The following is a 113,726-nucleotide window of genomic DNA, read 5'->3' on the forward strand; positions in this document are numbered from 1 at the left end:
GCTGATGCCAGCGGCACGGTCGCACGGCAGGCTCGCCTGCTGGGCGGACGCGACTGGGTGCGCGTCGGCGCCACGGAGCTGGGCCTCGATTGCCTGCGCCGCCACCTGCTGGGACTGCCGGTCGACGAGCGCATCGACTTCGAACGGCGCTAGGCGAGCGCCTTCGCCGTCACTCGCCTTTGTTGTCGCGGCGTGCCTGAGCAACTCGCGTGGCCTGCGAGATGCTGCCGACAGCCGAGCCCGGAACAATATCGGCACCCTTGGGATTCTCGATGGGTTGAGCGCCAGTACGCGCCCGCCGGCCGGTCGCTGGATGATGGACGCGTGCAGCACGCTTGCGCGCAAGGGCTTCGGCCATGCGCGCTCCCATGGTGGCGCGCTTCTCATCCGCGAGCACACGATCGAGGCGGGCATTGGCTCGCTTCAAGGCGCGAGCGAACACCTGCTTCTTGGCAGCGACGCCGCGCTCGCTCGACTCGGCGGCAGCGGCCGCGCGCGGCTCGGCTTTGCCACGTTGCGCCCGACGGCGGCGCTCGACTTGACCACGGAACTTCGCCCGCCGTTCGCGTAGCCAACGCACCAAGCCGGTGAGCTCCTCGCGATTCAGCTCGTTCAATGCCGGATAGTGGCTGCGCACCACCGGTTCGTACTCATCGGCAGAAAGAAGACGACGCTCGTCGGCAATCGAGGTGCTCATGATATCTCCCTATACTTTCGTGCAGGTTGCTCATCACGATTGTTGAGGCATTCTCCCGGCCCAGAGTTCCACTCACCGAGGAGTAGGCCATGCCAACCATTAAGACCCGTGACGGCACTGAAATCTACTACAAGGATTGGGGTAGCGGTCAGCCGATCACCTTCAGCCATGGTTGGCCGCTGACCGCCGACGCCTGGGAAGACCAGATGGTCTTCTTCGCCAGCCACGGCTATCGCGTCATCGCCCATGACCGCCGCGGACACGGTCGTTCGAGCCAGCCGTGGGATGGCAACGAGATGAACACCTACGCCGACGATCTCGCCGAACTGTTCGACAAGCTCGACCTCAAGAACGCCGTCATGGTGGGCCATTCGACCGGTGGCGGTGAAGTTACGCGCTACATCGGTCGCCATGGCACCAAGCGCGTCGCCAAGGCCGTTCTGGTCGGCGCCGTCCCACCGTTGATGCTCAAGACTGCCGCCAACCCGGGCGGCTTGCCGATCGAGGTGTTCGACGGCATCCGCAAGGGCGTCACCGACGATCGCTCGCAGTTCTTCAAGGATCTGACGGCACCCTTCTACGGTGCCAACCGCGACGGCGCGAAGGTGAGCCAAGGCCTGTGCGATTTCTTCTGGCTGCAGGGCATGATGGGCGGGCTGAAGTCGATGCTCGACTGCATCAAGGCTTTCTCGGAGACCGATTTCACCGAGGACCTGAAGAAGTTCGACGTCCCGACCCTGATCGTTCATGGCGACGACGACCAGATCGTGCCGATCGGCGCGGCGGCGCACATGTCCGTCAAGCTCGTGAAGGGCGCCACCCTCAAGGTCTACCCCAAGGCACCTCATGGCCTGGCGTCGACCCATAAGGATCAACTCAACGCCGACCTGCTCGCCTTCATCAAGGGCTAGGGGCGGTTCGCTCTGAGATGGCAGCGCCGTCCGCCTCTCTCGCGCCGGGCGGCGCCGGACTGTAGGCTCCCCGCAGCGAATTTCCCGCGAGGAGCAGAAGCATGGCCGTCGTCGAAACCGAAACCCACGGACAAATTCTCGTCGTCCGGATGAATCGGCCGGACCGGCTGAACGCGCTCAATCACGAGATGAGGACGGAACTGTCCAAGGTCTGGAACGAGTTCCGCCACAGCAAGGAACTCGAAGTCGCCATCTTCACTGGCGCAGGCCGCGGCTTCTGCGCCGGCGAGGACATGAAGGAGTCCCTGAAGGATGGCGCTCCCGGCGGCCGCCGACCGGAGATCGAGGACCCGTTCATGTCGGGCAAGCTCGAGAAGCCGGTCATCGCCGCTATCAACGGCTTTGCCATGGGCGGCGGCTTCATGCTGGTCGAGCGGACCGACCTGCGCGTGGCCGTACGCGAGGCAGTGTTCGAAGTCTCCGAAGCCAAGCGCTGGCTGCTCGGCGGCTACAATCACGGTCACATTGCCAACCTTCCCTATCCCGTCGCCATGGAAATGGCGCTGGGCTTCCGTTTCACCGCCCAGCGCTTCTACGAAATCGGCTTCGTGAATCGGCTCGTCGACGCGGCGGACTTGATGCCGACCGCCCTCAGCATGGCAGAACATCTGCTGACCCTGCCGCCGGCGTCGCGGGTCAACACGGTCCACATGATGCGGCAGATGCGGCCTGCCCCCGGACCGGACATGCAGCGTCTTGCCGACGCCTTGCACGAACATGGCGCCAAGAGCGACCTGATGGAATCGCGTGCGGCCTTTGCGGAGAAGCGCAAGCCGAACTTCAAAGGCTGGAACGATCCCGAGGATCGATATCGCCTGCCGACGCTGAACTCGGTGAAGTGATTTCGTCCCGTCAGTAGGCGAGGCCCACGCACCGTGCCGGCACGGTGCGTGCCAGCTTGCCGCCGCTGTCGGCGTGGAACACCAGGGCGCCGGCATCTTCGCCTCGCAAGACGCTGATGATGATCGAATCGTCCGGAACAATGCCGGTCAGCAGCATGAAGTGCTTGCCTGCATGCTGGATGGAAGCATGCACGGCGGGATCGCCGTTGTAGGAGACGCTGACCTCGTCGTTGCGCGTGACGATGCTGAACTTGACGCCGTCGGCGGCGACACACTGCGCCTGACCTGTCGGCATCTCCAGACGGGGACCTTGCGGCGTGTTGGTCCTTGGGGTGGTCATCGGACCGAGGATCGCCTGACGCGGGCGTGGAAGCTGACTCGCCTGCTTGCCTTGAGCGATCGCCATTCGTTCCAGTTCCTGACGCTTTGCTTCCTCGTCGTCGACTTGCAATGCGATCGATGTCGTTTGGTTCGCGAAATACTTCGAGAGGACATAACGTGTCGCGAGGAACCCGCCGACAACGACAAGGGCTCCGACGACAACGGCGATTCCCGCCTGCCGACCGCCGTGGAACAACGCCACGAAATGCTCGAGTCCCGCCCGCAGCTTGGTTGGAGAAGTGCCGACCGGAACAACGGCGCGCGCCAGCATTGTCTCGGCCTGCTGCGCTTTTGCGTCATAGAGCGCACGACGGTCCGGATCAGCGAGCGTTTCGTAGGCCTCCTTGATCAGCCGGAAGTTCGAGGCCGCGAGCTCGGGATCGCCGACGGCGACGTCGGGATGGTAGCGCTTGGCGAGAGCGACATAGGCCGCACGAATGACCGCCGGGTCGGCAATTCGTGGCACACCCAAAATCAAATAGTGGTCGACGTCGACTCTCATGTCGCCGGAGCTTCCGTCCACGGCTAAGCTCCTGTCAACGCAATGGTTAACGCTCCTTTTTCTCTTGTCGCTCCCTGGCGCATCGGCGTCGATGTGGGCGGCACCTTCACCGACATGGTCCTGCGCGACGCCGCTGGCGCCGTGCGCATCTACAAAGCTCCGTCGGTCCCGGCCGACCCGAGCGAAGGCGTGTTGGGCGTGTTGCGGCTCGCCGCACAGCAGCTCGACCTGCCCCTCTCCGCCCTGCTGCGCGACTGCGCGCTGTTCGTGCACGGCTCGACGGTCGCCACCAACACCATCCTCGAGAAAAAGGGTGCCAAGGTCGGCTTGCTGACGACGGAAGGGTTCCGCGACTCGCTCGAAATCCGCCGCGGCATCCGCGAGAACCAATGGGATCACCGCGCACCTTTCCCGCAGGTCCTGGCGCCACGTTATCTCCGCCTGCCGGTCCGCGGCCGCATCGGCGCCGATGGCCGTGAGCTGGAGCCTGTCACCACCGAAGACGTCGATAAGGCCGCAGAGGTGTTCGCGGCCGAGGGCGTCGAGTCCGTGGCGGTCTGTCTATTCAATAGCTTTCTCGACAGCAGCCACGAACGACGGGTCGGTGGCCATCTCGCGAAAAGCTGGAAAGGTCAGTGGGTGTCGCTGTCGAGCGACGTCATGCCCACCATGGGCGAGTACGAGCGCAGCTCGACCGCTGTCGTGAACGCCTACGTGGCTCCCAAGGTCACGAGCTATCTGAAGTCGCTCGACCAGCAACTGCGCCAACTCGGCCTGCCGCGCTCCCTGCTGATGTTGCAGAGCAATGGTGGCGCCGTATCCGTCGACCAGGTGGCGACGCGCCCCGTAATGCTGGTCCTATCCGGTCCGGCGGCCGGCGTCGGTGCGCTCAAGGGCTGCGCGGGCCCCGGTGAGAAGGCCAACCTGATCTCCATGGAGATCGGCGGCACGAGTTGCGATGTCATGGTGATGGCGCGCGGCGACGTGCCCGTGGCGGATGAACTGGTGATCGACGGCTATCACCTCACCACGCCGTCGGTCGAAATCCATACGGTCGGCGCCGGCGGCGGCACCATCGCCTGGGTCGACGATGCGGGCCTCTTGCATGTCGGCCCGCAAGGCGCCGGCGCGCGCCCCGGCCCCGCCGCCTACGGACTGGGCGGCGAAAACCCCACCGTCACCGACGCCCAGCTCGTGCTGGGACGCTTGCGGCCCGGTCCTCTGGCCGGCGGTGCGGTCAATCTCGACAGCACGCTTGCCCGACAGGCAATTGAAACCAAGCTCGCGAAACCACTCGGCCTCACGGTCGAGGACGCGGCCGCCGGCATGATCCGCCTGCTCGAACAGAACCTCCTGCATGCGGTCGAACGGCTCAGCATCGAACGCGGCCACAATCCGGCGACCTTCACCCTGGTCGCTGCCGGTGGTGCCGGGCCGATGCACGGCTCGTCCGTGGCGCGCGCACTGGGGTGCCGGCGCGCACTCCTCCCGCGGGCTGCTGGCGCGTTCTGCGCCATGGGCATGCTGCAGTCTGACGTCCGCCAGGACTATCTGCAGGTGTTCCTGGCCGATCTCGACAGGGTCGAGCCCGCCGCTCTCGAAGCAGGCTTCGCCGAGATCGAGGCGCGTGCGCGAGAAGCGCTCTTGCGTGACGGCTTCGAGGGCGAGGCGGCCACGACCGAGCGACAGGTCGATCTTCGCTACGACGGCCAGCAGTGGCCCGTGCGCGTGTCGCTTGGCTCCTCGGGCTTCGATGCTACTGCCGCGCGTCGTACGTTCGAAGCGGAGCATCAACGCCTGTTCGGCCACATCCAGCCAGGTGGCCGCATCGACATCACTGCCCTGCGCATCGTCGGCCGTGGCCGTCTCGACTGGACGCCGGCCGCAGCGCGTTCGCCGCAGTCGGCCCCGCCCAAACCTCGCGAGATGCGCAAGGTCTGGATCGACCCAACGCATGGCTGGCGCGAGGTGCCGGTCTATGACGGCGACGACCTGCGGCCCGGCTGCAACCTTGCCGGCCCTCTGTTGATCGAGGAGCGCACGACGACCGCCTTCGTCGGTCCGCGGGACCTGCTTGAGGTCGACGAGCGCGACGACTTCCTCGTTCACATCGACGCGCAGGCTGCAGCAAGAGAGGCCGCCCAATGAGCCCCGCTCTCGATCCCGTCACACTTGCTTTGGTACAGAACCGGCTGGACCATATCTCGCACCAGATGGGCTGGGTGATGACGCGCACGGCGCGGTCTCCCATCTTCAGCCAGAGCCACGATTTCTCCTGCTTCCTCGCCGATGCCCGCGGCACCTTGATCAGCCAGGCCGACGGCATTCCGATCCACACCGGCGGCGGCGGCTTCGCCGTGCGCGCCGTCCTGCGCGACTTCAAGGATGCCATCGCGCCCGAAGACGTGTTCCTGCTGAACGATCCCTACACGGCCGGCGGCAATCATCTGCCGGATTGGGTGATCGCCCGGCCGGTGTTCGCGGGCACCAAGCTGGTCGCCTTCGCCTGCAACCGCGCCCATCAGGCCGATATCGGCGGCGGTGCGGCCGGTACCTACAATTCGGCCGCGACGGAGATCTTCCATGAAGGCATCCGGCTGCCGGTGCTGAAGCTGATCGAAGGCGGTCGTACGCGCGACGACCTGTGGCGACTCCTGATGCTCAACACCCGCCTGCCTGAGGCGCTCGATGGCGACCTGCGCGCCATGATCGGCTCGACGCGCATCGGCGCCGAGCGGCTGATCCAGCTCGTCGAGGAACTGGGTGTCGATCGCGCCGACGATTTCTTCGAAGGCGTGCTGGCCCATGCCGACCGCCGCTTCCGCACCTGCATCGACCGCCTGGCCGAAGGCGTATGGCGCGGCGAAGAGCCGGTCGACAACGACTGTTTCGAGCCGATCGACGCCAAGATCGTCGTGACGATCACAGTGAAGGACCGACGGCTGGTCGTCGACTTCGCCGGCACATCGCCGCAGATCCGTGGTTTCAAGAACAGCTCGATCGCCAATTCGACGTCGGCCGTCTTCATGTCGCTGGCGTCGTTCTTCGAGCCCGACTTGCCGAAGAACGAAGGCGCCTTCCGCAGTGTCGAAATCCGCCTACCCGAGGGCACCTTGGTGAACGCCCGGGCGCCGGCGCCGATGACCATGAACACCGTGTTCGTGGCGCACGAGATCATCCATGCCATGTGGAAGGCATTGGGCCAGGCGCTGCCCGAGCGCGCGTCCGCCGGTTGGTCGAAGGCCGTGCATGCAGTGACGGCAGGCCTGAAGGAAGATGGCGGACGTTACGTGATGTACCAGTGGGCTGGCGCGCCGGCCGGCGGCGGCGTCGAGGGCCGCGACGGCTTTCACCTCATCGGCCATCTCATCACCCTGGGCGGCCTCACCCTACCCAACCTGGAAACCTACGAGCAGCTCTATCCCGTGCGCTTCCATCGCCAGGAGCTGCGCTGCGACACCGCCGGCCCCGGCCGCTTCCGCGGCGGTGCCGGCTGCGACTACGAAGTCGAGATGTTCACGCCGGCCGACTATGCATTCCGCGGCGAAGGCGTCGGCGCCCCGTCGAGCTTCGGCGCGGCGGGCGGACGTGCCGGCGCGGGCGGCGAGGTCATCCTCACCCTGGCCGACGGAAGCCATGTCCAGGCACCGAAGTACGGTGTTCAACGCCACGGCGCCGGCACCTATCGCGCCCTGTCACCAGGCGGTGGCGGCTATGGCGATCCGAAGACGCGCGCACCGGAGCGGGTCTTGCGCGATGTCCGCGACGGTGTGGTGAGCTGTGCCAGCGCCGAGCGCGACTACGGCGTCGCCATCACCGGCGACGGCCGCAGCATCGACGCGACGCGAACCGCCGAACTCAGGCGTTAGGCCTTCCCCATGAACCGGTTCAGCACGTTGCGCGTGACCTGCTCGGTGGTGAAGTCGCCACGGGCGAGGCCGGTCAGCCACTCGCAGCTTCCGGCGCAGAAAACCTCACCCTTGCCTTTGGCCATCGACACGATCACGCCCGATCCATAGCGCTGCGGATCCGGTCCCTCGGGTGGTGTCGGGCCCGGCGTCGTGCGGGTGCTGGAGTTCGTCTTGCCATTGCCGAGGTAGTAGCGGAAGCCCTCGTAGTCGTGCTCCTCCTCAACCCGCACGGCGGGCGACAGTGCCAGGATCTCGATCGACGTCGGGGCGCCATCCTCGCCTGTCGGATAGGGCAGGCCCTTGCGGAAGGTGTAGTCGAGGCCATCGACCTCGTAGGCGAAGATGCCGGCCTCGTCGCCGATCACGTCACCATAGTAAGTATCGGCGCCCGCGAAGGCCCAATGGTTCGGCCGGTAGACCGTGAAGCCGCGGCTGCCGCGCGGCGACAGCCCGCCCCAGGAGGCGTAGACGCCCTGCAGGCCGTTCACGCCCATCGTGGTAGCGCCGGGCCAGTTGATGTCGGGGTTCTCCCAGGCCGTGGTCAGCAGATGCGCCTTGTCGGTGCCGCGCACCGGATCTTCGGCCTGCGCCCTCGCCTTGTAGCAAACCTGCCGCCGTCCCCCGTCCTCAAGCCGGACCTGCCAGAGGAAATTGCCGGCGAAGCGAGCCAGGTTGCCGCCGGCCTCGACGAAAGAATCGACATGGTTGCGCATCTCGCGCGTCCAGTACTCATCGTGGCCCACGATCACGGCAGCCTTGTAGCGGCCGAGGATCTCCGGCCGGTAGTGCAGATCCGTCTGGGTGATCATGTCGAAGGCGTAGCCCTCGCGCTCGGCCCACACCACGAAGTGCCGATCGAACTGCGCCCAGCCTGCCGAAGCGAAGAACTGCGCGAAGCCGTTGGTGAAGGCCCACTCCTTAGTGGTGTAGCGCGGCGCATCGAGCGGCCGGCGCTTCGGGATATCGCACAGCCGCGGTGCGCCGGGCGGCAGCCACACCAGGCCGCGCGTCCAGGGCCGTTCAATGCTGAGTTCAGGCGAAAACTGCGCGCCGTTCTCACCGTCGATTCCGTCGTAGGAGTTAGCACCGGCCCAATCGTTGTAGGCGAGCCAGGTCGAGGTCGGCAGGATCAGCAGGAAGCGTCCCTCGGGCTTCGGATTGTTGGGCGTCACCACGAAAAAGTGATGCTGCACGAACTTCGAATCGTTGCCGCGGTCGCAGGTCGACACGACGCGATAGAAGCCCGACGCGAGGTCGGCCGGCAGGCGCCAGCGATGACCGACCGGCCAGCCGCAGCCTTTGCGGTAAGCTTGCTTGGGCGTCGCGTGAAAGTGGCCCTCCAGGTCGCGCGCTTCATGGACGAGCACCGGCTCCTTGCCGTCGCGATAGACCTGCAAGGTCCAGCGCGCCGCCGTGGCGCTGGTATGGAAGCTGACCTCGCTGCCCGGCGCGTAGGACATCGCGTCGGTGTAGGTGTAGACCTCGGGCGACTCGGGGTCCTCGCGCGGCATCTCGTACCAGTGCGAGAGATGCCAGTTGTTGTCGACGTGCATGGCGACCGACGGACGCGGCCGAATGTTCATGCGACCGAATTCAGGCCGCCACGACCTCTGATCGTTTGTCACGCGCTTGATCTCCCTAGAGTGCCGCTGCGAGCGACGGACGCTTGTGTGCCCAGGGCCGGGCGCTCTCCAACGCGGCCCCTACCCGCAGCACTTCCGTGTCATGCCACCACGGTCCTACGATCTGCAGTGCCGTCGGCAGACCGTCGTCGCCAAAGCCCGATGGGACCGTCAAAGCCGGATTGCCGGACTGATTGAACGGATAGACGCAGGCGTTCCAGCCGTCCGCCCAGCTACCCGTCATGTCCTTTGTCCGATCGAACGTGATCGCGGTCTCCTGCAGGGTCGGCGACACGAGGAAATCGTAGGTCTCGAACAGTTTCTGGATGCTGCGATAGAGGCGCGAGCGCGCGAGCTGCGCCTTGCGGAAATCGACCGTACCGAAGGCGCGGCCCAGCTCGATCCAGTGCACCAGCAGCGGATCCATCTCGTCCCGCCACTGATCCATGTGATGGCCGAAATAGACGTTGAGATTGCCGAAGTACATGGTGCGCGCCTGCTCGGCGATCCAGTCGATATCCGCGCCGACGTCCTCGACGATAGCGCCCATGTCTTCGAGTGCTTTCAGGCAGGCCTTGGTGTTGGCTGCAACATCGTCGGTGGACTTTCCGAGGCCCGACAGGAACCCGATGCGCACGCCCGATAGGTTTGCGGGTTTCGCCGCAAACGGCTCCAGCTGCGGCGCGCGCAGCGACCAGGGATCGAGCGGCGACGGTCCGGCGATGGTCTCCGTCATCAGCGCCGCATCGGCCACCGTACGCGTCAGCGGACCGGCCACCGCATAGTTGAAGAAGGAATCGGAGGTCTGCTCGTAGGGCAGCAATCCGGTCGTGGGCTTCAGTCCGACGACGCCGCAGGCGGCCGCGGGAAGGCGGATCGAGCCGGCGCCGTCGGTACCGAGACCGAGTGGGCCAAGCCCCGCCGCGGCGGCTGCACCGCATCCGCCGCTGGAGCCGCCAGCCGTCCGTTCGAGGTTCCAGGGGTTGCGTGTCATGCCGAAGGCCGGCCCGGTCGTGTGACCGTTATGGCCGAACTCCGGCGTCGTCGACTTGCCGACCATGATGGCGCCAGCCGCGTTGAGGCGCGTCACCAGCACATCGTCATCGGTCGGAATGGTCTTGGCATGGATCGCCGAACCGTAAGTCGTGAGCACGCCCGCCGTCGGAAAGAGATCCTTGATGTTGACCGGAATGCCGTGCAGCGGGCCCAGCTTCTTGCGATCCATCACCGCCTGCTCAGCGGCGCGCGCTTCCTTCCTCGCGGCATCCGCCGTCACGGTGACGAAGGCGTTGACGGTCGGCTGCGTGGCCTCGATGGCCTCCAGGACGGCATCGACATAGTCGACTGGCGAGAGCTTGCGCTTGCGGATCAGATCCGCCGCCGTGGTCGCTGGCATGAACAGCAGTTCTTGATGGCTCACGACGCTTTACTCCCGAAAGTCTAAAGAGCGGGCGGCCTGTTCCCGCCAGGCTCGTGGAGATGGCAAGCCACGGCATGCCCTCCTTCGACCGGCTTCAGCCGCGGCTTCTCGACCCGGCATCGATCGAAGGCAAAGGGACAGCGTGGATGAAAGGCACAGCCTTTCGGCGGATCGATCAGGCTCGGCAGTTCGCCCGCGACGCTGGGCGGACGCGCGCGGCCGGGCACGGGCCGTGGCACCGCCGCCAGCAGCGCCTGCGTATAGGGATGCTTCGGCGCCGCGTAGAGATCGCGCTTGGGTGCCATCTCGACGATGCCGCCGGCATACATGACGGCAACACGCGTCGAGATGTTGCGCACGACCGCGAGATCATGGGCGATGAAGAGGTAGCTGAGGCCCAGTTGTTCCTGCAGGTCGAGCAGCAGATTCACGATCTGCGCCTGCATGGAGACGTCGAGCGAGGAGACCGGTTCATCGCACACGATGAAGTCGGGGCGCAGCGCCAACGCGCGGGCAATGCCGATGCGCTGACGCTGGCCGCCGGAGAATTCGTGTGGGAAACGGTCGCCGCAGGTTCGGGGCAAGCCCACCAGTTCCAGCAGTTCGCGCACGCGGTCGTTGCGCGTCTGACGGCTCAAGCCGCCAGCGACATCGAGCGGTTCAGCGATCGCGTCGCCGACACGCATGCGGGGATTGAGCGAGTTCTGCGGGTCCTGGAACACGAACTGCAGCCGCGAGCGCACCTTGTTCAGTGCGCCCTTCTCTGCCCCGGCTGCGATATGATGACCGAAGAGCTCGACCGTGCCGGAGGTCGCCGAGATCAGGCCTACCAGCATACGGCCGGTCGTCGACTTGCCCGAACCGGACTCGCCCACCAGCCCCAGCGTCTCGCCGCGAAGGACCTCGAACCCGACATTGTCGACCGCGCGCAAGGTGCGCTTCGGCTCGCCGGCGCGGCCACGAACCGGGAATGTCTTCACCAGATCGCGGACGGTGACGATGGGGGCCTCGGTCATACGGCGCCTCCAGCGGCCGCGCGCGGCGGACAACGTGAGAGATGGTCCGGCCCGACTGGCAGCAGCGCCGGCGGGTCGCGCCGGCAGGCATCCTTCGCCTCACGGCAACGCGGATTGAAACGGCAACCCGGGATCACGGTGGCGAGGTCGGGGATGTTGCCGGGGATGGTCGTAAGGCGATGCAAATCGCCTTCGAGCTTCGGCACGGCGTCGATCAGACCGTCGGTGTAGGGGTGCATCGGGCGGTCGAACAGCGCCGCCACAGGCGCCTGCTCGATGACGCGCCCGGCGTACATGACGAGGACACGCTGCGCGAACTCCGCGATCACGCCGAGATCGTGCGTGATCAGCACCACCGACATGCCAATCTCGCGCTGCAGGTCGCGCAGCAGTTCCAGGATCTGGCCCTGGATGGTGACGTCGAGCGCCGTCGTCGGCTCGTCGGCGATCAGCAGCTTCGGCTGGCAGGCGATCGCGATGGCAATCATCACGCGCTGGCGCATGCCGCCCGACAGCCTGTGAGGATACTCGTCGATGCGGCGGCCGGCGTCGGCGATGCGCACCATCTCCAGAAGCTCGATCGCGCGACGGCGCGCGGCAGCAGCGGAGAGCCCCTGGTGGAGCTGCAATGGTTCGATGATCTGCTCGGCAACGGTAAGCACCGGATTGAGCGACGACATCGGGTCCTGGAAGATCATGGCGATGTCGCCACCCCGCACCTTCCGCAGCTCGCGCTCCGACATCGAGAGCAGATCGCGACCGCCGAACCGGATGGCGCCCGACGCATAACGAGTGTTGGCGCGGCCATGCAGGCGCAGGATCGACAGCGCACTCACGCTCTTGCCGCTGCCCGACTCGCCCACGATGCCGAGATTTTCGCCGGCTCCGATCTCGAAACTGACGTCCTCGATGGCCGTCACCCAGCCGCGATCGCCGCGGAACTGGACGGTCAGGTTCTCGACGGAGAGAAGAGGCACGCGGGTCATCTAGCTCTCGATCTTCAGGCGGGGATCGAGCACGTCGCGCAGCCCGTCGCCCAGCAGGTTCATGCCGAGCGCGGCGAGGCTGATGGCGATGCCGGGGAACAGCATGATCCACCAGGCTTCGACGGCATGGTCTCGGCCTTCGGCGATGATGTTGCCCCAACTCGGCGCCGGCGGCGGCGGACCGATACCGAGGAAGCTCAGCGCCGCTTCAGCCAGGATGGCGTAGGCGAAGACGAAGGTGAGCTGTACGGTGAGCGGGCCGAGGCAGTTCGGCAGGATATGCTTGACGATGATGCGCAGGTTGCTGGCGCCACTGACGCGCGCTGCCTCGATGTATTCCATCTCACGGATGACCAGCGTCGAGGCGCGCACGACACGCGCGGTGCGTGGCACGTAGGCGACTGCGAGCGCGATCACGATGCTGGTGGCCTGCGGCCCCAGCGCCGCGCCGATGCCGATCGCGACCAGAATGGCCGGGAACGCCAGCAGCGCATCCATGACGCGCATGAGATAGGCATCGAGCGCGCGGAAATGGCCCGCCACGACGCCCACGATCGTGCCGGCCATACCCGACAGTATCGCCACGAAGAAGCCGATGCCGAGCGAGAGCTGGCCGCCATAGAGCACGCGCGTCAGCACATCGCGGCCGTAATTGTCGGTGCCCATGAGGAACTGGTCCGACGGCGGCTTGAACTTGTTGCGGATGCGCATGCTCGTCGGATCGATGCCGGTCAGCCACGGCCCGATGAAGGCCGCCAGCACCAAGACCGAAACGATCAGGAGTCCGATCTTGAAGGAGCGATGCGCGGCGAGCTTGCGCAACGCCAGGAAACGGCGGCGTTCGGCCAGTTCGAGCGGGCGGTTGGGGCTGAGCGCGAGATCAGTCATAGCGCACCCGTGGATCGACCCAGAGGTAGATCAGGTCGACACAGATGTTGATCACGACGAAGGCGAAGCCGAACAGCAGCATCGTTCCCTGAATCAACGGATAGTCGCGCGCCAGGATCGCCTGGACGACGAGCCGGCCGATGCCGGGCAGCGCAAAGACCTGCTCGATCACGACCGAGCCACCGATCAGCAGGCTGAGGATGATGCCAGCCACCGTCACGACGCCAACCAGCGCATTGCGGAAGGCATGGCGCCCGACAGTGCGCCATTCACTGACACCCTTGGCGCGCGCGGTGCGGATGAAATCCTGATCGAGGACGTCGAGCATGCCCGACCGCGTCATGCGCGCGAGAAACCCGATCTGGAACAGGCTCAGGATGAAGGCCGGCTGGATCAGCGAGGAAAGCCAGGCGCCCGGGCCATCAGCCAACAGCGGCGCGTACCCCGCCGAAGGGAACCAGCCCAAGGTCACGCTGAAGAGGATGACCGACAGGATGCCGATCCAGAAGGCCGGCACCGACACGCCGACCAGGGCCAGCGTCATGACCGCGGCATCGATCCACGAACCGCGGAAGTAGGCCGCAAGGATGCCCAGGAACACGCCGATCGGCAGGGTGATTGCGAGCGACAGCATGGCCAGCGACATCGTCACGGGCAGCCGCTCGCCTACGGCCGACAGCACCGTCTGGTTGAGGACCAGCGAGCGGCCAAAGTCGCCGGTGCCGAGATTGACCAGCCAGTTCAGGAGCTGCTCCAGGATCGGACGATCGAGGCCCAGCTCGTGGCGGATACGCTCCACCGCCGCCGGACCGGCATCCGCCCCGGCGATCACCACCGCCGGGTCACCGGGAATCAGGTGCATCAGGATGAAGGCCATCACCGCGATAAGCAGCAGCACGGGGATGGCCTGTATCAACCGGATGACAACGATACGGAGCATGCGTCCTTTCCTGGCAGGTCTGCTGGGAGCCGTTCGGCGCTACTTGGCCGAAACGTTCCAGAACCGCACGAGGTAGTAAGGTGTGAAGTTCTCGATCTTCTTGTTGTTGAAGGCCCGCAGCGCACCGGTATCGGCGATCTTGATCATGTAGGCCTGCTCGATGACGCGCTTCTCGATCTCGGCCCAGGCGGCGACGCGCTTGGAGAGGTCGAGCGAGCCGTAGAACTGCGCATAGGCGGCGTCGAGCACGGCGTCGTCCTTGACCTGCGGGAAGGTGTAGAACATCACGCGCCACTGCTGCGGCCCGAGCAACGGGTTGGAGCAGAAGCTGGTGGTCGACACGTTCCAGGTGCCGGTGCCGCGCTGCATGTTGCTGGCGTTCGTGGTCCAGTCGACGACATCGACGGAGACGTTCATGCCTGCTTCCTTCATCAACTCCGACAGGACGAGGATGGCGTCCTTCATGTTCGGGTAGTTGGAGTTGGTCTGCAGGGTGATCTTCTCGCCGTTGTAGCCCGCCTGCTTCAGGAGCTCCTTGGCCTTCTTAGGATTCTTCTGGTCGTAGTAGGGCTTCATCGCGTCGCCCTGGTAGTAGGGGCTCGACGCATAGACCAGCGAATGGCTGGGCTTGGCGACCGCGTTCATCGCCCCGATGATTTCCTCGGCATTGACGGTCGCCAGGATCGCCTGCCGCACCAGCGGATTGCGCGTGGCGCCCTGCTGCGTGTTCACGACGTAAACCTGCATGCAGTACGGGAAGATGCTCAAGGTCGTGAGGTCGGACCGGCCCTCGAAGCGCTTGGCGAGCGCCACCGGAATGTCGTTGATGACATCCGCGCCGCCCGACTGCAGGGCCGCGACACGGGCGTTGGCCTCGGGCACGAAGTTGTAGCGGACCTGGTCGAGATAGGCGGTCTTGCGGCCGGCGAGGCCGTCCGGACCGGGCATGCTTTCGTCGGCAACGTAGTTGTCGAAGCGCTTGATCACGAGATGGCTGTCCTTGACCCACTCACCGAGCGTGAACGGACCCGTGCCGACGATGTCGACTTCGCGCGCCGCCTTGTCTTTCTGGTCGGCCGGCAAGATGGCGAACGGATAGACTGGCGACTTCAGCACGTCGATGAAGACAGCGTTCGGGCTCTTCAACTTCACGACGAAAGTGTAGGGATCCGGCGCCTCGAACGACTCCACGTCAGCCAGCACGCTGGCGTTCGGGCTCACTTTCTTGTAGCGCTCGAAGGACGCCAGCACGTCGGCTGACGTCATTTCCTTGCCGTTATGGAACTTCACGCCCTTGCGCAGCGTAAAGGTAAAGGTCTTGGCGTCGGGGCTGGCCGTGGCGTTCGAGGCCAGGGACGGCCGCGTGTTGTACTTCTCATCCATCGCGACAAGCGTCTCGAAGAGATGATGGATGACTTCGAGTTCGACCATGCTCGAGGCGACATGCGGATCGAGCGTGCCGGGACCGGAGATATAGGCGTAGGTCGCCGTGCCGCCGCGGCGCGGTTGAGCGTCGGCGTCGAACGGCGCGACAGCCGCTACGGAGAGCGCGACGAGGGCGGTGCCGACCAGGGCGGCGCGGCGAAGCAGATGTGAAAGACTCTTGGTCATTATGCTCTCCCCTTCTCGATGGCGTTACGCTGCGCGGCGGCACGGCCGTAGGCAGCAACGATGTCCTTGGCGCGGAGGCCGTACTTGGCCTGCAGGTAGGGCGTGGTACCGCCCTCGGCAAAAGTGTCCCGGATGCCGACCCGGGCAAAGCCTGCGGGCACGCCCGCTTCCATCAGCGTCTCGGCAACGGCCGATCCCAGCCCGCCGATGATGGAATGGTTCTCGGCCGTTACGACGGTGCCGGTCGCCTTGGCCAAGTCGACGATCAGCGCGGTATCCAGCGGCTTCAACGTGGCGATGTTGACGACCGTCACCTCACGCCCGTCCTTGCCCAGCGTCTCGGCGGCTTCGAGCGCAGCGGCGACCGAGAGACCAGTGGCGAAGATCGTGCCGTGCGGACCACGTCGCAGTACCTCGCCGGTGCGCTTGAGCGGCTTGTGCGCGATCCCCGCCGACGCGGCGTCGCCGCGCAGCAGGCGGAGATAGACCGGACCCGGCGTTTCGAGCGCCGCGGTGACAGCGCCGGCAAGCTGCTCGGGGCCGCTCGGCTCGATCACCGTCATGTTGGGCAGCGCGCGCATCAGGGCGACGTCGTCGATCGCTTGGTGCGAGACGCCGAGCATCGTGGTGAGGCCAGGCAGGAAGCCCACGATCTTCACCGGCAGCTTCGGATAGGCGACCTGGTTGGCGACCTGATCGTAGGCGCGGCGCGTGACGAACACGCAGAAGGAATGGACGAAGGGGATCTGGCCCATGCGCGCGAAGCCCGCGGCCATGCCGATCATGTTGGCTTCGGCGATGCCCGCCTCGAAGTAGCGGTCGGGCAGCTCGGCCTGAAACAGATCGGTCTCGGTCGGCCCTGGCAGATCGGCGCAGAGGCAGACAATGCGCGGATCCTTGCGGGCCGCGGCAACCAGTGCGTCGCCATAGTGACGCGGCAGCGGCCCGGTGGCGCCGCGCGCGATGAAGTCGCTGACCGTCTGGTCGGCGGCTGACGAAGTGCGGCTCATGCGAGTTCTTCCAGCGCCTTGGCGGCAAGCTCCGCCGGCAGCTTCATGTTGTGGCCGAGAATGCCTTCGAGGCTGGGCGCGCCCTTGCCGACCAGCGTGTCGGCCACGATGCAAGTGGGCGCCTCGGTGTGGGCGCGGGCCCGGGCGAAGGCGCCAACCACGGCCTCCATGTCGTTGCCGTCGATCGTCTCGACGCGAAAGCCGAAACTCTGGAACTTGTCGGCGACCGGCTCGAGGCCGACCACATTGTCGACATGGCCGCCGACCTGCATGCGGTTGTAGTCCAGGATCAGGCAAAGATTGGAGAGCTTGCGGGCGCCGGCCATCAGGGCGGCCTCCCACACCTGCCCTTCCTGCATTTCGCCATCACCCAGGATGACATGGACGCGGGCGTCGCGCTTCTGGTGACGCAGTGCCATGGCCATGCCGACAGCGACCGACAGGCCCTGCCCCAGCGAGCCACACGTCGCCTCGATCAGCGGGCCGATACGCTCAGAGGCGTTGATTTCCAGCGGCGAGCCGTCCTTGCAGTAATCAGCCAGCATCGCCTCGGGCAGGCAGCCGCGCGCCGCCAGCGTTGCGTAGAAGATCGCGGTGTTGTGCGCGGTCGAGAGCAGGAGCCGGTCGCGATCTGGCCAGGCGGGATCGGCGGGATCGAGGCGCAGCTCAGAGAAATACATCGCCGTGAACAGATCGGCCGCACCCAGGCCCTGCTGCACGTAGCCCTGGCCCGTCGGCGCAACGAGGCGCACGACCTGGCGCCGCAGCTCCTGCGCGATGCGCTTCAGCTCCGTGATGTCGGTGATGCGCGGCGCCGGCTGGCGCTCGCGCGCGTCCGCGCAAGACTTTGTTGTCGTCACGAAGTCTGCTCCGCCACGGCCTTCAGGGCACCATCGGTCGCCTCCAGGATGCGATCGATGTCTGCCTCGGTGTGAGCGGCCGACAGGAACATATTGTGCCAGGGGTGCATGTAGACGCCGCGCTGCAGGGCGGCGAGCACGAAGCGGTTGCCCATCGCGAAGTCGGGGTCGTTCGCGAACAGGATCTGCGGCATCTGAACGGGGCCGGTCTGAGCGAGCGCCAGGCCGTACTGCTTTGCCTGAGCATCGAGGCCCTCGCGCAGGCGCGTGCCGACGGTGCGCATCTTGGCGATGGCACTGATCTCGCGCATCTTGCGGATCGTCGCGACAGCGGCAGCCATCGGCGTAGCGCCACACCAGAACGAACCCGTGACATAGACCTGCTGCGCGGCGTCGCGGAAGCGGTCGGTGCCGGTGACGGCGGCCAGCGGATGGCCGTTGGCGATTGCCTTGCTCCAGCCTGCGAGGTCCGGCTTGACGCCGAGCGGCTCCCAGCTGCCGCCCATGTCGATGCGGAAGCCGGCGCGCACGTCGTCGAGGATCAGCGCGGCACCGGTCTGGTCGCAGAGGCGGCGGACGGCCGCGGCGAAAGCCGGCGTCGGCAGCTCCTGGGCACGGCGGACGTCGTGGCGGAAGGCGGAGACCACGATCGCGGCGAGGTCGTCGCGGACGGCATAGACCGCCTCCTCGAGGCTCGCGACGTCATTGTATTCAAAGTGGACGATATGGGCGCGGTCCTCGGTGGTGACACCAGCCACCGACGGCGTGCACCAGGGGGCGGCGCCGTGATAGGCGCCCTTGGCGACCAACACCTTGCGTTTGCGGGTCTCGGCGCGGGCGATGGTGACGCAGGCGGTCATGGCGTCGGTGCCGTTCTTGGCGAGCAGCGCCCAGTCGGCATGGGCCACGACATCGACCAGGAGTTCGGCCAGGTCGACCTGGATCTCGGCCGGGCCAGTCATCAGCTCGCCCTTCTGGCGCTGGCGCTCGACAGCGGCCTCGACGTCAGGATCACCGTAGCCCAGCACGATCGGCCCGTAGCCGCACATCAGGTCGATGTATTCGTTGCCGTCGACATCCCAGAGCCGGCAGCCCTGCGCCCGGTCGAAGTATTGGGGATAACCGTCGGGCAGGCGCGCGACGTTCATATGGCCCCACATCCCGCCCGGAATCACCTTGGCGGCACGATCCCGCAGCGATCTATCCTGCGAATTCGGGAGGAGCTTGTTCACTGGGCGCGACATCCGACCTGCCAAATCAATTTCTGCATTTAATATAATATATGATATATCAATGTCGTCAATTTGAGGAATACGACCAAGTTCGCTCTCCGATGGGAAAGCCGCTAAGTCGTGTTCCCGGACCCTGCGATGGCTTGATGGATACGCCGCTGAAGACCCGATCATTCGAACCGCCCGAAGCCGATATGGCCCTGGTCGGTCGCGACAACCTGACGGCGCGTGTCTATCAAGAACTGCGCCAGGCCCTCATGGAGGGGCGCTTCCGGCCAGGCCACCGTTTTAAGATCCGCCAGCTCGCCCAGTCGCTCGGCGTCTCCGAGACGCCCATCCGCGAAGCCTTGATGCAGTTGGTGCGCGAACGGGTCCTCGACATGCAGGCGGCGCGATCAATCGCGGTGGCGCGGCTGACTTCGGCGCAATACCAGGAACTGCGCGGCATCCGCTTGCTGCTCGAGGGTTTTGCTGCCGAGCAGGCGGCCACGCGCATCACCGATTCAGCGATCGCCGAACTCAGGCTCCATCATCAAGCGCTCGCCGACGCCGAGCGCGATGGTGAATGGCGCAAGGCCGTCGAGGCGAACTGGCATTTCCACAACACGATCTACCGCGCGGCCGGAATGCCGGAGCTGCTGGGCATGATCGAGACCATCTGGCTGCGCAACGGGCCGCTGCTGAACATCCTCTATCCGCGCGCGGTGCCGACCTATCGAGATCGCCATCAGCACCTCAACGTGATCGACGGGCTCGTGGCGCGCGATCCGAAAGCCGTGAAGCAGGCAATCCAGGAAGATCTCATGGAAGGCGGCTCGAAGCTCATCGAACTCCTCGATGAGATCGACGAGGGCAAGGTCCCGCTCTATCCGGAGTGACAGCGGTAGCCTCGCCGCCTTGAACTTCACCCGCCCCAACCCTATTTTCCGAGCCGTTAGCCATTTCAACAGGACGCGTGTAACGATGGATTTCCACCCGACAGCCGCAGCACCCATTCGCTTCGTCTTCGGGGAAATCCGTCTTCATGTCCGCTTCGATCACCTTATCCGGTCTCGCCTGGTCCACGCCTGACGGCCGACCGCTCTTCTCCTCTCTCGACCTGAGCTTCGACACCGACCGCACAGGACTGGTCGGGCGGAATGGCGTGGGCAAGACCACGCTTCTCAAGCTGATATCCGGCGATCTGGCGCCTCAATCGGGCAAGGTCTCGGTGAATGGCACCTTGGGCGTCCTGCGCCAGGCTGTTCAGGTAGCACCGGACGAAACCGTCGCCGACCTGTTCGGCGTACGGAGCGGATTGGCTCTTCTGCGCCGCGCTGAAGACGGGAAAGCCGGTGTCGACGAACTCGCCCTTGCGGATTGGACCTTAGAAACCCGCATGGCGGCGGCACTGTCCCGCCTCGGGTTGGACGCACAACCGGAAACGCCACTGGCGACATTGTCCGGCGGGCAACGCACGCGTGCCGGGCTAGCCGCCCTCATCTTCGCGGCTCCCGACTTCATCCTGCTCGACGAACCGACCAACAATCTCGACAGGGACGGAAGACGGGCAGTCATCGACCTTCTGGCGAGCTGGCGGTCGGGCGCGATCGTGGTCAGCCACGACCGGGAACTGCTCGACACGCTCGACTCCATCGTCGAGCTGACATCGCTCGGCGCCACGCGCTACGGCGGCAACTGGAGTCACTACCGTGCACGCAAGGCGATCGAACTCGCGGCGGCACGGCACGATCTCGCCGACGCGGAGAAACGCGTGGACGAAATCGCCCGGCGAACCCAGGAAAAAGTCGAGCGCCAGGCCCGCAGGGATCGCGCCGGCCGGGCGAAGAAGGAGAAAGGCGACATACCCCGTCTCGTTCTGAACGCGCGAAAGGAACTCAGCGAGAATACGAGCGGCGGGGCCGCGCGCCTGGCCGAACGTCAGCGATCACAGGCCTTCGATGACTCGGTCTCCGCGCGCCAGCGGATCGAGATCCTACAGCCTCTCTCTGTCGTTCTGCCTTCGACGAACCTGCCGCCGAGCAAGACGGTGCTCAGGATTGACAAGGTAGGCGTCGGCTTCGAACCAGACCGGCCGATCCTCCACGATCTTTCATTTGCGATCACAGGACCGGAACGTATCGCCATCACCGGACCGAATGGCTCCGGCAAGACGACATTGCTGGCGCTGATCACCGGACAGGTGGCGCCCTGGCAGGGAACGGTGCGACGCATGACCGACTTCGCCCTGCTCGACCAGCGCGTCAGCCTGCTCGATGCCTCGGCGTCGATCCGGGACAACTTCAAGCGCCTCAATCCGCAGGCCGGCGAGAATGCCTGCCGTGCCGCCCTCGCTCGCTTCATGTTCCGCGCCGATGCCGCCCTGCAGACCGTCTCAAGCTTGAGCGGCGGGCAGTTGCTGCGCGCGGGGCTCGCCTGCGTTCTGGGGGGCGCCACACCACCGCCCCTGTTGATCCTCGACGAACCAACCAACCATCTCGATATCGATGCGATCGAAGCAGTCGAGGCAGGCTTGCGTGCCTATGACGGGGCGCTGCTCGTCGTCAGCCACGACGAGACGTTTCTGCAAGCCATCGGGATCACGCGCTGGTTCGAGCTCGGCGGTTCAGGCAGCCCGTAGCCAGATCGCGGTGTCGTGAAAGGCTGCGCCGCCGCTCGGTGGCACCGGGTCTGCACCGATCAGAACATTGACGCCGACACGGCCTGGATAGGCATCGCTCGGCCAATTGCCCTCGACCACCACGACGCCTGGCTTGGCGGTCTCCAGCGGGCGCGCGCGCAGGTTTACTTCGCCGCGCTCGTTGCCGATCCTGACGAGCGCTCCTTCGACGACGCCGAGGCGCGCTGCGTCGTCGGGATGGATCACGGCGCGCGGCTCGACCTCGCGACCGACCGAACTCGGCGTCTCGGTGAAGGTCGTGTTGAGGAAGGTGCGGGCCGGCGGCACGATCAGCCGGAACGGCAGTTCATCCGTTGCCTGCTCGACATTCTCGCGATGCACAGGCAGCGCCGTCATGCCGGTGTGATAAGGACCGACCGCCGCCCAATCGGGCTTGAAGTGAAAACGCCCGTCGCTCGACGGATAGCCGTCGAGGAAATGCTCCTTCTCGAAGCTCTGGGCGCAATCGAGCCAGCCGCGCTCCTTCGCTTCCTCCCAGGTACCTCGCCCGGAGGCACGCAGGGTCGCATCGAGCATGTCGACGGCGCTCATCTCGAAGCTCGGATGGTTGGCGCCGAGCCGCTTCGCCAGCTGGCAGATCAGCTCGTGATTGGTCCGGCAGTCCTCGTAGCGGTCCAGCACTCGCGGGCCGACGACGATGTGCGTCTGTCCATAGGCGAGGTAGAGATCGTCGTATTCGAGGAACATCGCCGCCGGCAGCAGGATGTCGGCATACTTCGCCGTCGCGGTCATGAACTGCTCGTGCACGCACAGGAACAGGTCCTCGCGGCCGAGCCCCTTCGCCACGGCCGCGCTGTCGGGCGCGACATTGGCCGAGTTGGCATTCTGCATCAGCATTGCCATCACTGGCGGGCCGCCGGCCAGCGCCGTCTCGTCACCGCACAGGATCGGGCCGATGCGTGACTGGTCGAGCACGCGCGTCGTGGGATTGAGGAGATCGAGTCCCCAGGCGAGCTTGAGGTCGAGGTTCCAGATATCCCAGTTGATGAAGAAAGCGCCGCCACCCGGATGCTTCCACGCACCCGTGATCGCAGGCAGGCAGCTTACAGCGTGCATTGCCGAGGAACCGTTGCGCGAGCGCGTGAAGCCGAACCCAAGACGCAGGAAGGAACGTTCGGTGCGACCGTAGAGTCGCGCGAAGTCGACGATCTCTTCGACCGAGAGGCCGGTGAGAGCCGCCGCCCATTCCGGCGTCTTGTCGGCAAGGTGCGCTTCGACGTCGGCGCCGAAATCGGTATAGCGGGCTAGATAGTCGCGATCGGCGAAACCTTCCTTCAGAAGGACATGCATCATCGCCAAAGCTAGCGCGCCGTCGCTGCCGGGACGCAGCACCAGCGCGATATCCGCCGCCTCGACGGTGGGCGTGCGATAGACGTCGATCACCACGAGCTTGGCGCCACGTTGTTTGCGCGCCTTGGCGATGTGCGTCATCGCATTGACCTGCGTGGAGACCGGATTGCCGCCCCACACGATGATCAGGTGGGACTGCGCCATCTCGCGCGGATCGGGGCCCATGAGCTTGCCGACACCGGCGCGCCAGCCCGCTTCGGCGGGCGTCATGCAGATGGTGCTGTGCTGGCGTGAGTAGCCGAACGCATGCCGCAACCGGTCGATACCCCAGCGCTGGACCACGCCCATCGTGCCGCCGGAGTGATAGGGCCAGACCGACTGGCTACCGTGAGTCTGTGTTGCTCGCACGAAAGCTTCGGCAACTTCGTCGAGGGCTGCTTCCCAGGAGATTGGCCGGAACTCGCCCGCGCCCTTCTCGCCAATCCTTTGCAGAGGTTGTTTCAGGCGATCGGGATGATGGGCGCGCTCGGCATAGCGCGCGACCTTGGCGCAGACGACGCCATCGGTGTAGCTGTTGGCGGCAGCACCGCGAATGCGGCCGATCCGGGTCGACGACAGGCGCTCGACCTCGAGCGAACACCCGCTCGGGCAGTCATGCGGACACGCCGACTTCCAGAACTCCTTGCCCATGGATGCTCCTCTCCGACCGGGCGGAGCATAGCATGGTCGTTTCAGCCGGCTATCGGCACGGCGAGCCCGACCTTCACACGGTCCATAGCGACGAAGGTGCGGAACCGCTTGACGTTGTTGTTGCCGAAGAACAGCCGCCGCGTGACAGCTTCATAAGCTGCCATGGTCGGTACTAACATGATCAGGATGAAGTCTGCTTCGCCTGTCACGTAGTAGCACTGCTGCACTTCGGACGCGGCGGTGAACTCGCGCTTCGCCGCATCGATCAGATCAGCGCGTTCGCTCTCCATCTCCACCTCGACGAAGATGGTGATGGGATGGCCCATCGCCGCCGGATCGATCACCGCAACATGGGCCTGGATCACGCCCGTCTCTTCCAGACGCTTGATGCGGCGCTGCACGGCCGGCGCCGACAAGTTGACGGTCTCGCCAATTACCCGCTGCGGCGTCGTGTTGTCCTTCTGCAGGATGGCGATGATGGCAAGGTCGAAGCGGTCGAGCGAAACGGCTGTGGAGGAAGACAAGGTCAAGATCCGCTCCTGACGAACCAAACTTGCAAGGGAGCGGGCAAATTACAGCGCTTTTTTCGCGGCCCGAGCAATAGATTTGCGTTGCCCTCGAAACGAGCGGAGCGCCATGTTTCTTCTCAACCGACATCCCGACCACGGGACACCACTCGATCCTGTCGATGTGGAGACCCTCGGCATCGCCGCCGCCTGCGAGGTCGAGCGCTTTCTCGGCCATCGCGACAACCATGCCGAAACACCGCTGCACGCCCTGCCTAGCCTCGCCGCCGAGCTCGGCCTTGGTGCGATCCACATAAAGGACGAGGGCTACCGCCTCGGCCTCGGCAGCTTCAAGGCACTGGGCGGCTCCTATGCCGTCATCCGGCTGGTTCTCGAGGAAGCCTCGCGCCGGCTGGGCCGCACCATCGATGTCGGCGAACTGCATGAGCCTGCTGTCAAAGCCGTGGCGGCTGGCATGACCTTCGCCTGCGCCACCGACGGCAATCATGGCCGCTCGGTCGCACAGGGCGCCGCACTCGTAGGTGCGCGTTCCGTGATCTTCGTCCATGCCGGCGTCAGCGAGCGGCGCGTGGCTGCGATTGCTCGATTTGGTGCCGAGATGATCCGCGTCGAGGGTACCTACGACGACTCGGTGATCGAGGCGGCGCGTGTTGCCGACGAGAAGGGCTGGACCATCGTCTCCGACACCTCCTGGCCCGGCTATGAGCGCATCCCTCTGCTGGTCATGCAGGGCTACACCGCGATCGTGTGCGAGGCCCTACGCCAGCTCGCCCAACCACCGACCCATGTCTTCGTCCAGGCCGGCGTCGGTGGTGTCGCCGCCGCCGTCGCAGGCCACCTCGCCTTGGTCCTGGGCGACAAGCGTCCCTGCTTCATCGTGGTCGAGCCCGCACGTGCGGCCTGCCTCTTCGAGACCGCCAGAGCTGGCCGTCCGGTGAAGATCGCACATGGCGAGCCTACGGTGATGGCGATGCTTGAATGCTATGAGCCATCGCGCGTCGCCTGGCGGGTGCTGGCGCGTGCAGCCGATGCTTTCATGACGGTCGACGAGGCAGAGGCGGTCGCGGTGATGAACCGCCTGGCGCGACCAGCGGCCAAGGATCCGGTCATCGTTGGCGGCGAAAGCGGCGTTGCGGGCCTGGCGGGCCTGATGCGGGCCGCCACGACACCTGAAATCGGCGCGAAGCTTGCAATCGATTGCACGTCGCACGTCCTCGTCATCAACACGGAAGGGGCCACCGACCCGGTGCGCTATGCCGAGCTCGTCGGGCTCGATCCCGCCACGCTTCAACCTTCAGGGAGCCAGACAGCATGACCATGAAGATCAATCTGAACGCGGACATCGGCGAAGGCTTTGGCGCCTACGATATCGGCAACGACACCGACCTCGTGACAATCATCCAGTCGGCCAGCGTCGCTTGCGGTTTCCATGCTGGCGATGCCAACACCATGCACCATCTGGCTATGCTCGCGAAAAAGGGCGGTGTCAGCCTCGGTGTCCATCCCGGCTTCAACGATCTCTGGGGCTTCGGCCGTCGCAAGATCGAGATGGACCCAAAGGATTTGGAGTTGATGGTCGCCTATCAGATCGGCGCCCTGCAGGCGATGGCGCGCTATGCGGGGCTGCCCGTGACACATCTGAAGCCGCATGGGGCACTGAACAACATGGCGGCCGTGCGTGAAGATTATGCGCTGGCCATCGGCCGGGCGATCCAGACCGTCGATCCCGACATCATCTATGTCGCCCTCACCGGCTCGCAGATGGAGAAGGCCGCCCGCACGCTCGGTCTCAAGCTGGCCCGCGAAGGCTTCGCTGACCGTGCCTACGACGACGACGGCAACCTCACCTCCCGGTCGATCTCCGGCTCTGTCTACAAGGACCCGGAGAAGGCTCTCGCACAATGCCTGAGCATGGTGAAGGACGGCTGCCTCACCTCGCGCCATGGCAATCGCGTCCCGGTCGCCGTCGAGACGATCTGCGTCCATGGTGATGAGCCGACGGCAGTGGCGCTGGCCCGCCATGTCCGTCAGGGTCTCGAAGCGGCCGGTTGCCGGATCGTCACCATCCCCGAAATGCTGAACTGACGATGGTTGCCATGAACAGACTGCTCTTCGCCTGTACCGGCGTGCTCGTGCTCCTCGCCGCGGCGACGACCTCCTTCGCCCAGGCTCCAGACAAATATCCCGACCGGCCCATCACCATCACGGTCGGCTTCGCACCGGGTGGCACCAGCGACGTGGCCGCGCGCATCCTGTCGGAGCGCCTGACGCACTCGCTGAAGACGACTGTCCTCGTCGATAACCGCCCCGGTGCCGCCGGCTCGATCGCCGCGACCGCGACGGCGCGTGCAGCGCCCGACGGCTACAAGATCATGCTCTCGGATCCCGGCGCCTTCGCCATCAACCCCATCATGATGCCGCAGAATGCCCGCTACGATCCGCTGACCGACTTCACACCGATCGCGCTGGTAGGCCAGTCGCCGCTGGTCGTGGTCGTGCCGACGAGCCGGCCCTTCACGACGGCCAAGATGCTGAACGACCATCTGCGCACCCACGCCAACACGGCCAACTACGCGTCATCGGGCAATGCCGGCATCAGCCAGTTCGGCGCCGAGGTCTATCTCAAGCGCGCGGGCGATCTCTCCGCACTGCACGTTCCCTACCGCGGCGGTGCGCCGATGATGGAAGCGCTGATGAAGGGCGAGGTCGATTTCGGCGTGGCCGTTCTCGCCTCCGCCATGCCGACCATCGAAGCGGGCAGTGTCCGGCCCCTGGCGCTCGCCGCCCCGAGCGCCACGCCTGCCGTCGCCAAGGTCCCGCTGCTCGAGCAGCTCGGCATGCCGGGCGCCGCCATGACGTCGTGGGTGATCATGATCGGTCCGCGTGGCCTGCCGCCGGAGATCGTCACGCGCCTCAACAGCGCCATCAACGAGGCGATCGCCGATCCCACCGTGCGCGAACGGTTGCTGAAGGCTGGTATCGAGACCTACAAACCAGCGACGCCCGCCGAGACCGGCGAATATCTCAGGAAGGAAGTCGAGAACTACAAGGCTTACCAGAGTGAACTAGGCGATCGGCTGACGAAGTGATGGCATCGCTGCAGTGCGCTCGAACGCATCGGAACCAACGCTCGATTTGAATAGACAGAAAGGCCACCCCTTTCGGGGTGGCCGATCTGATCGATCTGCCATCTCAAGCGAGATGCATTCGAGGACGTGTCCTACATCTTGGGCAGCAAGACCGTGTCGACGACGTGAATGACACCGTTGGACTGTTTGACGTCGGCGATTGTGACCATTGCGACGTTGCCATTCTCGTCGGTCAGAGTGATCTTCTCACCACTCATCTTGGCCTGGAGCGTGCAGCCGCCGACCGTCTTCACCGGGTGCGTGCCCTTGTCGTCCTTGATCATCTTGGCGATGGCGCCGGACATGGCGTTCGCAGAGACGACATGGCAGGTAAGGATCTTGGTGAGCTTCGCCTTGTTCTCCGGTTTGACCAGCATCTCGACGGTTCCCGGCGGCAGTTTGGCGAACGCGGCATTGGTCGGCGCGAACACCGTGAAGGGTCCGGCTCCGGCCAGCGTATCGACGAGGCCGGCGGCCTTCACAGCCGCCACCAGCGTGGTGTGATCCTTGGAGTTCGCGGCATTCTCGACAATGTTCTTGGTTTCGAGCATCGGCGCGCCACCGACCATCGGATTTGCTGCCAGCACGGGATACGCCGCCATGAGCGCCGCTGCCGCGACTGTTGCAAGGAAAGCATTACGCTTCGGCATCTCTACCTCCTGGTATAAAGACAAGGCGCGTTACACAGCTGTTACGCGGCGCGACAACAGGACGGCCATAAGAAGTTCCGCTCGCTGCTATCATTCGCGATCTGAATACGGCCCGATCGCCGTCACGGATCACAAAGCGACCCCGAAGATCACCAATGCCGGTACACAGTTCCGTGAGCGCCATGGATTGCCTTGGTGGCCAGTGATCCAATGCGCGCACCCAGGCGTAAAAAGGCAAATGAATGTCGCAAGGCTACCTTTTGGAGAGATGCGCGCCTACGCGAGACCGCCGCAGGCAAGGGTCATCGCGTTGAAGCCGGCTCATCAGCAGAAGGCGTTGCCATCCGCCGACGATCTATGCGGGATGATGCAGGCCGTTGCGAAGGAGCATGATCGAAGCGCGTTCGCCGTCCTCTTCGGCTATTTCGCGCCGCGTGTGAAAGCCTTCCTCATGCGCTCCGGCCTGCCCGACAATGTCGCCGAGGAGGTGGCCCAAGAAACCATGCTGACGATGTGGCGCAAGGCATCCTATTTCGATCCGAGCCGCGCCGGCGTATCGACATGGATCTTCACCATTGCCCGCAATCAGCGCATCGATCGCCTGCGGCGCGAGCGCGTGCAACCGATGGACGATCGCTTCGACCCGAGCAACGAGCGCGTTTCCCCTTATTCGGCTGAAGACCTCGCGCTGGTGGCGGAGCGCGACGAGCAGGTGCACTCGGCGCTCGATGCTCTATCGAAAGAGCAGGCAACGATTGTTCAGCTCTCATTCTTTGCCGAAAAGCCACATACGGAGATTGCGCGCGAACTCGGCATTCCGTTGGGAACGGTCAAATCACGGATCCGGCTTGCCCTGAACCGATTGCGCTCCCTGCTGGACGGTGAAGCATGACCATCAAACATCACCCCAGCGACGATCTGCTTCTGCGTCTTACCGCGGGATCGCTGGGCGCCGGACCTGCGCTTGTGATCACCACACATCTCGAGGGATGCGAAGTCTGCCGCAGACAGGTGGCCGCATTCGAGTCCGTGGGTGGCGCGATCCTTGAAGGCATGTCACCCGAGCCTCTGAAGACGGATGCGCTCGCACGCACCCTCGAGCGGCTCGACCTTGAGCCCCCTGCGCCGACAGCAGGATCGCCCGTCTTCCGGCAACGCCGCATCGATGGGTTGGAGCTGCCTTCCTCACTGCATCACTGCGCGATTGGCTCATGGCGCTGGCTCGCACCGGGCTTCAGATGGAGCAAGGTTGCGATCCCCGGACACCCTGACGCCAGGGTCGTTCTCCTCAAGGGAGCCGCCGGCTCGATGCTGCCGGCCCATGGGCACAGTGGCCCGGAGTTCCTGCAGGTTCTGTCCGGCGCGTTTTCAGATGAGCGTGGCCGGTATGGTCCAGGTGATCTGGACGAAGCGGACACCGACATCGACCATCGGCCCGTCGTCGATCCCGAGTCCGAGTGCATCTGCCTTGCCGCCTTGGAAGGAGAGACTCGACCTCATGGCGGTTTGGCACGGCTGCTCTGGCCGCTCATCGGCTTCTGAACCACAGCAAGGGCTGACTCGGCTGTGACGAGCGCCAACTTGCAGCTGTCTGCCTGGAGCTTTTTGCACTTTCCGAGCCGCGTTACGCAGACAGTTAATGAGAAAGCCGCACTTCAAATCCAATAAGGATAGGCTCGGTCCCCCAATTTCGTCCGGCGACGAACAGAACGCCCTCTCGACACCGACGAGCAACACAGCGCCATGCCGTCAGATATGCATTTGGCGTGTCTGCTCGTCGGAAGAATCGCACGCTTCGTCGATCGCTACTCACGCCTTGTGATTTTGTCGTGATATCGTCGCGCGCTTGGCTCCGACGACGTCGGATGTCCTGCAGGGGCAGACGACCAGGAGTTCGGTATGGCTACTTTTACTGTTGTGAACCTGAATGACAGCGGCGCAGGTTCTCTTCGAGCAGCCATCGAAGCCTCCAATGCCGAGCCAGCCGGCGTCACCAACACCATCGAGTTCACGGTAACCGGGACGATCGTCCTGGCCAGCGGCCTGCCATCGCTCACCAAGCCGGTGGATATCGTCGCCGGCAACCCGGCCACGGGTAATCCGCCAACGGTCGGGATCGACTTCAACGGCAATGCCGGCCTGGTCTTCGCGGCCGGGTCGGAAGGCTCGGAGCTGGTCGGCCTGTCGCTCGGCAACGCGGCCGGCAACGGCGTCACCCTGCATGCCGGCGGCATCACCCTCAACAACAACTATATCGGCCTCGCCCTCAACGGCTCGGCGGCCGGCAACACCGGCGACGGCGTGTTCGTGGCCGCCACCTCGTCCGGCAACAATCTCGGCTTCAACCCCGAGGCGACGACCCTGGCCGAGAACGGCCAGCCCGCGACCGGAGTGGTGTCCAACGTCATCTCGGCCAACGGCGGCAACGGCATCACGCTGAACGGCGCCGACAACAACGAAATCGTCTCCAACCGGATCGGCACCAGCACCGACGGCAATACCGCGATGGCCAACGGCGGCCACGGCATCTGGCTGACCAACGGTGCGACCGGCAACACGATCGGCGGCGCCGTCGCCGGCAACGACGCCAGCGGCGACCAGAACAACCCGACCGGCAACAAGGGCAACATCGCCGATGTCGTCGTGGTGACGCCGCCGCTCGGCAATCTGGTGTCCGGCAACGGCGGCAACGGCATCCAGATCGATACCGCCTCCAACAGCAATACGCTGAGCGGCAACTTCGTCGGCACGACTGCAAATGGCCTCGCCGCGCTCGGCAACACCGGCGATGGCGTCGCCATCCTCGAGTCCGATGCGGTGACGCTGAGCGGCTGCGTCTTCGTCGACAATCCGTTCATCTATTACAACGTCATCGGCGGCAACGCCGGCAACGGCGTCCACGTCACCAACTCCGACAACGTCGTCATCCAGGCCAACTTCCTGGGACTCGGCGCCGACAACAACACCATCGTCGGCAACCAGCTCGACGGCCTGCTGATCGACGGCAACTCGCGCAACACCCAGGTCGGCGGCGTCATCCCGCTCGGCAACGTCATCTCGGGTAATGTGCAGAACGGCATCGAGGTTGCCGGCACAGCGAGCGGGTTCAGCACGCTCAACACCTTCGGCGGCACGACGGCGTTCTTCGGCGCCGCCCCGAACGGTGACAACGGCATCCTGATCACCTCGACCGGTGGCAACCAGACGATCCAGACCAACGTCATCTCCGGCAATACCGGCAACGGCATCGAGATTTCCGGGAACGCCTGGGGCGTCTCGATCGTGCCCAACATCGTCGGCCTCGACACGCGCGGCGACGGTGCCTTCCCCAACGGCGGTTCGGGCATCGTCTTCTCCGGCAATGCCCACGACAATTTCGTGGGCGGCACCGATCTCATCGGTAACCTGTCGGTGATCCGCCAGAACACCGCCTCCGGCAACGCCGGCTACGGCATCGAGATCACCGGGACCGCCTACAACAACGTCATCGCCGACAGCGCCATCGGCACCAACATCCAGGAACTGGCGGCGATCGCCAACGGCCTGGGCGGCGTGCTGCTGTCGAGCACCGGCGTCGGCAACATCATCGGCTCGCCGCAGGTCGGCTGGACGCCGCTGCCCTCGCCGGCCGTCTCCCACAACGTCATCAGCGGCAATACCGGCCCCGGTGTCACCCTTGCGGCCGGCACCAACTACAATGCCGTCATCAACAACTATATCGGGCTCAACATCGTGGCCCAGCCAGTGCTGCCGAACGGTGATCCGGCGATCCTGAACAATGGCGGCACCAACCTGATCTACGGCAACGGCGCGCATGGGCCGCTGCCCTGGCAATCGCCGACCGGCCAGCTCGAAGCGCTGTACGTCGGCTGGTTCGGCCGCGCCGCCGATCCGCTCGCCTTCCGGCAGGACATGGAGGGGGTCCTGAGCCTGATGCTGGGCGGCGATTCGATTGCTGCGGCAATGCTGAAGGCGTCCGACAGCTTCGCCGCCTCGCCCGAGATCGGCATCTATACGCCGCTGGCCGCTCTGACGCCGCCGATCTCTTCTCCGACGCATGCCGAGACCGAGCTCACCAACAGCTTCATCAACCAGACCTTCAACAATCTCTTCGGCCGCGATGCGAGCACCTCGGAGAAGACGATCTGGCGCGAAGCCTTCTTCGACGGCGCGATTCCCTTCTCCGATCTCGTCTACGACATCGCCTCGTCGGCGCAGAACAACGACGTCCTGGCTATGAACGCCAAGATCCTCGCGGCGTCCTATTTCACGACCGCCTTCGCTTCCACGCCGCTCGATCCGCCGAGCCTCGCCGAAATGCAGGCGGCGGTCTCGGGCGTCACCAACGGCACGACGCTGTTCAATTCCCAGGCTGCCACTGACACGCTGATGGGCGGCACGCACACCCAGGTCGAGTATCAGTCGATCCTCGAACCCGGCAACATCACCACCGGCGTGCGCGCCAGCCTCGACGGCACCGTCATCCTGACCGGCAGCCAGACCGTCGAGGGCTCCACCGGCACCGAGGCCTTTCTCTATCACGGGCCGCTGAACAACACGGCCGCCGGCCAGTTCCACGTCCTCAATCCGACCTTCGCCGACCAGACGGTGACGACGGCGACGTTCTACGGCCCCGATACGGCGATCTTCACGCCGGGAATCGGCCTCGGCAACGTGCGGGCGGTCGGCAGCTATCAGTATGACGAGAATCCGGCCGGCGTGTTCAATCACGGCATGATCTACGAGGGCCCGATCACCGGCATAGGCGGGACCTGGACGGAGGTCACCGTTCCCTCGAACGGCGTCAATGTCGTGGGTGGCGTGACACTGTCGGGCACGGTCGCCAACACGATCCTGCACAGCACGCAGGGCAACCTCGTGGTCGGCAACTACGATATCTCCGGCCCCGGCGGCATCCTGCTCGGCGCCAACGGCTTCATCTACAACATCGCCACCGGCCAATACACGTTGATGAACGTCAACGGCAGCTACGACAACCTGACGTCGCTGTACGGCATCTGGCAGAACGGCGTCGGCAGCGACACCTACACCATCGCCGGCGGCTCGAAGGACGGCACCGGCCTCAACGCCGCGTTCCTGCAGACCTACAACGCCGCGACCGGCGAGTTCTCCAACCTCACCTTCTATAACGGCTTCAACAAAGCGGGCGGCCTCCTCACCCACTTCGAGAACATCACGGCGGTTCCGGGTGGCTTCAACCTCGTCGCCACCACCGACAGCGGACCTGCCTTTGCCGCGATCACGCTCAACGAAGACGGCACGTTCGGTGAAGCGGTGTGGACCGCCATCCAGCTGCCGGGCAGCGAGCTGCTGACCGGCAACATCGCCTTCCAGAACGTGGTCGGCGGCATCTACAACACCGACGATTCGGATACGGTCGCGACCTATCTCGGCGTCGTGCAGCAGTCCCACGTCAGCTCGGACGGCGGGCTGATCATGCCTGTCGGCTCGCACGACTTCTCCTACTCGCTGTCGGTCCATGGCAGCGTCGGCGCCACGATCACCGGCTCGACGACCGCCGGCAACGTGCTGGGCGGCTCGATCGGCAACGACAAGATCACCGGCACCCTGAGCCTGGTGCTGGCCGACACGATCTATACCAGCGGCGGCGCCGACACGATCATTCTGGCGGCCGGCCACACCGCGAGCACACGCATACAGCTCTTCGCCGGCAACAGCCTCACCAATGCCGACGCCCTTCAGCCGGGCTCGTCGGTGTCGCCGATCACCGGCAGCATAGTCGATGCAAACGACATCCCGCAGCTCGGCTGGTGGGGCCAGGCGACCGGCCAGCTCGGCGGGCCGGTAACGAATGCCAGCACCAACGGCGGCATGGGCACCGGCACCAGCGCGGACATGACGACGATCAAGAACTTCGTCGTCGGCTCGGGTGGCTCAGGCGATATGATTGACATCTCGCTGGCCGCCTTCAGTAACCTCATCCGTGCCGCTGACGGCGACGCGCCGCGGCCCGGCGAAGCCATCTTCAGCAACCTGGTCGGCCCCGGCGGCACGATCACCGTCGACGACGCCACGATCATCCGCATCGACAGCCCCGGGGGCTTCGTGGGCGCCGCCGACCTCGCGGCGGCCCTGCAGGCCAATCCCATCACCTTCGCAGGCCCGCAGGACGGGGCGCTGAACCATTATCTCGTCGCCTACCAGGACACCGGCGGTAATGTCCGCGTCGCCGACATGAGCATCCAGAGCGGCGGCGGTTCCTTCACCGACACCGCAGGCGGCTCGACGCTCGCGATCTCCGATCTGGCGCAGCTCCAAGGTGTGACGCTCTCCTCGCTGCAGCACTCGAACGTCAACCTGCTGGCCGGTACTGCGGTCGAAAATTCGAGCTATCTCGACTTCACGGGCTGGCGCATCAACGACGCGACCAGCGTGATGGATGCCTACGGGCTCGAGGCGAGTGACGTCTCCGAAGCGACGTTCGCTGGCCTCAACGTCGCGCTGATCCTCGAACGTGCTCAGGATCCGACGACGCTGCTGGCCCAGGACTGGGGCACGCGCCAGCAGACGCTGGCCGAAATGAACGACAACGGCACGCTGTGGACCACCTACGGCGCCGACCAGACGCTCTACAACTCCGTCGTCGAGCAGCTGACGACCACCTACGGCCTGACGATCCTCGACGGCACCGATTCGGCGAACAAGGGCGACTACGTCTCCTCCGCCGAGTCGCGGACCATCTGGGTCGAACTCAACACGGCGGAACAGTTCTCCAGCCTGTTCGGTACGACGCTCTACCAGAGCACCCAGGAGGACAACGAATTCGTCTTCTGGAACGGCGACCTGCTGCTGCCGGAAGAATGGGACATCCAGGGCCTGTGGTTCGACACGGAGAACGTGCCGCCGCCGTCCAACATGACGCCCGGCGTGTCGACGACCCTGCCGCAGGGCTCGCAGAGCCCGGGCAACAATTCGAGCCTGGGCCTCACCCTCTCGCCGCAGCAGATTTCCGAGCTCTACAACTTCCCGCTGGCGGGCCTGAACGTGGAGACCGGCGCGATCGGCCTCATCGAACCGGGCATCGGTTCGGCCCTGCATCCCAGCCAGACCAAGACCTTCCAGGAGCTGCTCACCGAATATCTCGCTTCGGTCGGCCAGACCGGCACGGGCGCCGTCTCGGTCCAGGGCGAGAACGGCCAGACCTACAACAGCGGCTCGGGCGAGCGTTCGCTCGACGTTGGTGTGGTGGCCAGCATCAATCCCAACAGCGACATCTATCTGTTCAACGGCTCGGGCTATAACGGCAACGCCGACGCCTCGACCTTCACGGCGATCCAGAGCGCGCTGTGGGATCCCACGCTGACGGCGGCGGTGCTCTCCAGCTCGTTCGGCGACGACCAGAGCATGAGCCCGAATTCGCCCTTCTACGCGGCGTACCGGCAGCTCCAGCTCGACGCTGCGCTGAAGAACGTCTCGCTGTTCAATGCGCTTGGCGACGGCGGCTCGGGCAACGAGACCGGCAACGGGCTGACCAACCTCTCCTACAACGAGACCAGCCCGTACAACGTGATGGTCGGCGGCACGTCGTTCTCGACCTTCAACGCGGCGCAGAACGACGTCACGCTCAACCCGTCCCTCGTCGCGCCGGCGCTCGCTAACGACCAGGCGACGCTGTGGCGGTTGATGGCAGGTGGCCTGACCGCCTTGCCGCAGAATCTCGCCACCCTGCAGACCTTCGCTGAAACGGTGTGGAACCAATATTTCGTCGTCGGCAACCACATCACGATCAACAACTCGCCGTTCGAGGGCGGCTATCTCGTCAACACCACGACCTCCGGCGGCGTCGACCCCACGCAGCCGATTCCGGACTATCAGCTCGCCTACGGCCTCCGTCCTGTCACCTCCGACCCGTCGGCGGAGACGGGTCGCGGCGCGCCGGACGTTTCCGCCAATGCCGGCGGCAACCTTTCCTACCTGACGCCCAACGCCGACATGGTGGGCACCGGGCCGGATGGCGGCACCAGCGCCGCCACGCCGCTCTGGGCCTCGCTCGGCGTGCAGCTCAACACGATCTTCGCGGATCAAGGGCTGCCCAACCTCGGCTACATGAACGACCTGCTCTACATGGCGTCCGCGATCGCCCCGGCGGCGTTCAACGACATCACCATGGGCAACAACACCTCGTCGTTCACCCTGGGCGGCAGCTACCACTCCAACGGAACGGATCTGACACCGACCGGCTTCGGCTATTCCGCCATCCCGGGTTATGACCTCGTGACCGGTCTCGGCTCGCCCAATGGCCTCCTGCTGGCGCGCGCGCTGACGACGATCGCCCATGCCCAGACCACCTACGCCGACAGCGCCAATATACTTGACGTCTCGGGCGACGGCTGGGCCAGCGGCGCCCATCAGAGCCTGTTGTTCCAGACCATGTCCGCCACCGGCGCTCTGGTCAGTCTCGACCTTGGCGGCGACTCGGTCGATTTCCTGAGCGGCGCCTCCTCCACCTACGCCTGGACGAGCCGGCTGGCGCAGCAGTCGCTGCAGGCCGATTTCGATCCCGCCCTGGTGCGGCTGTTCGATAAGGCGGGTCAGGGCACGGTGACCCAGGCGTCGGTCTCCAACGGCGAGAGTGTCGGCGTGTCGATCAACGCCTCGGAAGCCGACGCGATCCAGGGATCTCTGAGCAACGAGTTCGGCTTCGCCGATTTCGTGACCAACACCGGCGTCGTCCGCGTAGCGCGCCCTGTTGCGGTGGCCGAGACCGTGGATGGCCTCGACGACCAGACCGCCGTCGTGCGGGTTCGCCAGAACGGCGAGGACAAACTGTCGCTCAGCCTCTACCGGGTCGACGATCTTTCCGGGACGATCGATGGCCTGACGCCGGGCGAGGCCGGCTACGCCGCAGCAGCCCAGGCGCGCGCCTATCAGTTCACGAGCGGCGGCACCGCGCTGACCGGGCCGGGTTACGGCAACTACACCCAGGCCGGGTTGGCCAATGTCGACTCAGGCGACCTGATCGCCATGCAGCTCACCAACCAGACGTCCGGCTCGACCTTCTGGGCCTTCTCCCAGGCCAACGAGAGCGTCGGCGGCCAGAACATCAACCATGTCTGGAACTACGGCCTCAACACCTGGGGCTGGGAAGACGTGCGCGGCGGCGGCGACCACGACTACAACGATCTGCTGGTGCAGCTCGACTTCACCAGCAGCTACGGGAACGGCTGGCTGGTGTAGCGAGTGACGATTCCGAGGAAGCCGATTCTCGAATAGGAGCCCGATCACCCAACGTCGATCTTTCTGGGCTTTTCACGCAGCCTGTATCTGACAAACGGCCGCTTGTCTGCCAGGCGAGTTTACTTGGCCGTACGCCGCAGGCGGTCTAATACACTACGCTCGTCACATGGAGCCTGCGTCGGCGAGCAATGCCAGATAACGTACCCTTTCTCCATAATGACATTCTGGGCTACGTGCCGAACCCTGGGTTTTGCGGCCCAGGGTTTGGCGACTCATTTCACACGATTGACGCCGATGGCCTTCGATTTAGCGGAGAGAGACCCGCTTCGAGCGATGGCTCGATACTCACCGTAGGCGATTCCTTCACCTACGGTGACGAGGTGCGCGACGAAGAGGCCTGGCCCGCCCGATTGCAGAGCCTGACGGGCCGCCCTGTGCTTAACGGCGGGGTGAGTGGCTACGGCTTGGACCAGACCATACTTCGCGCCGAGCAACTCGCTCCCGTCCACGGACCGTCCGTCATCATCGTAAGCTTCATTGCTGACAACATCCTGCGCACGGAGATGAGCCGGATGTGGTGGCGCAACAAGCCGTGGTTCACGATTGAAGACGACCAACTGGTCCTCAAGGGCGTGCCAGTTCCTAATCGGACGAGGTTGCCACTCCACATCCGGCGGCGGATGGATCGAGTTCTCGTCGATCTTTCTCCGAGTTTGCAGCACTTGCTTGGCTATCATAAGCGGGTACACCGCCCCGGCTTCGGGCTGGAAATCGCTCGACGTCTCATCGAGCGACTGGCGAGGATGCAGGCAGATCGCCAAGTCAAGATTGTCGTGATGGCCCAGTATCCGCCCCACACCTGGATCTATCCGGCATTTGCGGACGAACAGCGGCGCCTCGCTCAGGCGGTTCTCGACTGCGCGGCGAACCACGGGCTTGCCACTTTGGACACCTTCCGTCGGCTGACCACTGAACCGAAGCCACAAGACTTCTATGCAGTCACGCACATGAATGCGCGCGGCAATTTGATGATCGCCAGCCTCCTGGCCGCCACGTTACCTGCCTTGACGGCAAAAGCGGGCTAGCTCGTAGCGAGCTTCGGCAAACACGAGGGCAGCACAGCCGAGCAGCGAGGCCTTCTGCGAGCAATACGGTGTTCGTAAAAACACGATGGTGCCCCCGGTCGGACTCGAACCAACACTTCCGTGAGGAAACCTGATTTTGAGTCAGGCGCGTCTACCAATTCCGCCACGGGGGCACGCTTTCGTGCGCGGGGAATAAAGCCGAAGGGCGGAACCAGGTCAACGCTTGCCGTGGGTTTCTTCCTCCGGTTTTATGGCGCCTCATCAAGAAATGCCGTCGGAGGAAGTTCAGAGTGCATCCGTACATCCACGCCCAGACAAATCCAGACAAGCCGGCCTATGTCATGGCCGCCAGCGGCGAGGTGGTGACCTACCGGCAGCTCGACCAACAATCCAACCGCATCGCGCAACTGTTTCGCTCACTCGGCCTGAAGGCCGGCGACCATATCGCCCTCTTCCTCGAGAATAATCCGCGATTCTTCGAGATTTGCTGGGGTGCCCAGCGTTCGGGCCTGATCTACACGGCGATCAGCTCACGGCTGACGGCGGCCGAAGTCGATTACATCGTGACCGATTGCGGCGCGAAACTCTTCGTCAGCTCGAAGTACCTGGCCGAAAAGGCCGCCGAGCTAGGGCCGCTCCTGAAGGGCGTCGCCAACCGCTTCATGATCGACGGCACCATCGCCGGCTACAAATCCTGGGAGGAGACAGTCGCGACCTTCCCGACCACGCCGATCGCCGACCAGACCGCCGGCCACGACATGCTCTATTCGTCGGGCACCACGGGGCGGCCCAAGGGCGTGATGCCGGTCGTCGAGCCGCAGGCGATCGACTTCGACAATCCGCTGCTCGCCATCACCCGCAAGCTCTACGGCATCAACGCCGACACGATCTATCTCTCGCCGGCGCCGCTCTATCATGCGGCTCCTCTGCGCTTCAACATGAGTGTCATGCGGCTCGGCGGCACCTCGATCATCATGGAGAACTTCGACGCCGAGGAGTTCCTGAAGCTGGTCCCGAAGCACAAGGTCACGCACACCCAGGTTGTGCCGACCATGTTCGTGCGCTTCCTCAAGCTGCCAGAAGAGGTGCGCACGACGTACGACATGTCCTCGCTCAAATGCGCGATCCATGCCGCAGCACCCTGCCCTGTCCCGACCAAGGAAGCGATGATCGGCTGGTGGGGTCCAATCATCTGGGAATATTACGGCGGCACCGAAGGCAACGGCCTCACCATGTGCAACGCGCAGGAATGGATGGCGCACAAGGGCACGGTCGGCCGCGCCGTCATCGGCAAGCTCAAGATTTGCGACGACGCGGGCAGCGAGCTGCCAGTAGGCGAGTCAGGCACCGTCTATTTCGCCGAGGGACGGCCGTTCGAGTATCACAACGACCCGAAGAAGACCGAGGAGTCGCGCCATCCCCAGGGTTGGACCACCTTGGGTGACGTGGGTTACGTCGATGCCGACGGCTTCCTGCACCTCACCGACCGCAAGGCGTTCATGATCATCTCCGGCGGCGTGAACATCTACCCGCAGGAATGCGAGAACCTGCTGATCAACCATCCCAAGGTGATCGACTGCGCCGTGTTCGGCGTGCCCAACGCCGACTTCGGCGAGGAAGTGAAGGCCGTCGTCCAGCCGCGCGACATGGCCGAAGCCGGTCCGGCGCTGGCCGAGGAACTGATCGCCTACTGCAAGCAGAACCTCTCGGCCATCAAGTGCCCGCGGACGATCGACTTCGAACCCGAATTGCCACGTCATCCAACCGGCAAACTTTACAAACGCCTGCTACGCGACCGCTATTGGCAGGGCCGCGCGAGCAAGATCGCCTAGGTCTCGCGATGTGATCCGCCGTTTCCTACTCGCGGGTCTGGGCTTTGGCCCGGGCACAACGCCGCGTTGGCGCAAGACACGCTGGCCGAAGCCAGGCGCCTACGCGCCTCCCGCCGACGCCTTCCACCTCGGCATCGCCAGCGTCTCGGCGTAGTTGGTGAACATGAGATTGAACGAGATGCTGATACGTTCGGTATTGCTCTCGTTTGAAGGAACGTGGTGCCGCAGCCACGACGGGAACATCACCATGCGGCCGGGCTGGGGCTGCGCGGACGAGGCGTTGGCGGTCATGCGGGTGGGCTTGCCACTCCACGGCATGATCGAGATCGGCCGCGGATCCTGGAAGATGAGATCGGTGCCGGTCTCCGGGACGTCGACGTAATAGACGCCGCTCAGGAAATTGTTCGGGTGGTTGTGCGTGGGATGATAGCTGCCGGGCGGATTCACATTGGCCCAGCAGCCCGTGATCATCATCGGAAAGCGTTCGAGTTGAAGATATTCCGCTACGCTCTTCGAGGCGATCTCGATCAGCTTGGCCAGTTCGGCGAAGGCCGGCCGCGTGTGCAGATCGTGCGGTGTCTGCCAGTTGCTGCCGCTCGGCACACGAGCCCGCGGCGAGATGATCTTCTCGATCTCGGCCTTGAGCGTGGTGTTGAAGGGTCCTGCGTCGGCCGGGAGGATGTCGAGGATCCAGAGCGGTGTTGGGAAGAGTTCCTGAACCTGCTGCTTGATCTTCATATCCGCATCACATCATTGGAATTGCATACCTACTAAACTGAATTCATACCTAGTGTATTCCTCGATTTTTGCAAGCTCCGTCGCGTCTCTCCCTTCCATCGGCCGCTCGACTGCCACCCACCGAAACGAACGTGAAGAAAAGCGATAAGGATGCGGCGGACGCGTGGAGGCTCGCCCCCCTGCCTGCTAAGCAGGACGCCTGAATCATCAAGCCATTCAAAGGGAGATCCGCCATGAAGGCAGCCGTCGTCACCGACAAGGGCGTCCAGTTCACCGACGCAAAGAAGCCCGCGCCCAAGGCCAACGAGATCCTGATCAAGGTGAAGGCCGCCTCGCTCAACCGCGCCGACCTCGCCGTGGCGTCAGGTCATCGCCATGGCACGATCGGCGGCGCCGGCACCATTGTCGGCCTCGAATGCGCCGGCGAAGTCGAAGCCGTCGGCGCCGAGGTGAAGGACTTCAAGCCGGGTGATCGCGTGATGAGTTCGGCCGCCGGTGGCTTCGCCGAATATGCCGTCGCCGATTCGGGCCGTGCTCACAAGATTCCCGCCAACAACATGAGCTACGAGCAAGCTGCCTGCATGCCCGTGGCCGTGCAGACCATGCACAATGCGCTGGTCGGCGCGGGCCGCCTCAAGAAGGGCGAGTCGGTGCTGATCCAGGGCGCCAGCTCGGGCGTCGGCCTGCTGGGCATGCAGATCGCCAAGCACATGGGCGCGTCGATCGTCATGGGTACCTCGACCAACGATGGCCGCCGCGCGAAGCTCGCCGAGTTCGGCTGCGACCTCGCCCTCGACACGCGCGATCCCAAGTGGCCGGAGAAGGTCAAGGAAGCGACCGGCGGCAAGGGCGTCGACGTGATCGTCGATCAGGTTTCGGGCGGCGTCATGAACGCCAACATGGAGGCGGCGGCCATCCTGGGCCGCATCGTCAATGTCGGCCGGCTGGGCGGCATGAAGGGTGAGTTCAACTTCGACCTGCATGCCCTGAAGCGCATCGACTATATCGGCGTCACCTTCCGCACCCGCAGCCCCGAGGAAGTGCGCGCCATCGTGCAGGCCGCCCGCAAGGACCTGTGGCCGGCCATCGAGGCGGGCAAGCTGCACCTGCCGATCGACAAGACCTTCCCCCTGGCCGAGGCCGCCGAAGCGCTTGCGCACATGAAGGGCAATGCCCATTTTGGCAAGATCGTCCTCGTCACCTGAGGATCGAAGGGCAGGACCGCATGAGCAAGTCGATCAATCATCTCGCTACCGCCGACGGCCTCTTCTTCGGCAAAGGCGCGCTCGACCAGCGCAAGACCGCGAAGATGGTCGACGATGCCCTGGCCGGCTGCGACGACGGCGAGCTGTTTCTCGAGTATGTCCAGAGCGAGAGCCTGTCGTTCGACGACGGCAAGCTGAAGAGTGCTTCGTTCGACACCTCGCAGGGCTTCGGCCTGCGCTCGGTGGCGGGTGACGTCACGGGCTTCGCCCATGCTTCCGCCCTCGACGAGCAGGCGCTGAAGCGTGCGGCCGAAACGGTCAAGGCCGTGCGTTCCGGCCGTGGCGGCAAGATCGACGAATCACCGCGCGGCACCAACCGCCTGCTCTATGCCGACGACAATCCGATCGATGGCGTGCCCTTCGCTAAGAAGGTGGCGCTCCTGCAGGAGATTGACGCTTACGTGCGCGCCAAGGAGCCAAAGGCGCGCCAGGTCTCGGTGTCGCTCTCGGGCTCGTGGCAGGTCGTCGAGATCATTCGCGCCGGTGGCTGGCGTGCCGCCGACGTGCGGCCGCTGGTCCGCATCAACGTCAGCGTCGTCTGCGCCGACGGCAGCCGCATGGAAGCCGGCAGCACCGGCAGCGGCCGCCGCGCGCCCTATGGCGATATCTTCCTGCCGGAGTACTGGCAGCGCGAGGCCGACGAGGCCATCCGCCAGGCCCTGGTCAATCTGAAGTCGGTCGACGCACCGGCCGGCGAGATGCCGGTGGTGCTGGGCGCCGGCTGGTCGGGCGTGCTGTGGCACGAGGCGGTCGGTCACGGGCTGGAAGGCGACTTCCATCGCAAGAAGACCTCAATGTTCACCCATCTGATGGGCGAGATGGTGGCCTCCCCCGGCGTCACCGTGATCGACGACGGCACGATGTCGGATCGTCGCGGCTCGCTCACCATCGATGACGAAGGCACCCCGACCCAACGCAATGTGCTGATCGAGGACGGCCGTCTCGTCGGCCTGATGCAGGACCGCATGAACGCTCGCCTGATGGGTGTGAAGCCGAGCGGCAACGGCCGCCGCCAGGGCCATGCCTATGCGCCGATGCCGCGCATGACCAACACGATCATGCTGGGCGGCGACAAGGACCCGCAGGAGATCATTGGCTCGGTGAAGAAGGGTCTCTACTGCGCCAACTTCGGTGGCGGCCAGGTCGACATCGTTTCGGGCAAGTTCGTGTTCAGCGTCACCGAGGGCTACCTGATCGAGAACGGCAAGCTCGCCGCCCCGGTGAAGGGCGCGACCCTGATCGGCGCCGGCTCGGACGCGCTGACCCGCGTCGGCATGGTCGGCAACGACATGTCGCTCGATCCCGGCATCGGCACCTGCGGCAAGGACGGCCAGGGCGTTCCCGTCGGCGTCGGTCAGCCAACCCTGCGCATCGACGCACTGACGGTGGGCGGCACCGCCACCTGATCTAGAAGCGCCCGGCGAGGCGAGCCGTGCCAGCGAAGGCGCCGTAACGGTCGGCAAACTCGGCATCGGCCTGCAGCCGAAACGACCACGCCCTGTCCAGTTCGAAGTTCGCCATCACGCGTGCGATGCCCATGTCACTCGGCATCGACGCGCCGGAGACCGCGAAAGTCGAGCCCGGCAACGACTGGAACCACGCCGAGACCGATCCGGTCGTCTGATATTCGTGCGCCCAGGCCAGACGCGCCATCAGCTTGGCTCGCGAGCCCAGAATATTGCCGATAGCGGCATCGGCATCGATACCGATCTCCGAGCGCAGCGACGGCGTCGAATTGGCATTGAAGCAGAGCGCCGCGCCGTTCCCCGCCTGCGAGGCTTCGCAGAAGCCCGGCATGTTCACGACCTGGCTTTGGCCCGCGATGAAGGGCGTTACACCATAGTCGCCGAACGCCAGGCGGTAGCCCATCTCGGCTCGCCCCGACCAGCTCGTGGCCGTATAGTTCGCCGTCAGCGAGTCGGCCAGATACGGCACTGAGCGCTGTGTGCTGACGCCGTGCAATCCCCAAGCACCGGCCGCCGCGAGATAGAGCGACCCGAACGTCGTGCGACCATAGACGCCCGCCTGGAAGGCGTTGGTCCGGCCGTTACCCAGACCACCACCGAGGTACCAGTTCGACGTGCCGCTCGCGACTGCCACGCCCAGCACACCCTGATCGAAGGTCCAGTCAGCGCCCGCCGCAAGTCCCTGCACCGAGGTCTGAACCGACGACGAGCCATTGTTCGCCGTGCCGCCCAGCCAGCCATAGCCGCCGAACCCGGCCACCCAACCGCGCAACCGGCGTGGTTCCGCGTTCGCCTCGTTCGCGGTCAGCGAAGCGTACTGGGCGGTCTGCTGTTGCGGACCGGTGCTGCCGCCGCTCGCCAGGAGGGTGTTGAGGAACTGATTACCGAAGGCAAAGGTCGAGACTTGAACGCCCGACTGCGCCTCGCCCGAGAGCGTGTTCAACGACGATGCAAGCGTGGCGCCGCTCTGGCTGAACAGCGCCGACAATCCGCTCGGCAGGCTGTTGCCGGAGTTGAAGCCATTGTTGATGGCGCCGGCAACCGCGCTCTGGTTGGCGGTCAGCGTGGTGCCCATGCCGAGAGCCGCCGTGAGGTTCAACTGCACGTCGGTAGATGTATAGGCCAGAGAGGCGATGAACCCGTCTGGCAGGTCAACCGTGACGAAATTGCCGAAGGTGCCGGACCGGCCGCCGGCCGCCGACAGCAGCGTATAGCCACGCGGCGAATAGTTTCCAGGCGTGAAGGCGGCCAGCGTCGTGCCCTGAAGGTTTGCCGTGCCGGTGACGTTTGTGCGGTCGGCCGCACCGGGTGAAATCTCGACGACATAGGTCGCGCCGGGCGCAAAGGAGAGATTGCCCGTCACGTTTATCGTGCCGATGGAATTGCCGGGCGCTAGCACGCCGCCGTTGCTGATCGTGGTCGCACCGACCGTGCCGGTGCCGCCCAGCACGCCACCGACCGTCACCGGCGAAACGATCGAGCCGTTCACCACGAGGGTCGCGCCGGCTTCCACCATGGTGGGGCCTGTATAGGTGTTGGCCCCGGTGAGAATGATGCGGCCGCCACTTTCGCTGTTGGCGATGGTGATCTGCCCCGGCGTACCCGGCGATGCATCCGACAGGATGCCCGACAGCAAGGCGCTGTTGCCGCGCTGGTCCAGGCGATTGCTGGCCGAGCCGTCGAGCGTGAAGTTCTGGCCATAGGCCTGGCCGATCGTGTCGACCTGCAGCGTGCCGCCGGTGAATGCGGGAATGACGGACGTGCCGATGTTGCTGATGAAATAGGTCTGTCCGGCGGCGATGGCGGACACCGGCATGATGCTGGCCTCACTCGCAGGTCCATAGGTTCCGGACCCTGCATACGGATGCAGCACCATGATGCCGCTGCTGGCATCACCCGTGATCTGGCCCGACAGGTTGTTCGGCACGCCGTCGCTCAACAAGCTGAACAGCACGTTGCCCTCGGGCGTCATTGAGCCCATTACCGTGAAATTGCCGACCGTGCTGCCCTGAGGCGCCGCACCCAGCCCCCAGTAGTAGCCATTGGAGTAGTTGGTGATCTTGAATGTGCCGGGCGTCGACGTTCCAAAGAGCGTCGAGCTGGCGAGCCGCCAGGTCGTGCCGGCCGTCCAGCGCCATTGCGGCGAAGTGATATCGGCGGTGACCACCTGCGACGGCGACGGCGGCGTGAACACCGCGGGATTGTAGGGCGTCATGTACGCCCAGTGCGTAACCAGAAGGCTGGTCCCGGTGATCATCTGCATTTCCATCAGGGGAACGCCCCCGATCTCACGCATCTGACCGATGCCGATGGTGGTCGGCGCGGTGTCGGATGAAAAGGCGATCACGATCTGGCCACCGGACGTCACCAGCCCCTGCATGGCCGAGATGCCGGTGGTCGTGATGCCGTTCATATAGAAGCTGGCCTGGCTCTGGCCCGTGAAGACGCCATTCGTGGCCGTTCCGAGAGCCCACAGCGTCTGATCGCCGATCGGCGTTGGCGGCGGGGTGGTGAAACTCTGGTTACTCGAGGCGTAGGCGATCAACCCGGGAATGGGGACGTACCAGTTCGAGTTCGTCAGGAGCGCGTCCCATCGCGAGTCCTGAGAGAACGCGACCGTCGGCATTCCCCACAGGCCTGCCAACAGGAGAACCGCTATTCGCTTCCGTCCCTGTACCTTCCGACGACGCGGAGGCCTACCCTTATTAGTTTTATTAGAAATCACTTGATCAACTTCACTGACGACGCAAGAATAAAACTACAGTGTCGTCGAGGGTTGGTCATGCGTTTTTTCCTGCACATCTCGCTTGTTGGATTGTCGATGTTTTCGAGTGCCGCATGGGCGGATCAAGCCGCAGCCACCGCCTGCTCGACCAAGCTCTCCAAGGATGGTCAGCTCATCTACAGCAAAGCCGCTCCGACAGTGACACCGAAGACCGATATCAAGGACGCCGTCATCAGTGTGGCCCGCCCAATGGTGATGAACGGTTCGATGTCGCGCGATGCTGCCCGCACGGCGGGAGAAGCGGCCGGCGAGTGCCTCAAGCTGCTGAAGTAGATTTCAGAGCGATACAGCTAACGTTTGAACCGGAAATTCTCATTGGCCTTGGCTGCCGAAATCTCCTGATCCACGCACCCCGAGAGGAGAGAGTACGAGCCACCTCCACCAAACGTGGCGACCTGGTCGCAATGGTTCTGCATCGCCGTCGGCAAGGTGTTCCATACCGGCTTGAGCCTGTCGTAAGCCGACTGCTCCATGTTCAGGCATCCGTTCAGGATGGACTGCGATGGCGTGCCGCCAAAGGCAGCGACCGCATCGCAGTGTTTCTTGACGTCGTAGATGGGCATGTCAGCCCAAGCCGGCGCGGTCATCACGAAAACGGCTACGGCCGCCGCGATCATTTTCATTACTCCCCCCCATTTTTGCGAGAGCTCACCTCTCGGATCGATAGAGCCCTTTCGCTTCCGCGAGGCTGACGCAGATCGCCTCGATAGAGTCGAGTGTTGGCGTATCGACGCCGGCGCTGCGCGCAAAGGCGATGGGCGCGCGTACGATCGCCTCGACTTCCATTGGCCGGCCGAGTTCGTAGTCCTGCAGGATCGACGGGCGATGGTCGGGATAGACTCGCTTGGCGCCGTAACGAGTCTCCGGATCGTCGTCGAGCTTCACGCCATGGGCGGCCGCGACGGCCAAGGCCTCAGTGTGGGCACGCCGCACCATGCGGTTCAGCAGCGGTGTCGCCAGGATCGGAATCGCCTGCCCCAGGATCATGCACATGGTCGAGCCGGTGAGATTCGCCATCAGCTTGTGCCAGATGTCGTAGCGGATATCCGTCGTCGCCGGTGAGGAGATGCCGGCCGCGATCAAAGTCGCGCGCAGGGCTTCGAGGCGCGGTGTCTGGCGATCGTCGATCTCGCCGACCCACAGCACGTTGCGCTCCGGCGAGATGTTGCGCACCACGCCGGGCTCGATCACGTGGTTGGAGGTCGTGATGACCCCACCCAAAGCGCGATCGAAGCCGACTGCCTTGAGGAGCGCGCCATCGGGATCGAGGCGCGGCAAGTCGGGTGCCTTGGGCCGTTCCTTCGCGAGACCGCGTCCATACCACCAGGGAATGCCGTTCTGCGCGAAGACCACCGGCGTACCGGCACCCAGAAGTGGCGCGATGTTAGCCGCGAGATCGCCAAGGCTCGATGCCTTAAGCGTCGAGATGACGACGTCCTGCGGACCGAGATCGGCCGGCCGGTCGCTTGCGCTGACCTTGGCCACGATCTTCTGGTCACCGGAGAGAAGCGTGAGCCCATGAGTGCGGATCGCGTCGAGATGAGCACCACGTGCGACGATGGACACATCGTTGCCGGCTGCCGAGAGGCGCGCCGCGAAGTTGCCGCCGATCGCACCGGCGCCGTAGACGCAGATCCGCATGGCTATTGCCGTGTGTCCGCCAGCCTCAACGAGTCGAGGAAGCGTTTGGCGGCAGCCTTGGCCTTGTCGTCGGCCTTGGCCGTGACCAGCAGTCGGTAGAGGCGATCCTTAACGATGTAGGTCCGCATCATTACCGCCGCGCCTTCTGCATCCGCGATGTCGAGGGCATAGCCGTCCCATCCCTGCAGAGTGACGGGCTCGTCGAGGATGTATTTGAACTTGTCGCGAGGAAACGCCTTCTCGGCTTCGCCACGGCCAAGGTCGCGCGCCATCACCTTCGTGTCCTTGTCGGAAAACCAGCCCGCCGAATAGTCGACGAAGTCGAAATCGAACATCTCGCCGTCGTGCTTGGAGGCCCAGGCGATACGCTCCGACGCGTGGCCCTTCTCCTTCTCGCCGGCGACAGTCTTCTCGACGGGCGGCGGCATCTCGAAGCGAAAGCGCAGGTCGGGCCCGACGACGGTCTGCCACTGATCGGTCGGCGGCGGCGTCTGCGCGCGCGTTGTAAGCGGCGTCGCGATCAGCGCCAGGACGGCAAAACGGCGTGTGAAGAGGCTTTTCATACCGGCGGCACCAGTTCTTCGCGTCCCGACCAATCCCAGGCAAGGCCCGTGCGCGAGATGCCGAGGAGCAGGCCATGCAGCTCCTTGGGATGCACCCAGCCACCGTCGGGATCGGTCGCCGGATCGGAGCCACGCGGCGTATAGCGGGCCCCCGCATCGAGCAGGCGCTGGCGCACGTTCAGCCAGTCGTGAACTTCGACGTAGCACATGTAGAGCGAGTCGCCGTGCTTGTGCGCGAACCGGCCCATGGCATGCACGTTGTCCGTCACCTGGCTGAGCTCGATGCGATCCAGCCGGTTGGGCGGATCGAACAGGGTGAGCGTGCCGATATAGCCGAAACGCTCGCTGCCGATCTCGCTGAAGCGCGAGGGATCGAGGCCGAACAGGCCGGCATAGACGGCTGCCACGCGGCGCCAGTCGCTCTTCAGCGTATTGGTCGTCTCGTAGAGGAAGGACACCGGCCCGACGCGCGGCCGGTACGTGCTCTCGGAAATCACGATCGGCAGGCCGAATGTCGTCTCGGGTGACAGGTAGAGCTGCTCGGCGTCGCGGTCGTAGGGAATGCCCAGGCCTTCCCAACGCTTCACCATGCTGTCGAGGTCGGCGGTGCAGTAGCCTGCCGTCATCAACCCCTCGCCGCGCTTGGCCAGGAAATCCTGCGTGAGCCCTGCGCCGTCCGCCTCGCACAGCTCGAACTCGCTCTCGCCGACGGCAAGGATCGTACGGCGCGCCGAGAGATGGCGGCTGTGGTCGTGGCGCGCCACCTGGCTGCCGAGAAGTTGATTGAAGCGCTGCGCCGCCTTGGCGGCGTCGTGCACGGCGATCTGAACGCGATCACAACGGTCGAGCATGGCTCGACCTTACCTCAGTAGGCGTAGTCGCGGAACAGCGCTGCGAAAGATCCCTTCCACTCGCCCTGCCACTTGGCGAGCAGCTCGTCGGCCGGCGCCTGGCCACTCGCCACTGCCCGATCGAGCGGCGCGAGATAGACGGTCTCGTCGTTGCCGGACGCATCGAGCTGCTTGCGCGCCCTGAGGCCTGCATGCGCGATCTCGACGACGTCCCGGGCAAGCTCCGACAGGACGCGGCCGCGGAATATCGTGGCGAGGCCGGTCTTGGGCGTTTCGGCGCGCAGGAAATCGTGATCGGCGACGCTCCAGTCCTTCACCAGGTCCCAGGCCGCGTCGAGCGCGCTCTGATCGTAGAGCAAGCCGACCCACAAGGCCGGCAGCGCATCGAGGGCCGGCAGCGGACCGGAATCGGCGCCGCGCATTTCGAGATAGCGCTTCAGCCGCACCTCGGGGAAGGCCGTCGTGACGTGATCGGCCCAGTCGTTGATGGTCGGCTTCTCGCCGGGCCGCGCCGGCAGCTTGCCCTTGAGGAAGTCGCGGAAGCTCTGGCCCGAAGCGTCGATGTACTTGCCGTCGCGGTAGACGAAGTACATGGGCACATCGAGCATGTAGTCGGCGTAACGCTCGAAACCAAAGCCGTCCTCGAACACGAAAGGCAGCATGCCGCAACGATCGGGATCGGTGTCGGTCCAGATGTGGCTGCGATAGCTCTTGAAGCCGGCTTCCTTGCCTTCCTTGAAAGGTGAGTTGGCGAACAGCGCCGTGGCGATCGGCTGCAGAGCCAGCGACACACGGAACTTCTTCACCATGTCGGCTTCGGAGTCGAAGTCGAGATTGGTCTGCACCGTACAGGTGCGCAGCATCATGTCGATGCCGAGCTTGCCCTTCTTGGGCATGTACTCGCGCATGATCTTGTAGCGGCCCTTGGGCATCCAGTGCATGTCCTCGCGCGTCCACTCGGGCGCGAAGCCAAGGCCGATGAAGGAAGCGCCGATCTCGCCGGCGACCTGCTTCACCTCGTCGATATGCTGGGCGTTCTCCGCTGCCGTTTCGTGCAGGGTCTCGAGGGGGGCGCCGGAGAGCTCGAACTGGCCGCCCGGTTCAAGGGTGATGTTGGCCTTGCCGCGCAGCAGAGCGATCGGGTTGTTGCCTTCGACAACCGGCTCCCAACCGAAGCGACGCAGCCCTTCGAGCATGGCACGGATGCCGTCCGGCCCGTCATAGGCAAGCGGCTTCAGCGTCTTCGTATGATAGCCAAATTTCTCATGCTCGGTGCCCATGCGCCAGTTGGCGCGCGGCTTGTTCCCGGCAGCAAAATATTCGATGAGCTGCCGCCGATCCTCGATCAGCGTGCCGCCGCCCGACGGAGGTGCGGACATTCTTTCTCTTCTCCCTGAGCGCCCCGCCGCCTTCTAAGCGCTGGGAGCGGCGCAGTCGCATGAACAATTCTCACGCGAGCCTGCGTCTGGTTTATCTTGTTCGAGTCCCCGTCTCCCACACCGCCGGGGGCCTGCGCAAGCGCTCAGAAGGTAACCTTTGATGTGCGGTAATCGGCAGCGAGACGCGGCGTCGGACGCCGCCAGTCGCCGACCAGGGCCTGCCAGCAGGCAAGCGCTGCCAGCGCCGCCGTATCGGCTCGCAGGATGCGCGGACCGAGCCCGACCGATACGACATCCCTTATGCGACGTATCGCCAAGAGCTCGGCTTCGGCAAAACCACCTTCCGGTCCGATGACGATGGCCCAGGGTGCAGTGCGCGCCGCATCATCGAGATGGCTCAGCACATCGCCGATCGGCGGGCCACCGCCAGTCTCATCGCACATCAGCAAGCGGCGGTCCGCCGGCCAGGATTCGAGCAGACGTCCGAGGTCGATCGGCTCCCGCACCTCGGGCACGCTCAATCGCTCGGTCTGTTCGGCCGCTTCGACGGCGTTGGCGCGCAACCGCGCGACGTTCACGCGTTCCACCGCCGTATGGCGCGTCACGACCGGCTGCAGGGCGGAGACGCCGAGTTCGGTCGCCTTCTCGGCGATGTAGTCGATACGCGCGCGCTTGACCGGCGCGAAGCAGAGCCAGACATCGGGCTCGGCTTCCTGCGCGCGCGTCTGCTCATCGATCTCCGCGACGGCTGCCTTCTTGCCACGCGCGGCAAGCGTGCCGCGCCATTCACCATCACGACCGTTGAACAGCAGCAGCGGCGCACCATCGGGCCGGCGCATGACATGGCGCAGATAGTGGACCTGCGCTTCTTCGAGCGGCGCTTCGATGCCGCTCGACAGATCGGCCTCGACGAAGAGACGTGCTGCGCTCATCGGCTCATGGTGTTCCTGTATGCATCGCTGCATGATGCCGTCATGACCGCCGACCGGACAACCGGCTTCACCGACATCAATCGTCAGCACTGGACCTTGCGCTATCTGCCTCCCTGGGCGCGGCCTTATGGACGGCTGGCGCGCTGGGACCGGCCGATCGGCATCTGGCTGCTGCTGTTTCCCTGCTGGTGGTCGCTGGCGCTGGCGGCGGCGCCGAGCTGGGGACGTCTCGCCGGCCTGATGGCGTTGTTCGCGCTGGGCGCGCTTGCGATGCGCGGGATGGGCTGCACCTGGAACGACATCCTCGACCGCAAGGTCGATGCCGGGGTCGAGCGCACGCGCGGCCGGCCGCTGCCGTCGGGCGAAGTGAAGCTTCACCAGGCCCTGATCTGGATGGCCCTGCAGGGTGCGGTTGGCGCGGCGGTGCTTTTCAAGCTGAACAAGTTCGCCGGCGGCGTGGCGCTCTGCTCACTGCTGCTGGTCGCGGTTTATCCGGCGATGAAGAAGGTCACCTCCTGGCCGCAGGTCGTGCTGGGGCTCGCCTTCAACTGGGGCGCACTGGTGGGCTATGCCGCCGTCACGGGCACGCTCTCCTGGGCCACGGTCGCGCTGTACTTCGGCGGCGTTGCCTGGACCATGGTCTACGACACGATCTACGCCATGCAGGACCAGCGCGACGACGCGATCGTCGGCGTGCGCTCGACAGCACGCCGCTTCGCCGACGCACCGCGGCGATGGCTCACGCTCTTCGCCGTATTGGCGATCGGCTTCTGGATCCTGACCGGCGTGCTGGCACCTCTCGGGCCGGGCTACTTCGTGCTGCTCGCCTGCGTCGCGGCGCACTTCTTCTGGCAGATCGCCTTCGTCAAACCGAGCGATCCGGCGAATTGCCTGATGCGCTTCAAGTCCAACGCCCAGGTCGGCTGGCTGCTGCTGCTCGCGCTCGTCGCCGATCATCTCTATTAAGGCTGATGCCGCGTCTGCCTGCCGACCCTCAGGGGTTCATCCGCGCCAACACCGCGCTCGAAGCCCCCGCCATGGTGCCGGAGTTCAAGCTGTGGCTCGCCAGCGAATATGTGCCGATCTGGCAGGCCACCGAGGCCTGGCTGGAGGAGCAGAACGTCGACCCTCCCTACTGGGCCTTCTGCTGGCCGGGCGGCCAGGCCGTGGCGCGCTACCTGCTCGACAATCCGGCGCTGGTCGCCGGCAAGCGCGTGATCGACTTTGCCGCGGGATCGGGCGTCTCCTCGATGGCTGCGGCGAAGGCCGGCGCCGCCACCGTGATCGCCAATGATATCGATGAGTTGTCCCTGATCGCGACCCGCCTCAATGCCGAGGCCAACGGGCTGGCCGTCGACACCAGCAGCGCGGACTGGCTGGCCGGCGCCGATGGAGACCCCGAGGCCGACGTGGTGATTGCCGGCGACGTCTGTTACGAGCGCGAGATGTCGGTGCGAGCGCTAGGCTGGTTGCGCAGCCACGCCGCCAGAGGGCGCCTGGTATTGTTGGGTGACCCCGGCCGGAATTATTTCAGCGCGCAGGGCCTCGAAGAGTGCGCGCGCTATGAGATTCCGACGTCACTACAGCTAGAAAACAGGGGCATGCGCGAAACTGTCCTCTGGCGGGTACTGCCTCATCCCTAGGCAATCCGTTATAATTCCTTAACTGTTCTTTCACAGAGGACTTGGGTTACATGGCCTCAATGCCCTCTAAGACACCGAAATCAACAATAAAGCCGGCCGACTTCGCGACCCTCTACGACGGGTTCAACTCGCCCGTGTCGCGGTTCGACTGCGGCCGCAAGTGCGCGCCGCTGAACGGAGGCGAGCCGGTCTGCTGCTCCACCGAGAACGCCGTGCCGGTGGTCCACAAGGTCGAGTTCGACCTGCTGAAGACCCGCACCGACCTCTGGTCCAAGTTCAAGCCCTACGATTATGCGACCAAGCAGATCGTGGCCGAGCTCACCAACGACTGCATGGCCATCCACTGCAAGGGCGCGCGCTTCTGCGAGCGCGACAACCGCACGATCGCCTGCCGCGGCTTTCCCTTCTATCCCTACCTGACGAGGCAGAAGGAATTCATCGGCGTCGGCACCTACTGGGTGTTCGAGGATCGCTGCTGGATGATGTCCAACCTCGAAGTCGTCGACCGCACCTTCGTCGAGGAGTTCATCGCCACCTACGAGGCGCTGTTCATCAAGGACCACAGCGAGTTCACGACCTACGTCGATTTCTCGGCCTCGGCACGGCGCGTCTATTCCCGCTGGAAGCGCGAGATCCCGTTGCTCGGCCGTCAGGGCGAACTTCTGATCGTGACGCCGTCGACCGGCGAGGTCCGCCCCGGCCGCAAGAAAGACTTCCCCAAGACTGCCCCCTTCTCCTCGGAGAAGGAGTATCGTGCGGCGGTGAAGGAAGCCGGTGGCGAGGTTCCCAAGGAAGGGTTGCGCGCCACCTGATCAGGGTTGCCGTGCCGTTCGTCAGTCGCCGTCGTCTCGCCTGGGCTCTGTTGCTGCTGTCGCCGGCGATGTTCGCCGTCAACATGTTGATGGCACGCTACGCGACCTTCGTGCCGCCCAATGCCCTGGCCCTTGGGCGATGGCTGGGCGTCGCGCTCCTGCTCCTGCCCTTCGTCTGGCCACGTCTGGTGCGCCATCGCCATGCCCTCAGCCGCGAATGGCCCGACCTGCTGTTGCTGGGCGCGCTCGGCATGTGGGTCTGCGGTGCCTGGGTCTATATCGGTGGTCGCACGACGCCAGCCCTCAACATCGGCCTGATCTACGCCGCGTCACCGATCCTGGTCGTGGCGCTGGGCCGGCTGCTCTATCGCGAACGGCTGACCGCCGGGCGCCTCGCCGGCATCGTGCTCTGCCTCGCCGGTGTCGCCGCTGTCTTCGCGAAGGGTCACATCGGCAACCTCCTCTCGGTCCAGTTCACCGAGGGCGATCTTTGGATCGCCGCCGCGTCGGCCTGCTGGGGCATCTACTCCGTGCTGTTGAAACACCGACCGAGCGCACTCGATCCGCTGACGAGGCTGTGCGCGATTGCCTTCGCGGGCTCGCTGGTGCTGCTGCCCTTCGCCATCGGCGAGGCTGCGCTGTGGAGCGGACCAGATTTTTCGGACTGGCGCACCTGGGCCTGCTGGATCGTCCTCGCGGTCATTCCCGGCGTCGGCGCCTATGGCGCTTTCTCTTTCTGCATCCGCGAATTGGGGCCTTCGGTGACCAGCGTGTCGATGTATCTCGGTCCGCTCTATGTCGGCATCCTCGCCTGGCTCACGCTTGGCGAAGCGCCGCAATGGTACCATCTAGTGGGAACAGCCCTCGTCCTGCCCGGCCTGTTCCTGGCCACGCGTCCTCCCGCCAAAGGAGCCTGAGATGTTTCGTGCGATCCTCTCCTTGCTCGCCCTGCTGCTGGCCCTTCCGGCCGCCGCGGAGGAAATCGGTTCCGTGGGCTATCGCTTCAAGTGGCTTGGCCCCAACGACAAGATCGTGGTCGAGGCTTTCGACGATCCCGATATCGCCGGCATCACCTGCTACATCTCGCGCGCGCGCACCGGCGGCATCAAGGGTGCCTTCGGTCTCGCCGAGGATCCACCCTATGCGTCGATCTCCTGCCATCAGGTCGGACCGGTTGATGGTACGCAAGCAGAGAAGCTCAAGAGCCCGCACGAGGTTTTCAGCGAACGCGCCTCGTTGATCTTCAAGACGACACAGGTCGTGCGGTTCTACGATCCCAAGCGCCGGGCGCTGGTCTATCTCACCTATACCGACCGTGTGATCGAAGGCAGCCCGCAGAATTCGATCAGCGTCGTGCCCATTGGTTTGAAGTAAGAGGCTAAAGAAACATGACGAACCGTCCGCAACCGACCTGGCGCTCTTTGATGTTCGTGCCGGTGACCGCCGAACGCTTCGTCGCGAAGGCGCACACGCGCGGTGCCGATGCGATCATCCTCGATCTCGAGGACTCGATCCTGCCGGCACACAAGGAGGCCGCACGGTCAGCCCTCGCCGCCGCCGTTCCTCGCGTCGCCCAGAGCGGCGCCGATGTGGTGGTGCGCATCAACCGTCCCCTAACGCTCGCCATCCCCGACATCGCCGCTGCCGTCATGCCGGGTGTGACAGCGCTGATGTTGCCCAAGGTCATGGGACCCGAGCATGTACGTCTCCTCTCCGAAGTGGTGGCGGAGCACGAGGCGGCGCAGGGCATGGAGATCGGCCACACGCGCTTTCTCGCCTTGATCGAATCGCCCGCCGCCCTGCCGCATCTCTTCGCCATCGCCGCCGAGCCTCGCATGGCGGGCATGTCGGTGGGCGGTGAGGACATGGCGACGGAACTGGGCGCCATCCCGTCGGCCGACAGCATGTACGTCTTCGCCATGCAGGGCCTGGCTGCCGCACGCGCCGCCGGCATTCTGCCGATGGGCTCGATGGGACAGCTCGCGAAGATCGACGATCTCGACTCCTACAGAGCCGGTTTGCGGCGTGGCCGGGCGCTGGGCTTCACGACGGCCGCCTGCATCCATCCGCTGCACGTGCCAATCATCAACGAAGAGTATGGCGCGTCGGCGGCCGAGCTGGACCGCGCCCGCCGTCTGATCGCGGCCTTCGAGGCGGCAGACGCCGGCGCCGTGGCCTTCGAAGGCAGCATGGTCGATCTGCCCGTTGTCGAGCGCGCGCGACGCCTGGTGGCGCGCGCCGCGGCCTGGCACAAGACCGGCGCCTAGCGATAGAGGCTTAACGATAGAGGAAGGTGCCCAACAGCACCCACCGCGCCGCGTTCGGCTTGCCGACGAGCGGTGTCGTGTAGTGCCAGAATGGCAGGCGATAGGCCGTCATCGTGGCAGGCTTGGCCACCGACACGATCTCGCTGAAATGGCCGGCGCGGCTGTAGACCAGCCATTGGTGCGCCACGCCCGGCGTGCACAGGCTGAGATGCAGGTCGATATAACCAGCCTTCGCATCCTTGTTCTCGGGATGGTGATCGTTGTGCGGCCCGGCATAGTCGCCCGGCCCGTAACGCAGCACCTGCAAGCCCCAGCCCGCCGCCAGCTTGCGGCCGGCCAGTGCCTCGGCGAAGGCACGGAAGCTCTTCGACCGCATCATGCGCACGAGGCCGATGCGTTCCGCAGCCTTGACGCCGGGCTCGCGCCGACTCTCGAAATAGACCGTGCGGGCGCGGCTGGTCTTGGGCAGCAGCTCGCCATAGTCGCGGCGCATCTCCGAGATCGTCTCCGGCGGAATCGGCCGCTCCAGCGGTTCGAGCGTGTCGACAAGCTCGGCCTCGAGCGCGCGGCGCAGGCGGCCCACCTTGGCGCGATCCAGCAGGTCGTCGCGGGCAAGGAAGCGCGTGCGCGGATTGGCGAGTGCCCCGCACAGCGGATGCGAACCCGCCAGCACCTGCCGGCCGGCGCGACTCAGCAGGTCTTCGAATTCAGCCGGAATGGCGTTTGATTTCATGGCGTTTGATCTCGGACGCCCACCACTCTAAACGACAACCCCAGTATGCCCTACGCCTCGCTTCGCGATTTCATGGACCGGCTTGAAAAGGCCGGCCGCCTGGTGCGCGTGAAAGCGCCCGTCTCCACGCATCTCGAAATGACGGAGATCCAGACCCGGTTGCTTGCCGAGCAAGGGCCTGCGGTGCTGTTCGAGAACGTGGTGCGCGAAGACGGCAGCCGCTCCGACGTTCCAGTACTGGTCAATCTCTTCGGCACCGTGGAGCGCGTCGCCTGGGGCATGGATCGCGAGCCTGCCCAGTTGCGCGCTGTCGGCGAGACGCTGGCCTTCCTGCGCCAGCCCGAGCCGCCCGGCGGCTGGCGCGAGGCGCTCGACATGCTGCCGATGCTGCGCACGGTCATGGCGATGAAGCCCAAGACGGTCGGCACTGCGCCTTGCCAGGAAGTCGTGCTCACCGGCGACGACATCGACCTTGGCCGCCTGCCGATCCAGACCTGCTGGCCGGGCGAACCGGCGCCGCTGATCACCTGGCCGCTGATCGTCACGCAAGGGCCCAATCCCAAAGGCGATCGGCAGGACAGTTTCAACCTCGGCATCTACCGCCTGCAGGTCACCGGCAAGAACACCACCTTGATGCGCTGGCTAAAGCATCGCGGCGGCGCGCAGCACCACCAGCGCTGGAAAGGCGCGGGCAAACGCGAGCCGCTGCCGGTGGCGGCGGTGATCGGCGCCGATCCCGGCACCATCCTGGCCGCCGTCACGCCGGTCCCCGACACGCTTTCGGAGTATCAGTTCGCGGGCCTGCTGCGCGGCAAGAAGGTCGAGCTGGTCGATTGCAAGACCGTGCCGCTCAAGGTGCCGGCCGAGGCCGAGATCGTGCTCGAAGGCCATGTCAGCCTCGACGACTATGGCGACGAAGGCCCCTACGGCGATCACACCGGCTACTACAACAGCGTCGAACAGTTCCCGGTGTTCACCATCACCGCCATCACCATGCGGCGCCAGCCGATCTACCTCTCGACCTTCACCGGTCGGCCACCCGACGAACCATCAGTGCTGGGTGAGGCTCTGAACGAGGTGTTCATCCCCCTCTTCCAGCAGCAGTTCCCCGAGATCGTCGACTTCTGGCTGCCCCCCGAAGGTTGCAGCTATCGCATCGCCGTCGTCTCGATGAAGAAGGCTTATGCCGGTCACGCCAAGCGGGTGATGATGGGCGTGTGGTCCTATCTGCGGCAATTCATGTACACCAAGTGGGTGATCGTCGTGGATGCCGACATCGACGCTCGCAACTGGAAGGACGTGATGTGGGCGCTGTCGACACGCATGGATCCGGCGCGCGACATCACCGTGATCGAGAACACACCGATCGACTATCTCGACTTCGCCTCGCCGGTCTCCGGCCTCGGTTCCAAGATCGGCCTCGATGCCACCGACAAGTTCCCCGGCGAGACCAACCGCGAATGGGGTCGCCAGATCCGCATGGATCAGGCCGTGATCGACAAGGTCGACGCCATGTGGGGCGAACTCGGCCTGCCGGGCAGCGGCAAGAAGATCTGGCGTTAGCTTTCAGCCACGAGGAGTCGTCATCGTGACCACCAACCGCGCGCACATCCTGCTCTGGACCGACCAACCCAAAAGCTATCTCGACGCCATTCAAGCGGCGGGACTCGGCGAGCGGGTCGCCATCGATACCCTGCCGCGCAAGGAGAAGCCGTCGGCCGATCAGCTCGCGCGGACGGAGGCGCTGATGGCCGGCGCCGTTCCGGCCGGCCTACTGCCCACCATGCCGAAGCTGCGCTGGGCGCAGGCGATGAGCGCCGGTGTCGAGGGCTGGCTCGCGCTGCCCGACCTGCCGCCGCAGCTTGCGCTCACCTGCGCACGTGGCACGCACACCGAATCGATGCCCGAGAACATCATCGCCGCACTATTCCATGTCGCGAAGCCGATGAGCGTGGCGGTCGAAAACCAGAAGCAGGCCAAGTGGGTGCACACCGTCGCCCAGCCGCTTTACGGCAAGACGCTGGGCATCCTGGGGCTGGGCGCGATCGGCGGTGAAGTCGCCCGCATCGCTGCGGCGCTCGGCATGCGCGTGATCGGCACCAAGCGGCGCCCGCAATCCATGGCCCATGTCGCGGAAGTGCTGCCGCCGGAGCGCACCGACGAGGTGCTGGCGCAGTCGGACTTCGTGCTGCTGCTCCTGCCGGCAACGCCGGAGACCGACAATTTCATCGACGCCAAGCGGCTGGCGAAGATGAAGCCCAGCGCCTGGCTGCTGAACTTCGGCCGCGGCCACATCATCAAGGACGATGACCTGATCGCCGCCGCGATGGAAAAGAAGATCGCCGGCGCCGTGCTCGATGTCTTCCGCCAGGAGCCGCTGCCATCAGAGCATCCCTTCTGGAAGGCCGAGGGCATCATCGTGCTGCCGCATATCGGCGGCCCGCACCCGCAGCGCGATAAGTTCGTCGCGCGCCTCTTCGTCGACAATCTGAAGCGCTTCCTCGATGGCGAGCCACTGAAGGAAGTCGTCGACCGCGCGGCGGGCTACTAGCCCTTCCTGGCGTTCTGCACGATCTGGGTCAGCCGCTCGCCGTCGATGTCGGTCTTGATCTGCACCCAGATCGGGAGGTGGTCGGAGAGCTGGTAGGTGAACTGGGTGCGTGTCATGCCAGCGCCGGGGAACAGCTCCTTGATGCCGGCATCGGAGACATGGAAGTCGAGCGTGCCGCCGAAGTTGGTGAAGCGCTTCTTTGCTGTCGGCAGGTGCAGGATCTGGTCGTAGCGCGCGTTCTTGTTGAGATTGGAGCCGCCGACGGTCACGTCTCCAGCCTTGAGCTTCATCAACGAGTCCGGCACCTGAAGGCCACGCCGCGTCAGCGCTTTGAACAGCTTGTCGTCGAGCTTGGGCGTGTTGAAATCGCCCATCACGATCAGGTCATGGTCTTCGACCGACTTGTCCTTCTGCCGCTCGTCGATCCAGTCCGCCAGCATGCCGAGTTCGGCTTCGCGGCCGGCAGTGCTCTTGCCCCAGCGCGCATGGGTGGCGATGGCGATGAAATCGAAGTTTCCGGAGCGGAACGAGCACATGTAGGGCGCGCGCCAGAACGACTGCGTCGCGAGATACTCCGTTCCCGCCTTGCCGCGCGGCGCATCGACCTCTGCAGCGAGCCCGTTGAAGGTGACGGCGCGGCGATCGAACAGGAAGCCGGTGCGTTCGCGATTGCCGCCATCGTCGGACATCCAGTCGGAGTAGACGAGATCCCAACTCGGCCCGAGGAAGTGGCAGACACGGCCGAAATCCTCGAGATTGTCGCGCAACTCGACCAGTGCGATCAGGTCGAACTGGCCCAGGATCTCGGCGATGTAGTGGAGGGCCGCCGGCTTGCGCCGCTTCTTGCCGAACTCGCGGATGTTCCAGACCGCGACGTTGATCGTCTCGTCGAGCTTGGAGGATGGAATCTTTGCGGCGTCGATGCGCTTCCTGAGCGCCAGCAGTCCGGCCGCGACTTCCGCTGACACGTCTCCGTGATGCATGGGGCCCCGCTCTCGACTTTCGCACGCACAGGGTAGGAACAGAGGGGCGGCAGTTCACTCAACGTCTACGCATATCGCGCCGTGTATTGCCCCGCTCCGCTTTGCCTATTGCTGGCCCCTGCTTTAATGTAAACTCCCTTAACATGAGCTGGAAAAGGCAGGATCGCGAAGAGCGCGGCTATCACCACGGCAATCTGCGCGAAGCGCTGATTAAGGCCGCGCGCGAGCTCATTAAGGAAAAAGGCCCCGCCGGCTTCACTTTTGCCGACGCCGCACGATCCGCGGGCGTCAGCGCAGCGGCGCCTTACCGGCACTTCCGCGATCGCGAGGCCCTGCTGGCCGATGTGGCGCGCGAGGGCTTCCAGCGCTTTGAGGCGATGCTTTCAACCGGCTGGGCCGGCGGCAAGCCTGACCCGATTACAGCCTTTCACAATATCGGCCGCGCCTATCTCGCATTCGCGCGTGCCGAGCCGGCCTACTACGCCGCCATGTTCGAGTCGGGCCTGCCACCCGACATCAATGTCGAGTTGCGCGCCGCAGGCGACCGCGCCTTCGGCGTGCTGCGCACCGCTGCCGAAACACTGGTCGGTCTGCTGCCGGCCGGCAAACGGCCACCGGCCCTGATGATGAGCCTGCACGTCTGGTCGCTGTCCCACGGCATTGCCTCGCTGTTCGGCCGCGGCGACGCCGGCCGGCGCTCCCTGCCCATGACCGCAGAGGAGCTGCTGGAGTCGGCCATGCTGATTTACCTGCAGGGACTGGGTTTTCCCCCAAAAGCATAAAGTGCACTCACTGCCCCTTGACTCAGTAAGGGGGAATGCCCAATGTAAATGTCGTTAACATTTACATCGTTAACATCAAGCTAAGGGGGTCCCCACATGGGCCTGATCGAAAAAATCGACGACCTCGGTAAGCCAGCGTGGATCGCCCTGATGGTGCTGAGCTTCATCTTGTTCTGGCCGATTGGCATCGCGCTTCTCGTTTACCTGAAATGGAGTGGACGCATGTTTTGCTCGAGACGTTACGGCCATTGGGACATGCCCGATCGCCAACAGGCTCGCGAAGAGTGGCGCGAGCATCGCCGTCAGGCCCGCGAGGAATGGCGTAGCTGGAAGCGCCGCCATCGTTGGGGCCGGCCCGAGACGAGCGGCAACGTCGCCTTCGACGAATATCGTGAGGAGACGCTGCGCCGCCTCGACGAGGAACAGCGCGAGTTCCGCGACTTCCTCGACAAGCTGCGCGCTGCCAAGGATCGTTCCGAGTTCGACCAGTTCATGGCCGATCGCCGCAGCCGCCCCTCGGAGCCGCCGGCGCAACCGCCTGCACCGCAGGCTTCCTGATCAAGCATCCCGATAACGGGCAATCGCAACACCCCCTCCATGTCTCGGAGGGGGTGTTGTCGTTTCAGTAATCGAGCTTCATCGGCAACTTGTGACCCGTTGCCTGCTGCACGAGGTCCGACAGGACCGCAAAGGCATAGCGGGCGCGCAACTCTAGCGAGGCAGCGGTCGATGGCGGCGTCCGGCCCCAGCCGACGACGGCGGCGGCACTCGCCTCCCAAGTCGCGGCGTTGAGTTCCGAGAGCTGCCGCCTCAGCGTCGTCGTCGACCCCACAACTGTCCGTCGCCTGTCGACGGTCTCACCTTCGAAGGTGAACTCGAAGGGACAGGGCAGCCAGAGCTCGACATGCCGCACGAGGTGGGCATAGCGCGAGCGATATCCCTCCGCATTCGACCGCCTCAGGACGGGATCGCTGTCCCACTCCTCCGGCAGCACTTCGGGGCAACGGCGGCCTGGATGTTCTGCGTAGGCCGCCCACAGGACGAGGGAACCAAAGCCATCCCAGCCCGGCCGGCCGGTGAAGTAAGGAGCATGTGGCGCTTCTTCCCAATCGAGAGGCGTGTCAATGCGATTGCCTAGCGACTGCACGAGGCCCACTCGCCACGCCACTACCGCCGCGTGAATACCCGCGGGATCTTCGATCAGGGCCGCAGGACCACGCGGACGCGCCGCATGGCCCTGGCGACTGCGCTCGCGCGCGATTTTATCTCCGACTGTCTCCCACTCACCAGCGTGGTAACGCGTCAGCGACCCGACATAGACGTCGAGGGCCATGCAGAATGGGCTTCCTTTCGTTCGGGCGCTGTTACACCCCTGCTACCTACAGTTGACCTACACGGACCTTAGGCCCGCGCAAAGCTGCAAATGCAAATAACTGAAAGCCTCATCCGGCGGATTTAACGTTCGATCTCTGACCCAACCTGGACGCGAATACCCCTTATTGAGGCTCGATGTTCAGCCCCTTTACCAGGTCGATCCAGATCGGACCCTCCTCGGCCACGATCTTCTCGAAGAAGACATGGTCTTGCGCGGCCCTGTCGATGCCGAAGGTCGCCAGGATCTTCTGGATACGCTCACTCTTCCCACCCTCGACCATCATGTCGGAGAGCTTCTGGACGATCTCCTTGGGCATCCCGGAGGGGCCCACGAGGCCGATCCAGCCTTGGACCTGGAATGCCTTGTCGGTGACGCCCTGCTCGAAGAAGGTCGGGACATCGGGAAGCTTCTTCATGCGCACTTTGGTCGGCACAGCGATCGGACGGCCGTTGCCCGATTGCAGTACGCCTGAAGCCGCGGCGACACTGCCGCTGCCACCCTGTACGGCGCCTGCAGCCACGTCCTGCCACATCGGCGCTTCGCCGCGATAGTGCACGGCCTCCATCGTGAGCTTGTAGTGGCGGTTGAGCGCCTCGACGGCGACGTGGCTGTAGGAGCCTGCACCATAGGTGCCGAGGCTCACCTTGTTGGCACGCGCATAGTCGGCGAACTCGGCCAGGTTCTTCACCGGCAGCTTGGAATTCACGATCAGCGGCAAGTGGCCCGCGTCCATCCACGAGATCAGGACGAAATCCTTGTCCGGGTCGTAGGGCAGCTTCTTGAACAGCACCTTGTTCATGATCATGGTGGTCGAGATCGTCCACATGAGCGTGTAGCCATCGGGCGCTGCACTCTTCACCTGCTCGGCGGCGATGGCGCCGCTGGCACCAGCCTTGTTCTCCACGAACACAGGCTGGCCAGTCTTCTGCGAGATGTACTCGCCATAGGCGCGCGCAAACGTATCGGTCAGGCCGCCGGCCGGATAACCGCAGATGATACGGATGGGCTTGTTGGGCCAAGCGGCCTGGCCAATGGCCGGAGCCGCAATCGTTGCCGCAGCAGCGGCAGAACCAAAACGCAACACATCGCGACGCGACGCACGGATAACCATAACTTCCTCCCTGCGGCGCGGTATTTTTTGGTGACGGTCCAAGCCGTCTTGATCGCGCCAGCTGACAGCATGGCGTCGATTTCGCAGGGCGTAAAGATGGCTTCAGCGCATCGACGCGGCCGTTGCTCGTATCAAGGATCTACTGAGGCTCTATGTTCAGGCTCTTGATGATCTCGATCGAGACCGGGCCTTCTTCATCCAGGACCTTCCTGAAATAGGCCCTGTCACGTGCCCCCTCGTCGATGGCGAACGTGTCGTTGACCTTCTGGATACGCTCGGTCTTGCCGGCTTCGACCATCAGGTCGGAGAGCTTCTGTACGATCTCCTCGGGTGTACCCGCGGGCGCCGCACAGCCCACCCAGCCACGTATCTGGAATGCCTTCTCGGTGAGACCTTGCTCGTAGAAGGTCGGGATGTCGGGCAGCCGCTTCATGCGTTCCAGGGTGGGCACGGCGATCGGCCGCCCAGCACCCGTCTGCAAGACGCTCGACGCAGACGCATAGCTGCCGGTGGCGCCCTGGACGGCGCCAGAGGCCACGTCCTGCCACATCAGCGATTCACCACGATAATGCACGGCTTCCATCTTGAGCCCGTAGTGGCGATTCAAAGTCTCGGTCACGACATGAGCGAAGGAGCCGATGCCATAGGTCGCGAGCGATACCTTGCGACCCTGCGCCCACGCCGCGAACTCCTTGATGTTGGTGGCCGGCACATCCTTGTTAACGATCGTCGGCAGATGACCGGTGTTGAACCAGGCGACCAGGGCAAAATCCTTGTCCGGATCGTAGGGCAGCTTTTTGAACAGCGCCTTGTTCTGAACCATCGTCGTCGAGTTGGTGAACATCAACGTATAGCCGTCGGGCGCGGCCTGCTTGACCATCTCGGCGCCGATCGCACCGGCGGCACCCGCCTTGTTCTCAACGACCACAGGCTGGCCAATCTTCTGCGCTACGTAATCGCCATAGGCGCGGGCGAAGACATCGGTGAGCCCGCCTGCCGGATAGGTACAGATGATGCGGATCGGCTTGTTCGGCCACGCCTGTGCAATTGCCGGCGCCGGCAGGGCGGCCACCATAGAGGCCGCCCCATAGCGCAGAACGTCACGCCGTGTCGCACGGATGATCATGATCGCCTCCCATTCGGGCGACGATTCTCGGTGTGACGGTCTACGCCGTCTTGGTCGCGCCGGACTTCAGCATGGCGTCGATTTCGCTTTGCGTAAACCCGGCCTCCTGCAGCACCTCGACACTGTGCTCGCCGAGCCGCGGCTGCAGCCGGGTGACTTCCGGCTTGGTCTTGCTGAAGCGCGGAGGAATGTCCGGCATGCGCAGGCGGCCTTCGGTCGGATGGTCGACTTCCTTCCAGAATTCGGTCGCCTGCAGCTGCGGATCGACGAACAGGTCGTCGAGCGTGTTGACCGGGCCGTGTGGCACGTTCGAGTTCTTCAGCAACTCGACCCACTCGGCGTTCGTCCGCGTGGCGCAGATTTCGGCCAGCGTCGAATAGTAGTGCTCGACGTTCTTCAGGCGGTTGGCGAGTGAGGTGAAGCGCGGATCCTGGGCCAGTTCCGGCCGGCCGATCAGGCCGCAGAACTCCTTCCAGTGGCCGTCGGTGTAGGGCAGCAGCGCGAAGTAGCCATCCTTCGACGGATAGGGCCGCCGTTCCTTGTTGAGCACGCGCTTGTAGCCTGCCGTGTCGAGCGCCGGCCGGAAGGTCTCGCCGTAGAGATGCTCGACCATGACGAAGGAAACCAGCGTCTCGTACATCGGAACTTCGACGGCCTGGCCTTTGCCGGTGCGTTCACGCGCGAAGAGTGCCGCAAGCAGCGCTGAAACGACGCCGTTGGAGCTGGTCTTGTCGGCAACGATGGTCGGCAGAAAGCGTGGCTGGCCCGCCACCACGGTCTGCAGCGACGCGAGGCCCGAACCGGCCTGGATGATGTCGTCATAGGCAGCCTTCGCCCCCATGGGGCCGGCCGCGCGATAACCATAAGTCGCGAGATAGACGAGGCGCGGATTGATCTTCTCGAAGGCTTCGTACTCGACGCCCAGCCTCTTGGCGGGATCGGGCCGGTAGTTGTGCATCAGCACGTCGGCAGTTTCGGCCAGCTTGAACAGAGCGTTGCGGCCGGCGTCCTGCTTGAGGTCGAGCACGATCGAACGTTTGGAGCGATTGCAGCCAAGATAGAAGGCGGCCATCCCCGGATTGCGTGCCGGTCCGAGCTGACGGGTGGTGTCGCCCTCCGGCGGCTCGATCTTGATCACATCGGCGCCGAGATCGCCGAGCTGCTGCGCGGCCCACGGACCCAACACGACTGTCGTGCAATCGAGAATCCGAACACCGGCCAACGGACCTGCCATCTAACTATCCTCCAAAACGTTACCCACCGATTACCACAAGTTGGTCACAGGCCACGGCCACAATTGCCACGCAACATTGTTGTTCCTGCGAACGTTACCGACGCAGGCAGTAGGAGAGCTTAATGTACGAGTACGTGTCGAGGACCTGTAACCGTTCGAAGCTGCGGGCGATCACCGCAGCCGCTATCGCCGGAGCGGTCGTGCTGGGTACCACGGGCGGGGCTATGGCCGGTAATTGGAAGAAGGGCCGTGGCCACTACTATTACGCTCCAGCCCCTGTCTATGTCGCTCCAGCCCCCTACTACTACGCACCGCCGCCGCGGGTCGTCTATGCACCGCCGCCGGTCGTCGTGTATCCGGCACCTGCCGCCTATGCGCCAGCCTATCCCGCCTACCCGGCCTACGGGCCTGGCGGAAACCTGAGCTTCGGCATCAACGTGCCGCTGCGCTGACGGAGGTGACCATGAGCGGATCGATGTTCGAACTGCGAAAAAGATGGCTGGGTGCGGCGCTGATCGGCGTGATGCTGGCCGGTGCGCCGGCAGTGGCCGTTGCCGATGACGACGATGATGGCTGGCGGAAGCACCGTCATCGCCATCACCACAAATACTACGGCGGCCCCTACTACTATAAGCCACCGAAAGTCAGGTACTACGCGCCGCCGGTCTACTACGCTCCGCCACCGCCGGTGTACTACGCACCTCCGCCGCCGGCCTACTACGCACCGGCCTATCCGATGCAGCCGGGCGTGAGCCTCGGCATCACCGTGCCGCTGCGCTAACCCGCCGCAGTGGCTGATGGCGTGGCGGCCTGACGGGCCGCCGCGACCGCCGCCAAGCCCGCTTGGCAAATGGCGACCGTCGGCCGCATCCACAGAATGTTCGCCTGATCGAAGCCGCGGGCGAAAGCGATGTCGGCGGCCGACAGATTGTCACGCGCCAGCGCCGTCTTGCCCTTGATCGCCCAGCAATGCGCCAGGTGGCCAGCCTCGCCACGTTCGGTCATCTCCCGTTCGGCTCCTTCGAGTATCTCATCGGCTTCCGCCGCCGCACCCACTGCGACCTTGGCTTCAGCAAGCCAGACCTTGGTCAACCCATGCAGGCTGGCGCGCGGGACCGAGGCTGTTTCTTCCTTCTCGCTCAACAGCTCGATGGCGCCGGCAAAATCTCCAGCGATGAACTTCGCCCGGCCAAGCAGCGTCTCAAGATAGATCGTGACCGCGACGATGCCGGCCGTCCGCGCTCCGCCCAGCAGGGCCTCCAGTGCGGGCATCGCCGTCGCCACATCGCCGCGCGCGATGGCCAGAATGCATCGCGCGATCTGTGCCGCGGCGATCGAGTAGATGTCACGAGCCACCGCCGCAGCCGCAATCACCTGCGTGAGACGCTGGGCCGCCTCGTCATAGCGGCCGAGTTCGCAGAGCGTCGTCACGAGATAACCGCCGCCCAGCACCGAGGTGGCGCCAGCCGTGCCGATACGCTCGGCCCTCAGATCGCCACTCAAGAGACCGCAGCTTCGGCCCAGCGCTTCGGCAGCACCGACATAGTCGCCGACCGCATAGAGGCCGAGGCCCAGCCGAAACAGTGCGAGCGCCCGCAGGCGCACGTCGGCCGCCTCTTCGGCGATCTCGAGGCTGCGTCGTGCGGCTGCGATCGCCTGGCCGTTCTCGCCCTCGACCCAGGACTGGCCCGATTGATCGGCCCAGACCCAAGCCAGTCGCACACGATCATCGATGCCGCGCGCCAGCTCCTCGGCCAACGTCAAGGTGGCATTGATTTCCGCCGGAGCGCTGCCTGTCGCATAGAGCAGCGCCCGCTGAACCCGGAGCTGGTCAATGGCGCGTTCGGTCGCCTCGCGCGACCGCGAGGAGCGTTCGAACGAACCGAGAGCCATGCGCAATCCGGCGATTGCCTCGGCATAGGAGCCACGTGCCAGGGCGCGCTCGGCAGTATGGCCTTGATGGATTGCCGCGACATCCCACAGCTCGCCTTCAGCTGCATGATGCGCCATCCACTCTGCATGCTCAGGCAGCCGGCCGACATGATGCGCCTCGATCGCGGCGAGGATCCGACGGTGCGCCTCGACACGACGCGTTCGCGTCAGCGAATCATGCGCAACCTCGCGCAGCAGCGCGTGTGTGAACGTGTACTCAACATCGGGATAGAGACTCGCCTGCACCAGGATTTCGGCCGACACTGCCTCGCGCAAGGCCGTTTCCGTGCGTGTCGTGGTCTGGCCCGACACGCGCTCAGCCAGCCACAACGGCACGCGCGTGCCGATCATCGCCAAGGTCTGCAGCAGGGCAACACAGTCAGGCGACCGACGGTCGATCCGCGAGGCAATGACGTCGTGCACCGACGGCGGGACGGTGATCAGGTCCGGTGTCTCCCAGCAGGCATAGCGGCGCTGGCGCGGCTGGCTGCCATCGCCTTCCACCACGATGCTGGTGAGCGCGCCTTGATGCGCCAGCGCACGCACGCTCTCTTCGACGAATAGCGGATTGCCGCCGACGCGGCGCGTCAGCCGCTCGATCAGCTGCTCGGTCTCCGGACCTTCGACGAACCATTCGCCGAGCGACCGGCGCACATCGTCATCGCCGAGCGGTGCCATGCGCAGCCGCGTGCCTCCAACCGCTGGCAGCCACAAATCGTCGTACTCTGCGCGGTAGGTCAGGACCGCGAGCAGCGGCGCTTCGCGCGTCAGCTCGGCCACGGCGCGCAGCACTTCCTCGCTGTCTCGATCGACCCAGTGCATGTCCTCGAACACGAAGGCCACCGGCCGGCGGGCTGCCGCAGCACGCGCCAGGCGCATAAAGGCATCGCGGGCCGCAGCGCGCTTGGCGCGGGGATCCATCGCCAGCCATTCCGGCGTCGCGCCGGCCAGCGAGATCAGTGATGCGAAAATCGGGACGTCGGCGGCGAGCGCCGGATCGAGGTCGCCCAACACCGCCGATAGAATCGTCAGAATGCGCTGCGTGTCGTCACTATCGGCAATGCCGATCAAGTCGCGCAGGGCGGAAGCCAGCGCGTGATAAGGAATGGTGCGGCCCAAGGCAGTCGCGGCGGCAAACACGGTCTTGTGCGGTGATGCCTTGTCGCTGTCGCGCACCACGCTGTGCACCAGCCGTGATTTCCCCAAGCCTGCCTCGCCACAGATGCCGATGACGCCACCACGCCGCCGATCGAGTGCGGTGAGTGCTGCTTCGAGCGTCGCCCGTTCACCCTCGCGTCCGACGAAGGGCGCCCGCTCGCGCGACGCCGACGCCGACGCCTGCCAGCGCGAGCGATGCAAGAGAGCACCGGCTGCCTCGTAGATCTCGATTGGCGCTGATGCCCCCTTCACCTCGCGTGGGCCGATGGCGTGGATCTCGACCAGGCCCTGAGTCAGCGACTGGGTCTCGCCCGTCATGTAGACCGAGCCTGGCGTGGCGAGTTGCTCCATGCGGGCCGCGACATGGACCACGGGACCCACGACATCGACCTCGATGCCGAGCTCCGAGGAGATCGTGCGGTAGAGCACGTCGCCGGAATTGAGCCCGACGCGCAGCATCTCGCCCATCCCGGCCTCACGCATTTCACGCTGCATACCGAGCGCCGCAAAGCATGCGCGTACCGCGTGATCTTCGTGCGCTGCCGGAGCGCCGAAGATCGCCAGAATGCCATCACCCAGCCGGCGGCAAACGACGCCTTCGTAACGATGGACCAGGCGGATCATGATCTGGATGGCCGGTTCGATGCGGCTCAGCGCCGCCTCAGGGTCGAGCCCTTCGATCGCCGCCGTCGACCCCTTGAGGTCGGCAAACAGCACCGTTACGCGCTTGCGCTCGCCGTCGCCGACATGGCGGTGCGCGGCAGCCGACACGAGGGACACACCCGCTGCAGCGGGAAGGGCATCGTCGGCCGGGGCGGCCACAAGGCCGACACCACAGCCGGCGCAGAAGCGATCACCCGGCAGGTTCGTCGCGCCACACGTCCTGCAAACTAAAGGAAGCTGCGCCCCGCAGGCGGTGCAAAAGCGGGCCCCCTGTTTGGTCTCGGCGTTGCACATTGGGCAGTGCATACGATCCCCCGTCGCTCCAGTATGCATCCTACCGTCGTACCGCATGGAATTCGAGGTGGCGATCGCCGTTTTGCCGAGGCCGGGCTTGTCGTGAACAAGCCGATCGTTTAACCGCGCAGGCGAAGGAGACGCTCAACGCATGATTGCCGATGCATTCCTGTGGGTCCTCAACCGGACGCCGTCTCTGCGTCGCACGCTCTGGCGCGTGTTCTTCGACGTACTGGCGGCCCGCTTCGGCAATGTCGGCTGGTGGACTTTGATGAACTACGGTTACGCCGATCTCGACTGCAGCACCAAGGCGCTGACGCTCGATCCCGCTGACGACGCCGAGCGCTACCCGATCGCGCTCTATCATCACGTCGCCACCCTGGCGCCGATTGCGGATCGCGAGGTGCTGGAAATTGGCAGCGGCCGTGGCGGCGGTGCCTCGTTCGTGGCGCGCTATCTCTCGCCGGCGCGAATGGTCGGGCTCGATCTCAGCCGCCAGGCGGTGAAGTTCTGCAACCAGCATCATCGACTGGCCAATCTACGCTTCCAGCAGGGCGACGCCGAGCGGCTTCCGTTCACCGACGCCAGTTTTGATTCCGTCATAAACGTTGAATCTTCCTTCTGTTATCCGTCGATCGACCGCTTCCTCGCCGAAGTGAAGCGTGTGCTCCGCGCGGGCGGCCATCTGCACTACACGGACCTGCGGCTTGCCCATGAAGTGGCCGACTGGCGGGCCGCTCTCGCGCGCTGCGGTCTGGAGTTGGTGGCCGAACGCGACATTACGGCCAATGTCATCGAGGCCCTGCATCGCGACACGCCCCGTCGCCGCGCCGGTGGCCGGCGCATCGTCTCCGGTCCCTTCTCGGCCATCGCCGACGTCTTTACCGGAGTTGAAGGCACGCGCATCCCCTCGCTCCTTGCCAGCGGCGAGATGGTCTATTTCAGCTTCCTGCTGCGAAAGCCCGCCACGGCAGCTTGACCCCGTGGGTTGACGGCGGCCGGCAAATCGGGGATTGTCCGGCCCAACATGCTGCGACTGACGACGCTTCGACTTATTGGCTGACCCGCCGCCCCGGTTCGTCCGGGGCCCTTGCGGGTCGCTTGTCGTTCGTCTTCTACCACCATCAGTCGCCGCCACCCTCTTTCAGTCCATCGCAGTGTTCGTTTGAGCCATACGGCCGTGCGCGGCGCGAGGAGTCTATCAATGTCATCCCAGAAGCCCATGATGCCGAACGCGGCCGAAAAATACGTCCCGTTCAAACCGGTCGAGATCAAGGATCGACGATGGCCCAACGCGGTCATCACCAAGCCACCGATCTGGTGCGCGGTCGATCTGCGCGACGGCAACCAAGCCCTCATCGAGCCGATGGATTCCGATCGCAAGACCCGGATGTTCAGGATGCTCTGCGACATGGGCTTCAAGGAGATCGAGATCGGTTTCCCTGCCGCCTCCGAGACCGACTTCGACTTCGTGCGAGAGCTCATCGAGAAGAAGATGATCCCCGACGACGTCACCATCCAGGTGCTGACGCAGAGCCGCCCGGAGCTGATCGAGCGCACCTTCGAAGCCTGTCGCGGCGCCAAGCGCGTCATCGTCCATCTCTACAACTCGACCTCGACGTTGCAGCGGCGAGTCGTGTTCGGCATGGACTATAGCGGAATCATCGACATCGCAGTGTCAGGCGCCAAGCTGGTCAAGCAGTTGGCCGACGCCGATCCGAAGACGGAATGGGTGTTCGAGTATTCGCCGGAGAGCTTCACCGGTACCGAACTCGAGTTTGCCCGCGACATCTGCGCGGCCGTCGCCGACGTCTACAAGCCGACGCCACAGAAGAAGATGATCATCAATCTGCCGGCGACGGTCGAGATGGCCTCGGCCAATGTCTATGCCGACCAGATCGAATGGTGCCATCGCAACTTCAAGTATCGCGACTCCTTCATCCTGAGCCTGCATCCGCATAACGACCGCGGCACCGGCGTGGCGGCCGCCGAGCTCGGCTACATGGCCGGCGCCGACCGCATCGAAGGCTGCCTGTTCGGCAACGGCGAGCGTACGGGCAATGTCGATCTCGTGACGTTGGGCTTGAACATGTACACCCAGGGCGTCGATCCCGAGATCGACTACTCGAACATCAACGAGATCCGTCAGACGGTCGAGTACTGCAACCAGCTCCCGGTCCATCCGCGCCATCCGTATGGCGGCGACCTGGTGTTCACCGCCTTCTCGGGCTCGCATCAGGACGCCATCAACAAGGGGTTCAAGGCGCTCGAAGCGTCGAACAGCAAGGTGTGGGAAGTGCCCTACCTGCCGATCGACCCGGCCGATCTCGGCCGCAGCTACGAAGCGATCATTCGTATCAACAGCCAGTCGGGCAAGGGTGGCATCGCCTACATCCTGAAGAGCGACTACGGCATCGACATGCCGCGCCTCCTCCAGGTCGAGTTCTCCAAGGTGATCCAGCAGATCGCCGACGAAACCGGCAAGGAGATTCAGCCGGCGTTGATCTGGGACACCTTCCGCAAGGAATACCTCGAACGGGCCATCCCAGTGTCGTTCGACAGCCACACGACGGTGCCCGAGCCTGGCCATCCCGACGTGCGTCTTCTCGATGCCAAGGTGACCTTCAACGGCAAGGAGACCACCATCTCCGGCCGCGGCAACGGCCCGATCGCAGGCTATGTCGACGCGATCGGCAAGAATTGCGGCATCAAGATCAAGGTGCGGGACTATCACCAGCACGCGACCGGTGCCGGCTCCGATGCCCAGGCGGTGAGCTTCATCGAAGCGGAGACCGCCGACGGCAAGGTCCTGTGGGGCGTCGGCATGGACTCGAATATCGTGGCCGCATCTTTGAAAGCCGTCACTTCGGCTGCAAACAGGGCGGCGGCTGCGAAATAGCCGTTCACCGAAAGTAGAGCGACAGCTAGCATGACGGGCGGGGAGAACCCGCCCGTTTCCTTTGGAGCTTCAACATGATCAGCCCAACAATGAAGATTGCAGCCGCCAGCCTCGTTGCCGGCATCGTCATCGGCGCCTGCGCCGCCGGCGCCAACCAGCCCAACATGCAGGCTGCCATCGGGTCGCTGCAGGCGGCTCGCGCCGAGCTGCTGCGTGCACCAGCAAACAAGGGTGGCCATCGTGACCGCGCCATCCAGTTCGTGGACAGTGCCATCGCCGAGACCCGCGCCGGCATCGCCTACGCCGGCAACTGAGGTTCGGGCGGCCGGTACCTGCTATAACGCCGGGCATGTCATCGCCCCGCCCGCCGCCGGCCGCCAAATCCAACCTGGCCATCCCGCCGGACCCTAGCTCGCCGCTCAGGCGTCGCGAAGGTCCGGTAATGCGCGTCGTACGCCACTTCTGGAACGGCGCCCTGTCGCTGCTGCTTGGCGCGATGATCGGCATCATCGGTCACCAGTATGTCGGTGATGCCGCCGCCCGCCTGTGGCCCGATCAGGCAATCGTGGCAGAATTGGTGCGTGCGCTCTTCTGGACGGCCGGCATCGCCGCAACCGGCCTGCTCTTCTTCTCCTACTATCTCGACGACACGGCCCGTTAGCGCGTAGAACGGCCGTATGGCCAAAGCGAAAAAGACCGCCTCTAGAACACCGAAGAAGGCTCCCAAGAAGAAGCCTGCCTCGGGCGCTCCCGATGCCAATCTCCTGGTCGACCTGCTGAAGTGGGCGAAGCAGGCCGGCGCCGATTCGGCTGACGCCCTGTTCGTCAACGGCGAGTCGATCTCCGTCGCCCAGCGCCTGGGCAAACGCGAGAAGCTTGAGAGCAGCGAAGGCCGCGACCTCGGCCTGCGCGTGTTCGTAGGCCAGCGCCAGGCCTTCGTTTCTTCCACCGATTTTGCACCCGCAGCGCTGCGTGTGCTCGCCAGCCGCGCTGTCGACATGGCTCGCGCTGTGCCGGAGGACCCGACCTGCGGCATCGCGCCGGAGGAATTGCTGGCAGGAAGCTGGCCCGACCTAGATCTCGACGACAAGAGCCGGCCGACGGCCAAGAAGCTGCTCGCGATGGCGGCGGAAGCCGAGGATGCCGCGCGCGCCACCAAGGGAGTCACCAACTCCGAAGGCGCGGAGGCCGGCTGGGGTCGTACTGCCATCATGCTCGCCGCGTCCAACGGCTTTACCGGCGGCTACCGCCGCAGTGGCTATTCCCTGTCCTGTGCCGTTCTCGCGGGCGAGGGCACGGGTATGGAGCGCGACTATGAATGGTCGAGCGCCGTTCATCTCGAAGACCTGATGGCGGCGACCAAGGTCGGCCGTAACGCCGGCAAGTTCGCGGTCCGCCGCCTCAATCCGCGCAAGGCGCAGAGCGCGCGCGTACCGGTGATTTACGATCGCCGTGTTTCCGGCGGCCTGATCGGCCATCTCGCCGGCGCCATCAACGGCCGGGCGGTCGCACGCGGCACATCGTTCCTGAAGGACAAGATGGGCGAGCGCATCTTCGCGACCGGTATCCGCATCCTCGACAATCCGTTGCGCAAACGCGGACTGGGCAGCCGGCCGTTCGATGCCGAAGGCCTGCCGACGACGCGCACTGCGGTGATCGACGACGGCGTGCTGACGACCTGGCTGCTCGATCTCGCGGCCGCTCGCCAGCTCAATCTCGAACCGACGGGCCATGCGTCGCGCGGCGTCTCGGGCCCGCCCTCGCCCACTACCTCGAATTTCTATCTCGAGAAGGGCAAGGTCTCGGTCGAAGACCTGATCGGCGACATCAAGAGCGGCCTCTACATCACCGACATGATCGGCTTCGGCGTGAACGGCGTCACTGGCGACTACAGCCGCGGCGCGTCGGGCTTCTGGATCGAGAAGGGCAAGCTCGCCTGGCCCGTCAGCGGCATCACCGTGGCCGGCAATCTGAAGGACATGTTCCTCAACATGACGCCTGCGAATGACCTGCAGTTCAAGAGCTCGACCAACGCGCCGACGGTGCGAATTGAAGGCATGACCGTCGCAGGCTCATGATAATCTCCGGCCCATGAACCCTCTTCCCAAGATCACGACCCTCGCCGCAACGACGGCAATTCTTGCAGGTTCGCTGGCGAACCCAGCGAACGCCCAGGACGGCGGCTTCCGCGAGTGCCTGCAGACCATCAAGGCCGACGCGATGCGCCAGGGCGTCCCGGCCAACATTGCCGATCGCGCCTTTCAGGGCCTGACGCCGGATCAGAAGGTCATCGACCTCGACCAGCGCCAGCCGGAATTCTCGCTGACCTATGCGAAGTATGTCGGCGGGACGGTGACTGCCGACCGTATCGTCAAGGGTCAACAGCGGATGGCGCAGCATCGCGCCCTGCTCGATGCGCTGCAGGCCGAGTACGGCATCCCACCGCAATACATCATGGCGTTCTGGGGCATCGAGACGAACTACGGCTCCTTCATGGGCGACTTCCGCGTCGTACGTTCCGTCGCGACGCTGGCCTGCATGACCAAGCGCAAGGACTTCTTCAGCAACGAGACGGTCCAGGCGCTGCGCATCCTGAACATGAACCACATGACCAGCGACCAGATGCGCGGCTCGTGGGCAGGCGCGATGGGCAACATGCAATTCATGCCGTCGACCTTCACCAAGTGGGCGGTCGATCGCGACGGCAACGGCCGCATCGATATCTGGAACAGCCTGCCCGATGCCTTCGCCTCGGCCGCGAACTTCCTGCGCGGCATCGGCTTCCGGCCGGGCTTGCCGTCCAGCGAGGAGATCGTGCTGCCGCGTGGCTTCCCGCTCGACCAGGCCGACAGCACCGTCGAGAAGCCGGTGCGCGCCTGGGCGGCGATGGGTGTGAAGAAGGCGGGCGGTGCGCCGCTGCCGGCGGTCGACGATGCCTCGTCGATCCTGCTGCCGGCGGGGTTCCGCGGACCCGCTTTCATCATCTATCCGAACTTCAAGGCGGTGATGAACTGGAACCGCTCGACACTCTATGCGCTCTCGGTGGGCATCCTGGCCCGCCAGATCGCGGGAGGCTTGCCGGTACAACAGGCGGCACCTGCCGACGATGCGCCGCTGTCGCGCGATACGGTGATCGACATTCAGAACCGGCTGGCCCGACTCGGCCTCTACAAGGACGATGCCGATGGGCTGCTCGGCCCAAAGACTCGCTCGGCGCTGCGTCTGTTTCAGCAACAGACCGGACTGCCCGCCGACGGCCATCCCACCGCCGAATCGGTGCGCCGCCTGCAGCAAACGCGCTAGTGCGGGTTCCAATCGAATGGAACCGGGAGCGGTTCCATTCGATTGGAAACGCATTGGTCTAGGCGCCGCGACCTCAAAAGCATATTCCGTCCAGCTGATTCCAGCCGGACGGAATATGCTCTAAGGGCGCAGCACCCGCACGCCCTCGGCCGCGAGGCCGATCGAAACCGGCAGGGTGAGCGCATCGTCGCCATCGATCTGCACCGGCTGCCGCCGGTGCTCGCCGGCGTCGTTGGTCACCGAAACGCGGACCTGACGGCCGGTCAGCACGCGATAGCCCGGGGTGCGCGGCAGCGCGCCCAGCAGTAGGGCCGCACCGAAGCGCAACGCGTGCATCCAGCCCCAGCGTTCGAACAGGCAGACGTGCAGCAGCGGATCATCGAGCGCTGCCTCGGGCGCCACGACGTAGGGCCCGGCATAGTGCCGGGCGCGCGTCACAATCACCGAGGCCGCCTCGTGTACCTCACCGTCGATTTCCACGGCGTAGCGCACCGGACGGTAGCGTCGCGCCTCAACCAGGGAACGCCAGATATAGGCGCCACGCCCCCACCGGCGCTTCAAGGGCGCCGTGACGCCCGCCACCACCTTGGCGTCGAAGCCGGCGCCGGCCATCAGGGAGAAGCAGCGCGGCGGACCTGCCCCTGTCCCGGATCCGTTGGCCTCGCCCGGCCGCACCAGCAACTCACGACCCGCCGTCATCGTGTGCGCCACGGACTGGGCGCTGAAGCCGAGACCTAGCTCATGGGCCAGCACGTTGGCAGTGCCGAGCGGCACGATCGCCAGCGGCGGCGCGGTTGCGGCCCGTCGAGCCAGACCGTTCACCACCTCGTTGATGGTGCCGTCGCCTCCGGCCACGGCGATGACGCCGTAACGACTGGCATCACAGGCCTCGGCGAGACGACAGGCGTCGCCTTCGGCTGCCGTTTCGACGACATCCACGGTCCAACCCTCGGCGCGCACACGCCCCACCACCGCATCGACCAGACCGCGTCGGCGACGGCCCGCGATGGGGTTGAGGATCAATAGTACAGAGCCCATTGAGGCGAATGTCATGGAACCGTCACAACCGATTAATCGGTACGCAACGGCTCACATACACAATCCACAGCGTACCGTGCAATCGCGCACGACAGATTTTGTGTTGGTCGGATCGTTATCCACATGGCCCCGCTCTCATGACAATCATCGAGCGCCATCAGCCAGCCCGGCACAGGGCGATTTTCCTGTCCGACATTCACCTCGGCACGCGAGGTTGTCAGGCGGAGCTCCTGCTCGACTTCCTGAAGCGCAACGAAAGCGAGCATCTCTATCTCGTGGGTGACATCGTCGATGGCTGGCGCCTGAAGCGCTGGTGGTACTGGCCGCAGAGCCACAACGACGTCGTCCAGAAGATCATGCGCAAGGCCCGCAAGGGTACCAATGTCGTCTACATTCCCGGCAACCATGACGAAGCAGCACGGCAGTATTGCCAGCTCACCTTCGGCGATGTGCGCGTGCAGGAAGAAGCGATCCACGAGGCTCCCGACGGCCGCAAGCTGCTGGTGATCCATGGCGATCAGTTCGACGGTATCGTACGCTACGCCCGTTGGCTCGCGATCCTGGGCGACTGGGCCTATGCCACGGCACTGCGTATCAACACGCTGTTCAACTGGGGCCGCCGCAGGCTCGGCCTGCCCTACTGGTCGCTCTCGGCCTTCCTGAAGCACAAGGTCAAGAACGCGGTGCAGTTCATCGCTGATTACGAAAACGCCGTCGCGAGCGAAGCGCGCCGCCGTGGCGTCGATGGCGTCGTCTGCGGCCACATCCATCACGCCGAAATCCGCACGATCGACGGCATCCTCTACTGCAATGACGGCGACTGGGTCGAAAGCTGCACCGCCCTGGTCGAGGATTTCGACGGCCGGCTACGCATCGTCCATTGGGCGGACGAAATGGCCCGCCGCTCGACGCGCCTGCCACTGTCGGCGGCCCAGCAACTCGCGGCGGAGTAATCGGATTGCGTATTGCCATTGTCTCCGATGCCTGGCGGCCGCAGATCAACGGCGTCGTGCGCACCCTGGAGACCGTCGCCCGCCTGCTGCGTGCCGACGGCCACGAGGTCGAGGTCTTCGGTCCCGACCGCTTCCGCACCTTGCCCTGCCCGACCTATCCCGAGATCCGCCTGTCGCTGTTCCCCGGGGCGCGGCTCGCGCACATGCTAAAGCTCTATGCTCCCGACGCCATTCACCTGGTGACGGAAGGTCCACTCGGCTGGGCGGCCCGCGGCTTCTGTATGAGCCGCGGCATTCCCTTCACGACCGCCTATCACACCCGCTTTCCCGAATACGTCCGGGCGCGCATCCGCATACCGCTGTCATGGAGTTACGCCTTCGTGCGCCGCTTCCATTCGACGTCGGCAGCCGTGCTGGTCGTCTCTCCCGCCATTCGCGAGGAGCTGTCGGAACGCGGCTTCGAGAACCTCGTGCCGTGGTCGCGTGGCGTCGACATCGCAGCCTTTCGGCCGCAGCCCCGTACCGAACTGGACGATGAGCGAGGTGGCGGACGGCCGGTATGGCTCTATGCCGGTCGCGTTGCCATCGAGAAGAACATCAAGGCCTTCCTCGACCTCGACCTGCCCGGCACCAAATGGGTGGTGGGTGGCGGTCCCCAGCTCAAGGAGCTAAAGCGCCGCTACAAGGATGTGCGCTTCTTCGGCTCCGTCGATACCGACGAGCTGTCGCAGCGATACTCCCAGGCCGATTGTTTTGTCTTTCCGAGCCGCACCGACACCTTCGGTCTGGTCATGGTCGAGGCGCTGGCCTCGGGCGTGCCGGTCGCCGGCTATCCCGTTCCGGGCCCGCTCGATGTCGTGACCGATCCCAAGGTCGGCGCTCTCGATGAGGATCTGCGTACCGCCTGCCTCGCCGCCGTGGCGCGCGATCCCGCGGATTGCCGCCGTCACGCCGAAAGCTTCACCTGGGAGCGCTGCGCTCAGCAATTCTTCCAGACGCTACGGCCTATCCCGCGGAGTTGCTGGCATCCCCTGAAACGGCGCGCCGTTCCGGATGCTGCTGCCTCCTGAGCAACAGCTCAGGGATAGAAATCCGAGCCGTAGTCGAAGGTCAGCTCTTCACCTTTCTTGATTCCTTCGATCCCCGCGACGATCCAGATCTGCCCGTTTTCCCGCAGGATGAAGCAGTTCGGATTGGCGCGCGCGTGGTTCGCGTAACGCGCTTCGTTGCCGTCCACGGCTCCGTCGAGGTTTTCGTCGTCACCGAGTTCGAAGATGCAGTCTGCGCCCTCGGCGATGCGCCCCTCGGCCAGCGAGTCCGAGATCCGCTCCCCTTTGTACTCGATGATCTTCACGCCCCAGGGAATGTCCTCTCCGGCAAACAGACCTTTGCCATGCAATGAGGATTTCTTGACCACCAGCTTCATGCATTCACGCTTTGTCGACCGCCGTTTCGCGACTCCTCTATATCGAATACGCGAACGCGCCCAGTATCGATTTACGCTTCATGGAGCTCCGAACGGGCCAAGCCGGTCGCTCCTCGATCGGGCTTGAACTCGACCCCATGACGACTACCTTCTGGATATGGCTGAGCTCAATCACCTGATCGTTCCGGCCAAGGACAAGGACGTCTCGGCCAAGTTCCTCGCCGACCTGCTGGGGATCGAGCCCGAGAAGCAGTGGGGTCATTTCCGGCCCGTGAAGACCGGTAATGGCGTCACCCTGGATTTCGTCACGTCATCGGACGTGCGCACCCAGCATTACGCTTTCCTGGTCAGTGACGCCGAGTTCGACAGCGCCTTCGCGAAGATCAAGAAGGCCGGCATCCCCTTCTACGGCTATCCCAACAAGAGCAGCCCCGGTGAGATCAACACGCTCTATGGCGGCCGCGGGATCTATTTCGAAGACCCCAGCGGCCATCTGCTCGAGCTGATCACCACACCTTACGGCGAACCGCCGGCCGGTCTCGGCAGTTCCTAGTTCTGTAGCGCTCGTCCGCCGTTCAGCACGCCGGCACGTCCGGCTTCAGGGCTGGTCTCGCGAATCGTGCAGACATACTGGCCAGGCAACATCTGCACATCGATGAAGCGTGTCTGGCCGGGTGCCAGATTGAGCCATATGGAATTGCCCGAATCACCGCCGCGGCAGCGGAAGACGTGATGGCCGGCGTTGATCTCGGCCCGCATCCAGGTCTGCGTGCCGAGCTGGCCGATGTAGAGCCCGTCGACCGACACGTTCAGGATCGGGCTGGCGGCTGCCGGATTGTAGAAGTAGACGGCTGCCGTCCCGGGCGGTGGCGGATTGAACTGCTTGCCGGCAGCATCCTGGCCCGGCGGCGCCATCGCCACCGACGAGGATTGGCAGCCCGCGAGGGCCAACAGCAACAGGGCGGCAAGGCTCTTGCGCATCGTCCTCTCCTTCAGCCGCCAGCGGGTTCGCCGGCCTTGATCCAGTCCTGGTAGAGCTTCTTGGTTTCATCGTTCGGCGGATAGGTGCCTTTGATCGGCTTGCCCTGGCCGACGCGGATCGCCACGAACTTCTCCAGACGCTCCTGCTCGAACGAGTCGCGCGCCACCTCGTCGGCGAGATGGCGCGGCACGACGATAGCGCCATCGCCGTCCGCCACGATTACATCGCCCGGATAAACTGCCACGCCGCAAATACCGACCGGCGTCTGCACTTCAACAGGATGGAGATGGTTCATGCTGGGCGGTGCCGCAGCCGCGACGCAGTAGACCGGGAAATCGAAGTTGCCTATCACCGGCGTGTCGCGCATGCCGCCGTCGCTCAGCACGCCGGCGACGCCGCGCACCTTGAGACGCAGCGCCAGAATATCGCCCAGGGTACCGGAACGCAGATTGCCCTCGGTGCCGATCACCAGCACATGACCTTCAGGCGTCTCCTCGATCGCCTTGTTCTGCGCGTGCGGCGGATCGTTGGGCGACGGCGGCTTGTCGAGATCTTCGCGACCCGGCACGTAGCGCAGCGTATAGGCCGGCCCCACCATGCGCGTCGCCTTGGGATTGAGCGGCCGCACGCCACTCACCGCCGTATTGCGAAAGCCGCGCTTCAGCATCTGCATGGAGACGGTCGCCGTGCTGGCATACATGAAGTTCTTGATGGTCTCGGCCGACAGCGGCGCGCTGGTCATCTTCGTTTCCCCCCTACAACAACGAACCTTGACTGCCGCTACCGCCGTCTCGACGGCGCGGTGGTGGCGGGGCCGCGGGCTTCGCAGCCCGGCCAGCGCTATCCGTAATTTTCGCGCCGACCTGACCGTCGGTAAACTCGATACTGATCGTCTGGCCTACACTCGTGCCGGCCGCCGCCAGCACTGGCTGCCCATCCTGATCGCGCACCAGCGCGAAGCCACGATTCAACACGGAATGGAAGGAGTAGCTTTCCAACAACTTACCGAGTTGATCGACCCGATCGGCACTCCGCGTCAGCAGATCCTCACTATGGCGCTTCAGACGGTCGGCATACTGTGAGAGGCGATCGTTCGTTCGCTCGATCTTCTGTCGCGTATCGCTTTTGAACCGCTCCATGGCAGCACGCAGCGCTCGCGACTCCGCGACCAGCAACTGTTCCTTCGTTGCGATAACGGCATTCGGCTGGAGGAGCCTCGCCGCCGCCAACGATTGAGCGCGTCGATCGACGAGTTGCCGCATCGCCAATCCCAGACGCTCGCCGCTGACATCGAGCCGCTGCTGGCGCTCCTCGATCAACCGGCGCGGATCACCCAGGCCACGCGCCAGGCCGGCAAGCTCCATCGTCGATTCGCGCAGCAGGCGGTTGACGCCGCCGACCAGCCGCTTGGCATAGTCCAGTGTCTCGGCCACCAGATCGGCACGTACGGGCACCGCCATTTCGGCCGCGGCAGTGGGCGTCGGCGCGCGGCGATCCGAGGCGAAGTCGATCAAGGTCGTATCGGTTTCATGGCCGACCGCTGAGATCAGCGGGATCGTCGAAGCGGCGGCAGCACGCACCACGACCTCCTCGTTGAACGCCCAGAGGTCTTCGAGACTGCCACCACCGCGTGCCACGATCAGCACGTCTGGCCGCGGCACGGGCCCGTCCTCGGGAAGCCTGTTGAAGCCGGCAATCGCAGCCGCAACTTCGCCTGCCGCCTTCTCGCCCTGCACGGCCACCGGCCAGACCAGGACGTGGCGCGGGAAACGATCAGCCAGGCGATGCAGGATATCGCGGATAACGGCGCCCGAGGGTGAGGTCACGACGCCCACGACTTCCGGCAGGAACGGCAGCGGCCGCTTGCGGTCCTGGTCGAACAGACCCTCGGCCTGCAGTTTCTTGCGGCGGTCCTCCAGGAGCTTCAGCAGCGCGCCTTCACCTGCCAGTTCCAGACGGTCGACGATGATCTGATAGCGCGACGAGCCGGCATAGGTCGTGAGCTTGCCGGTGGCGATGACCTCCAGTCCCTCTTCGATACGGATGCCGAGCCGCGGAATCGTGCCTTTCCAGGCAACGCCGTCGATCACCGCATTCTCGTCCTTCAGGCGGAAATAGCAGTGACCGGAACGCGGAAAGGACGGCTGGCTGATTTCGCCCCGCACCCGCACGCGCGGAAATGCCGTTTCGATTTCTCGCTTCAGCGCAAAGGAAAGTTCGGAAACTGAAAATTCCGGAACGTTGCTGGGAGGTGCGGGGGCGTCGAGGTTATCCATGGGTGACGCTAGCGTAGCCGCTTGTGCCTACGGCGCAAACTGTGGTCAAAGCCTCGCCATGCGAATCCTCGTGGTAGGCGGCGGCGGCCGCGAACATGCGCTCTGCTGGGCGATTTCGGCGTCGCCCCTGTGCACCAAGCTCTATTGCGCGCCAGGCAATGCCGGCATCGCGCAGGTCGCGGAATGCGTCGATGTCGGCGCCGAAGACATCGCCGGACAGGTGGCGCTCGCCCAGCGCGAGAAGATCGACTTTGTCGTGGTCGGTCCCGATGCCCCCCTGGTCGCCGGCATCGCCGACGCCTTCGCCGAGGCAGGCATCAAGGTCTGGGGCCCCTCGAAGGCCGCCGCCCAGCTCGAAGGCTCGAAGAGCTTCACCAAGGCGCTCTGCCGCGAGAACAACATTCCCACCGCGGCCTACGAGCACTTCACCGACGTCGCCAAAGCCGAGGCCTATATCCGCGCGCAGGGCGCACCGATCGTCGTCAAGGCGGACGGGCTGGCCGCCGGCAAGGGCGTGATTGTCGCCGAGACCGTGGAGCAGGCCGTCGAGGCGGTGCGCGACATTCTCGCGGGCAATCGTTTCGGCTCGGCCGGCGCCTCGGTCGTCATCGAGGAATTCATGCAGGGTGAGGAAGCGAGCTTCTTTGCCTTGAGCGACGGCGAGCATGTGTTGCCGCTGGTCGGCGCCCAGGATCACAAGCGTGCCTTCGATGGTGACAAGGGCCCCAACACCGGCGGCATGGGTGCCTACTCCCCGGCGCCGATCTTCGATGCCGCCATGCAGAAGCGCACCATGGACGAGATCGTCCTGCCGACGGTGCGCGCCATGGCCAAGGCCGGCTCGCCGTTCAAGGGCGTGCTCTATGTCGGAGTCATGATCGACAAGGACAGCCCGCGTCTGGTCGAGTTCAACTGCCGCTTTGGCGACCCCGAGTGCCAGGTCCTGATGATGCGGCTGAAATCCGATCTCGTGCCGGCACTGCTGGCCTGCGTCGACGGAGGCCTCAACCACCTCGACCTGCGCTGGTCCCAGGAGACTGCCCTTACCGTCATCCTGGCGACCAAGGGCTATCCCGACTCCTACCCGAAGGGCAGCGAGATCCGGGGGCTGGACGAGGCAGCCACGGTCGAGGGCGTGCAGATTTTCCATGCCGGCACCAGGGCCAACGGCAGCCGCATCCTGGCCAATGGCGGCCGCGTGTTGAACATCAGCGCCATGGCGCCGACCGTCGAGGAGGCCCGTGCCCGTGCCTACCGGGCTGTGGATTTGATCGACTGGCCAGAAGGCTTTTGCCGGCGTGATATTGCATGGCGGGCAGTCGGCCAGCGGTCGTGACAGCCCGACCTCGTTGTCGCTAGGGTCTTTTTCATGCCTGATTCGCCCGACCTCTCCCAGCGTCTGCTGGCCCAACTGCGCTTCCCCTGCGGTGACGTCCCGGAGCCCGGGGACATCAAGAACGTCGCCCCTGGCATCTACTGGCTGCGCATGCCGCTGCCCTTCCAGCTCAACCACATCAATTTGTGGCTGGTGGAAGAAAAGGACGGTTGGACGATCGTCGACACCGGCATCAATACGCAGGAAACGCGCGACCTCTGGGAGAAGATCTTCGCCCGGAAGCTGAACGGCAAACCCGTCACGCGCGTGATCGCCACACACCTCCATCCCGACCATGTCGGGCTGGCCGGCTGGCTTTGCCAAAAATGGAACGCGCCGCTCTGGATGACTCTGGGCGAGTACATGAGCGCGCAAGCGGCCCGCAACGACTTCGTGGAAAGCGACGAGATTCGCGCCGCCCATCTCGCGCGCAACGGCGTGCCGGCGGATCGCATTGCCAACTTCCATCGTCACAAGGGTGGCTACGCCAAAGGCGTGGCGCCGCTGCCCACGGCCTTTCAGCGCCTGATCCACGCCCACCCCATCACCATCGGTGGGCATCGCTGGGATGTCATCGTCGGTCGCGGCCACGCGCCCGAGCACGCCTCGCTGTGGTGCCCTGAACTCAACGTCATGATCGCCGGCGACCAGGTGCTGCCCAAGATCAGCACCAATGTCGGCGTCTGGCCGAACGAACCGCTGGCTGATGCCCTGACCTGGTTCCTCGACGGTTTCTCGCGCTTCCGCCGTCTGCCGGCCGATGCGCTGGTCCTGCCGAGCCACGGCTTTCCGTTCATTGGGCTGCATACGCGCCTCGACCAGCTCGTGGCCCATCACGATGCCCGCCTGAACGACATGACTACCGCCATCGCTCGCAAGGGGGCCGAAGGCGCGACGGGTTGGGACATGGTGCCGGTCCTCTTCCCGCGCCATCTCGACAACAACCAGATCGTATTCGCTTTCGGCGAGACCCTGGCGCACCTCCACTGCCTGGAGACGCGGGCGCGCGTGAAGCGGGTCGTCGTAGACGGCGTGCACAGTTTCGTCGCGCTGGTTGACCCTGCAAACGATCCGCCGTCCGACGATCCCTCTCCCGAGGTGATGGATGTCGGCGCTGTCTGACGGTTGATGCGCGTCGATCTTTTCGACTTCGAGCTTCCCGACGACCTCATCGCGCAGCGGCCCGTCTCGCCGCGCGATTCCGCGCGCCTGCTCGATGTCGCGCCGGATGGGCTGCACGACAGGACCGTGCGTGATTTGCCCGGCCTCCTACGCCGGGGCGATCTCCTTGTCTTCAACGACACCAAGGTCATCCCGGCTCGGCTGAAGGGTCTGCGTCCAGGCTCCGACGGTCGGCAGGATGTCGCGGTCGAGGCGTTGCTGATCCGAGATCTCGGCGCGGGTCACTGGCTCTCCTTTGCCCGGCCGACCAAGCGGCTGCGCCGTGGGGATGTCGTCACCTTCGCGAACGGGCTCGCGGCCACTGTCGAAGCCAAGCACGAAGACGGATCGATCGTGCTGGCATTCGATAAGAGCGGCCACGAATTTCTCACGGCCTTGGAACAAACCGGCGCGGTACCCCTGCCCCCTTACATTCGCGGCGGAACGGCCGACGCGCAGGATCGCGCGGACTACCAGACTCTCTTCGCCCGCACCGACGGCTCGGTTGCCGCCCCCACTGCCGGCCTGCATTTCACGCCGCCTTTGCTGGCAGCGCTGGCAGCGGCCGGCATTGGTACTGCAGGCGTCACGCTTCACGTCGGCGCCGGTACCTTCCAGCCGGTACGGGTCGACGACACCGACTCCCACACCATGCATGCCGAATGGGGCGAGATCCCCGAGGCTACGGCACGCGCCGTTGCCGCGACGCGCGCGGCAGGTGGCCGGGTCGTCTCGATCGGCACGACGTCGCTCAGGTTACTGGAATCCGTGGCGCGCGCCCATGACGGCGCGGTGAAGCCGTGGAGCGGCGAAACCGACATCTTCATCACGCCAGGTTTCCGCTTTCGCGCCGTCGACCTGCTGCTCACCAACTTCCATTTGCCGCGTTCGACATTGTTCATGCTGGTCGCCGCCTTCGCAGGCCTCGACTGCATGAAGCAGGCTTATGCGCACGCAATAAGCGAGCGATACCGCTTCTATTCTTACGGCGATTGTTGTTTGTTGCGCCGATGAGCCTTTCCTACAAGCTGCTCGGCACCGATGGCGAAGCACGCCGCGGGCAGATCACGACGGCGCACGGCACGATCGAGACGCCGGCCTTCATGCCGGTCGGTACCGCCGGCACCGTGAAGGCGATGATGCCGCAATCCGTCGCCGGCACCGGCGCCGAAATCGTGCTGGGCAACACCTTCCATCTGATGCTGCGGCCGGGTGCGGAGCGAGTCGCCTCGTTGGGTGGCCTGCACAAGTTCATGAACTGGCCGGGTCCGATCCTGACCGATTCAGGCGGCTTCCAGGTGATGTCACTGAAGGAGCTGCGCAAGCTCGATCCGGATGGCGTCACCTTTCGGTCGCCCGCCGATGGCTCGCAGCACCGCCTCACGCCGGAACGCTCGATCGAGATTCAGCGCCTGCTCGACGCCGACATCACCATGTCGTTCGACGAATGCACGAGCTGGCCGGTGGAGGAGCCGGCGGCGGCCTTCTCCATGCGGCTTTCGATGAAGTGGGCGGAGCGCGGCAAGCGGGCCTTCACCGAGCGTCCGGGCTATGGCTTGTTCGGCATCGTTCAGGGTAGCGTCTTTCCCGCCCTGCGCGAGGAGAGCGCCAAGGCGCTTACCTCGATCGGATTCGATGGCTATGCCGTCGGCGGGCTCGCCGTCGGCGAAGGCCAGGAAACGATGTTCCGCGTCCTCGACCAGACCGTGCCGCTGCTGCCGGCCGACCGGCCGCGTTATCTGATGGGCGTTGGACGGCCGGCCGATATCGTCGGCGCGGTGAAGCGCGGCATCGACATGTTCGACTGCGTGATGCCGACGCGCTCGGGCCGCACGGCGCAGGCCTTCACGCGCCGCGGCGAACTCAACCTGCGCAATGCGCGCCATCGCGACGATCCGCGACCGATCGACGAGCATTGCGCCTGCCCTGCCTGCAAACACCACAGCCGCGCCTATCTGCATCACCTTATTCGTTCTGAGGAGATCCTTGGTGCGATGCTGCTCACCTGGCACAACCTGCATTACTATCAGGATGTCATGCGTGGCTTGCGTGGCGCCATCGAAAGCAACTCACTGGGTCACTGGATCGCCGCATTCGAAAGCGATCAAAGCCTCGGTGACATCCCCCCATTGTAGCGGAGCGTAACGGATGCCCAACGAGGCGTTGATCGTGGTCGATATGCAGAACGATTTCTGCGAAGGCGGCGCGCTGGCTGTGCCAGGTGCCAATGCCGTCGTGCCGCTGGTCAACCGCCTGATTGGCCGCCATGACCACATCGTGCTGACGCAGGATTGGCATCCGCCAGGCCATGCCTCGTTCGCCAGTTCCTGGGCCGATGCCGAGCCCTTCTCGACCGTAAAGTTCTCTTACGGCCCGCAGACCCTATGGCCAGATCACTGTGTGCAAGGAACGCCGGGGGCTGCTTTTCATCCCGATCTCGAAGTGACCAAGGCGCAGATGATCGTGCGCAAGGGCTACCACACCGGGATCGATTCCTATTCGGCGTTCCGCGAGAACGATCGCATGACGCGCACCGGCCTCGACGGCTACCTGAAGGCGCGCGGATTCACGCGGTTGATCTTCTGTGGCCTGGCGCTCGACTACTGCGTTGCCTGGTCGGCCATCGACGCCCGCCAGGCCGGCTTCGATGTCGCCGTGGTGCTCGAGGCCACCGCCGCCATCGACCTCGACGGCAGCCGCAAGCGCATGCTCACCGAGATGCGCCAGGGCGGTATCAATCTCAGCCTTGCTGCCTGACGAGGTCGACGCGACAGCTTCGGCGCAGGCGGCGTATCAGACCCGTTCCAGCGCCAGCGCGATGCCCTGGCCGACGCCGATGCACATGGTGGCAAGAGCGCGCTTGCCACCAGTCGCTTCGAGCTGGTTGAGAGCCGTGATCATCAACCGGCCGCCTGAGGCGCCGAGCGGATGGCCGAGCGCGATGGCGCCACCGTTGGGATTGACGTTCTCGGCATCGTCGCTGAGGCCAAGCTGACGGAGGACGGCAAGCGCCTGGGCCGCGAAGGCCTCATTGAGTTCGATCGTGTCGAAATCGCCGATGGTCATGCCGAGCTTGGCCAGCAGCTTCTGTGTCGCCGGCACCGGGCCGATGCCCATGACGCGGGGCGGCACGCCGGCCGATACCGTGCCCAGGATACGGGCGCGGGGCGTGAGGCCGTTGGCCCGGGCCGCAGCTTCCGAGGCGATGATCATGGCGCAAGCGCCATCGTTCAGGCCCGAGGAGTTACCGGCCGTCACCGAGCCGCCGTCGCGGAACGCCGCCGCCAGCTTTGAGAGGGTTTCCATCGTCGTATCACCGCGCGGGTGCTCGTCCTTGCCGACGACAATCTCGGCCTTGCCCTTCTTGACGGTGACCGAAACGATTTCCTTGTCGAAGAAGCCGCGATCCTGCGCGGCCTTGCAGCGGCGCTGGCTGCGATAGGCGAAGGCGTCCTGATCGGTGCGGCTGATCTGGTGTTCCGTCGCGACGTTCTCGGCGGTCTGGCCCATCGGGTCGACACCATAGGCGGCCTTCATGCGCGGGTTGACGAAGCGCCAGCCCAGCACCGTGTCCTCGAGCTTCATGGAGCGGTCGAAGGCGCCTTCGGGCTTGCCCATGACATAGGGCGAGCGGGTCATGCCCTCGACGCCGCCAGCGATCATCATGTCGGCTTCGCCGAGCTTCACGGCGCGTGCGGCATGTCCGGCCGCTTCCAGGCCCGACCCGCAGAGCCGATTCACGGTGGCGCCGGCAACCTCAACTGGCAGACCGGCGAGCAGACCTGCCATGCGCGCGACATTGCGGTTGTCCTCGCCCGCCTGGTTCACACAACCATAGATGACATCGTCGACCGAGCCCCAATCGACATTGGCGTTGCGCTGCATCAGCGCCTTGATCGGATGGGCGGCGAGATCGTCCACACGCATAGCGCCCAGGCCACCGTTATAACGGCCGACGGGGGTGCGGATCGCATCACAAATGAAGGCTTCGGTCATCTTGGGTACTCCCAACTCAATCAATGTGTCGGGGTAGCACCGCTCGCAGGGGCTTGCCAATGGCCCCTGCCATGCCTCGCCGGCGGAGGGGCCATGCGGCGATAGAGCTGCCATGCCGCTACGCCACCAGGAGCACCATACCCGCCAGGACAAGCGCCACGGTCCATACGAGGTCGAGATTGATCCACGCATGCCGCAGCATGGCCAACCCGATCCACTCATAGACTGACACGGCCACTGCGGCTGTGACCCCCAGCATCGCGAGCGTGTGCAGGCCGATGCCTAGAAGAGCTGGAACCACGGGCGAGGCTGCGCCCGCTGCCACGTCACCGGGAAAGCAGAGCGGCACCAGGACGGGCCACAACATCAGCCCGGCACCGTGGGCTGAGGCCATCAGGAATGACCAGAGGCCGAGACCGGCGAGCCCCGTGCGCATGCCGACCCGAACGCGATGACGCGCCCCATAGAACCAATGGAACATCGCCCAGCCGATGAGGAACAGTCCGGCTGCGACGCTCACGGTCCGAACATCGACCAGCACGCCGGCCAGGACGAGCAGGCCGGCCGTCATTGCGATGGATAGGGCATGCCCTGCCGCAATCGGCAGCAGGGACAGCCAAACGATACGACGATCCTGGCGATGCTGCCCCAGCGCAACCGCGAACAGCCAGCCCATGCCCGGATTGAGGCCATGAAAGGCGCCCAGCCCAGCGATGACGATCCACGGCCAGGCGCCACTCGTCACTGCCGCGTCCCGTCAGGGATAGCAGTACGAGTCCGACGAGCAGTCGCCGCCTTCAAGCCGCACCTGATGTGGCCGATGCGACTTCGGCCACTTCACGAAGAACTTGGGATCGAAGGCGATGCCGCCGGACGGCGAGGCGTCGAGCTTCACCATCCAACCCTCGATCCCGTCGGGATAGAATTGCGGATCGATGGCGCCGTAAAGCGAGTTGGTGAAATACACGCGCCGGCCGTCGCGGCTGATCTCGACCATTTGCGGGCCACCGCTGAGCGCCCCGTTGCCCGCCGGATGCGTCGCCCTGGAAACGATGCCGCCGATACGCACTTTGCCCGTCAGTTTGGGATTGAGCGGATCGGAGACGTCGTACTGCTGGAGATCACCTGTGCCCCAGCAAGCGACGTAGAGGAACTTGTCGTCCATGGAGAGGTCGATGTCGGTGACCAGCGGTGGACAGGCCTTGAAGCCTTTGAGAACGGGTGGCAGGTCGTCCTCGCTCGCGGGCTCGGCCGGGATCTCGATCACCTTCTTGACGGCCCACTTGTCGCCGTCGCGGTACCAGGTCCAGATCGACGACGAGAGGTTCTCCAGACTGATGACACAATTGACGAAGCCGTAGGCCTTGGTCGGATCATGTGCGGGCCGCAGCTCGAAGACGAGCTGGTACTTGTCGCCGAAATCGATGGTTTGCATGTGCTTGCGCTTGTGCAGATCCCAGAAATGCAGCCGACGCCCGTACTTGGCGCCCAGCAACACCTCGGGGATCAGGCCGTTCTCGAAAGTATCCGGCGTACCCCATTCACTGGTCACCATCGTGTCGTGTCCGAGATGCCACCAGGCATCGTAGGCGAAGTGCTGCGGTCCACGGTCCATCTCCCACTGGCCTCGGACGTCGAAGCTTTCGTGATCCATCAGGAAGATGCCGCCAGGTCCCTTGCCTTCACGATTGCCGAGCGCGGCGACGTAGATGCCCTCGGGTCCGCAATGGATGGTGTGTGGTCGCGTATAGCCCGCTTTGTCGGCGACCTCCTCGGGTTCGATCACCTTGACGATCGCGGGCTGGCGCGGATCGGGCTTGGTATCGAGGATGTGAATGCGCGAAGAGCGCAGGCCCGGCACGATCAGATAGCGCCGCTCCATGTGCGGATGTGGCGCGTTGGGGCACAGGCTCGACGAGCAGGCGTTCCATCCAAAATGATGCAGCTCGTCGCCGACATTGGGCATCGACGTATTGCCGATGATGGTCGAGTAGCTTGCGGAGTTGGAGTCGACGTCGACGACGGCTATCGAGTCCGGAACCTTCCGGTCTGGATCGAAGGCTGCGACATAGGCCAGCGTTTCCGGTTTGGCCTTCATCGCCATTCGAGGTGAAGGATAGAAACTCGGGTCGGGTGTCCAGGTCGGCATTGTCTGTCTCCTCTAGACGCGTGCTGTACTCCCACAAAAGTTGGATTGGTCGGCAAAGGTGCTCTGGCACTCGGTGCGGCTCATCCTGAGCCTGAAACCGCTGACCGCCTATTGTGCGCGCAAAATCCGATCGGCTCCATCACTCGAATCCCGGCCTTCAGGACCTATCTAGATGCGGGGATCGCTGCGCCGGCAGACTGCGTACTGGGCGTATCCGCGATAGGGCCGCTCGAAACGGCTGAGGGCTGCTGCCCGCCCCTGGGCCAGTTCGGCCAGCGAAGCTTCCAGCCCGTCGCGCGGCGCGACATGGAACAAGGCAAGCCAGCGCCGCAGGCCGACGCGGAACCAGAGCGGCAGGCGTTCCTGGCCGCCGAAATCAACGATATGCAGTTCACCGCCAGGTCGCACCCATGCCAGCGCCTGGGCCAGCACGCTCTCCCAGGCCGGGATCATCGACAGGCTGTAGGAGATGAAGATCCGCGAAAAGGACGGCACGCCGAAGAGAATAGCCGGATCGAACCGTGTGGCGTCGGCATGGGCGAGGCGGATACGCGACGCGAGCCCCTCCCGCTCGACGATCTGCCTGGCTGTCAGCAGCATCTCCGTAGAGATGTCGATGCCGAACAGGGCCGCCTCGGGATAGCGGCGTGCGACAGCAACCAGATTACGCGCCGTGCCACAGCCGATCTCCAGAACCCGCTCGCCCGGTGGCGGCGCCAACTGGTCGATCATGCGATCGCGGCCCAGCAGGTAGTACTTACGGCTGAGATCGTAAACGTGGCGCTGGCGGCGGTAGATGCGATCCATCAGCTCCGCCGAGCGGCCGGAGGTCGCCACGATCTCGCTCACCTCAGCCCTCGAAGACATAGAGGTGGAAGCCGCCATAGATCGCGGACCGGTCGCGTTGCGTGAAGGCGAGCGACGCCTGCTCTTCGTAGCGCCAACGCGACAGCAGTGCCGGATCGACCCGGCCCGGCAGCAGCGAAGGCTCGGCGGCAGTGCGGAAGACGACGCGCGCGCCTGGCCGCGCGGTGCGCGTGATCTCGGTCCAGAGCGCGTTGAGCTGGGCGTCGGTCATCCAGTCCTGGGCATCGAGCAGGACATAGCGATCTCGCGACTCCGCCGGGCAGGAGGCGAGATACTCCGTTACCGACTTGTTCATCACATCGACCCGGTCGGCGCGGCCGCGCACAGCGTCGAACTGATTCTGCCGCAGATAAGGCGGCAGCGGGCCGCTGGCATCGCCGGCATAGGAGCGGCCGAACGCCTGCCAGGCAAAGTAGTTGTCATGCAGGCTAAAGCCGCAGGCCAGCCGCTCGACCCGATCGCGCAGCACGGCTCCCATGTCGCGGCCACCAGCCAAGGCCTCGTACTGTGCCGGCGGTATGCCGAGGCCATAGAGCGACAGCCGGTTGGCCGTGGCCCAGCGCACCGCAGGCTTGTCGAACAGCGGCGCCAACATGGTCTCGAAGAAACGCCGCTGCTCTTCGAGCGATTGCGCACTCAGGAGCTGGCGTAGATCGACCCCATAGGCACGTGCAGCGACATGTGCGACGCCGATGAAGCGGCCCAGCACACCATGACGATAGGCATTGCGTGCGAAGATCGAAATGCGGCGACGCCCCAACTGCTGCAGGCTGCGACCTTCCCAATAGGCACGGCTCTGCGAGTCGAGATGCGGCGCAATCAGGCGGTCATAGGCACGAAGATTGGCCTCGACGTCGGCTGCACCGAAGAACCGATAGAACGATTCCCACGAGGGCAGCCTGGCCGCAGCCACGAGCTTCAGGCGGTTCAACGCGACGTGCGCCTGGCTGAGATCGAGGGCCGTGATGCGGCCGGGATCGGCCGTCAAATAGGAGAGAACGTTGCAGCCGCCCGAAGCGATCGCCACGACATGGCAATCCGGCGTCAGCGCCAGGGCTTCAAGGTCGATCTCGGGATCTTCCCAGATCTGGGTATAGACAAGACCGCGAAACAGCTTCTCGAAAAGACGCTCCAGAAGCCCCTCACGGGACAGCGCCTTGTGCCGGCGCACCGCCTCTTTCAGACGGACATGGCTTTCGGCCCGCGGATAGACCAACCCCAGAGACTCCGGCTCGACTCAATCCTGACAATATACCCACCGTCGGTGCCAGTTTGATGACGGTGCGGTCGGTGGATTTCCACGACTTGACGGGATGACTGGTTAGGTAGAAAGCTGCCCCCATGACGGCCCTGAGCTTCACTCTGTTCGATACGCCGATCGGCACCTGCGGGCTCATCTGGAGCGGCCGCGGTATCGCCGGTCTGCAACTGCCGGAGGCGACGGCCCAGGCAACGCGCAGCCGGGTCAAGCGGCGCTGGCCCGGCGTGACGGAGACCACCCCGCCTTCTGGCGTGCAGCGTGCACTCGATCGCGTGCAGGCATTGCTGGCAGGTGGCGCCACTACCCTCGAAGACATCCCGCTCGATCTCGAAGCTGCGCCGGAGTTCCACCGTAAGGTCTACGAAGTGGCGCGCACCATCCCACCCGGTCACACGATGACCTATGGCGAGATCGCCAAGCGTCTCGGCACGCCGCATGAATCGCGCGAGGTCGGTCAGGCGCTCGGACGCAACCCCATTGCCATCATCGTCCCCTGCCATCGCGTGCTCGGCGCCGACGGCAAGATGGGCGGCTTTTCCGCGGGCGGTGGTGTCGCAACCAAGCGGCGCATCCTGGAAATCGAAGGCGCCTCGGCGCTAAGCGCCGGCCCCCTGTTCGATACGGCGCGATGACAGGCTTTGGCTTCCAGCCACGTCGAGCCGTCAACCACCTGCGCGCGGCCGATCTGGCGCTTGCCGAAATCATCGACGCCGTCGGCCCTTTCCGGATGGAGCTCAAGGCCTCACGCAGCCTCTTTGGTGCGCTTGCCGAAGCGATCGTCTACCAGCAGCTTTCCAACAAGGCGGCCGCAACGATCTACGGACGGGTCGAGGCCCTCTATCCGCGCGCGACCGACGGCTTCACACCACGCCATATTCTGAGGACGCCGGACGAGAAGCTGCGCGGCTGCGGCCTCTCACGCGCCAAGGTGCTGGCCGTGCAGGACCTCGCGCGCCGAGTTGCCAGTGGTGAGCTGCCAACGCTCGAACAAGCGCAGGCACTCGACGACGCCATGCTGATTGAACGATTGGTTCAGGTGCGCGGCATCGGCCGCTGGAGCGCCGAGATGTTCCTGATGTTCAGGCTAGGTCGACCGGACGTCCTGCCGCTCGACGATTACAGCCTGCGTAAAGCCTATGCGAAGGCCTTCCGCAAGCGCGCCCTGCCCTCCCCGCAAGCCCTCGAAAAGGCCGGAGAAAAGTGGCGACCGTATCGCACGGTCGCGTGCTGGTATCTCTGGCGCACGCTCGAAACGGCGCTGGTCGGCCCCTGACGCTTCAGGCTGTGACCACCCTGAGACGCGGTGCGTCGCTCTCGGCCATGCGGCGGTAGACGGAGAGATAATCCATCGCCATGCGCCGGGCCGTGAAGCGCTCCTCGAAGCGGGCACGAATCCGGGCGCGCGACAGCTCGGGCAGGCGACGTACGGCATCGACGGCCTCCGCTTCGTTGTTGACGATGAAGCCGGTCAATCCGTCCTCGACGATCTCGGGCACCGAGCCGCCGGGATAGGCGAGTATCGGCGTGCCGCAGGCCATGGCCTCGATCATCACCAGCCCAAACGGCTCGGGCCAGTCGATCGGCATCAGCAGCCCGACCGCACCGCCCAGAAAGTCGGATTTCTGAGCGTCGCTGATCTCGCCGATATACTCGATGCCAGGCAACTCGAGCAGCGGCCTGATTTCGTGCTCGTAGTACTGCCTATCTACAGGATCGACCTTGGCCGCGATCTTGAGCGGCATGCCGGCGCGGCGAGCGATATGGATCGCGCGGTCAACCGCCTTCTCCGGCGCGATGCGGCCAAGCACGGCGAGGTATCCCGGCTTCGCCGGACGAGGCTGCAGGAGATCGGCCGGCAAGCCATGATAGATCGTGTCGATCCAATGTGCGTTTGGCACTGGCTGGCGCTGGGCATCGGAAATGGAGATGACCGGCGCACGGTTGAAGACATCGAACACGACCTGATGCTCCGGCAGGTCGAGTCTGCCATGCAAAGTTGTAATGAAGGGTGTGGCGTTTCGTGAGAAGAGCGAAAAGGGAAAATAGTCGAGGTGGAAATGCAGAATGTCGAACTGGTCCGCACGCTGATAGACGTGTTCCAGCATCGCCATGTGCAATGCCATTGGATCGCGCACCTTGCCGTCGAGCCGCAGTGCCCGGGGCCAGACCGGTTCCAGACGAGCCTTGGTCTGAGAGTCGCCGCTGGCGAACAGGGTCACATCGTGGCCGAGGGCCACCAATTCTTCGGTCAGCCAGGATACGACGCGTTCGGTGCCGCCGTAGAGTTTGGGGGGGATAGCCTCGGTCAGCGGTGCGACTTGGGCAATGCGCATGCACTTGTACTCCCGTAATTGGTAACCTCGACGCACGCGCTTCGCTTCGCAAAGGCGCCATGCGCGAAAGCGCGAAAATCAACCGTACAATGTGGTGATCACGCGGCAGCCACCGGTTGGTCACAGCTCGCGGCTGGAGCCGCAAGGTAATGAACCTTTCAGCCCCAGAATCGTTCCCTAGGTCATGGAAGATCTCAGCCCACTCGCCGGCCGGCCGTTCGCTTTTCTTTTTCGCTACGTGGCCCGCCGGCCGATAGCTCATGCCGCCATTTTTCTGGCGGTCGTCGGCGCCGCCGCCTGCTCGGTTAGCACCCAGTACGGTGTAAAATCTCTCATCGATGCGCTGTCTGGCAGCAATAGCGAGATGGTCTGGGTGGCCTTTGCCTTGTTGGTGGGCCTTATGGCAGCCGACAACTTCTTGTGGCGGCTAGCCGGCTGGATCGCCAGCTACGCCTTCGTGGCGGCCAGCGGCGAATTACGTAGCGAGCTGTTCCGACACATTACCGATCACGCCCCGAGCTTTTTCACGGGGCGCCAGGCTGGCACGGTGACCGGCCGAGTGACTGCGACAGGCAACGCCGCCTTCACCATCCAGAACATGTTCATATGGAATGTATTGCCGCCCTGCGTCGCTACCTTGGGCGCCGTCGCCTTCTTGATGACAGTCGATCCGTTGATGACGGGGTCATTGGTCGCGGTGGCAGCCGTCCTGCTTTATGGGCTCTTTCGGCTCGCCGCGGCAGGCGCGACGCTACATATGGGGTTTGCCGACAAGGCGGCAGGAGTCGAAGGCGAACTGACCGACGTTGTCTCCAACATCATGCTGGTCCGCAGCTTCGGCGCAATCGGCCGTGAGCGGCGCCGCTTCCGGCAGACCGTCGGCGAAGAGATGGCCGCTCGCCGTACCAGCCTGCTCTATCTCGAGAAGATCCGCTTTCTGCATGCCGCCTTCACGGTTGCGCTAACCGTCGGTCTGCTCGCGTGGGCAATCATGCTGTGGCAGCGCGGAGCGATAAGCAGCGGTCAGGTCATCCTGGTGTGCACACTCGGATTGACGATCCTCTATGCGACGCGCGATCTCGCGGTGGCTCTGGTCGATGTCACGCAACACACCGCTCGGCTCTCCGAGGCATTGACCACGCTCCTGCAGCCGCACGACCTCCGGGATACCGTGGACGCACGCCCCCTCGCCGGCCGGCGCCGCGCCGTGACCTTCGAGAATGTCTCCTTCACCTATGCCGACGGCCATCGCGTGTTCGAGAAATTCGGTGTCGAGTTCCGGCCGGGGCAACGCACCGGCCTGGTCGGTCCATCCGGCGGCGGCAAATCGACCCTGCTCTCCCTGTTGCAGCGCTTCCACGATCTCGACCGTGGCCGCATCCTCATCGATGGCCAGGATATTGCGCAGACCACCCAGGAGAGTCTGCGGCAGGCAATCTCGCTGGTACCTCAGGACATTTCACTGCTTCACCGCTCGGTCATGGACAACATCCGATACGGCAAGCCGGATGCCAGTGACGAGGAAGTCAGGCACGCGGCAGATGCCGCGCGCTGCCACTCATTCATCCAGGCTTTGCCACAGGGCTTCGATACGATCGTCGGCGAGCGCGGCGCCCGGCTATCGGCCGGCCAGCGCCAACGCATCGCCATCGCCCGCGCTTTGCTGAAGGATACGCCAATACTCCTGCTCGACGAGGCGACATCGTCACTCGATGGTGAGTCCGAAGAGGCGATCCGCCAGGCGCTGGACCGGCTGATGGAAAACCGGACCGTGATCGCCATCGCCCATCGCCTTTCCACCTTGCGCAGCTTCGACCGTATCCTAGTGCTGGAGGGCGGTCATATCGTGCAGGACGGAGCGCCGACGGAACTGCTGCACCGGGACGGCCCCTATCGCACCCTGGTCTGGCAGGAGCTCCATCGGCTGTCGCGCACGGCGGCGTGATCAGGCTACCTCCAAAGGCGCGCTCTTGTGACGCCACTGGAGTGACACGTTTGCCGTGACATAATCGGTGAATGGCACTCGCTCTCTCCTCGACGGTTTCCAGCACGGTCGACCGCACGCTCGAACGTTTGCGCAACGCCTTCATCGATACCGCCCGCGGCGCTCGCGAGGCGGTCGGCGCCCCCTTGCGTGCCGATCTGCCCGACGACGACATCCCGCGACTGAAGGGCCGTATCGACGCCTGCCTCGAAGCCAAGGGCGGCGAGACCGCAAGCCGCCGCCGTGCCGCCGAGCTGGGGCAGGCTTACCTGTCGCTGTCGGCGACCGGCCGGCGCAAGTTTCTGCTCACCCTCGCCCACGACTATGGCCTGTCACGCGAGACGGCCGTCGCACGGGTCGATCGGTGGCGTGCCGGCAAGGAACCCGCACGCGCCCTGACGCGGCTCCTCGAGCCGCCGGCAGTGCGCCTGCTGCGCGAGTTCGTGGGCGTGCCGCAGGGCGTGAAGTTCGTCGTCGACCTGCGCGCCGAGCTGATGACGCTGGGCAAGACCGACACCGCCGCCCGGGCGCTGAGCGAAGACCTGCGGCCGCTGCTCGCGGCCTGGTTTGATGTCGGCTTCCTCGACCTGGTGCGCATCGACTGGCGCTCCTCGGCGGCGCTGCTCGAGAAGCTGGTCGACTACGAGGCCGTCCATGCCATCCGCTCCTGGCGCGACCTCAAGAATCGCCTGGACTCCGACCGGCGCTGTTTCGCCTTCTTCCATCCGCGCATGCCCGACGAGCCGCTGATCTTCGTCGAGGTGGCGCTGGTCGACGGCATGGCGGGCAACGTGCAGCGCCTGCTCGACGCACGCGACGAGACGGCCGATCCCAAGCGGGCCAACACGGCGATCTTCTACTCGATCTCCAACTGCCAGCAGGGCCTGGCCGGCATCAGCTTCGGCAACTTCCTGATCAAGCGCGTCGCCGAGCAACTGGCGCGCGAGCTGCCCAATATCAAAGATTTCGCCACCCTCTCGCCGATCCCGGGGTTGCGCCGGCACATCGACGACCGGCTGAAGAACGAGGGCGACGCCGTGCTGACGGCGGCAGAGATCTCCTCGCTGGCGCCCGTCATCGACAAGGCGCGCGGTGCCGCTGCCGTACGTCAGTTGCTCGATCGGCCGAGCTGGTGGGAGGTGCCGGCGATCGACAAGTCGTTGCGGCCGATTCTGACACGGCTGGCCGCACGCTACCTCACGTCGACCGACGAGAAAGCTCGCGCCGTCGATCGTGTGGCCCATTTCCATCTTGGCAATGGTGCAATCGTCGAGCGGCTGAACTGGCTCGCCGACACCAGCAGTAACGGATTGAAGCAGTCCTACGCGATGATGGTGAACTATCGCTACAAGCTCGGAGACGTCGACGACAACCACGAGGACTATGCCAATGGCAAGGTCGTCGCGAGCCGCGAGGTCCGGGCGCAGGCAAAGGGTTAAGGGGGCGCGAGCCCCCTTCCCGGTTACTTGTTCAGATACTCGAGCTTCAGGCCCGGCCGCGGCCACTCGAAGCTGACGAGCTTGCCGGTCATCGACAACGTCGCATAGGCAGTACGCAGGTCCTTGCCGCCGAAGCAGACGTTGGTGACCATCGGATCGGGCAGCTTGTATTGCGTCACCGACTTGCCGTCGGGCGAGATGTCGGAAACGGCGCCGGTAATCAGTGTCGCCACGCAGATATGGCCCTGCGAATCGACGGCCAGTGAATCGAACATCTGGTAGCCGCCGAGGCCCGCGATGACACGGCCCTTCTCGCCGCGATAGGGGCCGTTGGCGTCCTTGATGACGCCTGGCGCGGAAAGCTCGAACGCCCAGACGCGCGCGGTCGGCGTCTCCACGACATAGAGCGTCTTGCCGTCGGGCGAGAGGCCGCAGCCGTTGGGCCGCTCCAGCGGGAAAACCTTCTCCTCGATCTTCGAGCCGTCGGCCTTGGCGTAGTAGACAGCGCCGCGATCATTGTCGCGCTCGCGGGTCTTGCCGAGGTCGGTGAACCAGAAGCCGCCGGCATCGTCGAACACCAGGTCGTTCGGGCCATTCAGCTTCCGCCCATCGCAGGAATCGTAGAGTGTCTCAAACTTGCCCGTCTCGGGATCGACGACCTGGATCGAACCGCCCTTGTAGGAGGCAGGCTGCGTGCCGGGAAAGAGTCGGCCATCCGGCCGCTCGATCCAGTTGAAGCCGCCGTTGTTGGTCACGTAGATCTTGCCGCCTGGCCCCATCGCCGCGCCGTTGGGACCGCCGCCCAGCTTGGCGATGATGTGCTGTTTGCCGTCAGGCATGACGCGGGTCAGCGTCTCGCGCGCAATCTCGACCAGGATCACCGAGCCATCTGGCATGGCCACGGGGCCTTCCGGAAATTTGAGGCCCGAGGCGATCTCCTTGTGCGGGGTCGTCATTCTGCTTTCTCCCTATTTGCCCTTGAACGCGGGCTTGCGCTTGGCGAGGAAGGCCGCGACGCCTTCCTTGAAGTCCTCGCTACGGCCGAGTTCGCGCTGGAAGTCACGCTCGACATCCAGCTGCTGGGAGAGCGTGTTGCCGCTGGCGCGGCCCATCGCTTCCTTGATGCGGGCCAGCGACATCGTCGGTCCGTCGGCCAGCCGCCGTGCCAGCTCGTTCGCCGACTTCATCAGTTCGCCGTCCTCGACGACGTCCCAGATCAAACCCCAGTCCTTGGCCTGCTGCGCGGTGATCTGCGGCGCCAGCATCGCCAACGCACGAGCACGCTGCTCGCCGACCAGCCGCGGCAGGAACCACGTGCTGCCACCATCCGGCAGGAGGCCGATGCGGGCGAAAGCCTGCAGGAAGGTGGCCGACTTGGCGGCGACCGCGATATCGGCGGCCAGAGCGAAGCTCATGCCGACGCCGGCTGCCGGCCCGTTCACAGCCGCGACGATCGGCTTGGGGATGCTGCGCATCAACCGGATCACCGGATTGAAGAACTTTTCGAGAGCGGCGCCTGAATCCGCGACCTCGCCCTTCTCGCGATCAGGATCGGCGAGATCGGCGCCCGCACAGAAGCCACGACCTGCTCCTGTCAGCAGCACCGCACGCACCGATCCATCGGCCGCCAGATCCTCCCAGCAGGTCTTGAGCTCGGCGATCATCTTGCGTGAGACGGCGTTCAACCGGTCGGGGGAATTCAGCGTCAGAGTGGCGAGGCCGTCGGCCTTGGTGATCTGGATCTTCTCGTAGGTCATTGTCTTCTTCTCAGTGTCCGGTGAACTGGGCGGGGCGTTTGGCGAGGAAGGCTGCAACCCCTTCCTTGAAATCGGCACTGCGGCCGAGCTCGCGCTGGCTATCGCGCTCGAGATCGAGTTGCTGGTCGAGCGTGTTGGTGGCTGCCAGATCAATCGCCTTCTTGATGGCGGCATAGGAACGCGTCGGGCCGGTCGCGAGCTTGCGCGCAACCTTGATGGCTTCGTCCATCAGCGCGGCATCATCGACGACCTGCCAGACCATGCCCATGCGCTCGGCTTCCTCGGCCGGCACTGAGCTGCCGAGCATGGCGAGAGCGCGCGCACGGGCGTCGCCCACCGTGTGCGGCAGGAACCATGTGCCCCCCAGATCGGGTATCAGCGAGATACGCACAAAGGCCTGATCGAAGCGCGCCGAGCGCGCGGCCACCACGATATCGCAGGCCAGCGCCAGATTGGCCCCGCCGCCCGCTGCCACGCCATTGACGGCGGCAACGATGGGCTTGGGCAGCTCGCGCATGGCGCGGATCATGGGATTGAAGATGCGGTCCATCACGGCACCGACGTCACGCTCGCCTGATGTCGTCGGATCGCCGGGCCCCGGACCAGCCAGATCGGCGCCGGCGCAGAAGCCTCGGCCTGTACCCGTCAACAGGATGGCGCGGACCGCGTCATCCTCGCGGGCGCGCTTCAACTGGACGTTCATGGCCTCGATCAGCGGGTGGCTCATGGCGTTCAACCGCGTCGGCCGGTTGAGCGTAAGGGTCAGGACGCCGCCCTCCAGAGCGGCCAATACGGGCGTTTCTTCCATGGGGCCGGAGACTGGCATGGGTCCTGGAGCCGCGCCATCCGGTCGCGTCGCATGGCGGCACACCCTCCCGTATGTCCGATGGGGATGGCCACGATCCTGATCCTGGTCGGCACCGAATCGGGCAATGCCCAGATGGTGGCCGACGCGCTGAAGCCCGTACTCGCCGAGGCCGGACACGCGGTCGACGTTACGGACAAGGCCGCGACCTTTGCCGATCTGCAGGCCCACGATGTGCTGCTGGTGGTCTGCGCCACGCACGGCTCGGGGGACATCCCGACCAACATCCTGCCGCTGGTCGAAACCCTGGAGCGGGAGAAGTCCGATCTGTCAGGTCATCGCTACGGAGTCATCGCACTCGGCGACATGACTTATCAGGATACTTTCTGCGGAGGCGGCAAGAAGGTCGATCAGGTGCTCGAACTCTGCGGCGCCAGGAAGGTCGGCGAACGGCTCGAAGTCGATGCCTCGACGCAGCCCCTGCCCGACGAGGAAGCATTGGCTTGGATCGAAGGCTGGAAGACGCAAGTCTGAGGCCGTCACTCCGGCAGAGTGAAGATCTCGACGGGCTTGGGAACGCCGCGCAGACGGTGAACGCCGAGCGACTTCATCGGCTGCGGGCAATTCTCGTTGAACTCGGCGGACGCACAGACCTTCACGCCGAGCGCCTTGGTCAATCCTTCCAGGCGAGAGGCGCGATTGACGGCCGCCCCGATCACCGTGAAGTCGAGCCTGTCTTCCGTGCCGATATTGCCGAAGGTTACATCGCCGACGTGCAGGCCGATGCCGAAACGCAGCAACTCTCGGCCGCCGGCCGCGCGCGCCTCGTTCGCCGCCTCGGCATCGTTGAGGAGTTGACGTGCGGCCCCGAGAGCCGCAGCCGTCACCATCGGCAGGAAGAGTGCATCCTCGGCCGGGAAATACCCCATTACGCCATCGCCGATGAATTTCAGGATCTCGCCGCCGTGTGAGGAGAGCGCATCGCCGACGAGTTGGAAGTAGTTGTTCAGGAGTTCCAGCACCTCGGCAGGGGGCAGCCGCTCGTTGAGGCCGGTGAAGTCGCGCATGTCGGAGAACCACAGGACGGCGCGGATCTCCTCGCCTTCGCCGCGGCGGATCGCGCCGTTCAACACGCGCTCGCTGATCTGGTGGCCGAGATAGGTGTTGGTCACCGTGTCGGCGACGCCATGCTCGATGTGCATCTCGGTCACCGCGCCCATCATGTCGACCAGACGGCCCAGGTCCTCGACGTCGGCGTCGCTAAAGCCTTCCTTACGATCAGTTGCGAAACTGACGACGGGCAGCGGACCTTTGCGCGAGATGCGCATGGGCACGGCGAGGTAATCGGTGCCGCCGTCGGATTTCAACTCCTGCAGCAGGATGTGATGCTTGTCCGTGATCTTGTCGAGCCGGTAGCGCACTTCACGGCCCTGCTCGCGCGCCTCCTGCAGCGGGCTGCCGATATAGGAGGGCGTGAACTGGATGCCGTAAGCGCGTGCAATCGATTGCACGTGTTCACCGCGCCGCCACATGTAGCCCATGGCCTGAAGCTGCGGATGGATGAGCTGCAGGCCAATGTAGAACCGCCATACCGGCAGGCCCGTCTGCACGACCTTCTCCATCAGCTTCTCGATGAAGACCGACGGGGAAGCGACGAGACGACCCTCACGGGCGAGCCAATCGGCGACCGGCGCCAGACGGTCGCCTACCGGTGGCGGCATGGAGAGCGCGGCGGTCAGGAGCCGCCCACGACTGCTGCAACCTCTTCGCCAGAGGTGCGGAACACGCGGCTCGCCGAGACGTCGGCGATCTTCTCGATATTGTCGACGACGTCTTCGATCGTCGGTGCCCGACCCGCGATGCGCAGGCCCTCGGCCTCGCGATATTCGATACGGGCAAAGGTGCCGGCGCCGGCGCTCCAGATGTCGCCGGTGCGCTGGCACTGCTCGGAGCAGAGATAAGCAACCATCGGCGAGACGAACTCGGGCCTGAGCTTGGCCAGCGCCTCCGGCGTCATCAGGCTCTCGGTCATGCGCGTCGCAGCCACCGGCGCCAGCGCGTTGATGAGGACGTTGTACTTCTGGCCCTCGAGACGCAGCGAGTTCATGAAGCCCACCACGGCGAGCTTGGCGCCGCCGTAGTTCGCCTGACCGAAGGTGCCGTAGATGCCCGAGTTGGACGAGGTCACCACGACCCGGCCATAGGCGTTGGCGCGCATGATCGGCCAGGCAGCGTGCGTCACGTAGGCGGTGCCGAGGAAATGCACCTTCACGACGAACTCGAAATCCTCGACCGTCATGTTGTGGAAGGTCTTGTCGCGCAGCACGCCGGCATTGTTCACGACGATGTCGACAGTGCCGTAGGTATCAACGGCAGTCTTTACGATGTTGGCAGCGCTCTTGGGATCGGCGACCGAATCGTAGTTCGGCACGGCCTGCCCGCCCGCCGCCTTGATTTCGGCCACGACCTTGTCGGCAGCAGCGTGGTCGCCGCCCTTGCCATCGACGGCCCCGCCCGGATCGTTCACCACCACCTTGGCGCCGCGGCTGGCCAGCAGCAGCGCATGCGCGCGGCCGAGCCCGTTTCCAGCGCCGGTAACGATGGCGACGCGATTATCGAAGCGGACAGTCATTGCCTTATCTCTCCCCAAATGCACAAACCGGGAGAGTTCTTGGATCTCACCGGGACGGAGACACCATGTCGGATGTTTCGTCCCGGTTTCAAGAGCGTTGCAGGATCACCACCGATGCAACGGCCTCTTCCATGCCGATGACGCCACCACCGTTCTCTGCCAGTGCGATCTCCGCGCCTTTGACCTGACGCGCGCCGGCCTCGCCACGAAGCTGCGTCGCAAGCTCTGCCAGCATGGAGAGGCCGGTGGCGCCCACCGGATGGCCTTTGGAAACGAGCCCGCCGGAGGTGTTCACCGGCAGCTTACCGCCCGGCCCCGTCGCGCCCGACTCGATGAACTTTCCGCCTTCACCCTCGGGGCAGAAGCGCAGCATCTCGCACTGGTAAACCTCGCAGAAGCTGGTGGCGTCGTGGACTTCGGCGACGTCGATGTCCTCGGGCTTCAGGCCCGCCATCTTGTAGGCCTTGTCGCCCGCCGCACGTGTCAGGCCGGGCTCGTCGAGATTGCGGTACTTGCCGCCAGAGAAACCCACGCCGGCAATGCGCACGGCGCGTTCCTGGACCGCCTTGGGCAGCTTCTCGAGATATTCCTTGGAACAGAGCAGCGCCGCCGCCGCGCCATCGCCAATCGGCGCGCACATCGCACGCGTCAGCGGAAACGACACTGGCCGATCTTCCATCACCGACTGCGTCGTCATCTGGAAGCGATACTGCGCCTTCTCGTTCAGCGCACCGTAATTGTGGTTCTTGGCGGCACCGGCGGCGATCTGCGCCTGCGTCGTGCCGTACTTCCACATGTGCCACTTAGCCTGCATGGCATAGGTATCCATGAAGATCGTACGGTCGTCGCCCGGCTTGAACTCCGAACCGACCATCTTGCCGACCCGGTTCATCTCCTCGACCAGCCGGTCATGCTGGCTGGTGATGTAGCCCTGGTTGAAGAGGCCCGCCGTGCGCTCCGGCGCCTCGGGGCTGAAGAGCTTCTCGACGCCGATGCAGAACGAAAGCTCATGCGTGCCGGCCAGCACGTCCTTCCAGGCGCCCATGAAGGCGGTCGAGGCGGTGGCGCAGGCATTCTCGACGTTGAACATCGGCACGCGCTCAGGGAAGAGCCCCTCCTCGACCAGCGGCTGGAACAGAGCCTGCCCGCGGATCGAGTTCTGGCCCCAGAAGCCCATGCCGCAATTGCCCAGCCAGCCCGATTCAATGTCCGCACCGGTCTTCATGCCGGCGTCCGACAGCGTGCCGAGATAGGCCTCACGGGCGAGGTCGCCGAAGCTCAGGCCGGGGTGCTTCTTGAAGACGGTCGTGTAGGCGCCGATCACATAGACGTCGCGCATGGGTGCGTTTCCTCGGTTTGGCTTCAGGTTGGCTTTCCCGCCATTTGAGCGTATCCAAAGGGCTTCCGCTAGGAGAGAACCACCATGGCCGCTCAGGCCCAGGCAAAAGCCCCCAACGTCGATGCCACCATCGCCGAGTTGAAGAAGCTCTTTGGCGATCGCGTCAGCACCGCGCACGCCGTGCGCGAGCAGCACGGCAAGGATATTTCGTTTCACGAAGCGCACCTGCCGGACGCAGTGGTCTTCGCCGAATCGGCCGAGGAAGTGCAGCAGATCGTGCAGCTCTGCGCCCGCCTCAAGACACCGATCATCCCCTTCGGCACCGGCACCTCGCTGGAAGGCCATATCAGCGCGCCCAACGGTGGCATCTCGCTCGACGTCAGCCGCATGAACAAGGTGCTGGCCGTGAACGAGGCCGACCTCGACGTGATCGTGCAGCCCGGCGTTACGCGCAAGCAGCTCAACGAATATATCCGCGACACCGGCCTGTTCTTCCCGATCGATCCCGGCGCCGATGCCTCGATCGGCGGCATGACCAGCACGCGTGCATCCGGCACCAACGCCGTGCGCTACGGCACGATGCGCGAGAACGTGCTGTCGCTGCAGGTCGTGACGGCAGACGGCCGCCTGATGCGACTGGGCCGTCGCTCGCGCAAGTCGAGCGCCGGCTATGATCTCGTGAAGCTGTTCGTGGGCTCCGAGGGAACGCTCGGCGTCATCACCGAGATCACCTTGCGCTTGTACGGCATGCCCGAGTCGATGGTGTCCGCGACCTGCGCCTTCGATTCGCTGGAAGGTGCCGTCAATACCGTCATCCAGACCATCCAGTCCGGCATTCCCGTCGCCCGCATCGAGCTGATGGACACCGAGACGGTCGACACGGTCAACAAGTACTCGAAGCTCACTCTGCCGGCGAAGAACCTGCTCCTGCTGGAGTTCCACGGCACCGAGGCCGGCACGAAGGAACAGGCCGAGATGGTTCAGGCCCTGGCGGCCGAACATGGCGGTGGCGACTTTGCCTGGACGAGCCAGGCCGAGGAACGGACCAAGATGTGGCAGGCCCGCCACGATGCGGCTTGGGCGGCCAAGTCGGCGCGGCCCGGCTGGGGGATGTGGGCGACCGACGTCTGTGTGCCGATCTCGCGCCTCGCCGAATGCATCCTCGAGACGCAGAAGGACATCCAGAAGAACGGTATCTATGCGCCGATCGTGGGTCACGTAGGCGATGGCAACTTCCATCTCACGATGATGATCAATCCCGACGACCCGACTTACCTGCCCAAGGCCGAAGCGCTGAACGACCGCATGATCGCGCGCGCTTTGTCTCTCGGCGGCACCTGCACCGGCGAGCATGGTGTCGGTATGGGCAAGATCAAGTTCCTGTACGAGGAACACGGCGAGGCCGTGTCGCTGATGCGCTCGATCAAGAAAGCACTCGACCCGGACAACATCATGAACCCGGGCAAGATCATCGGACCGATCAACTGACCTTCACGACGTGGCGGATCTGAAAGCCGCCCAGGAGCTCGGCGCAGCGTTTGGCGATCACCTCGCCTGACGCTCCCGCGGCCCTGACCTCGGCCAGCGTGCCGTAGGTCGGATCGTTGCGCACCGTCACCTCGGCCTTCACGCCTTCGGCCTTAAGCGGCGCCAGCGCCGCCTCGAACGCCCTCTGTGCGGCATCGAGCCTGAGCGCCGGCTTGAATATCTTGCCGACGCCGGTCACAGGCATCACCGGTATCGGCACGACCTGCACGGGAACGGCAGCGCGTTCCGGAATCTCCTTGCGGCAGAATTCCCGAAGTTCTTCAGGTGTCGCCTGCTTGCCGGGCCGCAACTGCACGAAAGCCATCGGCAATTCACCGGCATAGGCGTCCGGCAACCCGACCGCGGCCGCCGTCTCGACTGCTGGGTGGCGCGTCAATGCCTCTTCGATCATCACGGGGTCGATGTTGTGGCCGCCGCGGATGATCAGGTCCTTCGAGCGCCCGGTGAGCCACAGATATCCGTCGGCATCGAGTCGGCCGAGATCGCCGGAATCGAGCCAGCCATCGGCAAGCATGGCGCCCTCGTTGTGGCGCGGGTTGAGGTAACCCGGCGTCACCTGCGGCCCCCGCATCAGCACATGGCCGATCTCGCCCAAGCCACAGTCGCGACGGATCGCGCCATCCGAACCGACATCGGCCACGCGGACCTCGAGGTAAGGCAACCGAAGGCCCACCGACCCGGCGCGACGCTCGCCGTGTGCTGGATTCATCGTCGAATAGCAGTGCACCTCGGTCATGCCGTAACCCTCGACCACCGGGATGCCGAACTCCTGTTCGATTCGCCGGATCAGCTCCACGGGCACGGTCGACCCGCCGCTGACGAAACCCTTCAGCGCGCTCAAGTCGTGGCCCTCGCGGGTGACATTCATGATGGCGGCCAGCGTCGTTGGCACCGCGCCGCCCAGCGTCACCTTGTGGCGTTCGACAATGCTCCAATAGTCGCGCACGACGTTGGGATTGCGCGCGCCGAGCGGCGTGGGAATCACGACGGTCCAACCGCTCGCAACCGGCGACAGCGCCCCGAAGATCGAGCCACCGACGTGGAATTGCGGCAGCGGATTGAGCAGAACGGCGCCCGGTTCGAGGCCGAAAGGCAGCGCATTGGTCCACGCCGCAAGCGCCAGCGCCCCATGCGTGTGCTGGGCGAGCTTCGGCAGTCCCGTGGTGCCACCAGTATGGAACAGCGCGGCGACGGTATCCCGTCCGAGCTTCTTGGGTGCCACCAGCCGATCGCCAAGCTGCTGGGCACAAGCCGCCTCGAACTCCACCACACCAGACACAGGCGCACTTGCCTGGCCACCGACGCGGAACACTTTCAGCTCTGGCAACGCGGCACGGATCGCTTCCACCTTCGGCCAGATGTCGGGGAAGATCGAGGCGTCGACCGCAATGAGCGCCTTGGCCCGCGCCTCCTTCATGATGCCGGCGATCTGCGAGGCATCGAGGAAGTAGTTCACGGGATTGGCGACAGCGCCTACTTCCGCGCCCCAGAGCGCAAAGAAGGTTTCGGGCACCGACGGCATCAGCAGCGTCACCGTATCATCGGGGCCGATGCCATGGGCATACAGAAGGTTCGCGGTCTGCCGCACCGAGGACATCAGCTCGGCGAACGTGACATCGCGCACGGCATCGTCGGGGCCGGTACCGGCGAGATAGCGGATCGCGACCTGGGTTTTGTATGCCGTCGCCGCGTGCTGCAGCAGATCCAGCATGTTCCCATGCGTCACACGCTCCGCCACCGGCACTTTCTCGATTTCGGCGACATCCGCCTGCGTGCGAAATTTCATGGACGTTTCCTGCTCTGAGTTCTTGTTTGAACGGATATCAGCAGAGCAGGAAGTCCCTGTCACCAGAGGCACGTTCCCAATAAAAAAGGGCCGGCGATTGCCGGCCCTTCTTCCTTGACGATAGCGCAGGCTTACTTGGCAGCCTGCACCATGATCTCGACACTGAGACCGGGCGCTGCGAGCTTGGCCTCGACGGTGGCGCGGGCGGGCGCGTTACCGGGCGACACCCAGGCATCCCACACTTCGTTCATCTGGCTCCAGGTGGAGATGTCCGTCAGCCAGATGTTGGCCGACAGGATCTTCGACTTGTCGGTGCCGGCCTCGGCCAGGAACTTGTCGATCTTCGCCAGGATCTGGGCGGTCTGGCCCTTCACGTCGGCCTTGGCATCGTCGGCGGTCAGGCCGGCGAGATAGACGGTATCGCCGTGGACCACCGCGCTGCTCATGCGCGGGCCAGCATTGATTCGCTTGACGCTCATTTCCTTCTCCTCCGTAAAATCGGCGGCGACCTTAGCAGACTAGATCGCCGCGACGACCATGATTTCTATTTTCATCTTCGGGTCGTTGAGTTTGGCCTGAACCGTCGCGCGGGCTGGGGTCTGACCGGGCACGACCCAGGCATCCCACACTGCGTTCATGGCGGCGAAGTCGGAAATATCGGCCAGCCAGATCACGGCGCTCAGGATCTTCGTCTTGTCGCTACCGCCCTTGGCCAGCAGCGAATCGATTTCCGCCAGCGTCTGCTCCACCTGACTGGTGATGTCGCGCGACGTGTCTTCAGGGATCATGCCTGAGCAATGGATACGATTGCCCTTGATGACGGCCTCGCTCATGCGCGGACCGGGATCGATGTGCGTCAGGGTCATTACGAACGCTCGCGAATATCGGAGAACTTGATCTTGGGGGAGCGCTCGGCGATGTAGCCCAGCTCCCAGGCGTTGCGGGCCAGGAAGACCGGCGAACCGTCGCGATCCTCGGACATGCCGCCGCGGTTCGCCGACATGAAGGCTTCGAGATCGGCCTTGGTCTCGGCCGAGATCCAGCGCGCCGTCTCGAAGGGTGCCGGTTCGAGATCGATCTTCACCTGGTATTCAGCCTCGACGCGGGTCTTGAGCACATCGAGCTGCAATTCGCCCACCACGCCCACGATATGGTCGCCGCCGATCACGCGCCGGAACACCTGGGTCACGCCCTCTTCCGCCAGATCGTCGAGCGCGCGCTTGAGCTGCTTGGACTTCATCGGGTCCTCGAGCCGCACGCGACGCAAGATTTCCGGTGCGAAGTTCGGGATGCCGACGATCTTGATCGTCTCGCCTTCGGTCAGCGTGTCGCCGACACGCAGCACGCCGTGATTGGGCACGCCGATGATGTCGCCCGGCCAGGCCTCGTCGACGATCTCGCGTTCGCGGGCAAAGAACAGGATCGGCGAATTGACCGACAGCGTCTTACCCGTGCCCATCTGCGTCAGCTTCATGCCGCGGCGGAACTTGCCACTGCACAGGCGCAGGAACGCAATGCGATCACGGTGATTGGGGTCCATGTTGGCCTGGACCTTGAACACGAAGCCCGAGACTTTGGGTTCGGTCGGTTCGATCGGTCGCGGCTCGGCGGGCTGCGGCCGCGGCGGCGGCGCCCAGGCCGCCAGCGCGTCGAGAAGCTCGCGCACCCCGAAATTGTTGTAGGCGCTGCCGAAGAACACCGGCGTCAGATGACCGCCGCGATAGGACTCGATCTCGAAAGCAGGATAGCCAGCGCGTACCAGTTCCACGTCTTCGGCAAGCTTGGCGTACTGCTCCGCTGGCAGCGATTTCGCCAGGGCCGGATCCTCGATGCCTTCGTACTCGACCGTCTCGCCGATGCGCTCGCGATCGGCGGCGTCGAAGATCAGCATGCGATCGTTGGCGAGATCGTAGGTGCCCTTGAAGGTCTGGCCGGAACCAGCCGGCCAGCTCATCGGCGTCACGTCGAGCGCCAGGGTCGAAGCGATCTCGTCCAGCAGTTCGATGGGATCCTTGCTCTCGCGATCCATCTTGTTGATGAACGTGACGATCGGCACGTCGCGCAGGCGGCAGATCTCGAACAGCTTGCGCGTGCGGGCTTCGATGCCCTTGGCCGCGTCGATCACCATGACGGCCGAGTCAACTGCGGTCAGGGTGCGATAGGTGTCCTCGCTGAAGTCTTCGTGGCCTGGCGTATCGAGCAAATTGAAGACCGCGCCGCCATACTCGAAGTGCATCACCGAGGTGGTGACCGAGATGCCGCGCTGCTGCTCGATCTTCATCCAGTCCGAGCGTGCCCGTCGGGCCTCACCACGCGCCTTGACCGCGCCCGCGACATGGATGGCGCCGCCGAACAGCAGCAGCTTCTCGGTCAGCGTGGTCTTGCCGGCGTCGGGATGGGAGATGATCGCGAACGTGCGCCTGAGACCAGCGGGATGGCCGGCCAGGCGGGCGTCGAGATCGTGAGAAACAGCGGAATCGGGCACTTTGGGGGACCTTCGGGGGTGCGTGGGGGTACCCGACACCCCCTGCCCCGTCAACCCGCGCTCTTCAGCTCCTCGCGCAGCATTTCCAGCTCCAGCCACTCGTTTTCGGCTGCATCGAGCTCGGCCTGAGCGGTGCCGAGGCGGGCAGTCTTGGCGGCGAAGCTCTTGGGATCGCGCGTGTAGAGCGCAGGATCGGCCAAAGCCTCGTTGAGGGCTGTCATCTCGGCGTGCAGCGCGTCCATCTTCTTCGGCAGCTCGGCCAGCGCACGCTCGCGCTTGTAGCCAAGACGCTGTTTGGCAGGCGCCGCGTCACGTGGCGCGACGGCCGCCTTCTCCCGCCGGGCGGTCGGTGCAGGCGGCACCTCGCGCGGTCCACGCTGGATGAGATAGTCGCTGTAGCCGCCGGCATACTCGATGGCCGTGCCATCGCCTTCCAAGGCGATGGTCGACGTCACCAGCCGGTCGAGGAAATCGCGATCGTGGCTTACCAGCAGGACAGTGCCGTCATAGTCCGCCAGGGCCTCCTGCAGGAGGTCGAGCGTATCGGCATCGAGATCGTTGGTAGGCTCGTCGAGGACGATCAGGTTCGAGGGGGCGGCCAATGCCTTGGCGAGCAGCAGGCGGTTGCGCTCGCCGCCCGAGAGCGTGCGCACCGGCTGGCGCGCCTGCTCGTCACGAAACAGATACTCGCGCAGATAAGTCATCACGTGCCGCGGCTGACCGCGCACCAACACGTGGTCGTTACGGTCGGCCAGTATTTCCCAGGGCGTCTTGTCGGGATCGAGCGCGGTGCGGCGCTGATCGATCACCACCGGTATCAGATTGGCACCGAGCTTCACCGAGCCGGCATCAGGCTTAAGCTCGCCAATCAGCATGCGCAGGAGTGTCGTCTTGCCCGCGCCGTTCGGCCCAATCAGCCCGATGCGATCGCGGCGGAAGATGCGCGTGGAGAACTCACGCACGACGGTCTTGTCGCCCCAGCTCTTGGAGATGTTGCGAGCCGTGATGGCGAGCGCGCCCGACTGCTCGGCCGATCCTGTCTCGATGGTCGCACGCCCGACCGGGCCGATCTGCTGACGCCGTTGCTTGCGCAGCTCGCCGAGCGCCCGCAGGCGGCCCTCGTTGCGCGTACGGCGGGCGCGGATGCTCTTGCCGGCCCATTCCGTCTCGCGCTCGATCAGACGGTCGAGCTTGTGCCGCTCTGTCGCCTCGCGCTCCAGAATGTCGTTCGACCAGGCTTCGAACTCGGCATAGCCGCGGTCGAGGCGGCGGACGATGCCGCGGTCGAGCCACAGCACCGCGCGCGCCAGGTTGGTGAGGAAGCGCCGGTCATGGCTCACCAGCACATAGGCGCCCTTCCAGGCGGCCAACGTGGCTTCGAGCCATTCGATGGTCGGCAAGTCGAGATGGTTGGTCGGCTCGTCGAGCAGCAGCACATCGGGCTCGGCGACCAGAGCGCGTGCCAGTGCCGTCCGGCGGGCCTCACCGCCCGACAGTTCGGAGGGCGCCCGAGTCCCGTCGAGCTTGAGCTCGTCGAGCAGCGCTGCGACGCGATAGTCCGACGGCCCCAGCGAATCGGGCAGTGCCGAAGTAACGTAGTGCGCCACGGAGTCGTGGCCGGTGAAATCCGGCTCCTGCGGCAGGGTCGCGACCGTGGC

The 113,726-nt window shown here is 64.8% G+C and carries 102 protein-coding genes, 1 tRNA gene and 1 pseudogene (2 of these 104 cut by a window edge); 50 read left to right on the forward strand and 54 right to left on the reverse strand.

Annotation, left to right across the window (positions count from 1 at the left end; genetic code table 11):
• A protein-coding gene (locus tag EPO50_RS01235; RefSeq protein WP_296340821.1) for a CinA family nicotinamide mononucleotide deamidase-related protein crosses the window boundary here: on the forward strand, positions 1-153 show its final stretch. 1,089 nt of this gene lie to the left of the window's left edge; 153 of the gene's 1,242 nt are visible here — the last part of the coding sequence; its start codon lies off the left edge, out of view; its stop codon occupies positions 151-153.
• A gap of 16 nt (positions 154-169) precedes the next feature.
• Here EPO50_RS01235 and EPO50_RS01240 read toward each other — a convergent pair whose 3' ends face one another.
• Complete coding sequence (locus EPO50_RS01240; RefSeq protein ID WP_296340822.1) at positions 170-697, reverse strand: hypothetical protein; 528 nt, start codon at positions 695-697, stop codon at positions 170-172.
• An 89-nt stretch (positions 698-786) separates the two neighbouring features.
• Here EPO50_RS01240 and EPO50_RS01245 point away from each other — a divergent pair, with 89 nt between their 5' ends.
• Both EPO50_RS01245 and EPO50_RS01250 read left to right on the forward strand, forming a co-directional pair.
• Complete coding sequence (locus EPO50_RS01245; RefSeq protein WP_296340823.1) at positions 787-1,608, forward strand: alpha/beta hydrolase; 822 nt, start codon at positions 787-789, stop codon at positions 1,606-1,608.
• Between the two features lie 101 nt (positions 1,609-1,709).
• Positions 1,710-2,510, forward strand: coding sequence for an enoyl-CoA hydratase-related protein (locus EPO50_RS01250; protein ID WP_296340824.1), 801 nt, complete (start codon positions 1,710-1,712; stop codon positions 2,508-2,510).
• A 10-nt stretch (positions 2,511-2,520) separates the two neighbouring features.
• Here EPO50_RS01250 and EPO50_RS01255 read toward each other — a convergent pair whose 3' ends face one another.
• Positions 2,521-3,414, reverse strand: a complete 894-nt coding sequence (locus EPO50_RS01255; RefSeq protein WP_296340825.1) for a J domain-containing protein — start codon at positions 3,412-3,414, stop codon at positions 2,521-2,523.
• Positions 3,415-3,435: 21 nt separating this feature from the next.
• On the opposite strand from EPO50_RS01255, the gene EPO50_RS01260 reads away from it, so the two are divergent.
• The gene (locus EPO50_RS01260) at positions 3,436-5,541 is read left to right on the forward strand and encodes a hydantoinase/oxoprolinase family protein (protein ID WP_296340826.1); all 2,106 of its coding nucleotides are present in this window, start codon (positions 3,436-3,438) and stop codon (positions 5,539-5,541) included.
• Positions 5,538-7,262: a hydantoinase B/oxoprolinase family protein gene (locus EPO50_RS01265; protein ID WP_296340827.1), complete on the forward strand. Its 1,725-nt coding sequence runs from the start codon at positions 5,538-5,540 to the stop codon at positions 7,260-7,262. Before EPO50_RS01260 ends, EPO50_RS01265 begins: the two co-directional genes overlap by 4 nt.
• On the opposite strand, the gene EPO50_RS01270 is transcribed toward EPO50_RS01265, so the two are convergent.
• From EPO50_RS01270 to EPO50_RS01315, 10 genes are read right to left on the reverse strand one after another with little or no spacing between them, the layout of a single operon-like run.
• Positions 7,259-8,929, reverse strand: a complete 1,671-nt coding sequence (locus tag EPO50_RS01270; RefSeq protein WP_296340828.1) for a N,N-dimethylformamidase beta subunit family domain-containing protein — start codon at positions 8,927-8,929, stop codon at positions 7,259-7,261. The two genes, EPO50_RS01265 and EPO50_RS01270, sit on opposite strands and share 4 nt — an antisense overlap.
• A gap of 13 nt (positions 8,930-8,942) precedes the next feature.
• Complete coding sequence (locus tag EPO50_RS01275) at positions 8,943-10,346, reverse strand: amidase (protein WP_296340829.1); 1,404 nt, start codon at positions 10,344-10,346, stop codon at positions 8,943-8,945.
• A gap of 20 nt (positions 10,347-10,366) precedes the next feature.
• Complete coding sequence (locus EPO50_RS01280) at positions 10,367-11,362, reverse strand: ABC transporter ATP-binding protein (protein ID WP_296340830.1); 996 nt, start codon at positions 11,360-11,362, stop codon at positions 10,367-10,369.
• Entirely contained in the window at positions 11,359-12,348 is a 990-nt protein-coding gene (locus EPO50_RS01285; protein WP_296340831.1) for an ABC transporter ATP-binding protein, read from the reverse strand. Before EPO50_RS01285 ends, EPO50_RS01280 begins: the two co-directional genes overlap by 4 nt.
• The gene (locus EPO50_RS01290; protein WP_296340832.1) at positions 12,349-13,236 is read right to left on the reverse strand and encodes an ABC transporter permease; all 888 of its coding nucleotides are present in this window, start codon (positions 13,234-13,236) and stop codon (positions 12,349-12,351) included.
• Positions 13,229-14,176, reverse strand: a complete 948-nt coding sequence (locus tag EPO50_RS01295; RefSeq protein WP_296340833.1) for an ABC transporter permease — start codon at positions 14,174-14,176, stop codon at positions 13,229-13,231. Before EPO50_RS01295 ends, EPO50_RS01290 begins: the two co-directional genes overlap by 8 nt.
• A 39-nt stretch (positions 14,177-14,215) precedes the next feature.
• Positions 14,216-15,787, reverse strand: a complete 1,572-nt coding sequence (locus tag EPO50_RS01300; protein ID WP_296340834.1) for an ABC transporter substrate-binding protein — start codon at positions 15,785-15,787, stop codon at positions 14,216-14,218.
• Entirely contained in the window at positions 15,787-16,797 is a 1,011-nt protein-coding gene (locus EPO50_RS01305; RefSeq protein WP_296340835.1) for a transketolase C-terminal domain-containing protein, read from the reverse strand. The genes EPO50_RS01300 and EPO50_RS01305 overlap by 1 nt, the downstream gene beginning before the upstream one ends.
• Positions 16,794-17,657, reverse strand: coding sequence for a transketolase (locus EPO50_RS01310; protein WP_296340836.1), 864 nt, complete (start codon positions 17,655-17,657; stop codon positions 16,794-16,796). The genes EPO50_RS01305 and EPO50_RS01310 overlap by 4 nt, the downstream gene beginning before the upstream one ends.
• Positions 17,654-18,901 carry an aminotransferase class III-fold pyridoxal phosphate-dependent enzyme gene (locus EPO50_RS01315; RefSeq protein ID WP_296340837.1) on the reverse strand — a complete coding sequence of 416 codons (1,248 nt, stop codon included), beginning with the start codon at positions 18,899-18,901 and terminating at the stop codon, positions 17,654-17,656. The genes EPO50_RS01310 and EPO50_RS01315 overlap by 4 nt, the downstream gene beginning before the upstream one ends.
• Positions 18,902-19,035: 134 nt before the next feature.
• Between EPO50_RS01315 and EPO50_RS01320 the strand changes: the two genes are divergently transcribed.
• Positions 19,036-19,767 (forward strand): GntR family transcriptional regulator, encoded by a 732-nt coding sequence (locus EPO50_RS01320; protein WP_296340838.1) that lies wholly within the window; start codon positions 19,036-19,038, stop codon positions 19,765-19,767.
• A 146-nt stretch (positions 19,768-19,913) separates the two neighbouring features.
• Positions 19,914-21,509 (forward strand): ABC-F family ATP-binding cassette domain-containing protein, encoded by a 1,596-nt coding sequence (locus tag EPO50_RS01325; protein ID WP_296340839.1) that lies wholly within the window; start codon positions 19,914-19,916, stop codon positions 21,507-21,509.
• On the opposite strand, the gene EPO50_RS01330 is transcribed toward EPO50_RS01325, so the two are convergent.
• Both EPO50_RS01330 and EPO50_RS01335 read right to left on the reverse strand, forming a co-directional pair.
• Positions 21,495-23,549: a molybdopterin oxidoreductase family protein gene (locus tag EPO50_RS01330; RefSeq protein ID WP_296340840.1), complete on the reverse strand. Its 2,055-nt coding sequence runs from the start codon at positions 23,547-23,549 to the stop codon at positions 21,495-21,497. The genes EPO50_RS01325 and EPO50_RS01330 overlap by 15 nt on opposite strands.
• A 41-nt stretch (positions 23,550-23,590) precedes the next feature.
• A complete protein-coding gene (locus tag EPO50_RS01335) occupies positions 23,591-24,079 on the reverse strand; it encodes an Lrp/AsnC family transcriptional regulator (RefSeq protein ID WP_296340841.1) in 489 nt (162 codons plus the stop codon).
• Between the two features lie 106 nt (positions 24,080-24,185).
• On the opposite strand from EPO50_RS01335, the gene EPO50_RS01340 reads away from it, so the two are divergent.
• The 3 genes from EPO50_RS01340 to EPO50_RS01350 are packed head-to-tail and all read left to right on the forward strand — an operon-like array spanning position 24,186 to position 27,165.
• Positions 24,186-25,391, forward strand: a complete 1,206-nt coding sequence (locus EPO50_RS01340; protein ID WP_296340842.1) for a diaminopropionate ammonia-lyase — start codon at positions 24,186-24,188, stop codon at positions 25,389-25,391.
• A gap of 2 nt (positions 25,392-25,393) precedes the next feature.
• Positions 25,394-26,161, forward strand: a complete 768-nt coding sequence (locus EPO50_RS01345) for a LamB/YcsF family protein (protein ID WP_296341000.1) — start codon at positions 25,394-25,396, stop codon at positions 26,159-26,161.
• Between the two features lie 11 nt (positions 26,162-26,172).
• Positions 26,173-27,165, forward strand: coding sequence for a tripartite tricarboxylate transporter substrate binding protein (locus EPO50_RS01350; protein ID WP_296340843.1), 993 nt, complete (start codon positions 26,173-26,175; stop codon positions 27,163-27,165).
• Between the two features lie 131 nt (positions 27,166-27,296).
• Here EPO50_RS01350 and EPO50_RS01355 read toward each other — a convergent pair whose 3' ends face one another.
• Positions 27,297-27,806 (reverse strand): fasciclin domain-containing protein, encoded by a 510-nt coding sequence (locus tag EPO50_RS01355; RefSeq protein ID WP_296341001.1) that lies wholly within the window; start codon positions 27,804-27,806, stop codon positions 27,297-27,299.
• Positions 27,807-28,122: 316 nt separating this feature from the next.
• Between EPO50_RS01355 and EPO50_RS01360 the strand changes: the two genes are divergently transcribed.
• The 4 genes from EPO50_RS01360 (at position 28,123) to EPO50_RS01375 (ending at position 38,158) form a co-directional block, all read left to right on the forward strand.
• The gene (locus tag EPO50_RS01360) at positions 28,123-28,746 is read left to right on the forward strand and encodes a sigma-70 family RNA polymerase sigma factor (protein ID WP_296340844.1); all 624 of its coding nucleotides are present in this window, start codon (positions 28,123-28,125) and stop codon (positions 28,744-28,746) included.
• Positions 28,743-29,396: a ChrR family anti-sigma-E factor gene (locus EPO50_RS01365; protein WP_296340845.1), complete on the forward strand. Its 654-nt coding sequence runs from the start codon at positions 28,743-28,745 to the stop codon at positions 29,394-29,396. Before EPO50_RS01360 ends, EPO50_RS01365 begins: the two co-directional genes overlap by 4 nt.
• A gap of 357 nt (positions 29,397-29,753) precedes the next feature.
• Positions 29,754-37,073: a DUF4114 domain-containing protein gene (locus tag EPO50_RS01370; RefSeq protein ID WP_296340846.1), complete on the forward strand. Its 7,320-nt coding sequence runs from the start codon at positions 29,754-29,756 to the stop codon at positions 37,071-37,073.
• 188 nt (positions 37,074-37,261) lie between these two features.
• Positions 37,262-38,158: a GDSL-type esterase/lipase family protein gene (locus EPO50_RS01375; protein WP_296340847.1), complete on the forward strand. Its 897-nt coding sequence runs from the start codon at positions 37,262-37,264 to the stop codon at positions 38,156-38,158.
• Between the two features lie 86 nt (positions 38,159-38,244).
• On the opposite strand, the gene EPO50_RS01380 is transcribed toward EPO50_RS01375, so the two are convergent.
• A tRNA-Leu gene (locus EPO50_RS01380) sits at positions 38,245-38,331 on the reverse strand.
• Positions 38,332-38,448: 117 nt separating this feature from the next.
• Here EPO50_RS01380 and EPO50_RS01385 point away from each other — a divergent pair.
• A complete protein-coding gene (locus EPO50_RS01385) occupies positions 38,449-39,990 on the forward strand; it encodes an AMP-binding protein (protein WP_296340848.1) in 1,542 nt (513 codons plus the stop codon).
• Between the two features lie 99 nt (positions 39,991-40,089).
• Here EPO50_RS01385 and EPO50_RS01390 read toward each other — a convergent pair whose 3' ends face one another.
• A complete protein-coding gene (locus EPO50_RS01390; protein WP_296340849.1) occupies positions 40,090-40,728 on the reverse strand; it encodes a 2OG-Fe(II) oxygenase family protein in 639 nt (212 codons plus the stop codon).
• 233 nt (positions 40,729-40,961) lie between these two features.
• Here EPO50_RS01390 and EPO50_RS01395 point away from each other — a divergent pair, with 233 nt between their 5' ends.
• Positions 40,962-41,933 (forward strand): zinc-binding dehydrogenase, encoded by a 972-nt coding sequence (locus tag EPO50_RS01395; RefSeq protein ID WP_296340850.1) that lies wholly within the window; start codon positions 40,962-40,964, stop codon positions 41,931-41,933.
• A gap of 104 nt (positions 41,934-42,037) precedes the next feature.
• The gene (gene tldD, locus EPO50_RS01400; RefSeq protein WP_296341002.1) at positions 42,038-43,399 is read left to right on the forward strand and encodes a metalloprotease TldD; all 1,362 of its coding nucleotides are present in this window, start codon (positions 42,038-42,040) and stop codon (positions 43,397-43,399) included.
• Position 43,400: 1 nt separating this feature from the next.
• On the opposite strand, the gene EPO50_RS01405 is transcribed toward tldD, so the two are convergent.
• The gene (locus EPO50_RS01405; protein ID WP_296340851.1) at positions 43,401-46,085 is read right to left on the reverse strand and encodes an autotransporter domain-containing protein; all 2,685 of its coding nucleotides are present in this window, start codon (positions 46,083-46,085) and stop codon (positions 43,401-43,403) included.
• 156 nt (positions 46,086-46,241) lie between these two features.
• Between EPO50_RS01405 and EPO50_RS01410 the strand changes: the two genes are divergently transcribed.
• On the forward strand, positions 46,242-46,517 hold the full coding sequence (locus EPO50_RS01410) for a hypothetical protein (RefSeq protein WP_296340852.1): 276 nt from the start codon (positions 46,242-46,244) through the stop codon (positions 46,515-46,517).
• 17 nt (positions 46,518-46,534) lie between these two features.
• Here the strand turns inward: EPO50_RS01410 and EPO50_RS01415 are convergent, their stop codons facing one another.
• The 6 genes from EPO50_RS01415 to EPO50_RS01440 form a co-directional block, all read right to left on the reverse strand.
• Entirely contained in the window at positions 46,535-46,867 is a 333-nt protein-coding gene (locus EPO50_RS01415) for a hypothetical protein (protein WP_296340853.1), read from the reverse strand.
• Between the two features lie 25 nt (positions 46,868-46,892).
• Complete coding sequence (locus tag EPO50_RS01420) at positions 46,893-47,885, reverse strand: ketopantoate reductase family protein (RefSeq protein WP_296340854.1); 993 nt, start codon at positions 47,883-47,885, stop codon at positions 46,893-46,895.
• Positions 47,886-47,887: 2 nt separating this feature from the next.
• A complete protein-coding gene (locus EPO50_RS01425) occupies positions 47,888-48,448 on the reverse strand; it encodes a hypothetical protein (protein WP_296340855.1) in 561 nt (186 codons plus the stop codon).
• Positions 48,445-49,299 (reverse strand): VOC family protein, encoded by an 855-nt coding sequence (locus EPO50_RS01430; RefSeq protein WP_296340856.1) that lies wholly within the window; start codon positions 49,297-49,299, stop codon positions 48,445-48,447. The genes EPO50_RS01425 and EPO50_RS01430 overlap by 4 nt, the downstream gene beginning before the upstream one ends.
• 14 nt (positions 49,300-49,313) lie before the next feature.
• Complete coding sequence (locus tag EPO50_RS01435) at positions 49,314-50,678, reverse strand: glutamate--cysteine ligase (protein WP_296340857.1); 1,365 nt, start codon at positions 50,676-50,678, stop codon at positions 49,314-49,316.
• 143 nt (positions 50,679-50,821) lie between these two features.
• Positions 50,822-51,610: a 16S rRNA (uracil(1498)-N(3))-methyltransferase gene (locus EPO50_RS01440; RefSeq protein ID WP_296340858.1), complete on the reverse strand. Its 789-nt coding sequence runs from the start codon at positions 51,608-51,610 to the stop codon at positions 50,822-50,824.
• A 6-nt stretch (positions 51,611-51,616) separates the two neighbouring features.
• On the opposite strand from EPO50_RS01440, the gene ubiA reads away from it, so the two are divergent.
• Genes ubiA through EPO50_RS01470 form a run of 6 tightly spaced genes read left to right on the forward strand, consistent with a single transcriptional unit; the run spans position 51,617 to position 56,332 of the window.
• Positions 51,617-52,576: a 4-hydroxybenzoate octaprenyltransferase gene (gene ubiA / locus EPO50_RS01445; RefSeq protein ID WP_296340859.1), complete on the forward strand. Its 960-nt coding sequence runs from the start codon at positions 51,617-51,619 to the stop codon at positions 52,574-52,576.
• Positions 52,577-52,581: 5 nt separating this feature from the next.
• Positions 52,582-53,253 (forward strand): methyltransferase, encoded by a 672-nt coding sequence (locus EPO50_RS01450; RefSeq protein ID WP_296340860.1) that lies wholly within the window; start codon positions 52,582-52,584, stop codon positions 53,251-53,253.
• 59 nt (positions 53,254-53,312) lie between these two features.
• Positions 53,313-54,065, forward strand: a complete 753-nt coding sequence (locus tag EPO50_RS01455) for a hypothetical protein (RefSeq protein ID WP_296340861.1) — start codon at positions 53,313-53,315, stop codon at positions 54,063-54,065.
• Between the two features lie 11 nt (positions 54,066-54,076).
• Entirely contained in the window at positions 54,077-54,982 is a 906-nt protein-coding gene (locus EPO50_RS01460; RefSeq protein WP_296340862.1) for a DMT family transporter, read from the forward strand.
• A 1-nt stretch (position 54,983) separates the two neighbouring features.
• Complete coding sequence (locus EPO50_RS01465; protein WP_296340863.1) at positions 54,984-55,439, forward strand: CreA family protein; 456 nt, start codon at positions 54,984-54,986, stop codon at positions 55,437-55,439.
• Positions 55,440-55,453: 14 nt separating this feature from the next.
• Positions 55,454-56,332, forward strand: a complete 879-nt coding sequence (locus EPO50_RS01470) for an aldolase/citrate lyase family protein (RefSeq protein ID WP_296340864.1) — start codon at positions 55,454-55,456, stop codon at positions 56,330-56,332.
• Positions 56,333-56,342: 10 nt separating this feature from the next.
• Here EPO50_RS01470 and EPO50_RS01475 read toward each other — a convergent pair whose 3' ends face one another.
• Positions 56,343-57,065, reverse strand: coding sequence for a hypothetical protein (locus tag EPO50_RS01475; protein WP_296340865.1), 723 nt, complete (start codon positions 57,063-57,065; stop codon positions 56,343-56,345).
• Positions 57,066-57,110: 45 nt separating this feature from the next.
• Here EPO50_RS01475 and EPO50_RS01480 point away from each other — a divergent pair, with 45 nt between their 5' ends.
• Both EPO50_RS01480 and EPO50_RS01485 read left to right on the forward strand, forming a co-directional pair.
• On the forward strand, positions 57,111-58,628 hold the full coding sequence (locus tag EPO50_RS01480; RefSeq protein WP_296340866.1) for a UbiD family decarboxylase: 1,518 nt from the start codon (positions 57,111-57,113) through the stop codon (positions 58,626-58,628).
• Between the two features lie 25 nt (positions 58,629-58,653).
• A complete protein-coding gene (locus EPO50_RS01485) occupies positions 58,654-59,616 on the forward strand; it encodes a D-2-hydroxyacid dehydrogenase (protein ID WP_296340867.1) in 963 nt (320 codons plus the stop codon).
• On the opposite strand, the gene EPO50_RS01490 is transcribed toward EPO50_RS01485, so the two are convergent.
• Positions 59,613-60,584, reverse strand: a complete 972-nt coding sequence (locus EPO50_RS01490) for an endonuclease/exonuclease/phosphatase family protein (RefSeq protein ID WP_296340868.1) — start codon at positions 60,582-60,584, stop codon at positions 59,613-59,615. The two genes, EPO50_RS01485 and EPO50_RS01490, sit on opposite strands and share 4 nt — an antisense overlap.
• A gap of 158 nt (positions 60,585-60,742) precedes the next feature.
• On the opposite strand from EPO50_RS01490, the gene EPO50_RS01495 reads away from it, so the two are divergent.
• Both EPO50_RS01495 and EPO50_RS01500 read left to right on the forward strand, forming a co-directional pair.
• Positions 60,743-61,381 (forward strand): TetR/AcrR family transcriptional regulator, encoded by a 639-nt coding sequence (locus EPO50_RS01495; protein ID WP_296340869.1) that lies wholly within the window; start codon positions 60,743-60,745, stop codon positions 61,379-61,381.
• A gap of 96 nt (positions 61,382-61,477) precedes the next feature.
• Complete coding sequence (locus EPO50_RS01500; protein WP_296340870.1) at positions 61,478-61,939, forward strand: DUF2852 domain-containing protein; 462 nt, start codon at positions 61,478-61,480, stop codon at positions 61,937-61,939.
• A gap of 64 nt (positions 61,940-62,003) precedes the next feature.
• On the opposite strand, the gene EPO50_RS01505 is transcribed toward EPO50_RS01500, so the two are convergent.
• The 4 genes from EPO50_RS01505 to EPO50_RS01520 all read right to left on the reverse strand — a co-directional run bounded on the left by EPO50_RS01505 (position 62,004) and on the right by EPO50_RS01520 (position 66,227).
• Positions 62,004-62,714 (reverse strand): hypothetical protein, encoded by a 711-nt coding sequence (locus tag EPO50_RS01505; protein ID WP_296340871.1) that lies wholly within the window; start codon positions 62,712-62,714, stop codon positions 62,004-62,006.
• Positions 62,715-62,877: 163 nt separating this feature from the next.
• Positions 62,878-63,867 carry a tripartite tricarboxylate transporter substrate binding protein gene (locus EPO50_RS01510; protein ID WP_296340872.1) on the reverse strand — a complete coding sequence of 330 codons (990 nt, stop codon included), beginning with the start codon at positions 63,865-63,867 and terminating at the stop codon, positions 62,878-62,880.
• 139 nt (positions 63,868-64,006) lie between these two features.
• The gene (locus tag EPO50_RS01515; RefSeq protein ID WP_296340873.1) at positions 64,007-64,993 is read right to left on the reverse strand and encodes a tripartite tricarboxylate transporter substrate binding protein; all 987 of its coding nucleotides are present in this window, start codon (positions 64,991-64,993) and stop codon (positions 64,007-64,009) included.
• 40 nt (positions 64,994-65,033) lie between these two features.
• Complete coding sequence (locus tag EPO50_RS01520) at positions 65,034-66,227, reverse strand: CaiB/BaiF CoA-transferase family protein (RefSeq protein ID WP_296340874.1); 1,194 nt, start codon at positions 66,225-66,227, stop codon at positions 65,034-65,036.
• Between the two features lie 122 nt (positions 66,228-66,349).
• Between EPO50_RS01520 and EPO50_RS01525 the strand changes: the two genes are divergently transcribed.
• Together EPO50_RS01525 and EPO50_RS01530 are read left to right on the forward strand one after the other, a co-directional pair.
• A complete protein-coding gene (locus EPO50_RS01525) occupies positions 66,350-66,679 on the forward strand; it encodes a hypothetical protein (RefSeq protein ID WP_296340875.1) in 330 nt (109 codons plus the stop codon).
• Positions 66,680-66,690: 11 nt separating this feature from the next.
• Positions 66,691-67,008 (forward strand): hypothetical protein, encoded by a 318-nt coding sequence (locus EPO50_RS01530; protein ID WP_296340876.1) that lies wholly within the window; start codon positions 66,691-66,693, stop codon positions 67,006-67,008.
• On the opposite strand, the gene EPO50_RS01535 is transcribed toward EPO50_RS01530, so the two are convergent.
• Both EPO50_RS01535 and EPO50_RS31475 read right to left on the reverse strand, forming a co-directional pair.
• On the reverse strand, positions 67,005-70,139 hold the full coding sequence (locus EPO50_RS01535; protein ID WP_296340877.1) for an adenylate/guanylate cyclase domain-containing protein: 3,135 nt from the start codon (positions 70,137-70,139) through the stop codon (positions 67,005-67,007). The two genes, EPO50_RS01530 and EPO50_RS01535, sit on opposite strands and share 4 nt — an antisense overlap.
• 21 nt (positions 70,140-70,160) lie before the next feature.
• Positions 70,161-70,331, reverse strand: a pseudogene (locus EPO50_RS31475) (zinc-ribbon domain-containing protein); the annotation flags it as partial.
• 94 nt (positions 70,332-70,425) lie between these two features.
• Here EPO50_RS31475 and EPO50_RS01540 point away from each other — a divergent pair.
• The 6 genes from EPO50_RS01540 (at position 70,426) to EPO50_RS01565 (ending at position 76,476) form a co-directional block, all read left to right on the forward strand.
• Entirely contained in the window at positions 70,426-71,253 is an 828-nt protein-coding gene (locus EPO50_RS01540; RefSeq protein WP_296340878.1) for a class I SAM-dependent methyltransferase, read from the forward strand.
• A 246-nt stretch (positions 71,254-71,499) separates the two neighbouring features.
• Positions 71,500-73,173 (forward strand): 2-isopropylmalate synthase, encoded by a 1,674-nt coding sequence (gene leuA, locus EPO50_RS01545; RefSeq protein WP_296341003.1) that lies wholly within the window; start codon positions 71,500-71,502, stop codon positions 73,171-73,173.
• Between the two features lie 74 nt (positions 73,174-73,247).
• Positions 73,248-73,487, forward strand: a complete 240-nt coding sequence (locus EPO50_RS01550) for a hypothetical protein (protein WP_043283565.1) — start codon at positions 73,248-73,250, stop codon at positions 73,485-73,487.
• Positions 73,488-73,522: 35 nt separating this feature from the next.
• Positions 73,523-73,834, forward strand: coding sequence for a hypothetical protein (locus EPO50_RS01555; RefSeq protein WP_296340879.1), 312 nt, complete (start codon positions 73,523-73,525; stop codon positions 73,832-73,834).
• A 16-nt stretch (positions 73,835-73,850) separates the two neighbouring features.
• Positions 73,851-75,251 (forward strand): TldD/PmbA family protein, encoded by a 1,401-nt coding sequence (locus EPO50_RS01560; RefSeq protein ID WP_296340880.1) that lies wholly within the window; start codon positions 73,851-73,853, stop codon positions 75,249-75,251.
• 13 nt (positions 75,252-75,264) lie between these two features.
• Complete coding sequence (locus EPO50_RS01565; RefSeq protein ID WP_296340881.1) at positions 75,265-76,476, forward strand: lytic murein transglycosylase; 1,212 nt, start codon at positions 75,265-75,267, stop codon at positions 76,474-76,476.
• 120 nt (positions 76,477-76,596) lie between these two features.
• On the opposite strand, the gene EPO50_RS01570 is transcribed toward EPO50_RS01565, so the two are convergent.
• On the reverse strand, positions 76,597-77,529 hold the full coding sequence (locus EPO50_RS01570; protein ID WP_296340882.1) for a diacylglycerol kinase family protein: 933 nt from the start codon (positions 77,527-77,529) through the stop codon (positions 76,597-76,599).
• 122 nt (positions 77,530-77,651) lie between these two features.
• Between EPO50_RS01570 and EPO50_RS01575 the strand changes: the two genes are divergently transcribed.
• On the forward strand, positions 77,652-78,467 hold the full coding sequence (locus EPO50_RS01575; protein ID WP_296340883.1) for a UDP-2,3-diacylglucosamine diphosphatase: 816 nt from the start codon (positions 77,652-77,654) through the stop codon (positions 78,465-78,467).
• A 5-nt stretch (positions 78,468-78,472) separates the two neighbouring features.
• Entirely contained in the window at positions 78,473-79,537 is a 1,065-nt protein-coding gene (locus EPO50_RS01580) for a glycosyltransferase family 1 protein (RefSeq protein WP_296340884.1), read from the forward strand.
• An 8-nt stretch (positions 79,538-79,545) separates the two neighbouring features.
• On the opposite strand, the gene EPO50_RS01585 is transcribed toward EPO50_RS01580, so the two are convergent.
• The gene (locus EPO50_RS01585; protein WP_296340885.1) at positions 79,546-79,893 is read right to left on the reverse strand and encodes an SET domain-containing protein-lysine N-methyltransferase; all 348 of its coding nucleotides are present in this window, start codon (positions 79,891-79,893) and stop codon (positions 79,546-79,548) included.
• 157 nt (positions 79,894-80,050) lie between these two features.
• On the opposite strand from EPO50_RS01585, the gene EPO50_RS01590 reads away from it, so the two are divergent.
• A complete protein-coding gene (locus EPO50_RS01590) occupies positions 80,051-80,446 on the forward strand; it encodes a VOC family protein (RefSeq protein WP_296340886.1) in 396 nt (131 codons plus the stop codon).
• Here EPO50_RS01590 and EPO50_RS01595 read toward each other — a convergent pair.
• Genes EPO50_RS01595 through xseA form a run of 3 tightly spaced genes read right to left on the reverse strand, consistent with a single transcriptional unit; the run spans position 80,443 to position 83,151 of the window.
• Entirely contained in the window at positions 80,443-80,874 is a 432-nt protein-coding gene (locus EPO50_RS01595; protein ID WP_296340887.1) for a hypothetical protein, read from the reverse strand. The genes EPO50_RS01590 and EPO50_RS01595 overlap by 4 nt on opposite strands.
• Before the next feature lie 11 nt (positions 80,875-80,885).
• Positions 80,886-81,617 (reverse strand): ribonuclease activity regulator RraA, encoded by a 732-nt coding sequence (locus tag EPO50_RS01600; RefSeq protein ID WP_296340888.1) that lies wholly within the window; start codon positions 81,615-81,617, stop codon positions 80,886-80,888.
• Between the two features lie 13 nt (positions 81,618-81,630).
• The gene (gene xseA / locus EPO50_RS01605; RefSeq protein WP_296340889.1) at positions 81,631-83,151 is read right to left on the reverse strand and encodes an exodeoxyribonuclease VII large subunit; all 1,521 of its coding nucleotides are present in this window, start codon (positions 83,149-83,151) and stop codon (positions 81,631-81,633) included.
• A gap of 58 nt (positions 83,152-83,209) precedes the next feature.
• On the opposite strand from xseA, the gene purD reads away from it, so the two are divergent.
• From purD to pncA, 5 genes are read left to right on the forward strand one after another with little or no spacing between them, the layout of a single operon-like run.
• The gene (gene purD / locus EPO50_RS01610) at positions 83,210-84,487 is read left to right on the forward strand and encodes a phosphoribosylamine--glycine ligase (RefSeq protein ID WP_296340890.1); all 1,278 of its coding nucleotides are present in this window, start codon (positions 83,210-83,212) and stop codon (positions 84,485-84,487) included.
• A 33-nt stretch (positions 84,488-84,520) separates the two neighbouring features.
• Positions 84,521-85,648 (forward strand): MBL fold metallo-hydrolase, encoded by a 1,128-nt coding sequence (locus EPO50_RS01615; protein ID WP_296340891.1) that lies wholly within the window; start codon positions 84,521-84,523, stop codon positions 85,646-85,648.
• A gap of 6 nt (positions 85,649-85,654) precedes the next feature.
• Positions 85,655-86,701, forward strand: a complete 1,047-nt coding sequence (queA, locus tag EPO50_RS01620; RefSeq protein WP_296340892.1) for a tRNA preQ1(34) S-adenosylmethionine ribosyltransferase-isomerase QueA — start codon at positions 85,655-85,657, stop codon at positions 86,699-86,701.
• Positions 86,698-87,822, forward strand: a complete 1,125-nt coding sequence (gene tgt, locus EPO50_RS01625; protein WP_296340893.1) for a tRNA guanosine(34) transglycosylase Tgt — start codon at positions 86,698-86,700, stop codon at positions 87,820-87,822. Before queA ends, tgt begins: the two co-directional genes overlap by 4 nt.
• Before the next feature lie 13 nt (positions 87,823-87,835).
• The gene (pncA, locus tag EPO50_RS01630) at positions 87,836-88,444 is read left to right on the forward strand and encodes a bifunctional nicotinamidase/pyrazinamidase (protein WP_296340894.1); all 609 of its coding nucleotides are present in this window, start codon (positions 87,836-87,838) and stop codon (positions 88,442-88,444) included.
• Positions 88,445-88,480: 36 nt separating this feature from the next.
• On the opposite strand, the gene pcaF is transcribed toward pncA, so the two are convergent.
• From pcaF to EPO50_RS01655, 5 genes are all read right to left on the reverse strand, one after another.
• Positions 88,481-89,683 (reverse strand): 3-oxoadipyl-CoA thiolase, encoded by a 1,203-nt coding sequence (pcaF, locus tag EPO50_RS01635; protein ID WP_296340895.1) that lies wholly within the window; start codon positions 89,681-89,683, stop codon positions 88,481-88,483.
• A 118-nt stretch (positions 89,684-89,801) separates the two neighbouring features.
• Positions 89,802-90,428 (reverse strand): hypothetical protein, encoded by a 627-nt coding sequence (locus EPO50_RS01640; RefSeq protein WP_296340896.1) that lies wholly within the window; start codon positions 90,426-90,428, stop codon positions 89,802-89,804.
• A gap of 12 nt (positions 90,429-90,440) precedes the next feature.
• Positions 90,441-91,832: a selenium-binding family protein gene (locus tag EPO50_RS01645; protein WP_296340897.1), complete on the reverse strand. Its 1,392-nt coding sequence runs from the start codon at positions 91,830-91,832 to the stop codon at positions 90,441-90,443.
• A gap of 168 nt (positions 91,833-92,000) precedes the next feature.
• Positions 92,001-92,699, reverse strand: a complete 699-nt coding sequence (locus tag EPO50_RS01650) for a class I SAM-dependent methyltransferase (RefSeq protein WP_296340898.1) — start codon at positions 92,697-92,699, stop codon at positions 92,001-92,003.
• A complete protein-coding gene (locus tag EPO50_RS01655; protein WP_296340899.1) occupies positions 92,683-93,915 on the reverse strand; it encodes a DUF3419 family protein in 1,233 nt (410 codons plus the stop codon). The genes EPO50_RS01650 and EPO50_RS01655 overlap by 17 nt, the downstream gene beginning before the upstream one ends.
• A 125-nt stretch (positions 93,916-94,040) precedes the next feature.
• Between EPO50_RS01655 and EPO50_RS01660 the strand changes: the two genes are divergently transcribed.
• Both EPO50_RS01660 and EPO50_RS01665 read left to right on the forward strand, forming a co-directional pair.
• Positions 94,041-94,592 (forward strand): methylated-DNA--[protein]-cysteine S-methyltransferase, encoded by a 552-nt coding sequence (locus EPO50_RS01660; RefSeq protein ID WP_296340900.1) that lies wholly within the window; start codon positions 94,041-94,043, stop codon positions 94,590-94,592.
• Positions 94,589-95,233 (forward strand): DNA-3-methyladenine glycosylase, encoded by a 645-nt coding sequence (locus EPO50_RS01665; RefSeq protein WP_296340901.1) that lies wholly within the window; start codon positions 94,589-94,591, stop codon positions 95,231-95,233. The genes EPO50_RS01660 and EPO50_RS01665 overlap by 4 nt, the downstream gene beginning before the upstream one ends.
• Before the next feature lie 4 nt (positions 95,234-95,237).
• Here the strand turns inward: EPO50_RS01665 and EPO50_RS01670 are convergent, their stop codons facing one another.
• Positions 95,238-96,293, reverse strand: coding sequence for a glycosyltransferase family 4 protein (locus EPO50_RS01670; protein WP_296340902.1), 1,056 nt, complete (start codon positions 96,291-96,293; stop codon positions 95,238-95,240).
• Between the two features lie 184 nt (positions 96,294-96,477).
• On the opposite strand from EPO50_RS01670, the gene EPO50_RS01675 reads away from it, so the two are divergent.
• Both EPO50_RS01675 and EPO50_RS01680 read left to right on the forward strand, forming a co-directional pair.
• Positions 96,478-98,238 carry an ABC transporter ATP-binding protein gene (locus EPO50_RS01675; RefSeq protein WP_296340903.1) on the forward strand — a complete coding sequence of 587 codons (1,761 nt, stop codon included), beginning with the start codon at positions 96,478-96,480 and terminating at the stop codon, positions 98,236-98,238.
• 71 nt (positions 98,239-98,309) lie between these two features.
• Complete coding sequence (locus tag EPO50_RS01680) at positions 98,310-99,716, forward strand: malonyl-CoA decarboxylase family protein (RefSeq protein WP_296340904.1); 1,407 nt, start codon at positions 98,310-98,312, stop codon at positions 99,714-99,716.
• Positions 99,717-99,739: 23 nt separating this feature from the next.
• Here EPO50_RS01680 and EPO50_RS01685 read toward each other — a convergent pair whose 3' ends face one another.
• From EPO50_RS01685 to paaG, 3 genes are read right to left on the reverse strand one after another with little or no spacing between them, the layout of a single operon-like run.
• Positions 99,740-100,672: an SMP-30/gluconolactonase/LRE family protein gene (locus EPO50_RS01685; RefSeq protein ID WP_296340905.1), complete on the reverse strand. Its 933-nt coding sequence runs from the start codon at positions 100,670-100,672 to the stop codon at positions 99,740-99,742.
• A 12-nt stretch (positions 100,673-100,684) separates the two neighbouring features.
• On the reverse strand, positions 100,685-101,473 hold the full coding sequence (locus EPO50_RS01690; protein ID WP_296340906.1) for an enoyl-CoA hydratase-related protein: 789 nt from the start codon (positions 101,471-101,473) through the stop codon (positions 100,685-100,687).
• A gap of 10 nt (positions 101,474-101,483) precedes the next feature.
• Positions 101,484-102,281 (reverse strand): 2-(1,2-epoxy-1,2-dihydrophenyl)acetyl-CoA isomerase PaaG, encoded by a 798-nt coding sequence (paaG, locus tag EPO50_RS01695; protein WP_296340907.1) that lies wholly within the window; start codon positions 102,279-102,281, stop codon positions 101,484-101,486.
• Positions 102,282-102,365: 84 nt separating this feature from the next.
• Between paaG and EPO50_RS01700 the strand changes: the two genes are divergently transcribed.
• The gene (locus tag EPO50_RS01700) at positions 102,366-102,812 is read left to right on the forward strand and encodes a flavodoxin domain-containing protein (RefSeq protein WP_296340908.1); all 447 of its coding nucleotides are present in this window, start codon (positions 102,366-102,368) and stop codon (positions 102,810-102,812) included.
• 5 nt (positions 102,813-102,817) lie between these two features.
• Here EPO50_RS01700 and EPO50_RS01705 read toward each other — a convergent pair whose 3' ends face one another.
• From EPO50_RS01705 to EPO50_RS01715, 3 genes are all read right to left on the reverse strand, one after another.
• Complete coding sequence (locus EPO50_RS01705; RefSeq protein WP_296340909.1) at positions 102,818-103,999, reverse strand: adenylate/guanylate cyclase domain-containing protein; 1,182 nt, start codon at positions 103,997-103,999, stop codon at positions 102,818-102,820.
• A 14-nt stretch (positions 104,000-104,013) separates the two neighbouring features.
• Positions 104,014-104,910, reverse strand: a complete 897-nt coding sequence (locus tag EPO50_RS01710; protein WP_296340910.1) for an SDR family oxidoreductase — start codon at positions 104,908-104,910, stop codon at positions 104,014-104,016.
• 88 nt (positions 104,911-104,998) lie between these two features.
• Entirely contained in the window at positions 104,999-106,249 is a 1,251-nt protein-coding gene (locus tag EPO50_RS01715; protein WP_296340911.1) for a thiolase family protein, read from the reverse strand.
• 84 nt (positions 106,250-106,333) lie between these two features.
• On the opposite strand from EPO50_RS01715, the gene EPO50_RS01720 reads away from it, so the two are divergent.
• The gene (locus tag EPO50_RS01720; protein ID WP_296340912.1) at positions 106,334-107,737 is read left to right on the forward strand and encodes an FAD-linked oxidase C-terminal domain-containing protein; all 1,404 of its coding nucleotides are present in this window, start codon (positions 106,334-106,336) and stop codon (positions 107,735-107,737) included.
• Here EPO50_RS01720 and EPO50_RS01725 read toward each other — a convergent pair.
• The 5 genes from EPO50_RS01725 to EPO50_RS01745 form a co-directional block, all read right to left on the reverse strand.
• Complete coding sequence (locus EPO50_RS01725; RefSeq protein WP_296340913.1) at positions 107,730-109,583, reverse strand: acyl-CoA synthetase; 1,854 nt, start codon at positions 109,581-109,583, stop codon at positions 107,730-107,732. The genes EPO50_RS01720 and EPO50_RS01725 overlap by 8 nt on opposite strands.
• Before the next feature lie 131 nt (positions 109,584-109,714).
• Positions 109,715-110,062, reverse strand: coding sequence for a RidA family protein (locus EPO50_RS01730; RefSeq protein ID WP_296340914.1), 348 nt, complete (start codon positions 110,060-110,062; stop codon positions 109,715-109,717).
• A 39-nt stretch (positions 110,063-110,101) separates the two neighbouring features.
• Complete coding sequence (locus EPO50_RS01735) at positions 110,102-110,449, reverse strand: RidA family protein (RefSeq protein WP_296340915.1); 348 nt, start codon at positions 110,447-110,449, stop codon at positions 110,102-110,104.
• On the reverse strand, positions 110,449-112,029 hold the full coding sequence (locus tag EPO50_RS01740) for a peptide chain release factor 3 (RefSeq protein WP_296341004.1): 1,581 nt from the start codon (positions 112,027-112,029) through the stop codon (positions 110,449-110,451). The genes EPO50_RS01735 and EPO50_RS01740 overlap by 1 nt, the downstream gene beginning before the upstream one ends.
• An 89-nt stretch (positions 112,030-112,118) precedes the next feature.
• Positions 112,119-113,726: the 3' portion of an ABC-F family ATP-binding cassette domain-containing protein gene (locus tag EPO50_RS01745; RefSeq protein ID WP_296340916.1), read on the reverse strand. It continues 204 nt past the right edge of the window; only the last 1,608 of its 1,812 coding nucleotides appear in the window; its start codon lies off the right edge, out of view — the gene reads right to left on this strand; its stop codon occupies positions 112,119-112,121.

The organism is Reyranella sp., assembly GCF_004297405.1.
In the GTDB taxonomy this organism is placed as follows: domain Bacteria; phylum Pseudomonadota; class Alphaproteobacteria; order Reyranellales; family Reyranellaceae; genus Reyranella.

What these genes read in the sequence shown, in the direction of transcription:
- EPO50_RS01690 (WP_296340906.1), bottom strand. Translation starts at nt 101,473, where the DNA reads ATGACCTACGAGAAGATCCAGATCACCAAGGCCGACGGCCTCGCCACT.
- EPO50_RS01585 (WP_296340885.1), bottom strand. Translation starts at nt 79,893, where the DNA reads ATGAAGCTGGTGGTCAAGAAATCCTCATTGCATGGCAAAGGTCTGTTT.
- EPO50_RS01595 (WP_296340887.1), bottom strand. Translation starts at nt 80,874, where the DNA reads ATGCGCAAGAGCCTTGCCGCCCTGTTGCTGTTGGCCCTCGCGGGCTGC.
- pcaF (WP_296340895.1), bottom strand. Translation starts at nt 89,683, where the DNA reads ATGACCGAAGCCTTCATTTGTGATGCGATCCGCACCCCCGTCGGCCGT.
- EPO50_RS01465 (WP_296340863.1), top strand. Translation starts at nt 54,984, where the DNA reads ATGTTTCGTGCGATCCTCTCCTTGCTCGCCCTGCTGCTGGCCCTTCCG.
- EPO50_RS01725 (WP_296340913.1), bottom strand. Translation starts at nt 109,583, where the DNA reads ATGAAATTTCGCACGCAGGCGGATGTCGCCGAAATCGAGAAAGTGCCG.
- ubiA (WP_296340859.1), top strand. Translation starts at nt 51,617, where the DNA reads ATGGTGTTCCTGTATGCATCGCTGCATGATGCCGTCATGACCGCCGAC.
- EPO50_RS01370 (WP_296340846.1), top strand. Translation starts at nt 29,754, where the DNA reads ATGGCTACTTTTACTGTTGTGAACCTGAATGACAGCGGCGCAGGTTCT.
- EPO50_RS01430 (WP_296340856.1), bottom strand. Translation starts at nt 49,299, where the DNA reads ATGCTCGACCGTTGTGATCGCGTTCAGATCGCCGTGCACGACGCCGCC.
- EPO50_RS01280 (WP_296340830.1), bottom strand. Translation starts at nt 11,362, where the DNA reads ATGACCGAGGCCCCCATCGTCACCGTCCGCGATCTGGTGAAGACATTC.
- EPO50_RS01395 (WP_296340850.1), top strand. Translation starts at nt 40,962, where the DNA reads ATGAAGGCAGCCGTCGTCACCGACAAGGGCGTCCAGTTCACCGACGCA.
- EPO50_RS01285 (WP_296340831.1), bottom strand. Translation starts at nt 12,348, where the DNA reads ATGACCCGCGTGCCTCTTCTCTCCGTCGAGAACCTGACCGTCCAGTTC.
- EPO50_RS01540 (WP_296340878.1), top strand. Translation starts at nt 70,426, where the DNA reads ATGATTGCCGATGCATTCCTGTGGGTCCTCAACCGGACGCCGTCTCTG.
- EPO50_RS01330 (WP_296340840.1), bottom strand. Translation starts at nt 23,549, where the DNA reads ATGGGCAAGGAGTTCTGGAAGTCGGCGTGTCCGCATGACTGCCCGAGC.
- EPO50_RS01340 (WP_296340842.1), top strand. Translation starts at nt 24,186, where the DNA reads ATGTTTCTTCTCAACCGACATCCCGACCACGGGACACCACTCGATCCT.
- EPO50_RS01615 (WP_296340891.1), top strand. Translation starts at nt 84,521, where the DNA reads ATGCCTGATTCGCCCGACCTCTCCCAGCGTCTGCTGGCCCAACTGCGC.
- EPO50_RS01510 (WP_296340872.1), bottom strand. Translation starts at nt 63,867, where the DNA reads ATGGTTATCCGTGCGTCGCGTCGCGATGTGTTGCGTTTTGGTTCTGCC.
- EPO50_RS01245 (WP_296340823.1), top strand. Translation starts at nt 787, where the DNA reads ATGCCAACCATTAAGACCCGTGACGGCACTGAAATCTACTACAAGGAT.
- EPO50_RS01295 (WP_296340833.1), bottom strand. Translation starts at nt 14,176, where the DNA reads ATGCTCCGTATCGTTGTCATCCGGTTGATACAGGCCATCCCCGTGCTG.
- EPO50_RS01500 (WP_296340870.1), top strand. Translation starts at nt 61,478, where the DNA reads ATGGGCCTGATCGAAAAAATCGACGACCTCGGTAAGCCAGCGTGGATC.
- EPO50_RS01700 (WP_296340908.1), top strand. Translation starts at nt 102,366, where the DNA reads ATGGCCACGATCCTGATCCTGGTCGGCACCGAATCGGGCAATGCCCAG.
- EPO50_RS01565 (WP_296340881.1), top strand. Translation starts at nt 75,265, where the DNA reads ATGAACCCTCTTCCCAAGATCACGACCCTCGCCGCAACGACGGCAATT.
- EPO50_RS01645 (WP_296340897.1), bottom strand. Translation starts at nt 91,832, where the DNA reads ATGCCGACCTGGACACCCGACCCGAGTTTCTATCCTTCACCTCGAATG.
- EPO50_RS01350 (WP_296340843.1), top strand. Translation starts at nt 26,173, where the DNA reads ATGAACAGACTGCTCTTCGCCTGTACCGGCGTGCTCGTGCTCCTCGCC.
- EPO50_RS01325 (WP_296340839.1), top strand. Translation starts at nt 19,914, where the DNA reads ATGTCCGCTTCGATCACCTTATCCGGTCTCGCCTGGTCCACGCCTGAC.
- EPO50_RS01455 (WP_296340861.1), top strand. Translation starts at nt 53,313, where the DNA reads ATGCCCTCTAAGACACCGAAATCAACAATAAAGCCGGCCGACTTCGCG.
- EPO50_RS01250 (WP_296340824.1), top strand. Translation starts at nt 1,710, where the DNA reads ATGGCCGTCGTCGAAACCGAAACCCACGGACAAATTCTCGTCGTCCGG.
- EPO50_RS01315 (WP_296340837.1), bottom strand. Translation starts at nt 18,901, where the DNA reads ATGTCGCGCCCAGTGAACAAGCTCCTCCCGAATTCGCAGGATAGATCG.
- tgt (WP_296340893.1), top strand. Translation starts at nt 86,698, where the DNA reads ATGAGCCTTTCCTACAAGCTGCTCGGCACCGATGGCGAAGCACGCCGC.
- EPO50_RS01670 (WP_296340902.1), bottom strand. Translation starts at nt 96,293, where the DNA reads ATGCGCATTGCCCAAGTCGCACCGCTGACCGAGGCTATCCCCCCCAAA.
- EPO50_RS01665 (WP_296340901.1), top strand. Translation starts at nt 94,589, where the DNA reads ATGACAGGCTTTGGCTTCCAGCCACGTCGAGCCGTCAACCACCTGCGC.
- EPO50_RS01660 (WP_296340900.1), top strand. Translation starts at nt 94,041, where the DNA reads ATGACGGCCCTGAGCTTCACTCTGTTCGATACGCCGATCGGCACCTGC.
- EPO50_RS01705 (WP_296340909.1), bottom strand. Translation starts at nt 103,999, where the DNA reads ATGCCGCCACCGGTAGGCGACCGTCTGGCGCCGGTCGCCGATTGGCTC.
- EPO50_RS01550 (WP_043283565.1), top strand. Translation starts at nt 73,248, where the DNA reads ATGATCAGCCCAACAATGAAGATTGCAGCCGCCAGCCTCGTTGCCGGC.
- EPO50_RS01675 (WP_296340903.1), top strand. Translation starts at nt 96,478, where the DNA reads ATGGAAGATCTCAGCCCACTCGCCGGCCGGCCGTTCGCTTTTCTTTTT.
- EPO50_RS01530 (WP_296340876.1), top strand. Translation starts at nt 66,691, where the DNA reads ATGAGCGGATCGATGTTCGAACTGCGAAAAAGATGGCTGGGTGCGGCG.
- EPO50_RS01525 (WP_296340875.1), top strand. Translation starts at nt 66,350, where the DNA reads ATGTACGAGTACGTGTCGAGGACCTGTAACCGTTCGAAGCTGCGGGCG.
- EPO50_RS01505 (WP_296340871.1), bottom strand. Translation starts at nt 62,714, where the DNA reads ATGGCCCTCGACGTCTATGTCGGGTCGCTGACGCGTTACCACGCTGGT.
- pncA (WP_296340894.1), top strand. Translation starts at nt 87,836, where the DNA reads ATGCCCAACGAGGCGTTGATCGTGGTCGATATGCAGAACGATTTCTGC.
- EPO50_RS01390 (WP_296340849.1), bottom strand. Translation starts at nt 40,728, where the DNA reads ATGAAGATCAAGCAGCAGGTTCAGGAACTCTTCCCAACACCGCTCTGG.
- EPO50_RS01600 (WP_296340888.1), bottom strand. Translation starts at nt 81,617, where the DNA reads ATGACCAGCGCGCCGCTGTCGGCCGAGACCATCAAGAACTTCATGTAT.
- EPO50_RS01360 (WP_296340844.1), top strand. Translation starts at nt 28,123, where the DNA reads ATGCGCGCCTACGCGAGACCGCCGCAGGCAAGGGTCATCGCGTTGAAG.
- EPO50_RS01355 (WP_296341001.1), bottom strand. Translation starts at nt 27,806, where the DNA reads ATGGCGGCGTATCCCGTGCTGGCAGCAAATCCGATGGTCGGTGGCGCG.
- queA (WP_296340892.1), top strand. Translation starts at nt 85,655, where the DNA reads ATGCGCGTCGATCTTTTCGACTTCGAGCTTCCCGACGACCTCATCGCG.
- EPO50_RS01715 (WP_296340911.1), bottom strand. Translation starts at nt 106,249, where the DNA reads ATGCGCGACGTCTATGTGATCGGCGCCTACACGACCGTCTTCAAGAAG.
- paaG (WP_296340907.1), bottom strand. Translation starts at nt 102,281, where the DNA reads ATGGAAGAAACGCCCGTATTGGCCGCTCTGGAGGGCGGCGTCCTGACC.
- EPO50_RS01440 (WP_296340858.1), bottom strand. Translation starts at nt 51,610, where the DNA reads ATGAGCGCAGCACGTCTCTTCGTCGAGGCCGATCTGTCGAGCGGCATC.
- EPO50_RS01320 (WP_296340838.1), top strand. Translation starts at nt 19,036, where the DNA reads ATGGATACGCCGCTGAAGACCCGATCATTCGAACCGCCCGAAGCCGAT.
- EPO50_RS01305 (WP_296340835.1), bottom strand. Translation starts at nt 16,797, where the DNA reads ATGAGCCGCACTTCGTCAGCCGCCGACCAGACGGTCAGCGACTTCATC.
- EPO50_RS01365 (WP_296340845.1), top strand. Translation starts at nt 28,743, where the DNA reads ATGACCATCAAACATCACCCCAGCGACGATCTGCTTCTGCGTCTTACC.
- EPO50_RS01575 (WP_296340883.1), top strand. Translation starts at nt 77,652, where the DNA reads ATGACAATCATCGAGCGCCATCAGCCAGCCCGGCACAGGGCGATTTTC.
- EPO50_RS01680 (WP_296340904.1), top strand. Translation starts at nt 98,310, where the DNA reads ATGGCACTCGCTCTCTCCTCGACGGTTTCCAGCACGGTCGACCGCACG.
- EPO50_RS01495 (WP_296340869.1), top strand. Translation starts at nt 60,743, where the DNA reads ATGAGCTGGAAAAGGCAGGATCGCGAAGAGCGCGGCTATCACCACGGC.
- EPO50_RS01570 (WP_296340882.1), bottom strand. Translation starts at nt 77,529, where the DNA reads ATGACATTCGCCTCAATGGGCTCTGTACTATTGATCCTCAACCCCATC.
- EPO50_RS01265 (WP_296340827.1), top strand. Translation starts at nt 5,538, where the DNA reads ATGAGCCCCGCTCTCGATCCCGTCACACTTGCTTTGGTACAGAACCGG.
- EPO50_RS01450 (WP_296340860.1), top strand. Translation starts at nt 52,582, where the DNA reads ATGCCGCGTCTGCCTGCCGACCCTCAGGGGTTCATCCGCGCCAACACC.
- EPO50_RS01425 (WP_296340855.1), bottom strand. Translation starts at nt 48,448, where the DNA reads ATGAAAAGCCTCTTCACACGCCGTTTTGCCGTCCTGGCGCTGATCGCG.
- EPO50_RS01260 (WP_296340826.1), top strand. Translation starts at nt 3,436, where the DNA reads ATGGTTAACGCTCCTTTTTCTCTTGTCGCTCCCTGGCGCATCGGCGTC.
- EPO50_RS01415 (WP_296340853.1), bottom strand. Translation starts at nt 46,867, where the DNA reads ATGAAAATGATCGCGGCGGCCGTAGCCGTTTTCGTGATGACCGCGCCG.
- EPO50_RS01470 (WP_296340864.1), top strand. Translation starts at nt 55,454, where the DNA reads ATGACGAACCGTCCGCAACCGACCTGGCGCTCTTTGATGTTCGTGCCG.
- EPO50_RS01590 (WP_296340886.1), top strand. Translation starts at nt 80,051, where the DNA reads ATGGCTGAGCTCAATCACCTGATCGTTCCGGCCAAGGACAAGGACGTC.
- xseA (WP_296340889.1), bottom strand. Translation starts at nt 83,151, where the DNA reads ATGGATAACCTCGACGCCCCCGCACCTCCCAGCAACGTTCCGGAATTT.
- EPO50_RS01345 (WP_296341000.1), top strand. Translation starts at nt 25,394, where the DNA reads ATGAAGATCAATCTGAACGCGGACATCGGCGAAGGCTTTGGCGCCTAC.
- EPO50_RS01650 (WP_296340898.1), bottom strand. Translation starts at nt 92,699, where the DNA reads ATGTCTTCGAGGGCTGAGGTGAGCGAGATCGTGGCGACCTCCGGCCGC.
- EPO50_RS01290 (WP_296340832.1), bottom strand. Translation starts at nt 13,236, where the DNA reads ATGACTGATCTCGCGCTCAGCCCCAACCGCCCGCTCGAACTGGCCGAA.
- EPO50_RS01420 (WP_296340854.1), bottom strand. Translation starts at nt 47,885, where the DNA reads ATGCGGATCTGCGTCTACGGCGCCGGTGCGATCGGCGGCAACTTCGCG.
- EPO50_RS01555 (WP_296340879.1), top strand. Translation starts at nt 73,523, where the DNA reads ATGTCATCGCCCCGCCCGCCGCCGGCCGCCAAATCCAACCTGGCCATC.
- EPO50_RS01405 (WP_296340851.1), bottom strand. Translation starts at nt 46,085, where the DNA reads ATGCCGACGGTCGCGTTCTCTCAGGACTCGCGATGGGACGCGCTCCTG.
- EPO50_RS01685 (WP_296340905.1), bottom strand. Translation starts at nt 100,672, where the DNA reads ATGACGACCCCGCACAAGGAGATCGCCTCGGGCCTCAAATTTCCGGAA.
- EPO50_RS01435 (WP_296340857.1), bottom strand. Translation starts at nt 50,678, where the DNA reads ATGTCCGCACCTCCGTCGGGCGGCGGCACGCTGATCGAGGATCGGCGG.
- EPO50_RS01300 (WP_296340834.1), bottom strand. Translation starts at nt 15,787, where the DNA reads ATGACCAAGAGTCTTTCACATCTGCTTCGCCGCGCCGCCCTGGTCGGC.
- purD (WP_296340890.1), top strand. Translation starts at nt 83,210, where the DNA reads ATGCGAATCCTCGTGGTAGGCGGCGGCGGCCGCGAACATGCGCTCTGC.
- EPO50_RS01560 (WP_296340880.1), top strand. Translation starts at nt 73,851, where the DNA reads ATGGCCAAAGCGAAAAAGACCGCCTCTAGAACACCGAAGAAGGCTCCC.
- EPO50_RS01475 (WP_296340865.1), bottom strand. Translation starts at nt 57,065, where the DNA reads ATGAAATCAAACGCCATTCCGGCTGAATTCGAAGACCTGCTGAGTCGC.
- EPO50_RS01375 (WP_296340847.1), top strand. Translation starts at nt 37,262, where the DNA reads ATGCCAGATAACGTACCCTTTCTCCATAATGACATTCTGGGCTACGTG.
- EPO50_RS01735 (WP_296340915.1), bottom strand. Translation starts at nt 110,449, where the DNA reads ATGACCCTGACGCACATCGATCCCGGTCCGCGCATGAGCGAGGCCGTC.
- EPO50_RS01520 (WP_296340874.1), bottom strand. Translation starts at nt 66,227, where the DNA reads ATGGCAGGTCCGTTGGCCGGTGTTCGGATTCTCGATTGCACGACAGTC.
- EPO50_RS01515 (WP_296340873.1), bottom strand. Translation starts at nt 64,993, where the DNA reads ATGATCATCCGTGCGACACGGCGTGACGTTCTGCGCTATGGGGCGGCC.
- EPO50_RS01720 (WP_296340912.1), top strand. Translation starts at nt 106,334, where the DNA reads ATGGCCGCTCAGGCCCAGGCAAAAGCCCCCAACGTCGATGCCACCATC.
- tldD (WP_296341002.1), top strand. Translation starts at nt 42,038, where the DNA reads ATGGTCGACGATGCCCTGGCCGGCTGCGACGACGGCGAGCTGTTTCTC.
- EPO50_RS01730 (WP_296340914.1), bottom strand. Translation starts at nt 110,062, where the DNA reads ATGAGCGTCAAGCGAATCAATGCTGGCCCGCGCATGAGCAGCGCGGTG.
- EPO50_RS01480 (WP_296340866.1), top strand. Translation starts at nt 57,111, where the DNA reads ATGCCCTACGCCTCGCTTCGCGATTTCATGGACCGGCTTGAAAAGGCC.
- EPO50_RS01410 (WP_296340852.1), top strand. Translation starts at nt 46,242, where the DNA reads ATGCGTTTTTTCCTGCACATCTCGCTTGTTGGATTGTCGATGTTTTCG.
- EPO50_RS01240 (WP_296340822.1), bottom strand. Translation starts at nt 697, where the DNA reads ATGAGCACCTCGATTGCCGACGAGCGTCGTCTTCTTTCTGCCGATGAG.
- leuA (WP_296341003.1), top strand. Translation starts at nt 71,500, where the DNA reads ATGCCGAACGCGGCCGAAAAATACGTCCCGTTCAAACCGGTCGAGATC.
- EPO50_RS01710 (WP_296340910.1), bottom strand. Translation starts at nt 104,910, where the DNA reads ATGACTGTCCGCTTCGATAATCGCGTCGCCATCGTTACCGGCGCTGGA.